General features: G+C 71.2%; 105 protein-coding genes (1 of these 105 running past the window's edge). 55 read left to right on the top strand and 50 right to left on the bottom strand.

Features of this window, described 5'->3' with window-relative positions:
* From AB0D93_RS11565 to AB0D93_RS11555, 3 genes are all read left to right on the top strand, one after another.
* Window positions 1-983: the 3' portion of a glycine hydroxymethyltransferase gene (locus tag AB0D93_RS11565; protein WP_362116863.1), read on the top strand. The gene continues 469 nt to the left of window position 1, outside the view; 983 of the gene's 1,452 nt are visible here — the last part of the coding sequence; its start codon lies off the left edge, out of view; its stop codon occupies window positions 981-983.
* An 87-nt stretch (window positions 984-1,070) separates the two neighbouring features.
* Window positions 1,071-2,087: a tryptophan--tRNA ligase gene (gene trpS, locus AB0D93_RS11560; RefSeq protein WP_362116860.1), complete on the top strand. Its 1,017-nt coding sequence runs from the start codon at window positions 1,071-1,073 to the stop codon at window positions 2,085-2,087.
* 171 nt (window positions 2,088-2,258) lie between these two features.
* Window positions 2,259-2,843 (top strand): 2'-5' RNA ligase family protein, encoded by a 585-nt coding sequence (locus AB0D93_RS11555; RefSeq protein WP_362116857.1) that lies wholly within the window; start codon window positions 2,259-2,261, stop codon window positions 2,841-2,843.
* Between the two features lie 10 nt (window positions 2,844-2,853).
* On the opposite strand, the gene AB0D93_RS11550 is transcribed toward AB0D93_RS11555, so the two are convergent.
* A complete protein-coding gene (locus AB0D93_RS11550; RefSeq protein ID WP_362116854.1) occupies window positions 2,854-3,588 on the bottom strand; it encodes a decaprenylphospho-beta-D-erythro-pentofuranosid-2-ulose 2-reductase in 735 nt (244 codons plus the stop codon).
* 184 nt (window positions 3,589-3,772) lie between these two features.
* On the opposite strand from AB0D93_RS11550, the gene AB0D93_RS11545 reads away from it, so the two are divergent.
* Window positions 3,773-4,693, top strand: coding sequence for a YihY/virulence factor BrkB family protein (locus AB0D93_RS11545; RefSeq protein WP_362116851.1), 921 nt, complete (start codon window positions 3,773-3,775; stop codon window positions 4,691-4,693).
* Here AB0D93_RS11545 and AB0D93_RS11540 read toward each other — a convergent pair.
* Complete coding sequence (locus AB0D93_RS11540) at window positions 4,641-5,855, bottom strand: D-alanyl-D-alanine carboxypeptidase (RefSeq protein WP_362117254.1); 1,215 nt, start codon at window positions 5,853-5,855, stop codon at window positions 4,641-4,643. The two genes, AB0D93_RS11545 and AB0D93_RS11540, sit on opposite strands and share 53 nt — an antisense overlap.
* A 103-nt stretch (window positions 5,856-5,958) precedes the next feature.
* Here AB0D93_RS11540 and AB0D93_RS11535 point away from each other — a divergent pair, with 103 nt between their 5' ends.
* Window positions 5,959-6,198 carry a hypothetical protein gene (locus AB0D93_RS11535; RefSeq protein WP_361982437.1) on the top strand — a complete coding sequence of 80 codons (240 nt, stop codon included), beginning with the start codon at window positions 5,959-5,961 and terminating at the stop codon, window positions 6,196-6,198.
* Between the two features lie 235 nt (window positions 6,199-6,433).
* A complete protein-coding gene (locus tag AB0D93_RS11530) occupies window positions 6,434-7,978 on the top strand; it encodes an ABC transporter substrate-binding protein (protein WP_362116848.1) in 1,545 nt (514 codons plus the stop codon).
* On the opposite strand, the gene AB0D93_RS11525 is transcribed toward AB0D93_RS11530, so the two are convergent.
* From AB0D93_RS11525 to AB0D93_RS11485, 9 genes are all read right to left on the bottom strand, one after another.
* Window positions 7,979-8,767 carry a TetR family transcriptional regulator gene (locus AB0D93_RS11525; RefSeq protein WP_362116845.1) on the bottom strand — a complete coding sequence of 263 codons (789 nt, stop codon included), beginning with the start codon at window positions 8,765-8,767 and terminating at the stop codon, window positions 7,979-7,981.
* 33 nt (window positions 8,768-8,800) lie between these two features.
* Window positions 8,801-9,343 (bottom strand): DUF393 domain-containing protein, encoded by a 543-nt coding sequence (locus tag AB0D93_RS11520; protein WP_362116842.1) that lies wholly within the window; start codon window positions 9,341-9,343, stop codon window positions 8,801-8,803.
* Window positions 9,344-9,348: 5 nt separating this feature from the next.
* Entirely contained in the window at window positions 9,349-9,756 is a 408-nt protein-coding gene (locus AB0D93_RS11515) for a hypothetical protein (RefSeq protein ID WP_362116839.1), read from the bottom strand.
* Window positions 9,757-9,830: 74 nt separating this feature from the next.
* Complete coding sequence (locus tag AB0D93_RS11510; RefSeq protein ID WP_362116836.1) at window positions 9,831-10,250, bottom strand: VOC family protein; 420 nt, start codon at window positions 10,248-10,250, stop codon at window positions 9,831-9,833.
* A 102-nt stretch (window positions 10,251-10,352) separates the two neighbouring features.
* Window positions 10,353-11,132 carry a succinate dehydrogenase iron-sulfur subunit gene (locus AB0D93_RS11505; protein WP_362116833.1) on the bottom strand — a complete coding sequence of 260 codons (780 nt, stop codon included), beginning with the start codon at window positions 11,130-11,132 and terminating at the stop codon, window positions 10,353-10,355.
* Window positions 11,132-12,886: a succinate dehydrogenase flavoprotein subunit gene (sdhA, locus tag AB0D93_RS11500; protein ID WP_362116830.1), complete on the bottom strand. Its 1,755-nt coding sequence runs from the start codon at window positions 12,884-12,886 to the stop codon at window positions 11,132-11,134. The genes AB0D93_RS11505 and sdhA overlap by 1 nt, the downstream gene beginning before the upstream one ends.
* Before the next feature lie 19 nt (window positions 12,887-12,905).
* On the bottom strand, window positions 12,906-13,388 hold the full coding sequence (locus tag AB0D93_RS11495; RefSeq protein ID WP_362116827.1) for a succinate dehydrogenase hydrophobic membrane anchor subunit: 483 nt from the start codon (window positions 13,386-13,388) through the stop codon (window positions 12,906-12,908).
* A gap of 5 nt (window positions 13,389-13,393) precedes the next feature.
* Window positions 13,394-13,774, bottom strand: coding sequence for a succinate dehydrogenase, cytochrome b556 subunit (gene sdhC, locus AB0D93_RS11490; protein WP_323375631.1), 381 nt, complete (start codon window positions 13,772-13,774; stop codon window positions 13,394-13,396).
* Window positions 13,775-13,887: 113 nt separating this feature from the next.
* Window positions 13,888-14,442, bottom strand: coding sequence for a 2-oxo-4-hydroxy-4-carboxy-5-ureidoimidazoline decarboxylase (locus AB0D93_RS11485; RefSeq protein ID WP_362116823.1), 555 nt, complete (start codon window positions 14,440-14,442; stop codon window positions 13,888-13,890).
* Window positions 14,443-14,596: 154 nt separating this feature from the next.
* Between AB0D93_RS11485 and AB0D93_RS11480 the strand changes: the two genes are divergently transcribed.
* The 3 genes from AB0D93_RS11480 to AB0D93_RS11470 all read left to right on the top strand — a co-directional run bounded on the left by AB0D93_RS11480 (window position 14,597) and on the right by AB0D93_RS11470 (window position 17,458).
* Window positions 14,597-16,252, top strand: a complete 1,656-nt coding sequence (locus tag AB0D93_RS11480; RefSeq protein ID WP_362116820.1) for a glycoside hydrolase family 20 protein — start codon at window positions 14,597-14,599, stop codon at window positions 16,250-16,252.
* 102 nt (window positions 16,253-16,354) lie between these two features.
* A complete protein-coding gene (locus AB0D93_RS11475; RefSeq protein ID WP_362116817.1) occupies window positions 16,355-16,924 on the top strand; it encodes a hypothetical protein in 570 nt (189 codons plus the stop codon).
* Between the two features lie 147 nt (window positions 16,925-17,071).
* The gene (locus AB0D93_RS11470) at window positions 17,072-17,458 is read left to right on the top strand and encodes a hypothetical protein (RefSeq protein ID WP_362116814.1); all 387 of its coding nucleotides are present in this window, start codon (window positions 17,072-17,074) and stop codon (window positions 17,456-17,458) included.
* 40 nt (window positions 17,459-17,498) lie between these two features.
* On the opposite strand, the gene AB0D93_RS11465 is transcribed toward AB0D93_RS11470, so the two are convergent.
* Both AB0D93_RS11465 and AB0D93_RS11460 read right to left on the bottom strand, forming a co-directional pair.
* Window positions 17,499-20,123 (bottom strand): FG-GAP-like repeat-containing protein, encoded by a 2,625-nt coding sequence (locus AB0D93_RS11465; protein ID WP_362116811.1) that lies wholly within the window; start codon window positions 20,121-20,123, stop codon window positions 17,499-17,501.
* 174 nt (window positions 20,124-20,297) lie between these two features.
* Window positions 20,298-20,747, bottom strand: a complete 450-nt coding sequence (locus AB0D93_RS11460; protein ID WP_362116808.1) for a hypothetical protein — start codon at window positions 20,745-20,747, stop codon at window positions 20,298-20,300.
* Between the two features lie 1,262 nt (window positions 20,748-22,009).
* Between AB0D93_RS11460 and AB0D93_RS11455 the strand changes: the two genes are divergently transcribed.
* The 10 genes from AB0D93_RS11455 (at window position 22,010) to AB0D93_RS11410 (ending at window position 37,214) form a co-directional block, all read left to right on the top strand.
* The gene (locus tag AB0D93_RS11455; RefSeq protein WP_362117251.1) at window positions 22,010-29,701 is read left to right on the top strand and encodes a DNRLRE domain-containing protein; all 7,692 of its coding nucleotides are present in this window, start codon (window positions 22,010-22,012) and stop codon (window positions 29,699-29,701) included.
* 101 nt (window positions 29,702-29,802) lie between these two features.
* Window positions 29,803-30,276 carry a hypothetical protein gene (locus AB0D93_RS11450; protein ID WP_362116805.1) on the top strand — a complete coding sequence of 158 codons (474 nt, stop codon included), beginning with the start codon at window positions 29,803-29,805 and terminating at the stop codon, window positions 30,274-30,276.
* A 56-nt stretch (window positions 30,277-30,332) separates the two neighbouring features.
* Window positions 30,333-31,508 carry a hypothetical protein gene (locus AB0D93_RS11445; RefSeq protein WP_362116802.1) on the top strand — a complete coding sequence of 392 codons (1,176 nt, stop codon included), beginning with the start codon at window positions 30,333-30,335 and terminating at the stop codon, window positions 31,506-31,508.
* Window positions 31,509-31,695: 187 nt separating this feature from the next.
* Entirely contained in the window at window positions 31,696-32,124 is a 429-nt protein-coding gene (locus tag AB0D93_RS11440) for a hypothetical protein (protein ID WP_362116799.1), read from the top strand.
* Window positions 32,121-32,357, top strand: a complete 237-nt coding sequence (locus tag AB0D93_RS11435; protein ID WP_362116796.1) for a DUF4241 domain-containing protein — start codon at window positions 32,121-32,123, stop codon at window positions 32,355-32,357. The genes AB0D93_RS11440 and AB0D93_RS11435 overlap by 4 nt, the downstream gene beginning before the upstream one ends.
* Window positions 32,358-32,508: 151 nt before the next feature.
* The gene (locus AB0D93_RS11430; RefSeq protein ID WP_362116793.1) at window positions 32,509-33,441 is read left to right on the top strand and encodes a L,D-transpeptidase family protein; all 933 of its coding nucleotides are present in this window, start codon (window positions 32,509-32,511) and stop codon (window positions 33,439-33,441) included.
* A gap of 169 nt (window positions 33,442-33,610) precedes the next feature.
* Window positions 33,611-34,228, top strand: a complete 618-nt coding sequence (locus AB0D93_RS11425) for an RNA polymerase sigma factor (RefSeq protein WP_362116790.1) — start codon at window positions 33,611-33,613, stop codon at window positions 34,226-34,228.
* A 111-nt stretch (window positions 34,229-34,339) separates the two neighbouring features.
* Window positions 34,340-35,140 carry a hypothetical protein gene (locus AB0D93_RS11420; protein ID WP_362116787.1) on the top strand — a complete coding sequence of 267 codons (801 nt, stop codon included), beginning with the start codon at window positions 34,340-34,342 and terminating at the stop codon, window positions 35,138-35,140.
* Window positions 35,141-35,451: 311 nt separating this feature from the next.
* A complete protein-coding gene (locus AB0D93_RS11415; RefSeq protein ID WP_362116784.1) occupies window positions 35,452-36,114 on the top strand; it encodes an RNA polymerase sigma factor in 663 nt (220 codons plus the stop codon).
* Window positions 36,114-37,214 carry a hypothetical protein gene (locus AB0D93_RS11410; RefSeq protein WP_362116781.1) on the top strand — a complete coding sequence of 367 codons (1,101 nt, stop codon included), beginning with the start codon at window positions 36,114-36,116 and terminating at the stop codon, window positions 37,212-37,214. The genes AB0D93_RS11415 and AB0D93_RS11410 overlap by 1 nt, the downstream gene beginning before the upstream one ends.
* Window positions 37,215-37,416: 202 nt before the next feature.
* On the opposite strand, the gene AB0D93_RS11405 is transcribed toward AB0D93_RS11410, so the two are convergent.
* Window positions 37,417-38,247 (bottom strand): L,D-transpeptidase family protein, encoded by an 831-nt coding sequence (locus tag AB0D93_RS11405; protein ID WP_362116778.1) that lies wholly within the window; start codon window positions 38,245-38,247, stop codon window positions 37,417-37,419.
* 80 nt (window positions 38,248-38,327) lie between these two features.
* Between AB0D93_RS11405 and AB0D93_RS11400 the strand changes: the two genes are divergently transcribed.
* Together AB0D93_RS11400 and leuE are read left to right on the top strand one after the other, a co-directional pair.
* Window positions 38,328-39,908 carry a methylmalonyl-CoA mutase family protein gene (locus tag AB0D93_RS11400; RefSeq protein WP_362116775.1) on the top strand — a complete coding sequence of 527 codons (1,581 nt, stop codon included), beginning with the start codon at window positions 38,328-38,330 and terminating at the stop codon, window positions 39,906-39,908.
* Window positions 39,909-39,954: 46 nt separating this feature from the next.
* A complete protein-coding gene (leuE, locus tag AB0D93_RS11395) occupies window positions 39,955-40,608 on the top strand; it encodes a leucine efflux protein LeuE (RefSeq protein WP_362116772.1) in 654 nt (217 codons plus the stop codon).
* A gap of 39 nt (window positions 40,609-40,647) precedes the next feature.
* On the opposite strand, the gene AB0D93_RS11390 is transcribed toward leuE, so the two are convergent.
* On the bottom strand, window positions 40,648-42,015 hold the full coding sequence (locus AB0D93_RS11390) for an FAD-dependent monooxygenase (RefSeq protein WP_362116769.1): 1,368 nt from the start codon (window positions 42,013-42,015) through the stop codon (window positions 40,648-40,650).
* 71 nt (window positions 42,016-42,086) lie between these two features.
* Here AB0D93_RS11390 and AB0D93_RS11385 point away from each other — a divergent pair, with 71 nt between their 5' ends.
* Window positions 42,087-42,737 carry a TetR/AcrR family transcriptional regulator C-terminal domain-containing protein gene (locus AB0D93_RS11385; protein ID WP_362116766.1) on the top strand — a complete coding sequence of 217 codons (651 nt, stop codon included), beginning with the start codon at window positions 42,087-42,089 and terminating at the stop codon, window positions 42,735-42,737.
* Here AB0D93_RS11385 and AB0D93_RS11380 read toward each other — a convergent pair.
* The 4 genes from AB0D93_RS11380 to AB0D93_RS11365 all read right to left on the bottom strand — a co-directional run bounded on the left by AB0D93_RS11380 (window position 42,722) and on the right by AB0D93_RS11365 (window position 47,331).
* Window positions 42,722-43,687 carry a class I SAM-dependent methyltransferase gene (locus AB0D93_RS11380; RefSeq protein ID WP_362116763.1) on the bottom strand — a complete coding sequence of 322 codons (966 nt, stop codon included), beginning with the start codon at window positions 43,685-43,687 and terminating at the stop codon, window positions 42,722-42,724. The two genes, AB0D93_RS11385 and AB0D93_RS11380, sit on opposite strands and share 16 nt — an antisense overlap.
* Before the next feature lie 93 nt (window positions 43,688-43,780).
* A complete protein-coding gene (locus tag AB0D93_RS11375; protein WP_362116760.1) occupies window positions 43,781-44,923 on the bottom strand; it encodes an acyltransferase in 1,143 nt (380 codons plus the stop codon).
* A gap of 99 nt (window positions 44,924-45,022) precedes the next feature.
* Entirely contained in the window at window positions 45,023-46,357 is a 1,335-nt protein-coding gene (locus tag AB0D93_RS11370) for an alpha-2,8-polysialyltransferase family protein (RefSeq protein ID WP_362116757.1), read from the bottom strand.
* Window positions 46,354-47,331 (bottom strand): glycosyltransferase family 2 protein, encoded by a 978-nt coding sequence (locus AB0D93_RS11365; protein WP_362116754.1) that lies wholly within the window; start codon window positions 47,329-47,331, stop codon window positions 46,354-46,356. Before AB0D93_RS11365 ends, AB0D93_RS11370 begins: the two co-directional genes overlap by 4 nt.
* 198 nt (window positions 47,332-47,529) lie before the next feature.
* On the opposite strand from AB0D93_RS11365, the gene AB0D93_RS11360 reads away from it, so the two are divergent.
* The 4 genes from AB0D93_RS11360 to AB0D93_RS11345 are packed head-to-tail and all read left to right on the top strand — an operon-like array spanning window position 47,530 to window position 52,274.
* Window positions 47,530-48,870 carry a DUF6716 putative glycosyltransferase gene (locus AB0D93_RS11360; protein ID WP_362116751.1) on the top strand — a complete coding sequence of 447 codons (1,341 nt, stop codon included), beginning with the start codon at window positions 47,530-47,532 and terminating at the stop codon, window positions 48,868-48,870.
* Window positions 48,871-48,887: 17 nt separating this feature from the next.
* Window positions 48,888-50,117 carry an N-acylneuraminate cytidylyltransferase gene (locus tag AB0D93_RS11355; protein WP_362116748.1) on the top strand — a complete coding sequence of 410 codons (1,230 nt, stop codon included), beginning with the start codon at window positions 48,888-48,890 and terminating at the stop codon, window positions 50,115-50,117.
* A 13-nt stretch (window positions 50,118-50,130) separates the two neighbouring features.
* On the top strand, window positions 50,131-51,069 hold the full coding sequence (locus AB0D93_RS11350) for an N-acetylneuraminate synthase family protein (protein ID WP_362116745.1): 939 nt from the start codon (window positions 50,131-50,133) through the stop codon (window positions 51,067-51,069).
* Window positions 51,070-51,113: 44 nt separating this feature from the next.
* Window positions 51,114-52,274, top strand: a complete 1,161-nt coding sequence (locus AB0D93_RS11345) for a hypothetical protein (protein WP_362116742.1) — start codon at window positions 51,114-51,116, stop codon at window positions 52,272-52,274.
* Between the two features lie 170 nt (window positions 52,275-52,444).
* Here AB0D93_RS11345 and AB0D93_RS11340 read toward each other — a convergent pair whose 3' ends face one another.
* From AB0D93_RS11340 to AB0D93_RS11330, 3 genes are all read right to left on the bottom strand, one after another.
* The gene (locus AB0D93_RS11340) at window positions 52,445-53,140 is read right to left on the bottom strand and encodes an alpha/beta hydrolase (RefSeq protein WP_362116739.1); all 696 of its coding nucleotides are present in this window, start codon (window positions 53,138-53,140) and stop codon (window positions 52,445-52,447) included.
* A gap of 85 nt (window positions 53,141-53,225) precedes the next feature.
* On the bottom strand, window positions 53,226-53,678 hold the full coding sequence (locus tag AB0D93_RS11335) for a DUF1801 domain-containing protein (protein ID WP_362116736.1): 453 nt from the start codon (window positions 53,676-53,678) through the stop codon (window positions 53,226-53,228).
* A gap of 119 nt (window positions 53,679-53,797) precedes the next feature.
* Entirely contained in the window at window positions 53,798-54,397 is a 600-nt protein-coding gene (locus AB0D93_RS11330; RefSeq protein WP_362117248.1) for a class I SAM-dependent methyltransferase, read from the bottom strand.
* 353 nt (window positions 54,398-54,750) lie between these two features.
* On the opposite strand from AB0D93_RS11330, the gene AB0D93_RS11325 reads away from it, so the two are divergent.
* From AB0D93_RS11325 to AB0D93_RS11290, 8 genes are all read left to right on the top strand, one after another.
* Entirely contained in the window at window positions 54,751-55,986 is a 1,236-nt protein-coding gene (locus tag AB0D93_RS11325) for an amidohydrolase (protein ID WP_362116733.1), read from the top strand.
* Between the two features lie 381 nt (window positions 55,987-56,367).
* On the top strand, window positions 56,368-57,426 hold the full coding sequence (locus tag AB0D93_RS11320; RefSeq protein ID WP_362116730.1) for a BMP family ABC transporter substrate-binding protein: 1,059 nt from the start codon (window positions 56,368-56,370) through the stop codon (window positions 57,424-57,426).
* A 203-nt stretch (window positions 57,427-57,629) separates the two neighbouring features.
* Complete coding sequence (locus tag AB0D93_RS11315; protein WP_362117245.1) at window positions 57,630-59,189, top strand: ABC transporter ATP-binding protein; 1,560 nt, start codon at window positions 57,630-57,632, stop codon at window positions 59,187-59,189.
* Window positions 59,186-60,313, top strand: coding sequence for an ABC transporter permease (locus AB0D93_RS11310; RefSeq protein ID WP_362116727.1), 1,128 nt, complete (start codon window positions 59,186-59,188; stop codon window positions 60,311-60,313). Before AB0D93_RS11315 ends, AB0D93_RS11310 begins: the two co-directional genes overlap by 4 nt.
* Complete coding sequence (locus AB0D93_RS11305) at window positions 60,313-61,599, top strand: ABC transporter permease (protein ID WP_362116724.1); 1,287 nt, start codon at window positions 60,313-60,315, stop codon at window positions 61,597-61,599. Before AB0D93_RS11310 ends, AB0D93_RS11305 begins: the two co-directional genes overlap by 1 nt.
* On the top strand, window positions 61,596-62,000 hold the full coding sequence (locus AB0D93_RS11300; RefSeq protein ID WP_362116721.1) for a cytidine deaminase: 405 nt from the start codon (window positions 61,596-61,598) through the stop codon (window positions 61,998-62,000). Before AB0D93_RS11305 ends, AB0D93_RS11300 begins: the two co-directional genes overlap by 4 nt.
* A 74-nt stretch (window positions 62,001-62,074) precedes the next feature.
* Window positions 62,075-63,358, top strand: a complete 1,284-nt coding sequence (locus tag AB0D93_RS11295; protein ID WP_362116718.1) for a thymidine phosphorylase — start codon at window positions 62,075-62,077, stop codon at window positions 63,356-63,358.
* A 96-nt stretch (window positions 63,359-63,454) separates the two neighbouring features.
* Window positions 63,455-64,039 carry a Uma2 family endonuclease gene (locus AB0D93_RS11290; RefSeq protein ID WP_362116715.1) on the top strand — a complete coding sequence of 195 codons (585 nt, stop codon included), beginning with the start codon at window positions 63,455-63,457 and terminating at the stop codon, window positions 64,037-64,039.
* 7 nt (window positions 64,040-64,046) lie between these two features.
* Here AB0D93_RS11290 and AB0D93_RS11285 read toward each other — a convergent pair whose 3' ends face one another.
* Window positions 64,047-64,967 (bottom strand): AEC family transporter, encoded by a 921-nt coding sequence (locus AB0D93_RS11285; protein ID WP_362116712.1) that lies wholly within the window; start codon window positions 64,965-64,967, stop codon window positions 64,047-64,049.
* Window positions 64,968-65,034: 67 nt separating this feature from the next.
* Between AB0D93_RS11285 and AB0D93_RS11280 the strand changes: the two genes are divergently transcribed.
* Complete coding sequence (locus AB0D93_RS11280; protein WP_362117242.1) at window positions 65,035-65,421, top strand: STAS domain-containing protein; 387 nt, start codon at window positions 65,035-65,037, stop codon at window positions 65,419-65,421.
* On the opposite strand, the gene AB0D93_RS11275 is transcribed toward AB0D93_RS11280, so the two are convergent.
* The 3 genes from AB0D93_RS11275 to AB0D93_RS11265 form a co-directional block, all read right to left on the bottom strand.
* Entirely contained in the window at window positions 65,305-66,318 is a 1,014-nt protein-coding gene (locus tag AB0D93_RS11275; RefSeq protein ID WP_362116709.1) for a sigma-70 family RNA polymerase sigma factor, read from the bottom strand. The two genes, AB0D93_RS11280 and AB0D93_RS11275, sit on opposite strands and share 117 nt — an antisense overlap.
* A 103-nt stretch (window positions 66,319-66,421) precedes the next feature.
* Window positions 66,422-67,543, bottom strand: coding sequence for a DNA polymerase III subunit beta (gene dnaN / locus AB0D93_RS11270; RefSeq protein WP_362116706.1), 1,122 nt, complete (start codon window positions 67,541-67,543; stop codon window positions 66,422-66,424).
* 94 nt (window positions 67,544-67,637) lie between these two features.
* Window positions 67,638-68,930 (bottom strand): MFS transporter, encoded by a 1,293-nt coding sequence (locus tag AB0D93_RS11265; protein WP_362116703.1) that lies wholly within the window; start codon window positions 68,928-68,930, stop codon window positions 67,638-67,640.
* A 63-nt stretch (window positions 68,931-68,993) separates the two neighbouring features.
* Between AB0D93_RS11265 and AB0D93_RS11260 the strand changes: the two genes are divergently transcribed.
* Window positions 68,994-69,956 carry a LysR substrate-binding domain-containing protein gene (locus AB0D93_RS11260; RefSeq protein ID WP_362116700.1) on the top strand — a complete coding sequence of 321 codons (963 nt, stop codon included), beginning with the start codon at window positions 68,994-68,996 and terminating at the stop codon, window positions 69,954-69,956.
* A gap of 17 nt (window positions 69,957-69,973) precedes the next feature.
* Here AB0D93_RS11260 and AB0D93_RS11255 read toward each other — a convergent pair whose 3' ends face one another.
* Window positions 69,974-70,735, bottom strand: a complete 762-nt coding sequence (locus tag AB0D93_RS11255) for a prolyl oligopeptidase family serine peptidase (protein ID WP_362116697.1) — start codon at window positions 70,733-70,735, stop codon at window positions 69,974-69,976.
* 134 nt (window positions 70,736-70,869) lie between these two features.
* Here AB0D93_RS11255 and AB0D93_RS11250 point away from each other — a divergent pair, with 134 nt between their 5' ends.
* Window positions 70,870-72,057, top strand: coding sequence for an adenosine deaminase (locus tag AB0D93_RS11250; RefSeq protein WP_362116694.1), 1,188 nt, complete (start codon window positions 70,870-70,872; stop codon window positions 72,055-72,057).
* A 149-nt stretch (window positions 72,058-72,206) separates the two neighbouring features.
* Window positions 72,207-72,575 (top strand): ATP-binding protein, encoded by a 369-nt coding sequence (locus AB0D93_RS11245; protein ID WP_362116691.1) that lies wholly within the window; start codon window positions 72,207-72,209, stop codon window positions 72,573-72,575.
* An 81-nt stretch (window positions 72,576-72,656) separates the two neighbouring features.
* Here AB0D93_RS11245 and AB0D93_RS11240 read toward each other — a convergent pair whose 3' ends face one another.
* From AB0D93_RS11240 to afsQ1, 5 genes are all read right to left on the bottom strand, one after another.
* Window positions 72,657-72,857 carry a PspC domain-containing protein gene (locus tag AB0D93_RS11240; protein ID WP_362116688.1) on the bottom strand — a complete coding sequence of 67 codons (201 nt, stop codon included), beginning with the start codon at window positions 72,855-72,857 and terminating at the stop codon, window positions 72,657-72,659.
* A 112-nt stretch (window positions 72,858-72,969) separates the two neighbouring features.
* Window positions 72,970-73,536 carry a VanZ family protein gene (locus AB0D93_RS11235; protein ID WP_362116685.1) on the bottom strand — a complete coding sequence of 189 codons (567 nt, stop codon included), beginning with the start codon at window positions 73,534-73,536 and terminating at the stop codon, window positions 72,970-72,972.
* 74 nt (window positions 73,537-73,610) lie between these two features.
* Window positions 73,611-74,228 (bottom strand): hypothetical protein, encoded by a 618-nt coding sequence (locus AB0D93_RS11230; RefSeq protein ID WP_362116682.1) that lies wholly within the window; start codon window positions 74,226-74,228, stop codon window positions 73,611-73,613.
* Window positions 74,228-75,832, bottom strand: a complete 1,605-nt coding sequence (locus tag AB0D93_RS11225; protein WP_362116679.1) for a HAMP domain-containing sensor histidine kinase — start codon at window positions 75,830-75,832, stop codon at window positions 74,228-74,230. The genes AB0D93_RS11230 and AB0D93_RS11225 overlap by 1 nt, the downstream gene beginning before the upstream one ends.
* Entirely contained in the window at window positions 75,829-76,506 is a 678-nt protein-coding gene (gene afsQ1 / locus AB0D93_RS11220; protein WP_190012869.1) for a two-component system response regulator AfsQ1, read from the bottom strand. The genes AB0D93_RS11225 and afsQ1 overlap by 4 nt, the downstream gene beginning before the upstream one ends.
* A gap of 242 nt (window positions 76,507-76,748) precedes the next feature.
* On the opposite strand from afsQ1, the gene AB0D93_RS11215 reads away from it, so the two are divergent.
* Window positions 76,749-77,489 carry a SigE family RNA polymerase sigma factor gene (locus AB0D93_RS11215; protein WP_362116674.1) on the top strand — a complete coding sequence of 247 codons (741 nt, stop codon included), beginning with the start codon at window positions 76,749-76,751 and terminating at the stop codon, window positions 77,487-77,489.
* A 133-nt stretch (window positions 77,490-77,622) separates the two neighbouring features.
* Here the strand turns inward: AB0D93_RS11215 and AB0D93_RS11210 are convergent, their stop codons facing one another.
* On the bottom strand, window positions 77,623-78,234 hold the full coding sequence (locus tag AB0D93_RS11210) for a uridine kinase (RefSeq protein WP_362117239.1): 612 nt from the start codon (window positions 78,232-78,234) through the stop codon (window positions 77,623-77,625).
* 161 nt (window positions 78,235-78,395) lie between these two features.
* On the opposite strand from AB0D93_RS11210, the gene AB0D93_RS11205 reads away from it, so the two are divergent.
* Window positions 78,396-78,800, top strand: coding sequence for a hypothetical protein (locus AB0D93_RS11205; protein WP_362116671.1), 405 nt, complete (start codon window positions 78,396-78,398; stop codon window positions 78,798-78,800).
* Window positions 78,801-78,868: 68 nt separating this feature from the next.
* Here the strand turns inward: AB0D93_RS11205 and AB0D93_RS11200 are convergent, their stop codons facing one another.
* The 3 genes from AB0D93_RS11200 to deoC are packed head-to-tail and all read right to left on the bottom strand — an operon-like array spanning window position 78,869 to window position 82,147.
* Window positions 78,869-79,753: an aldehyde dehydrogenase family protein gene (locus AB0D93_RS11200; protein WP_362116668.1), complete on the bottom strand. Its 885-nt coding sequence runs from the start codon at window positions 79,751-79,753 to the stop codon at window positions 78,869-78,871.
* Window positions 79,746-81,182, bottom strand: coding sequence for an aldehyde dehydrogenase family protein (locus tag AB0D93_RS11195; protein WP_362116665.1), 1,437 nt, complete (start codon window positions 81,180-81,182; stop codon window positions 79,746-79,748). Before AB0D93_RS11195 ends, AB0D93_RS11200 begins: the two co-directional genes overlap by 8 nt.
* Before the next feature lie 5 nt (window positions 81,183-81,187).
* The gene (gene deoC / locus AB0D93_RS11190; RefSeq protein WP_362117236.1) at window positions 81,188-82,147 is read right to left on the bottom strand and encodes a deoxyribose-phosphate aldolase; all 960 of its coding nucleotides are present in this window, start codon (window positions 82,145-82,147) and stop codon (window positions 81,188-81,190) included.
* 135 nt (window positions 82,148-82,282) lie between these two features.
* On the opposite strand from deoC, the gene AB0D93_RS11185 reads away from it, so the two are divergent.
* Entirely contained in the window at window positions 82,283-82,981 is a 699-nt protein-coding gene (locus AB0D93_RS11185; protein WP_362116662.1) for a PH domain-containing protein, read from the top strand.
* 74 nt (window positions 82,982-83,055) lie between these two features.
* Here the strand turns inward: AB0D93_RS11185 and AB0D93_RS11180 are convergent, their stop codons facing one another.
* The 4 genes from AB0D93_RS11180 to AB0D93_RS11165 all read right to left on the bottom strand — a co-directional run bounded on the left by AB0D93_RS11180 (window position 83,056) and on the right by AB0D93_RS11165 (window position 86,334).
* On the bottom strand, window positions 83,056-84,687 hold the full coding sequence (locus tag AB0D93_RS11180) for a phospho-sugar mutase (RefSeq protein WP_362116659.1): 1,632 nt from the start codon (window positions 84,685-84,687) through the stop codon (window positions 83,056-83,058).
* A 93-nt stretch (window positions 84,688-84,780) separates the two neighbouring features.
* Window positions 84,781-85,605 (bottom strand): purine-nucleoside phosphorylase, encoded by an 825-nt coding sequence (locus AB0D93_RS11175; protein ID WP_351238729.1) that lies wholly within the window; start codon window positions 85,603-85,605, stop codon window positions 84,781-84,783.
* A 104-nt stretch (window positions 85,606-85,709) separates the two neighbouring features.
* Window positions 85,710-85,847: a hypothetical protein gene (locus tag AB0D93_RS11170; RefSeq protein ID WP_362116655.1), complete on the bottom strand. Its 138-nt coding sequence runs from the start codon at window positions 85,845-85,847 to the stop codon at window positions 85,710-85,712.
* Between the two features lie 49 nt (window positions 85,848-85,896).
* The gene (locus AB0D93_RS11165) at window positions 85,897-86,334 is read right to left on the bottom strand and encodes a gamma-glutamylcyclotransferase (protein WP_362116652.1); all 438 of its coding nucleotides are present in this window, start codon (window positions 86,332-86,334) and stop codon (window positions 85,897-85,899) included.
* A gap of 96 nt (window positions 86,335-86,430) precedes the next feature.
* On the opposite strand from AB0D93_RS11165, the gene AB0D93_RS11160 reads away from it, so the two are divergent.
* Together AB0D93_RS11160 and AB0D93_RS11155 are read left to right on the top strand one after the other, a co-directional pair.
* Window positions 86,431-87,879, top strand: coding sequence for an NAD(P)H-quinone dehydrogenase (locus tag AB0D93_RS11160; RefSeq protein ID WP_362116649.1), 1,449 nt, complete (start codon window positions 86,431-86,433; stop codon window positions 87,877-87,879).
* A 190-nt stretch (window positions 87,880-88,069) separates the two neighbouring features.
* Complete coding sequence (locus AB0D93_RS11155) at window positions 88,070-88,981, top strand: DeoR/GlpR family DNA-binding transcription regulator (protein ID WP_362117233.1); 912 nt, start codon at window positions 88,070-88,072, stop codon at window positions 88,979-88,981.
* 211 nt (window positions 88,982-89,192) lie between these two features.
* On the opposite strand, the gene AB0D93_RS11150 is transcribed toward AB0D93_RS11155, so the two are convergent.
* Window positions 89,193-90,965 carry a biotin carboxylase N-terminal domain-containing protein gene (locus AB0D93_RS11150; protein WP_362116646.1) on the bottom strand — a complete coding sequence of 591 codons (1,773 nt, stop codon included), beginning with the start codon at window positions 90,963-90,965 and terminating at the stop codon, window positions 89,193-89,195.
* Between the two features lie 419 nt (window positions 90,966-91,384).
* Between AB0D93_RS11150 and AB0D93_RS11145 the strand changes: the two genes are divergently transcribed.
* Complete coding sequence (locus tag AB0D93_RS11145) at window positions 91,385-91,981, top strand: hypothetical protein (protein ID WP_362116643.1); 597 nt, start codon at window positions 91,385-91,387, stop codon at window positions 91,979-91,981.
* Here the strand turns inward: AB0D93_RS11145 and AB0D93_RS11140 are convergent.
* The 4 genes from AB0D93_RS11140 to AB0D93_RS11125 all read right to left on the bottom strand — a co-directional run bounded on the left by AB0D93_RS11140 (window position 91,953) and on the right by AB0D93_RS11125 (window position 94,713).
* Window positions 91,953-92,570: a nucleoside triphosphate pyrophosphatase gene (locus AB0D93_RS11140; RefSeq protein WP_362116640.1), complete on the bottom strand. Its 618-nt coding sequence runs from the start codon at window positions 92,568-92,570 to the stop codon at window positions 91,953-91,955. The genes AB0D93_RS11145 and AB0D93_RS11140 overlap by 29 nt on opposite strands.
* Before the next feature lie 34 nt (window positions 92,571-92,604).
* Entirely contained in the window at window positions 92,605-92,733 is a 129-nt protein-coding gene (locus tag AB0D93_RS11135; RefSeq protein WP_362116637.1) for a hypothetical protein, read from the bottom strand.
* 150 nt (window positions 92,734-92,883) lie between these two features.
* Window positions 92,884-93,093, bottom strand: a complete 210-nt coding sequence (locus tag AB0D93_RS11130) for an acyl-CoA carboxylase epsilon subunit (protein WP_362116634.1) — start codon at window positions 93,091-93,093, stop codon at window positions 92,884-92,886.
* Between the two features lie 9 nt (window positions 93,094-93,102).
* Window positions 93,103-94,713, bottom strand: coding sequence for an acyl-CoA carboxylase subunit beta (locus tag AB0D93_RS11125; protein ID WP_362116631.1), 1,611 nt, complete (start codon window positions 94,711-94,713; stop codon window positions 93,103-93,105).
* Between the two features lie 110 nt (window positions 94,714-94,823).
* Here AB0D93_RS11125 and AB0D93_RS11120 point away from each other — a divergent pair, with 110 nt between their 5' ends.
* Window positions 94,824-95,684, top strand: a complete 861-nt coding sequence (locus AB0D93_RS11120; RefSeq protein ID WP_362116628.1) for a biotin--[acetyl-CoA-carboxylase] ligase — start codon at window positions 94,824-94,826, stop codon at window positions 95,682-95,684.
* 304 nt (window positions 95,685-95,988) lie between these two features.
* Complete coding sequence (locus tag AB0D93_RS11115) at window positions 95,989-97,134, top strand: adenylate/guanylate cyclase domain-containing protein (protein WP_362116625.1); 1,146 nt, start codon at window positions 95,989-95,991, stop codon at window positions 97,132-97,134.
* Between the two features lie 14 nt (window positions 97,135-97,148).
* Here AB0D93_RS11115 and AB0D93_RS11110 read toward each other — a convergent pair whose 3' ends face one another.
* Window positions 97,149-97,736 carry a hypothetical protein gene (locus AB0D93_RS11110; RefSeq protein ID WP_362116621.1) on the bottom strand — a complete coding sequence of 196 codons (588 nt, stop codon included), beginning with the start codon at window positions 97,734-97,736 and terminating at the stop codon, window positions 97,149-97,151.
* A gap of 199 nt (window positions 97,737-97,935) precedes the next feature.
* Here AB0D93_RS11110 and AB0D93_RS11105 point away from each other — a divergent pair, with 199 nt between their 5' ends.
* The 3 genes from AB0D93_RS11105 to hutH all read left to right on the top strand — a co-directional run bounded on the left by AB0D93_RS11105 (window position 97,936) and on the right by hutH (window position 101,656).
* The gene (locus AB0D93_RS11105; protein ID WP_362116618.1) at window positions 97,936-98,730 is read left to right on the top strand and encodes an enoyl-CoA hydratase-related protein; all 795 of its coding nucleotides are present in this window, start codon (window positions 97,936-97,938) and stop codon (window positions 98,728-98,730) included.
* Between the two features lie 108 nt (window positions 98,731-98,838).
* Window positions 98,839-99,984: a GGDEF domain-containing protein gene (locus AB0D93_RS11100; protein ID WP_362116615.1), complete on the top strand. Its 1,146-nt coding sequence runs from the start codon at window positions 98,839-98,841 to the stop codon at window positions 99,982-99,984.
* A gap of 133 nt (window positions 99,985-100,117) precedes the next feature.
* Complete coding sequence (hutH, locus tag AB0D93_RS11095) at window positions 100,118-101,656, top strand: histidine ammonia-lyase (protein WP_362117230.1); 1,539 nt, start codon at window positions 100,118-100,120, stop codon at window positions 101,654-101,656.
* Window positions 101,657-101,709: 53 nt separating this feature from the next.
* Here hutH and AB0D93_RS11090 read toward each other — a convergent pair whose 3' ends face one another.
* Both AB0D93_RS11090 and AB0D93_RS11085 read right to left on the bottom strand, forming a co-directional pair.
* Window positions 101,710-102,474, bottom strand: a complete 765-nt coding sequence (locus tag AB0D93_RS11090; protein ID WP_362116612.1) for a hypothetical protein — start codon at window positions 102,472-102,474, stop codon at window positions 101,710-101,712.
* A gap of 42 nt (window positions 102,475-102,516) precedes the next feature.
* Entirely contained in the window at window positions 102,517-102,822 is a 306-nt protein-coding gene (locus AB0D93_RS11085) for an LAETG motif-containing sortase-dependent surface protein (RefSeq protein ID WP_362116609.1), read from the bottom strand.
* Between the two features lie 109 nt (window positions 102,823-102,931).
* Between AB0D93_RS11085 and AB0D93_RS11080 the strand changes: the two genes are divergently transcribed.
* From AB0D93_RS11080 to AB0D93_RS11060, 5 genes are all read left to right on the top strand, one after another.
* A complete protein-coding gene (locus tag AB0D93_RS11080; RefSeq protein ID WP_362116605.1) occupies window positions 102,932-103,276 on the top strand; it encodes a hypothetical protein in 345 nt (114 codons plus the stop codon).
* Between the two features lie 216 nt (window positions 103,277-103,492).
* Window positions 103,493-104,740: an Ig-like domain-containing protein gene (locus AB0D93_RS11075; RefSeq protein WP_362116602.1), complete on the top strand. Its 1,248-nt coding sequence runs from the start codon at window positions 103,493-103,495 to the stop codon at window positions 104,738-104,740.
* Between the two features lie 155 nt (window positions 104,741-104,895).
* Window positions 104,896-106,344: an ABC transporter permease gene (locus AB0D93_RS11070; RefSeq protein WP_362116599.1), complete on the top strand. Its 1,449-nt coding sequence runs from the start codon at window positions 104,896-104,898 to the stop codon at window positions 106,342-106,344.
* A 108-nt stretch (window positions 106,345-106,452) separates the two neighbouring features.
* The gene (locus AB0D93_RS11065; protein ID WP_362116596.1) at window positions 106,453-107,136 is read left to right on the top strand and encodes an ABC transporter ATP-binding protein; all 684 of its coding nucleotides are present in this window, start codon (window positions 106,453-106,455) and stop codon (window positions 107,134-107,136) included.
* A 240-nt stretch (window positions 107,137-107,376) separates the two neighbouring features.
* Window positions 107,377-110,679 (top strand): S8 family serine peptidase, encoded by a 3,303-nt coding sequence (locus tag AB0D93_RS11060; RefSeq protein WP_362117227.1) that lies wholly within the window; start codon window positions 107,377-107,379, stop codon window positions 110,677-110,679.
* A gap of 71 nt (window positions 110,680-110,750) precedes the next feature.
* Here AB0D93_RS11060 and AB0D93_RS11055 read toward each other — a convergent pair whose 3' ends face one another.
* Window positions 110,751-111,644 (bottom strand): helix-turn-helix transcriptional regulator, encoded by an 894-nt coding sequence (locus tag AB0D93_RS11055; RefSeq protein ID WP_362116593.1) that lies wholly within the window; start codon window positions 111,642-111,644, stop codon window positions 110,751-110,753.
* Window positions 111,645-111,811: 167 nt separating this feature from the next.
* Here AB0D93_RS11055 and AB0D93_RS11050 point away from each other — a divergent pair, with 167 nt between their 5' ends.
* Window positions 111,812-112,858, top strand: coding sequence for an NAD(P)-dependent alcohol dehydrogenase (locus tag AB0D93_RS11050; protein WP_362116590.1), 1,047 nt, complete (start codon window positions 111,812-111,814; stop codon window positions 112,856-112,858).
* 46 nt (window positions 112,859-112,904) lie between these two features.
* Here AB0D93_RS11050 and AB0D93_RS11045 read toward each other — a convergent pair whose 3' ends face one another.
* The gene (locus tag AB0D93_RS11045; protein ID WP_362116587.1) at window positions 112,905-113,639 is read right to left on the bottom strand and encodes a Type 1 glutamine amidotransferase-like domain-containing protein; all 735 of its coding nucleotides are present in this window, start codon (window positions 113,637-113,639) and stop codon (window positions 112,905-112,907) included.
* Window positions 113,640-113,675: the final 36 nt, after the last annotated feature.

Raw genomic sequence — 113,675 nt, 5'->3', positions numbered from 1 at the left:
ACCAGCGCATGCTCGGCATGTCCCTGGACGCGGGCGGCCACCTCACCCACGGCTTCCGCCCGAACATCTCCGGCAAGATGTTCGACCAGCGGTCCTACGGCACCGACCCGGCCACCGGCCTGATCGACTACGAGGCCCTGCGCGCCCAGGCACGCGAGTTCAAGCCCCTGATCATCGTGGCGGGCTACTCGGCGTACCCCCGTCTGGTGAACTTCCGGATCATGCGCGAGATCGCCGACGAGGTCGGCGCGACCCTGATGGTCGACATGGCGCACTTCGCCGGTCTGGTCGCCGGCAAGGTCCTCACCGGCGACTTCGACCCGGTCCCGCACGCCCAGATCGTCACCACCACCACCCACAAGTCACTGCGCGGCCCGCGCGGCGGCATGGTCCTGTGCGACGACTCCCTCAGGGACCAGGTCGACCGGGGCTGCCCGATGGTCCTCGGCGGTCCGCTCCCGCACGTCATGGCCGCCAAGGCCGTCGCCCTGGCCGAGGCCCGGCAGCCCGCCTTCCAGGACTACGCCCAGCGCATCGTCGACAACTCCCGCGCCCTGGCCGAGGGCCTGACGCGCCGGGGCGCCACGCTGGTGACGGGCGGCACGGACAACCACCTCAACCTGATCGACGTGGCCACGTCCTACGGCCTCACCGGCCGCCAGGCGGAAGCGGCCCTGCTCGACTCCGGCATCGTCACCAACCGCAACGCGATCCCGGCCGACCCGAACGGCGCCTGGTACACCTCCGGCATCCGCATCGGCACCCCCGCCCTGACCACGCGTGGCCTGGGCACGGCGGAGATGGACGAGGTGGCGGGCCTGATCGACCGCGTCCTGACCACCACCGAGCCGGGCACCACCAAGTCGGGCGCCCCGAGCAAGGCCGCGCACGTCCTGGACGAGAAGGTGGCGCAGGAGATCGCCCAGCGGGCGACGGACCTGGTGGCCGGCTTCCCGCTGTACCCGCAGGTCGACCTGGGCTGAGACGCCCCGCAGGGGCGTGGGGAACCGCGGGCCACGCGCGGTTCCCCACGCACAGAACCCCCCGATCCCTCTGCGACAATGAAAGACATGGCCACTGCTGATCGCCCCCGCGTGCTCTCCGGCATCCAGCCCACCGCCGGTTCGTTCCACCTCGGCAACTACCTCGGCGCCGTCCGCCAGTGGGTGGCCCTGCAGGAGTCCCACGACGCGTTCTACATGGTCGTCGACCTGCACGCGATCACGGTCCCGCAGGACCCGAAGGAGCTGCGGGCCAACACCCGGCTCGCCGCCGCGCAGCTGCTGGCCGCGGGTCTGGACCCGGACCGCTGCACGCTCTTCGTCCAGAGCCACGTTCCCGAGCACGCCCAGCTCGCCTGGATCATGAACTGCCTCACCGGCTTCGGCGAGGCCAGCCGCATGACCCAGTTCAAGGACAAGGCGGCCCGGCAGGGCGCCGACCGCGCCTCCGTCGGCCTCTTCACCTACCCGATCCTGCAGGTCGCCGACATCCTCCTCTACCAGGCCAACGAGGTGCCCGTCGGCGAGGACCAGCGCCAGCACGTCGAACTGACCCGCGACCTCGCCGAGCGCTTCAACGGCCGTTTCGGCGAGACCTTCACCATCCCGAAGCCGTACATCCTCAAGGAGACGGCGAAGATCTACGACCTGCAGGACCCGTCGATCAAGATGAGCAAGTCGGCGTCCACGCCGAAGGGCCTGATCAACCTGCTCGACGAGCCGAAGACCACCGCCAAGAAGGTCAAGAGCGCCGTCACCGACACCGACACCGTGATCCGCTACGACGCGGAGAACAAGCCGGGCGTGTCGAACCTCCTCACGATCTACTCCACCCTCACCGGCAAGCCGGTCTCCGAACTGGAGCGGGAGTACGAGGGCAAGATGTACGGCGCCCTCAAGACCGACCTCGCCGACGTCATGGTCGAGTTCGTGACGCCTTTCCGGGAGCGGACCCAGCAGTACCTGGACGACTCCGAGACGCTCGACTCGATCCTCGCCAAGGGCGCGGAGAAGGCGCGCGCGGTCGCCGCCGAGACCCTCGCGCAGGCCTACGAGCGGGTGGGATTCCTGCCGGCGAAGCACTGAGGAGCACGGGCCGGCGCCGCGGCGCACGACCGTACACGCGTCCGAGTGGGCGGAGCGCTGCACATCACTTCCGCTGCGCCTGCCCACAGGACATCCATAGCCGTACAGTCGATATCCGACGGCCCGGACGAGAAGGCCGAGAAGACGACGGAAGCGACGACAGGAGAAGACGTGGGGACCGTAACGATCGGCGTGTCGATCGCGGTCCCGGAGCCTCACGGCAGCCTGCTCCAGGAGCGGCGCGCGGGCTTCGGCGACGCCGCGGCTCACGGCATCCCCACGCACGTCACGCTGCTGCCGCCGACGGAGATCGACGCGCACGGGCTGCCGGGCGTCGAGGCGTATCTCACCGAGGTCGCCGCGGCCGGCCGGCCCTTCCCGATGCGGCTGTCCGGCACCGGCACGTTCCGTCCCCTCTCCCCGGTGGTCTACGTCCGTGTCGTCCAGGGCGGCGAGGACTGCACCCTGCTGCAGCAGCGGGTGCGGGACGCCTCCGGGCCGCTGGCGCGTGAGCTGCAGTTCCCCTACCACCCGCACGTCACCGTCGCGCACGGCATCGACGAGGCGGCGATGGACCGCGCCTTCGAGGAACTGTCCGGCTTCGACGCCCAGTGGCCCTGCACCGGCTTCGCGCTCTACGAACAGGGTGCCGACGGCGTGTGGCGCAAGTTGCGGGAGTACACGTTCGGGGGATCCGTGGTGCCGTCCCAGCCGGGGCACGCCGCCATCGAGCGCGGGACGATCGCCAGCCGGTAGGCGCCGCGCGTCACATCGGCAGCCTGCGGAACAGCGCCCTCGGTGTGTGCCGCAGCGCCGACATCACCAGCCGTAGCGCCCCCGGCACCCACACCACCTCCGAACGGCGGCGCAGTCCCAGTTCGATCGCCGTGGCCACCGCCTCCGGGGTCGTCGTGAGCGGCCCCTCCGCCCGGACGTGTCCGGGCCGTACGACCATGACGTGCACCCCCGTGCCGTGCAGGGCGTCGCCGAGGCCCTGGGCGAAGGCGTCGAGGCCGGCCTTGCTGGAGCCGTAGATGAAGTCGGCGCGGCGGGGACGCTCGCCGGCGACGGAGGACAGGACCGCGAGGGAGCCGTGTCCCTGTGTCTGCAGGGCGCGGGCGGCGACCAGTCCGGCGCTGACGGCCCCGGTGTAGTTGGTCTGGACGACCTGGACGGCGCGTACCGGGTCGCGCTCGTCGTGGGCCTGGTCGCCGAGGATGCCGAAGGCGAGCAGCACCAGGTCGATGTCGCCCTCGGCGAAGACCTTGCCGAGGACGGTCTCGTGGGAGGCGGGGTCGAGGGCGTCGAAGTCGACGGTGCGGGCGTCCGCACCGAGCGCGCGCAGGCTCTCGGCGGCCTGTTCCAGGGCCGGCGAGGGACGGCCCGCCAGCCAGACCGTGCGGGTGCGGCGGGCGATCAGCCGGCGCGCGGTGGCCAGCGCGATCTCTGACGTGCCGCCGAGGACGAGCAGGGACTCGGGGAGACCGGAGGCGTCCTTCACATCAGCTCCTGGTGGGGATCCGGGGGTACAAGACAGTGAGCAGGTGGGGACAGCGTGTCTCCAGGCATGTCGGTGACCGTATCGTCCCTTTATGGGCGGTTGGTCAAGGAACATTCGCCCGGTACACACAACGGGTGATTAGTGGGATGTCTTACGAACGCGCCGGCGGGGGCAGGGACTGATCATGGACTGGCTGAAGAGACTCCCCGGCGTCGGGCCGGTCGTCGCCTGGCTGACGCGGACGCATGCGTGGCACTGCTACGAGCGGCTCGACCGGGTGAAGTGGACACGGCTGGCCGCCGCCATGACGTTCATCAGCTTCGTGGCGCTGTTTCCGCTGCTGACCCTGGTCGCGGCGGTCAGCGCCGCCACACTGAGCCCGGACCGGCAGAAGACCGTCGAGCACAAGATCGCCGAGCAGTTCCCGGGGGTCGTCTCCACCCAGCTCGACCTCACCTCGCTGGTCCACAACGCCGGCACCGTCGGCGTCATCGCGGGTGCCGTCCTGCTGTTCATCGGCATCGGCTGGGTCGGCCAGGTGCGGGACTGCCTGCGCGCGGTGTGGGAGCTGCCGGACCAGCGGCAGAACCCGCTGGTGGCCAAGGCCAAGGACGCCGGCATCCTCCTCGGCCTCGGCGGGGCCCTGCTCGTCACGCTCGCCGCGTCCACGGTCGCCTCGGCCGCCGTCGGCCTGGTGTCGCGCCATCTGGGGCTGGCCGAGTACGGCTGGGGCAGCGTGCTGCTGCGGATCGCCGCGTTCACCGTCGCCGTGCTCGCCGACTTCCTCGTCCTGCTCTACGTCCTGACCCTGCTGCCCGGGGTCGAGCCGCCGCGCCGCCGCCTGGTGGTGGCCGCACTGCTCGGCGCGGTCGGCTTCGAACTGCTGAAACTGCTGCTCAGCGGCTATATACAAGGGGTCGCCGCGAAGAGCATGTACGGCGCGTTCGGCGTCCCCGTGGCGCTGCTGCTGTGGATCAACTTCACGTCGAAACTCGTGCTGTTCTGCGCCTCCTGGACCGCCACCCGGAGCGCGGAGTCCGAAGACGCCGCTGTCAGGGACGCGACCGGCGACGCATCAGGTCCGGCAGCGGCCACCGGCGGTTGACCAGGAACGCCGCCCCCGCGAGCAGCACCAGCGCCCCGCCCGCGATGGCGGCGGCGGTGCCGGCACCGCCGTAACCGGACCCCGTGGTGGCGCCGGCGACCGGCTTGGCGCTGGAGCCCGCGGTCCCCGAGGACCGCCCGGCGGCGGCGCTCGCCCCCGGGCTCGGCAGCGCGCTCTTCGGCGGCACCAGCTCACCCACCGGACTGACCTTGCCGGCCGCCTGGAAGCCCCAGTCGAACAGCTTGGCCGTCTCCTTGTAGACCTCGTTGTGCTCGTGCTTCTCCGGGTTCATCACGGTGACGAGCAGCACCTTGCCGTTCCGCTCGGCGACCCCGGTGAAGGTGGCGCCGGCGTTGGTGGTGTTGCCGTTCTTCACGCCGGCGATGCCCTGGTACACGGGCACATCGGTGTCACCGCTCAGCAGCCGGTTGGTGTTGCGGATCTCACCCGACTCGAACGTGGCGCTGACGGTCGAGCAGTAGTCGCGGAAGTCCTTCTTCTGCAGCCCGGACCGGGCGAACAGCGTCAGGTCGTACGCGGAGGACAGCTGCCCGGGTTCGTCGTAGCCGTCGGGCGAGACCACGTGGGTGTCGCGGGCCTGCAGCTCGTCGGCGTGGTCCTGCATGTCCCTGACGGTCTGCGCGACACCGTGGTTCATCGCCGCCAGCGTGTGCACGGCGTCGTTGCCGGAGCGCAGGAAGACCCCGAGCCACAGGTCGTGGACGGTGTAGGTGTGCCCCTCCTTTATCCCGACCACGCTGGAGCCGGCGCCCATGCCCGCGAGGTCGGACGGCACCACCTTGTGCTTCTCCTGCTTGGGGAAGCGTGGCAGCAGGGTGTCCGCGAACAGCATCTTCAGCGTGCTCGCCGGGGGCAGCCGCCAGTGGGCGTTGTGCGCGGCGAGCACCTCGCCGGACTCGGCGTCGGTGACGATCCAGGAGCGTGCGGTGATGTCCTTCGGCAGCACCGGGACACCCGGCGCGAGATCGACCTGTGTGCCGGGCAGGCCCAGCCGCTCGCCGCCGACGGCCGACATCCGGGCCGGGGGCGTGGCCGTCGGGCTCGTCGACGGGGCCGGCGCGGCGAGGGCGGCGGGCGCGGTGACGGACAGGGACAGCAGCGTGGCCGAGGTGATCAGCAGGGATCGCCCTCCGGTGTTCATTCGTGCAGACACGGTCGAGAACGTACCTTTTGTCGGCCTCGAAGTCCCATGACCCACCTCACTCCCGACACGGCGGCGGACGTGGGGCGGTGATACTGGTGGCATGAAGCTCAGCCGCCCGGTCTCCTGGTTCCTGCTCGCCTTCGGTGTGTGGAGCTGGGTCATCTGGGTCACTTTCGTCAAGAACCTGGTCAAGGACAGCAGCGGGCTCGCCTTCGACAACGGCCACCCGACCGCGTACTTCTGGGTGCACCTGCTGTTGGCGGTCGTTTCCTTCGTATTGGGGACGGTCATCGGGGTCATCGGGTTGCGCGGACTGCGCGCACTGCGCCGGACTTCATAGCGCGTACGGCGCCCCGGCCCCGGGAACCGCTCCCATCCCTGTGAAGGCGCTGTGAAACCCGGCGCAAACAACGCCTCGGTAAGTTCTTGCTCATCTGGTCAGAAAGCCCTTCCCCCGGCTGAAACAGGTGTGATTAGGTGAGCCGCGCCACTTAGGGGAGTGGCGAAAATCCGTGCTGGGCCAGGGGTAGGGCCTTCAGGGGCCTGGGGAGGGCACCACCATGCGATCTGTTCGCATGCGCATTCTCGTGACGCTGCTCGTGCTGGCGGTCGTGGGAATCGGCGGCTGGCAGCTGTTGCCGTCGCAGGGGAACAAGGACAGGACCATCACGGTCGGTACGACGGACGCCGTGACGGACCTCGACCCGGCCGGTGCCTACGACGCCGGTTCCTGGGCGTTGTTCAGCAATGTCTTCCAGTCGCTGCTGACGTTCGAGCCGGACGGTGTGGAGCCGGTCCCGGACGCGGCGAAGAGCTGTGCCTTCCAGGGCGGCGGCCTGAAGACGTACCAGTGCAGGCTGCGGTCCGGGATCACCTTCCCGAGCGGGCGCGCGATGACGGCCGAGGACGTGAAGTACTCCTTCGACCGGGTCAAGAAGATCAACTCCGATGTCGGCCCGGCGTCGCTGTTCTCCAACCTCGCCTCGGTGACCGCCGACAACACGACCACCGTCACCTTCCACCTGTCGGCCGCGGACGCCACCTTCCCGTCCAAGGTGGCCACGGGCGCCGGGTCGATCGTGGACAAGGACAGGTACCCGGCCGACTCCCTGCGCACCGGCACCGCCGTCGACGGCACGGGGCCGTACACGCTGTCCTCGTACACCAAGGACCACAAGGCCGTGCTCCGGCCGAACGGCCACTACGAGGGCTATCTCGGCGGCACCGGCCGGCCGATCGAGCTGCGCTACTACGCCGACTCCGCGAAGCTCGCCACCGCCTGGAAGGCCGGGAAGGTCGACGTCGCCACCCGGACGCTGCCGCCCGACGTGCTGTCCCAGCTGAACCCGAGCGACCCCAACAAGCGCGTCACCGAGTCCGACAGCGCCGAGACCCGCAACCTGTACCTCAACACCCGTGCCGCGTCCCCGCTGCACGACGTGCGGGTGCGCCGCGCGATGGCCTGGCTGGTCAACCGCGAGCAGCTGGCCTCGACGGTCTACGCGGGCACGGTCGACCCGCTGTACTCGCTGATCCCGACCGGCATCGTGGGCCACACCACCTCGTTCTTCGACGACTACCCGGCGCAGAGCGTCGCGAAGGCACGCGCGCTGCTCACCCAGGCCGGGGTGAGCCTGCCGGTGCGCTTCACCTTCGGCTACGGCATCGGCCGCGGCGCGGGCAAGGAGGAGGCCGCGGAGCTGAAGCGGCAACTGGAGACGGGCGGCCTGTTCAAGGTGGACGTCCAGGGGTACGAGTGGACCGACTTCCAGAAGCGCTGGGCGGCCGGGAAGATGGACGCGTGGGCGGTCGGCTGGGTGGCCGACTATCCCGACCCGGACACCTTCGGCGCGGCGCTCGTCGGCACCGGCTCCACGATGAGCACCGGGTACAGCAACAAGCTGGTCGACCATCTCATCCTGAACAGCCAGCAGTTCGGGGACCGCAGCCGGGCCGCGAACGACTTCAGGGACATCCAGGCGGACGTGGCCCAGGACGTCCCGCTGATCCCGCTGTGGCAGCGCAAGGAGTACGTGGTCAGCATCGAGGACGTGGGCGGCGGTCAGTACCTCACGGACGGCACGGGCGTGTTCCGCCTGTGGCGCCTGACGTGGATCTGATCAGGCGCCCCCGCCCGCCCCGCTCTCGTCGGCCTCGCCCTTCTTCTCCGCGCGTCCCTCGGTCCGTCCGGCCGGGTCCGGCAGTGCCCTCGTCATGCCGGGCAGGAAGTCCGTGAACAGCTCGTGGACCTCCAGGACCAGGGGGCGCAGCACCCGGAAGCGGGCGAGCGCCACGCCACGGGCGGTCAGCCGGGCCCCCCGCCGGGCCAGGCGGTAGCTGCGCTCGCGCCCGTCGGTGCGGTCGAAGACCCAGTACAGGACGAGGCCCATCTGGGAGAGCCACATCAACTCCGGGAGCACGTCCCGCAGTTCCGGTGCGACCTTGGACCTGGAGCCGGCCAGCACCTCCCGGTGGACGGCGATGGCCTGCTCGCGGGCGTGCTCGCTCTCGGGTGAGAAGGGGCTGAGCGGGCTGTCCGGGTCGGCGGCGTTCTTGAAGAACTGCACGGCGAACTCGTGGTAGGGCCGGGCGATGTCGAGCCAGACGGTCAGCACGCCCGCGAGCCGTGCCTCCAGATCGGTCTCCCGGTCCAGGACCTCGCGGACCGCCGCCCGGTGCTCGGCGGCGATCCGGTCGTAGAACCCCTGGATCAGGTGTTCCTTGCCCTCGAAGTAGTAGTACGCGTTGCCGACGGAGACCCCGGCCTCCTTGGCGATGGCCCGCATGGTCGTCTTGTCGTACCCGCGCTCCTGGAACAACCGCATCGCGGTCTCCAGGATCAGCGCGCGGGTCTGCTCGGACTTGCTCTGGGGGCCGGCCGTCTCGGGGCCTTCGTTCTTCGCGGGCACGGTAGAAGAGCCTAACGAGTACGGCGGACGGGCCTAACCAGTGGCGCAGGCACCGCCGGAGCAGGAGGGCGGGTGGTAGGTCCACCCCGTGCGCGGGTCGTAGGCCCATCCGTCGCCCGACGACCGCCCCTCGACGAGGCGCCGCGCGCCGCCCCCACCGGTGTCCGCCCGCCGGTACGTCCGGTGCCCGCCCCACTGCGCGCCCCGCCACTTCGCCGCCGCCAGCACCGCGCCGCGGGCGAGCCGGGCGCCGTAGGGGGTGCTCAGCCGGTGGGCGAGCGGCCGCTGCTCGCGCAGGGCCCACAGCACGACGATCCAGGCCCGGGAACCCTGGTAGACCTGGCCGGAGTCACCGACGACGGTGACCTCGTCGAGCGTGGCCGAGTGGTCGAGCCCGGGGAAGCGGGCCCGGGCCAGGTCCGAGTTCGCCGGCACCAGGTCCAGCGGCACCAGCTGCGGCTGCCGCACGAGCCAGTCCCGCAGATGGGTGCACAGGCCGCACTCGGCGTCGTACAGAACGGTCAGCCCGCGGACCGGGACGCCCCCCGTGACGCCCCGGTCCTCCATGGTGGTCATGCCGGTCACGCCCCGGGCGCCGGGCTGACCCACCCCTGCGGGGCGACCGGGGGCAGCTGCTCCCGCTCCATGATCCCGCGCCGGCGGATCCGGTTGAGCACGTACACGTTGGCCAGGTGCATCGCGCCGAGCACCAGCAGGACCACGCCCAGCTTGGTCGACAGGGCCTCGAAGATGCCGCGGGTGTCGTCGATCGTCTCGTCGCCGCTCAGGTACAGCGCCACGAAGCCGAGGTTGACCAGGTAGAAGCCGACGACCAGGAGGTGGTTGACGGCGTCCGCGAGCTTGTCGTTGCCCCGCAGCACGTCGGCGAGGAAGATCCTGCCGTTGCGGCTGAGCGTGCGGGCCACCCAGACGGTCAGCGCGATGCTGACGACCAGGTAGATGACGTAGGCGATGACCGTGCGGTCCATGCCGCCACCCCTTCTTGAACGCGTTCAAAACGCTGACAGGGATGACTGTAGACCTATTTTTGAACATGTTCAACTCAAGGGTGCCGGCTTCCGCGCCCCAGCTCCGGGCGCTTGGTGTAGTCCGTGAACCCGAGGACGTTGCCCCACGGGTCGGCGATCTCCACGGTCCAGCCGGTGGCCACCGGGAACACCTCGTCCAGCGGCGGGATGCCGGCGGCGGCCAGCTTCCGCGCCGCCACGCGCGCGTCCGGCACCTCCAGCCAGATGCGCGGCGAGGGCCAGGACGGCGACCGGTGCCCCAGCGCCTCCTCGGCGCGCAACAGGATCCCGGGGGTCTCCTTGCCGACCTTCAGCAGGGCGATCCCGCCCTCGTCGAACCGGAACCCCACGCTGAACCCGGCCCGCTCGTAGAACCCGACGGCCTCGCCGAGGTCGCCGACGGGGAGCAGCACGTTGTCGAAACCGAGCAGTTCGTACGACTCGTCGTCTGACATGACGTCACATTAGAACCGGCGGGCGGTGAAAACCGACAAAAACGCCCGAGGGCCCTGCTTCCGGACACTCGGAAGCAGGGCCCTCGTAAGGCGCCGGGACGATCAGTAGCGACGCGTGATCAGCGCGCGCTTCACTTCCTGGATCGCCTTGGTGACCTCGATACCGCGCGGGCAGGCGTCCGTGCAGTTGAAGGTCGTACGGCAACGCCACACGCCGTCACGGTCGTTGAGGATCTCCAGGCGCTGCTCCGCCGCCTCGTCACGGCTGTCGAAGATGAAGCGGTGGGCGTTCACGATCGCGGCCGGACCGAAGTACTGGCCGTCGTTCCAGAACACCGGGCAGGACGACGTGCACGCGGCGCACAGGATGCACTTGGTGGTGTCGTCGAAGCGCTCGCGGTCCTCCGCGGACTGCAGCCGCTCCCGGGTCGGCTCGTTCGTCTCCTTGGTGACCAGGAACGGCATGACGTCCCGGTACGCCTGGAAGAACGGCTCCATGTCGACGACCAGGTCCTTCAGGACCGTCAGGCCCTTGATGGGCTCGACCGTGATCGGCTTCTCGGGGTTGATGTCCTTGATCAGCGTCTTGCAGGCAAGGCGGTTCTTGCCGTTGATCCGCATCGCGTCCGAGCCGCAGATGCCGTGCGCGCACGAGCGGCGGAAGGTGAGGGTGCCGTCGACGTCCCACTTGATCTTGTGGAGGCCGTCGAGGACACGCTCCTTCGGGTCGATCTCCAGCTGGAAGTCTTCCCAGGTCGCCTCCGCGGAGACCTCCGGGTTGAACCGGCGGATCCGGAAGGTGACCGTGATGTACGGGGAGTCGGCGAAGCCGGGCTCGGGCCGGCCGGCCGCCTCGTCCTTGTCCAGAACGGGGGTTGCCATCAGTACTTACGCTCCATCGGCTGGTAGCGGGTCTGGACGACCGGCTTGTAGTCGAGACGGACGGTTTCCGAGCCGTCGGCTCCGACCTCGCGGTACGCCATGGTGTGGCGCATGAAGTTGACGTCGTCGCGGTTCGGGTAGTCCTCGCGGTAGTGACCGCCGCGGGACTCCTTGCGGGCCAGGGCGGAGACCGCCATGACCTCGGCCAGCTCCAGCAGGTTGCCCAGCTCGATGGCCTCCAGCAGGTCCGTGTTGAACCGCTTGCCCTTGTCCTGGATCGCCACGTTCTTGTAGCGCTCGCGCAGTTCGGCGATCTTCTCGACGGCCGTCTTGATCGTCTGCTCGGTGCGGAACACCATGACGTTGGCGTCCATGGTCTCCTGCAGCTCGCGGCGCAGCGTCGCCACCCGCTCGTTGCCGGTGGAGTTGCGCAGCTGCTCGATCTGCCCGACGACGAAGGACTCCGGGTCCTCCGGGAGTTCGACGAAGTCCGCGCCGTGCGCGTACTCGGCGGCGGCGATGCCCGCACGGCGGCCGAAGACGTTGATGTCCAGCAGCGAGTTGGTGCCGAGGCGGTTGGCGCCGTGCACGGAGACACAGGCGACCTCGCCGGCCGCGTACAGACCGGGGACGACGGTGGTGTTGTCCGCCAGGACCTCACCCTCGACGTTGGTCGGGATGCCGCCCATCGCGTAGTGCGCGGTCGGCTGGATCGGGATCGGGTCCGTGTACGGCTCGATACCGAGGTAGGTCCGCGCGAACTCGGTGATGTCGGGCAGCTTGGCGTCCAGCTGCTCCGGCGGCAGGTGGGTGAGGTCGAGGTAGACGTGGTCGCCCTCGGGACCACAGCCGCGGCCCTCGCGGATCTCGGTGTAGATGGAGCGGGACACGACGTCACGGGACGCCAGGTCCTTCATGACGGGAGCGTACTTCTCCATGAAGCGCTCGCCGTCCTTGTTGCGCAGGATGCCGCCCTCGCCGCGGGCGCCCTCGGTGAGCAGGATGCCCATGCGCCAGATGCCGGTCGGGTGGAACTGGAAGAACTCCATGTCCTCCAGCGGCAGACCCCGGCGGTAGACGGCGGCCTGACCGTCACCGGTGAGGGTGTGCGCGTTGGACGTCACCTTGAAGAACTTGCCGGTGCCGCCGGAGGCGTAGATGACGGCCTTCGCCTGGAAGACGTGGATCTCGCCGGTCGCCAGCTCGTAGGCGACGACACCGGCGGACTTCTTGACGCCGTCGACCTCGGTGATCAACTGGTCCAGGACGTAGAACTCGTTGAAGAACTCCACGCCCTCCTTGACGCAGTTCTGGTACAGCGTCTGGAGGATCATGTGGCCGGTACGGTCGGCCGCGTAGCAGGAGCGGCGGACCGGCGCCTCGCCGTGGTTACGGCTGTGACCGCCGAAGCGGCGCTGGTCGATGGTGCCGTTCGGGGTCCGGTTGAACGGCAGGCCCATCTTCTCCAGGTCGAGGACGGCGTCGATGGCCTCCTTCGCCAGGATCTCGGCGGCGTCCTGGTCGACCAGGTAGTCACCGCCCTTGACCGTGTCGAAGGTGTGCCACTCCCAGTTGTCCTCCTCCACGTTGGCCAGCGCGGCGGCCATGCCGCCCTGCGCGGCGCCCGTGTGGGAGCGGGTGGGGTAGAGCTTGGTCAGCACGGCGGTGCGGCTGCGCTTCGTCGACTCGATGGCCGCGCGCATGCCCGCGCCACCGGCGCCGACGATGACGGTGTCGTACTTGTGGATCTTCATGATTCTCGCAGCCCCGTGCCTAGCGGATGTTCGGGTCGAAGGTGAAGATCACCAGCGAGCCGAGCAGGATGGTGAACACCGTGGCGGTGTAGAGCAGCGCCTTCAGCCACAGACGGGTGTTCGGCCGCTCGGCGTAGTCGTTGATGACCGTGCGCAGGCCGTTGGCGCCGTGCAGCATCGCGAGCCACAGCATCAGCAGGTCCCAGACCTGCCAGAACGGGGACGCCCAGCGGCCGGCCACGAAGGCGAAGCCGATCTTGGAGACACCGCCGTCCAGTACGAGCTGGATCAGCAGGTGACCGAGGACCAGGACGACCAGCACGATGCCGGACAGGCGCATGAACAGCCAGGCCGCCAGCTCGAAGTTGCCGCGGGTGGACTTCGGGCTCTTCTTGGTGCGCTTGCGCGGCGCCTCGATCAGCGGGGCCGGGTTGTCGACGGTGTAGACGGGGGCGCCCTCGACGGGGCCGACTCCGGACGCGGCGGTTTCAGTGGTGGACATCGGCGTCAGCTCCCAAAGAGGACACGGGCGGCGTGGCCGAGGACCGGGTAGATGGCCCCGAGCATCAGCACGATCCAGACACCCATCACGGTCCAGAACATCTGCTTCTGGTAGCGCGGGCCCTTCGACCAGAAGTCGACGGCGATGACGCGCAGGCCGTTGAGCGCGTGGAAGAGGATGGCGGCGACGAGGCCGTACTCCAGCAGCGCGACGATCGGCGTCTTGTACGTGGCTACGACCTTGTCGTAGTCCTCGGGGGAGACACGCACGAGAGCGGTGTCCAGCACGTGAACGAACAGGAAGAAGAAAATGAGGACGCCGGTGACTCGGTGAGCCACCCAGGACCACATTCCTTCCCGGCCGCGGTACAGCGTTCCAGCCGGCACGGAAGAACCCTCCGGGAGCGGGGACTAGGGCCGCGCCGGCTTCGGTGTCGGTCGGGCCCGGCCGGGTACGGTCCACCGGCCCTCTGCATCGTATCCATGCGGCGCGGCGACGCTTACGGGGGGCCTACCGGTGTGATCAAACTGGCACCGGATGGGTTACCGGCGGGGTTTCTCAGGCAGGCGGCGAGTCTGCCTCTGGCGAGGCGCCGGAGCTCCTCCGCCGCTATGACCCGTTCCTCCTCGGGATCGTTTGTCAATCGTGACCGGATGGCTTCGAGGATGCGGTCCAGGGATTCGTCCGGATGGGTGTCGCCCAGGTAGATGACGAACGCGTGTCCGAATCTGGCCTCATAGGCCGCATGGGCCGCGCTGAGGGCCATGTGGGCCGCCGAGTACGTGTCCTCGGGCAGGTCGGGCAGGGCTTCTCCGGCCAGGGCCTGGGACAGGTCGTCCGGTGACAGGTCGTACGTCGCCTCGTCCGCCGCGGCCAGGAGGGACTCCAGGTCGGGATAGGGACGGTGGTCCGCGACGCGCCGGCACCACTGCAGGCTGTCCAGGCAGTGCAGCAGCAGCGCGCGGGCCTCGTCGGCCGGGGCGGCGTTGAAGGCGTCGAGCGGCTTGGGCAGATAAGGGAGACGGTGGGCGGGCAGCGTGGGTCCTCGCGTCACATGTGGCGTGGCAGGGGATGCTGTGAAAGGTGTGTCGTCAGGTTATCGAGAGTGGTCACTGTGTGTCCGCGTGATGCCTGAAATTCACCTGAACGGGAGAGTTTCAGAACGCCTGGGTGACGAACGGAGCCCGGACAGGTCGTACGTTGGCAGAGTGACCCAGCACAAGCGCCGTGCTCCGGCGCAGCAGGTGATACGGAAGCGGGCGGTGGTGGCCGCCGCGGTCGTCGGGACCGTCGCGCTCGGCACAGGGGTCGGCGTGTGGGCCTCGTGGGGCGGAGGCGGCGGGACTCCTCAGGGAGGTGCGCGGCAGTCGTCGTCCGGCCGGGTGGCCGGCAGTGCCTCCGACGGGGAGACCCCGGCGAGTCCGAAGCCCAGCCGGTCCTATCCGCTCTCACGGGCGCCGCGCACGATACCCGCGGTGCGCTCCCACACCCCGGCGCGCGGACCCGGCTGGAGACCGCAGAAGGCGGACCGGGTCGTCGTCAGCGACGCGGAGCTGGCCGACGAGGGGCGGCTGCTGGCCGGGGAGCTGGGGATCGGCTACGCGGGGGAGAAGGACGACGTGCGGGCGGGGGACGTCCGGCTCGCGCTCGGCGGCGGGGGCGGCAACCAGGAGTCGTACACCATGACCGTCCGCGGCGGGCGGGTCGACATCAGCGGACCGGGCGAGGCGGGGGTGTTCTACGGCACCCGCACGCTGAAGCAGGAGGTCCACGGGGGCGGTACGGCACCGGAGGGGGTCGTGCGGGACGAACCGGCCAAGCCGGTGCGCGGGTTCATGCTGGACATCGCGCGCAAACCGGTCTCCGAGTCCTGGATCGAGGACCGGATCCGGGAGCTGGGGGACCTGAAGTTCAACGAACTGGGGCTGCACTTCTCCGACGACCAGGCGTTCCGGATCGAGTCCAGCACGCACCCCGAGATCGTCTCCAAGGAGCATCTGACCAAGGCGCAGGTCAGGCGGATCGTGGACCTGGCGAGCAGCCGGCACATCACCGTCGTGCCGGAGATCGACTCGCCGGGACACCTGGGCGCCGTCCTCGCCGCCCACCCCGACCTCCAGCTGCGCAACGCGAGCGGGGTCGCCACCAAGGGCGCGATCGACATCTCCAAGCCCGCCTCCGCCAAGCTCGTGGACGACCTGCTCAACGAGTACGCGGGGCTGTTCACCGGCGACCAGTGGCACCTCGGCGGCGACGAGTACCAGGCGCTGACCGTCAAGGACCCGCAGGCCTCCTATCCGCAGCTCGCGGCCGCCGCCCGGCAGAAGTTCGGCTCCGGCGGCACCGTGGCCGACCTCACCACCGCCTGGCTCGACGCCCGCGCCGACACCGTGCGCGCCCACCACAGGACCATGCGGGCCTGGAACGACGGCTTCTTCAAGGGCACCTCCGTGCAGGCGGCGGGGGACCTCCAGGTCGCGTACTGGACCGGCAAGGAGATCGGCGCCCGGCAGCCGGCCGAATACCTGGCCGCGGGCCGGAAGGTCATCAACTACAACGACGAGTTCCTCTACTACGTCCTCGGCCAGCCGCAGACCTTCGTCTACCCGACCGGTCGGCGGATCTACGAGCAGTGGACCCCGCTGGTGCTGCGCGGCACGACCGCCGTGCCGGCCCGCTACGACGCGCAGGTCCTCGGCGGCACCTTCGCGGTGTGGGGCGACTTCCCGAACGCGCAGACCGAGGCGCAGGTCGCGGCCGGGATCCGGATGCCGCTGCGGGCCACCGTGCAGAAGCTGTGGGACCCGGGCAGGCCCGCTTTGTCCTGGACCGACTTCCAGAACCTCGCGAACCGACTGGGCTGACTTGGCCGAAATCCCGCTACTGTGACACTCCCGCGCCGTCGCACGCAGTAAGGGGAAGTGCGGGCTCCGTACCGGTCGGTGCCCCTGCGAGGGAGACATTTCATGAGCCTGGTGGAACGGATCGCGCAGGCCGACGAACGCGGGCTGGCTGCCAGCGGGTTGGCTTGTTTGGATCGGTGCCTGCCGCTGCTCGGCGCCGACGACGAGCTGCTGCGGCCTCTGTGGGCGAACCTCGCCGAGGACTCCGACTGGGGCGCGGGCCTGGAGAAGGCCCGCGGCGCGCTCGGCGCCGAGGGGGCCGCGGACGACGAGGCCGCGCGGCTGGCCCGCCGCATGCTGCAGGCGGCCCCAGCCGCGCGCACCGCCGACGCGGTACGGCCCTGGGCCGACGCCTGCTCGGTCGCCTCGCTGCGCATCCACCGGCTGCTCGATCCCGCGGCGGACGGTGTGCCGGACACCGAAGACCTCGATGCCGGGCGCGCGGGGGAGACCGCGGACCTGCCGCCGCTGGTCGCGGCGGAGCTGCGCCGCCAGACGGCCGTGCTGGACGTGCTGGCCGAGCACGGCCCCAACGGCCTGCGCCGTGCGCTGGACCTGTCGATCGAGGGGCGCCGGGTGCTGCGGGCGGTGGTGTCGCGCCGGGCACGGCTCGAGTCGGAGCCCGGGGCGTGAGAAGCGTGCAAACCCTGTGGCGTGCGCGAGTCCTGTGAGTGTCCCGGGTTGGACGTGGGGTAGTTCTGCGACGGTTGCCGAAACGTTTCGAAATGCGGTGACGCTTGCCTCGTCCCGCTCGCTGCTCCCTATGTGACAGCCCAGTACGTGACAGCACAGCAGGAGACCAGGCCGCACGCCGCGGCGAAGCCCGCGCGGTGGGCCGCGGACGCCGTGGCGACGATGCGCGAGGGCGCCCGGGTGCGGCTCGACTACTCGGCGCAGAGCCTGTGGCGGGTCGACCGGATGATCGAGGAGATCCGGCGCGAGGGACCGCCGTACGCCGCCGTCGAGAGCGTGCTGCGCGGCTTCGGCGCCTACGCCGGTGAGGTGATCGTCCGCCAGACCGGCGCCGAGTGGTGGGCGACGGGCGGCGAGCACTGGGTGCGCACCCCCGACGGCCGGCTCTGGGACCCCATCGACGAGGCTCGGCGGTCCTACGACGGCAACGGCTCGCTGCGCCTGCTCTGCCGGGACGCGACCGGCTCCCGCTGACCGGCCGGGGCCCGCACGCGGCGGGCCCCGGCCGGGAGCGTCACGGCGTCAGGCTCGTGCCGAGGGCCGCGTCCGTCGGCGTGCCCAGGGCCGACTTGCTGAGGATCGCGGTCTGGGAGTAGCCGAGGCCGGTGCTGTTGCTGGGCAGGTACATGAGGATGCCGTCGCCGCCGTCCTCGCCGCCCACGCCGAACGTCAGGTCGGCCCGCCCGTAACCGGACAGGTCGGTCAGGGACACCGACGTACCGAACTGGTCGCCGCTCTCGGTGGAGCCGGGGACGCCCGAGGTGTCCTGCGAGACCGCGGTCGCGCCGGTGCCGGTGACACCGGTGGAGGTGCCCTTGAGCAGGAGCGCCTGGCCGGCGTTGGCGCGGTTCACGGCGTCTCGGGTGATGTCCTCGTTGGGCACGCCGGCCAGCACGTCGGGGTAGCCGTCGCCGTTGTAGTCGCCGGCGGAGACCGACCAGCCCATGGCGTCGCCGTCCTCGGCGGCACCCGGGACCCCGGTGGTGTCCTGGTTGACCGTCTTCATTCCGGTGGTGGTGAAGCCGGTGGAGCTGCCGAGCAGCATGGTCACCTGGCCGCCCCGGTAGGCACCGGACTCCGAGGTGTACGGTTGGCCGACGACGATGTCGTCGTAGCCGTCGGCGTTGAAGTCGGCCGAGGCGATGGACCGGCCGCCCTTGACGCTCAGCACGCCCGCCCCGGTCAGCCCGCTCGCCGAGCCGGCGAACCGGACCACACGCGAAACGCCGCCCGCGTCACGGTAGGTGAGGGCGACATCGGTGTATCCGTCCCGGTTGAAGTCGCCGGTCGCGGCATCCGGGTAGGCGACGGAACCGGTGGCCGTGGTCAGCGTGCCGGAGGTGGTGGTGCCGCCGGTCAGCCGCACGTTCCAGTTGCCGCCCTTGCCCGTGCCGGCGCTGAACACGTCCGCCTTGCCGTCGCCGTTGAAGTCGCCGACCGCGACCGTGGAGCCCAGCCCGGCGCCGGTCGCCGTGACGCTGCCCGAGGTGGTGTACGAGAAACCGGTGGTGAGCGCGGGGCCGTACATCACCGTCACCGCGCCCCGGTCGGCGTGGCCGCTGGTGTCGTCCTCGCCGGGGGAACCGATCGCGAGGTCGGCGTACCCGTCGCCGTTGACGTCGCCCCAGGCGGTGGCGGCGCCGAAGGCGTCACCGGACTCGGAGGAGCCGGGCACGCCCGGGCTGTTCTGGGTGAGCGTCATCTTCCGCGCCGTCACCGGTCCGTTGACGCCGCCGGGTACGACCGTCACGGAGTTGGCCTTCGGGGTGCCCGCGGCCAGGTCGGGCAGGCCGTCCCGGTCGACGTCCGAGGTCGGCAGGGCGTGCGAGACGCCCGGGGTCTTGGCGAGGGTCGCGATCAGGGACAGCTTCTCGTAGAGGTTGTCGCCGGGGCACAGCGTGGAGTTGGTGTCCCGGTGGCCGAACACCCGCGGCAGCGTGATCTGCTGGCCCTGGTCGATCAGGTTGCCGTCCTGGCCCTTGGGGCTGCCCGAGGTCAGCGTGACCTTGCCGGTCGGGTCGATGCCGTACATCCCGAACTTCCACGCCACGATCCGGGCGATGGAGTCCAGCGCGGCCCGCGAGGGGTGCGCGGTCATGTAGTTGCCGATGTAGGAGATGCCGACCGTGTTCGTGTTGAACCCGATGTCGTGCGCGCCGACGACCGGCAGGTCCATGCCGCCGCTGCGGCCCTCGAAGATCTGCCCGCAGCGGTCGACGACGAAGTTGTAGCCGATGTCGTAGTAGCCCCGGGAGAAGTGCTCCTGCTGGATGGTGCGCATCCGGGCCCGGGAGTCGGCGCAGGACAGCGTGTTGTCGCTGTCGACGCCGGTGTGGTGGATGACGGCGGCCTTGATCTCGGTGCCGTAGCCCGGTGTGCCGTCGTAGTCCGTGGAGGCACCCCACTCGGCCTGCGTGATGACCGGCGGCTTGGCGACCGTGGAGGGACGCGGGGCCGGGACCGTGCTGGTCGGGGCGGGGGAGACGGACGTCGACGCCGAGTCGGCCGGGGACGGTGAGGTGGTCGTCGTCGAGTCGGCCGGGGACGGTGAGGCGGTCGTCGAGTCGGCCGGCGACGGCGTGTCCGTCGGTGAGGCGGACGTCGGGTCGGTGGCGGTGGGGTCGGTGGCCGTCGGCGTGACGTCCGCCGCGAACGCGGCCGGCCGCGGGCCGCCGCCCGCCGGGTCCGTGCCCGGGTCCAGGAGCCTGACGTCCAGGCCGGCCGGGAGCCCGGCGACGGGCGAGCCGTCCGCCCTGACCACGCGGACCGCGACGCCGTCCGCGTCCCCCGTCCACATCGACCCGGTGCCGCCCCGGGCGTGGGTGCGGGCCCGGGTGCCCTCCGCGCCGTCGGCGGAGAACGGGTCGTCCGGCAGCTTCTGCCAGCCGGACCACTTGCCGGTCTCCCGCGAGCGGTAGCGCAGCTCCGGCGTGCCCTTCAGCGCGGCGTGCTCGTCGTCCCAGGTGAGCAGCGCGGCGCTGAACCGGTCGGTGCCCTGCTGCGCCAGTCCCCGGTGCCCGCCGCCCTGGTCGGCCAGCTTCAGGGTGTGCACGGACGCCTTGCGGTCCTGCCCCTTGCCGTCGGACCGCGCCGCAGGGTCCGCGATCGCGTACGTGACGATGCCGGCGCCGCTCAGCACGACGGCTCCCGCCGTCAGCCACGCCCGTCTCTGGAGACTGAGCGGTTTGTACGCACGGTTGCTTCGAGGACTCAACTGCCCACCCCTGAACGAAGAACACGATGGCACCACCGGTAACGGGTGCCACTTACACACAGCGCGTCGGTCTGACAGAGCATCACCGGCGGCGCCTTCTCATCCGGCGGCCGCGTTCTGCCGCGGTGTCGCCGAGGGAAGTTCGGCCTGGCAGGTGGCGCGCCCGAACCTCCCGTACGCCGAGGCCGTCTGGACATGCCTGCCGCGCACGGCGAGCGAACAGCTGGCGCGCCCGCCCTGTGCGCCGAGGGTGATCGAGACCAGCGGCGGCCGCCCGAGCGGCACCCGCACGGTCTTGCGCCACGGCAGCGCGACGGCCTTGTCGACCGTGGCGTTCCCGGCCTCACTGCGGCCCTGGTAGGCGATGTCGGCGGTGCCCTCGCCGGTCACCTCGTACGTCACGGCGGCGGTCGGGACCCGCGGCTCGGCGGGTTTGTCCCCGGTGTCGAGCACGCCGTACAGCACGAGGCCGCCACAGGCGGCGACCAGCACCGCGGCGACAGTGAGGGAACGCCAGTCCCTGGTGGATTCGGTTTCCGACTTCGGCATGGGCGGGGGTTATAGCGCAAAGGTAAAGGCGAATGCCAGCCGACGGAGAAATAGGGCGAATCATGTGTCCGGAAACCGGGATTGCGCCCCAGGGCGCGGTCAAGTGCCCCTTTTGGCTTTGCAATTGACAAGGCGTCGGCCGACTGATTAGAAATCCGCCCGCCACACAGGCCGGGCACAGCGGGAACACAACTCTCCGGCAGGGATTCCCCGGTCGGGTGTTCGGCGTGCCCGAAAAAGAAAGGGCACTGGACGTGAAAGTCCGATATGGGAGACTCCTCTCCTGCCTTGTCGTGTCAGCGGTGGCGAGTACCGCGCTGCCGCAGATCGCCTATGCCGCGCCCGGTTCCGCGTCCGGGTCGGGCCACCACGGCAAGGGCCTCGTCGACACCGTCAAGGGATGGTTCGCGGACGACGACCACAAGCTCGCCGAGCCGCCGTCGCACGACGAGCTGGACGTGGCCGACCGGCAGAAGCTGCCGAAGGGCGAGCGGGCGCCGAAGGCGAAGCGGGTCGGGGAGCTGAAGAGCCGGCGTACCCCGACGGCGCGGTACTGGCGGCTGTCGGACGGCCGGGTGGAGGCGGAGCTGTCGGCGGTGCCGACGTCATACCGCTCCGGCTCGGGCCGGAAGGCCGTCTGGAAGCCGATCGACACGGCGGTCCACGCGTCGGCCGTGAAGGGCTTCGACTACGGCAACACGACGAACGAGGGCCACAGCTGGTTCGGCTCGGACCCCGGCCACCTGGTGCGCTTCCGGTCGCCGGACGGCCGTACGGTGACGCTCGGCCTGGCGGACGCCGGCCCGCTGCGGCCCAGGGTGAAGGGCTCCACGGTCACCTACAAGGACGCCGTGCACGGCGCGGACCTGGAGTACGGTGTCGGCCCCGGCCGGGTGAAGGAGAACATCACCCTGCCCCGACGGCCTTCCGGGCCGCTGCGGTTCACCTTCACCCTGGACACGGACGGCCTGGTGCCGAGGGCCCGCAAGGACGGGTCGATCGCGCTGTACGGCACCCTGCCGCACACCCCGGTGATGGTGATTCCGGCGCCGTTCATGACGGACGCGAAGAAGGCGGACGGGTCGGTCTTCGGGCGGACCTACAGCACGAAGGTCGGCCAGAGGCTCACGAAGGACGGCACGTCCTGGAAGCTGACCGTCACACCCGACGCGAAGTGGCTGGCGGCCAGGGACCGCCAGTACCCGGTGGTCATCGACCCGACGATCACCATCGCGCCGTCGCCGACGGACTCCCAGGACACCATGGTCCTGTCGGACCAGGCGTCGGCCAACTTCAACACCTCCTGGAAGCTGTCGGTGGGCCGTACGGCCACCGGCACGGCCCGCTCCCTGATCAAGTTCCCGCTGAGCGAGATCCCCTCGGGAACGAAGATCGACTCGGCGCGCCTGGAGATGTACTTCGACAACGCGCACGACGGCGGCGGCACGGACGTGCCGGTCGAGGTGCACCGGGCGACGGGCGCCTGGGACGAGTCGACGGCGACCTGGAACAACACCAGCTCCCTGGTGGGCGAGCTGTCCGGGACCAGCGTCCAGGTCGACGACGGTGACGCGGGGACCACGGCGGCCACCGGCTCCTGGCCCACGTCCGGCTCGACGCTGACGCAGTACGCGATCGGCAACGACTACCGGTACAACAAGGACTCGGTGGCCGGTGACACCTACACCTGGCAGCCGAAGCTCCCGGAGAGCGCGTCCTACCGCGTCGACGTGCACTACGTCGCGGCCACCGACCGCGCCACCAACGCGCCGTACACGGTGACCGGCAAGGACGGCACCACCACCTACACGGTGAACCAGCAGTCGGGCACCAACGGTGTGTGGTCGTCCCTGAACGGCGGCTCGCAGATCAACTTCTCGGCGGGCACGACGGGCAAGGTCGTCCTCGGCGACGGCCCCGCCTCCGCGTCCACCGCGGTGATCGCGGACGCGGTGCGCTGGGTGAACCCGGCGTCCATCGTGAAGAACAAGGGCGAGTACAGCCAGTGGCACAAGTTCCCGGTGACCGACACCGTGCAGCAGTGGCTGGACGGGTCGAGCGCCAACAACGGGTTCGTGCTGAAGGCGGCCGACGAGTCGGCCGGCGGCCCGATGGGCGGCCCGCGCTACGAGTCCGGTGACGGCGACTACGGCGGCGAGACCTCCACGATCCCGCGGCTGACGGTGACGTACGGCAAGGTCGGCACCACCCTCGACTCCCCGACGGTGATCCACTCCACCGGCCCGGAGCTGAGCTGGAAGGCGTACACGAACACCACCGGCGACCCGGACCTGGACATCGCCGAGTACCAGCTGCACCGCTCCACGCAGCAGGCGTTCACGCCGTCCGCGGCCACGCTCGTCGCCCCGATCGACAAGTCGGCGACGGCGTACACGGACACCACCGCGACCCCGACCCCGGACTCCTCCTCGCAGGAGATCGGCCGGTCGTACTACTACCAGCTGGTGGTGAAGACCAAGGACGGCCAGTTGCTGGGCTCCCCGACGCGCATCGTCGGCGTCCCCAAGGCGGGCCGCACCATGCGGCTGCTCCAGGGGACCGCGGGCGTGACGGACACGACCCTGTCGTCCGCGCAGCCGACCACCAACCTGGACACGGTGAGCCGGGACACCGTCGGCCAGAAGTGGCTGGAGGCCGGCAACAACGACCCCGCCTACGGCAAGACACGCGCCGCGCTGAAGTTCGACACCAGCGCGATCCCCACCACCGCCACGGTGCTGGAGTCCCGGCTGTTCATGTGGGGGGTCGAGACCACGACCGGCACCGACGGCGCGATCTACGAACTCCACGGCCTGACCAAGGACTTCAACGAGACGCAGGCCACCTGGAACAACGCGGCGACCGGCACGGCGTGGACGACGGCGGGCGGCGACTACTCGCCGACCGTCTCCGACACGGTCGGCACGGTCTCGGACGTCGGCCGGCACTGGTGGGACGCGACCTCCCTGACCCAGGGCTGGACGAGGACACCGTCCTCCAACCACGGCGCCCTGATCAGGCTGAAGGACGAGACGTCCACGGGCCCGCAGGAGCGCACGGTGTTCCTGGCCTCGGAGGCCGCCGACCCGCAGATCGGCCCGCTGCTGCGGGTGATCTACGTGGACTCCACGACGGACGACACGTACTACGCGCCGCAGACGCCCGCCCGGATGACCCCGAACTCCACCTACACCGTGGACTTCACCGTCACCAACACCACCGGTTCCGCCTGGGCGAGCGGTGAGCGGGTGCTGTCGTACACCTGGAAGCTGCCCGACGGCACGGACGCGACGACGGGCGGCAACCAGCTCTCCACGGCGATTCCCGCGCTCTCCCCGGGTCAGTCGACGACGATCCAGGCGCAGGTCAAGACGCCGATCAACGCGGACTCGGGCAGCAAGCGCACCCAGTACGTGCTGGGGTGGGACGTCAAGAAGGTCTCGGACGGCAGCTGGCTGTCGGCCGGCGCCGGCGGCATTCCGCCGCTGAAGCAGAACGTGGCGGTGGAGGACCCCACCTCCGACACGCTGGGCCTGGAGAAGTTCTACAGCTACACCGGCAAGAACACGGGCGCCGGTTCGACGGTGATGAACAACCTCGCCTACGGCAACACCGTGTGGTCGTACAACGCGTTCAGCAACCCGGGACGTGGCCTGACGACGTTCGCACGGTTCACGTACAACTCGCTGGACACCGACAACACGACCGGTGGCGCGGGCGCGGGCTGGTCGGCACAGACCAGCGGGCCCATCCGGCTCGGTGCGGCACTGGACTTCCACCCCAACCCGGCCGCGAACGCGACAGAGATCCGCCTCCCCGACGGAGACGGCACCACGCACGTCTTCACCAAGCAGGCCGACGGCACGTGGAAGGCCCCGGCGGGAGTCCACTACCGGATCACCATGAAGGCGGGTCTGGACTGCACACCGGACAAGGACCCGGTCCCGGATGCGTGGACGATGCTGCGCCCGGACGGCACGCGGTTCTACTTCGGCTGCGACGGCTACCTGACGTCCGTCGTCGACAAGAACGGCAACACGCAGACGTACACCTACGAGCAGCACAAGACCCAGGGCAAGGCGGCCAAGTTCCTCGCCTACGTCACCGACCCGGCCGGCCGGCAGTCCCTGACGCTCGACTACTACAAGAAGGGCGACGCGTCGTACGACTACATCGACGGCACGGGCGCCAAGGTCACCGGCACCAGCCTGACCGACCCGGACATCTACGACCACGTGAAGTCCATGACGGACGTCTCGGGTCGCAAGGTCTCCTTCTACTACACGACCGAGGGTCTGCTCGGCCGGTTCACCGACGGTGACGGCTCGGCCCAGCCGAAGGTCTTCAAGTTCACCTACGACGCCATCCAGGGCAACAAGAACGTCAAGCTGGTCAAGGCGACGGACCCGCGGGGCCACGCGACCCAGCTGGCGTACTACGCCCCGCAGAGCGGTGACGACCCGAAGTACCACTGGTGGACCAAGACCATCACCGACCGCCTCGGCGGTGACACCGCCTTCGCGTACGCGGCGGACACGGCGAACACCAAGTTCACCGACACCACGGTCACGGACGCCGAGACGCACGCCACGAAGTACGTGACGGACGACTTCGGCCGCCCGGTCCAGACGACCAACGCCAAGTCCCAGACCACGAAGATGAGCTGGGACGCCGACAACAACGTCACGTATCTGGAGGAGGACAACGGCGCCAAGACCGCGTACTGCTACGACCAGAAGACGGGCTACCCGCTCTGGCAGCGCGACGCGGAGAACAACAAGGCGGGCGTGCCGGACCAGACGACGGCCTGTGTCCCGGACGCCTCCAAGTGGCCGGCGAACGCGGCGAAGTACGAGTACCAGACGCGCGCGGACGGCTTCTCGGCGGACCTGTTCCGCAAGACCTCGCCCGAGGGCCGCGCCTGGCAGTTCGGGTACGACGGCTTCGGCAACCTGAAGACGGTCACCGACCCCAAGGGCGTCGCGACCACGACGGTGCCGGACGACTACACCACGAAGTACGACTACGACGCGTACGGCGAGCTGACCAGGGCGACCGACGCCAACGGCAACCCGACCACGTACAGTGACTTCGGCCCGACCGGTTACCCGGACACGATCACCGACGCGAAGTCGAACGCGACGAAGTTCGCCTACGACGACCGTGGCCAGGTCACCCAGGTCACCGACGCCTACGGCAAGGTGACCACGCAGACGTACGACACGTTCGGGCGTCCGCTGGTCAACACGGCGCCGAAGGAGACCGGCGTCGTGATCACCACCCCGGCGCCGGTGTACGACGAGAACGACAACGTCACGAAGTCGACGGCGCCGAACGGCGCGGTGTCGACGGCGGTGTACGACAACGCGGACGAGGTCTCCTCGGCGACGGCGCCGGCGAACAACCAGACCGACCCGCGCACGTCGACGTACACCTACGACAAGGTCGGCAACCTGAGGACGACGACCGAGCCCAAGGGCACGGCGACGACGACGGACACCACCGACTACGTCACGACGAACAACTACGACGAGATCTACCAGCTCACGTCCGTGGTCAACGCGGACAGCGACAAGCTCTCGTACGAGTACGACGACGTCGGCAACGTCACCAAGGTCATCGACCCGAAGAAGAACGCGACCGCCGACACGACCGACTACACCACCAGGACCGACTACGACCTGGACCACCGGGCCACAGTCGTCACGGACGCGGCCGGCAAGAGCACGAAGAAGGGCTACGACAAGGACGGCCTGGTCACCTCGGCCACGGACGCCGAGAACAACACGACCACGATCACCTACGACGAGCGCGGCAAGCAGACCGAGGTGAAGGTCCCGCACGACGGCACGTCGACCCTCACGTACCGCACGACGAAGTACGAGTACGACCAGGTCGGCAACACCACCAAGGTGCTCACGCCGCGGGCGACGGCGGCCGGTTCCACCGACGCCTTCACCGCCCGCACGTCGTACGACGAGCTGAACCGCCCGGTCAGGCAGTACCAGCCGTACGACCCGGCGGACTCCCGCTACAACGACCCGAACGTCTACACGGAGACGACGTACGACAACGTGGGGCGGGTCGCCAAGACGTCCCTGCCGCCTTCGGACGGCGAGACGGTCCGCAACGACACCACCTACAGCTACTTCGACAACGGCTGGGTGAGGTCGTCCACGGACCCGTGGGACATCGTCACGAGCTACGAGTACAACGACCTGGGCCAGCAGACCAAGCGGACCCTGACCTCGGCGGGCGGGTCCTCGGACCGCACGATGACGTGGTCGTACTACCCGGACGGCTCACTGAAGTCCCGGGCGGACGACGGTGTCCCGGCGGGCAGGTCGGTCGTCCTGGTGGACAACTCCGACACCCAGAACACCTCCACGACCGGCACCTGGACCAAGGGAGACGCCACCGGCCAGCAGGGCTACAACCACGAGACCCACGCGGCGGGCACCGGCACGGACGCCTACACGTGGACGCTCAACATCCCCAAGGACGGCACGTACGCGGCGTACGTGAAGTTCCCCAGGGTGACGGGCGCCGCGACGACGGCCAAGTACACGGTGACGCACGACGGCGGGACGACCGACAAGACGATCGACCAGAACGCCACCGCCAACCAGGGCACCTGGGTCTCGCTCGGCTCCTTCGCCTTCAAGCAGGGCAACGCGGCGAAGCTGCAACTGTTCCAGAACAGCGGCGGCACGGTCGTGGCGGACGCCGTCAAGCTCGTGCGTGACACCACCGGCGATCCGGCCGACACGGAGAAGGACGACTTCGCCTACTCCTACGACCTCAACGGCAACCTGACGCAGATCGACGACACCTCGTCGACCGCGAAGATCGACTCGTACGCGATCACCTACACGGGCCTCAACCAGGTCCAGAAGGTGAGCGAGTCGCTGGCCGGCGTGGAGAAGAAGGCCACGTCGTACACGTACGACGCCGACAGCCAGACGGACACGATCACGCACCCGGACCAGTTCTCCAAGTACACCTACGACCTGCGCAACCTGGTGAAGACGGTCTCGGTCGGCAAGTCCGCCACGGACGCGTCGCCGAAGGTGACGTCGTACACGTACACCGACCGCGGCCAGAAGCTCCAGGAGACCAAGGCCAACGGCAACACGGTCGACTACACCTACTACCTGGACACCGTGCTCAAGTCGACGACGGAGAAGAAGCCCAACGGCACCCTCGTCGACTCGCACGCCTACGCCTACGACCCCAACGGCAACAAGTCGCAGGACGTGGCGAAGAAGATGAACGCCGACAACCACGCGGCGTACCTCGACTCGACCACCGACTACACCTACGACCCGGCCGACCGGCTGAAGCAGGCCGTGAAGACCGGCAACGGCGCCGGGACCGAGACGTACGTCCACGACGACAACGCCAACGTCATCAGTCAGACGGTCAAGAGCACCACCACGACATTCGAGTACGACCGCAACCGTCTGCAGAGCGCCGCTTCCGGCGGGGCCACGGCCAAGTACACCTACGACCCGTTCGGCCGTCAGGAGTCGGTGACGTCGGCCTCGGACGGGAAGATCATCTCCCGGAACGTGTACGACGGCTTCGACCACGTCGTGGAGTCCCAGAACATGGACTCCACGGGCGCGATGAAGTCGACCACGTACACCTTCGACCCGCTGGACCGCACCGCGTCCAAGACGGCGGACGGCAAGACCACGGACTTCGAGTACCTGGGCCTGTCCTCCGAGGTCCTGGACGAGAAGGTCGCCGGCACGCTCACCAAGTCCTACCAGTACAGCCCGTGGGGCGAACGCCTGTCGCAGATCAAGTACAACAGCGACGGCACGACCGAGGACGGCTACTACGGCTACAACGGCCACACCGACGTCGAGACCCTCACCGACAAGAACGGCGACACGAAGGCGACGTACGGCTACACCGCCTACGGATCCGACGACACCTCCGAGTTCACCGGCATCGACAAGCCCGACGCGGCCGACCCGACCAAGGAGGCCTACAACCCCTACCGTTTCAACGCCAAGCGCTGGGACGCCCGGTCCGGCACCTACGACATGGGCTTCCGCGACTACAACCCCGGTCTGAACCGCTTCACCACCCGGGACATGTACAACGGCGCCCTGGCCGACATGGGGCTCGGCACCGACCCGTACACGGACAACCGGTACGCCTTCGGGGGCGGCAACCCCACCAGCTTCGTCGAGATGGACGGTCACACGAGCTGCGACATCACCGGGATGTGCGGCGGCGTGTACCGCGAAACCCCGATGATCAAGGCGGAAGAGGCGGAGCCGGGGCCTGCCTTCGCGCCCTCCGACTTCGGCACGGACCGGGTCTTCAAGTCGGCCTCCCCGGGCCTCGCGGACAACAACCGTCGGCTCAAGATGATCGCCGTCGGTCTGGCTTCGGAGGTCAAGGGCTACGAGAACGCCTCCCAGCTGCTGTACCACTGGCTCAACGCTTCGGGCACGGATTACACGATCGATCCGCGTGACGTCCTGTACGCCTACCCGGGGCTCCAGAGCAAGGTGGACGCCATCGTGTCCAAGAACTCGAAGAAGGCCGGGGACTTCGACACCGGATGGTCGAACTTCGACGCCGGTAAATGGGCCGACGATCTGCACAAGAGCGGAAAGGACATGCCGGCCGAAGTCCAGGACGACTTCCAGGACTGGTACTACGCGCTCAACAGCGTGCAGTGGCGTGTCAAGGGAACGTCCGACGGACGGGGCAATACCACCTACACCGTCCAGATGTTCAAGCGGTACAACTTCGGAAACGCGGAGGAGCACAAGAAGGACTTCACCGCCGCCGGCGGACTGATACGGGTCAGGCAGGAGGGTCTGGCACACCTGAACGCCGTGGGCCTCGCTCAGGACTACAACGTCGTGGGCAGCGCGAACTTCGCGTCGTACGGTCCGAACTACCCTTGCTGCGGGCGACTGCAACCGTAGTCGGTCCTGTCGCACAGGAACCTGAAGGGATCGCAGGGGCCCTGGTCACAGAGCCATGGCCCCTGCGGGCCCCGGACCTTTGAGGTACAAGGAGGTTGCGTGTGAGACCTTTGATCCGGACGGCCGGCCTGCTTTCGGCCGCACTGCTGTGTGCCGCCGGTTGCGGCCCCGACCCGGCGGACGATATTTCCAGTTCGTCGTGTATGGGGGACATCGGCGGCGACCTGTTGCCGAAACGATTCGATGTGACTGTTCCCGCACAGGTCAGGGTCGTCAGGTGCCGCATCGTCAGCACGTGGGACAGTGACTCGCTCTCGCTCGTGCTGGACGGGTCGCCCAAGGCGGCCGATCGGCTTCTCGGGCAGTACGGCCATCGATTGACGGACCTGATGTGGAATGACGATTCGGTCCTCGTCCGCGACGATCAGTGGGGAATGGACAAGTGCTTCCCCGACGGACTGAAGGGGAAATGCTCGTACCTGAAATTCAGGACGGACATGGGCTACTGCGCTGCCGTGGCGGAAAAGATCCCCGACGGTACGGTGCGGCTCAGCTTCAGCGTCGACAAGGTCTGACAGGGAGCTGACATGTGGAAATCCCTGGAAGCCGGGGCGGGGCTGTGAAGGAGCTCGTGGACTCCGTGCTGATCGCGTCGGCCGCGTCGGGCCTCGCGCTCGCCCTGCGGGGCCTCGGCCGCCGCCCCGGGACGTCCGGCACGAGGGGCCGCTCCGTGCCGCCGCTCGTCGCGCTGGCGGTCACCACCGCGCTCATCTACGTCAACCAGGTGCTGTTCACGGTGTACGTGCTGCGCGTGCATGGCGGCGACGCGTCGTTCATCGCGCGCTACCTGCCGGCCGGATGGTTCGACCTGGCCACGCACAACCCCGTGCTGCGGTCGCTCGGCCGGGTCCTGCCCGCGCCGGAGCTCCTCGCCCCGTCCGTGCTGCGCGTGCAGGCCTTCCTGGAACTGCCCTTCGTGCTCACCGCGTTCGCGACGGTCGTGCGGTGGTTCGACGCCGACCTGTACCGGCGGATCGCCCGTTCCGCGCTGCTTCCGTTGGCGTCCGTGTCGTACACGGTCGTGTTCTGTCTGGTCGAGTGGGACCTGCGGAACCCCTTTACCAACGACGACCTGGTCATACGGGCCTTGTCCGGCGTGATCACGCCCCTCTTCCTGGCCCGTTGGGCGGCGCGGGACGAGGGGGCGTCCCGGGCGGCCGCCTCCGTACGGGGTCTTTTGCTGTTCATCGGGTCGCTCGGCGCCTTGGGCGTGCTCGTTCTCGTCGTGTACGACACCGCCCTGCTCTACAACCTGGGGCGCCTGGGCGAGCGTCTTCCGGTCGCGATGGTGGCCGGTGCCGCACTGATCGGATTGCGCCGGGCCGCGGCCCGCCCGCCGGGTCCGCCCGCTGCCGGTCTGTCCTCGGCCTTCGTGCGGCAGGTGCTCCGCCACTGGCTGACGCTCTTCTTCGTGCCCGCCCTGGCGTTGCGGTACGCGATCATGTTCGGAACCCCGCAACTGGCCGCGGCGGCCGGGCTGCTGACAGCTGCCGCTGCCGTCGTCCTGGCGGGGCGGGACGTGACAGTGGCTTCGGGCGGAGGCCGGCGGCTCGCGCTGGTGCTGGCCGGCCGGGCCGGGTGCGCGGTCCTGGCCGGATCGGTCGCCGCGTACGGGGCCGCCGCGCTGACTCCCCGGTCGTACTACGAGCTCACGCTGCTGTCCTCGGCCGCCGCGTTCTTGGTGACGGGGGTCGTGGTGTGCGGACTCCTGGACCTCCGGGACCCGGAGTGTTCGGCGGGACCGTGACCTTGCCTGCTGGTGCGAAGTGACCCGTGCGACGCACGGCCGGGTAAGAAGGTTGTACTTGTGGTGTGAATTCCCCTGTGGTGATTGACACTCTGCCGACCTGTGATGTCGGTGAGGCGGATTCCGCTTGGTGATCAGGGGGACGACGCTGCTGTTCCCCGGTATCCGGGTGAGGGGGAACGCTGTCATGGGTGGAGTGGACGCGCGACCGCGCGCGAGCGAGATGCGAGCGTGCGCGGCGGCTTTCGTCGCACGGACCACCGGCCGAAGCCGGCTGCCGCTGGACTACTCCGAGCGCAGCCTGCGCATCGCCGACTTCCTGATCGACGGGTTGCGGAAGGGAGGCGCGCACCGGGAGGAGGCGCACGACACCCTCTTCGGGCTCGGCGCGTACGTGGGTGAGGTGCTGGTGCGCCGTGCGGGGGCGGTGTGGGTGGACCTCGACGCCGCCCAGCGCGCCTATTTCGGCCAGCCCATCGGCGTACGCATGCCGGACGGACGCGTGTGGAACCCCCTGGGCAAGGTCGTCAACCGCTTCGACTCGGGCCAGTCCGAGGAATCGCTCCAGCTGTTCTATCTCAAGCTGCACGGGCGGGCCCGGCGGGCCGCCGTGTGAGGGCAGGCCGGGAGATCGCCGACGTCGCCTACGGCGAGGGACGGGAGCACGACCACGGCGTCCCGGTCGTCGACGACCCGGCCACCGGCACCGACCTGATCGCCCACCGCAGCGGGCGCGGAGACGGCACGTACCCCGTGTGGATCGGCCGGGTCGCGGACGGCGGGGTCGCCTGTTTCGTGGCGGACCTGCTGATCCTGCGCGGGGCGAGCCGGGGCGCCGGTCCGCCGTGACCGCCGGGTGACGGCCGTGCGAACGGTCCGCTTTGTCCGGCCGGTCGCCGTGGCCTCGCCAACTCCTGTATAACCGGCGCTCGTTCCGGCCGCCGCTGCCGGCCGCGCCGCCTGCTCATGCCTCCGTGTCCGCCCGTCGAAGGGTCTCTTCGTGCTGCCCTCTTCCCTTTCCCATGCCCGTACGTGCGCCGCCGCGCTGGCCGTCTCCGGTGCCCTGCTGCTGGTGTCGGCCTGTGGACAGGGCGGAGGCGGAGGGGGAGTGGCGCGGCCGCCATCCGGTGTCGCGGCCGGGAGCGCCGGGGACGAGGCGCCCACGGCGTCCGGCACGTCCAGCGCGTCCGCCTCCGCCTCCGCCTCACCCTCGGCCTCCACGTCGTCCTCCCCGTCCGCCTCGGCGAAGGCCGACCCGACCGCCTCCGTCCCGGCCACCGGCTCCGCGGTCGCCGGCAGCACGCATGAGAACCGCGCGACACCCGCCGCCGGCACCGCCCCCGACTTCCCCGTGCCCGCCAGCCCCGGCAACGCCACGCAGCTCATCACCGTGCAGGCCAGCGGTTCGTACGCCACGGTCACCGCCTGGGCCAAGGGGTCCTCGGGGTGGAAGGCGCAGTTCACCACGACGGCCGGGCGGGTCGGGGCCAACGGGGTCGTCCCCGGGTCGACCCGGCGGCAGGGCACGTACACCACCCCCGCCGGGACCTACACGCTCACCGAGGGCTTCGGCGTCGAGGCGGGCGGGACGAGCATGCCCTACACGCGGGTGAACTCGACGCACTGGTGGGTCGAGGACCCGGAGTCGGCGCACTACAACTCGATGCGCACCGCCGCCGGCGCGGACTTCCCGCTCACCGAGAGCGGCGACCGGGGCAGCGAGCATCTCGTCGACCACCCCGTGCAGTACGCCAAGGCGCTCGTCGTCGACTTCAACCGGTGGCCCGCCGTGCCCGGCCGTGGCGCCGGGATCTTCCTGCACGTCAACGGGCAGGGCGCGACCGCCGGCTGTGTGTCCGTGCCGCGCGCCACGATGGACCTGATCATGGGGTGGATACGGCCCGGTGCGCACCCGCGCATCGCCATCGGCTGACGGTGACGCGCCCCGGGTCCGGGCACCGGGGCCACCGGCGGCTGTGACAAATCCGTGCCCCCCGGCGCTGATCACGGTGGGACATGGAACACGGGGGCCGCGTCGCACGACGTGGATTTCGGTGCGAGCGCGGGCACGGGCCCGGGCCGGGTACGGACGAGGACGGTTCTTGGGCCAGGGAGGGGAACGCCGGCGCCCGCAGCCGCGGGACGAGGAGCTCGGCGCGGCCGTCGCGCGGGCCCAGGACGGCGACGAGACCGCCTTCGCGGTGGCCTACCGGATCGTGCAGCCCAGCCTGCTCGGCTATCTGCGGGGCCTGGTCGGCGAGGACGCCGAGGACGTGGCAGCCGACGCCTGGCTGGAGATCGCCCGCGACCTCGGCCGGTTCAAGGGCGACGGCGCCGGGTTCCGCGGTTGGACCGCGACCATCGCCCGGCACCGCGCGCTGGACCATCTGCGCCGCCGGCGGGTACGGCCCCGGGCCGCGCCGCTGGAACAGGACGCGCTGGAGCTGCCCGGCCGGCTCAGCACCCACGACCAGGCCCTGGAGACGCTGTCCACGGAACGGGCACTGGAGCTGGTGCGCACGCTGCCGCGCGACCAGGCCGAGGCCGTGCTGCTCCGGGTGGTCGTCGGCCTCGACGGCTCGGCCGCCGCCCGCGTCCTCGGCAAACGCCCCGGTGCCGTCCGCACGGCCGCGCACCGCGGGCTGAAGCGTCTCGCCCGGCAGCTGGGTGCCCAGGGCGTGACGGATGACGGCACCCGGACGCTGGGTGAGTCGACATGAACGGCGCCGGCCACGAGCCGTATGGATACGTGAGCGCCATCGGTCCCGGGGCCCCTGTGCGGCCCGGACGGCCGGGCGGCTCCGGCACGCCGGACGAGGACGGGGACAGGCATGGGTGAACGGCACAGCGGCGACGGCCCCTTCGGCCGCCGGCAGGCGCACCCGGGCGGCACCCTTCCCGTACCGGACGAGGCAGGCCGGGGTGCCGCCGGCACCGGGTTCGAGACGCGGCTCGCCGCCGCCCTGCGTGCCGACGGCGTCGACGGCGAGGCCGAGCGCCGGGCCGTGGCCGCCTTCCGCGCCGTCCGTGAGACGGGCGCGTCGCCCGCGCGCACCCGGCGCCGGGACGACTGGCGGCCCGCCGCGCCGCGCCGTGTGCGGCCGTCGCTGAGGGCCACGCTCTCGGTGGCGCTCGCGACTCTCGCGCTGGGCGGTGTCGCCGTCGCGGCGATCGGCTCCGCCGGATCCGGAGCGGGTCACCGCCCCGGCACCCAGCGGCCGGCCCACCCGTCCACGGGCCCGCACCGGCCGGCCGCTCCCGGCGGGTCCGGCTCGACCGCGGGCCAGGAGTCCGCCGCACCCTCCACCCGCCCGCACCACCCGGACACGGCCCGGGACACCGTGGCCCACTGTCGTACCTACGAGCGTGCCGGGAACCGCGGCGGTGCCCTGGACTCGACCGCCTGGCAGCGGCTCGTCACGGCAGCGGGCGGCGCCGACAAGGTGACGGCCTACTGCGCGGCACACGTGGCGAACGACACAGCCGGCAAGGGCCAGAACAAGGGAAACGGCCACAAGTCAGGCAAGACGGACGTCGGGTCGGGTTCGGGCACCCAGAACGCGAAGCCGAAGCCGGCCGCGGGGAACACGAAGCCGGCCGGCGGCGCACCGAAGGCCGCGAAGGGCGACTAGACGGCGGGGCCCGAAGCCGTCAACAGCGGCTGGGCGAGAGCCGGTCCGGCCCGGGAAAGGCGAACGGCCGGGGCCGCCACCCCCCACAGGAGAGGCCCCGACCGTCGCGCGGACGGGCCGCGCGCGGCCCGTACTCTCTACAGCGCCATGAGTGCGTTTTCTGTCACACCCCGCCCCGATCCGCCCTCACCCTGCGCACACCCGCACCCGGTCACGAGTTAGTTGCATCTTCTACAGACATGGACGAGGAGCGGTTTCACGCCGTAACGTGCCTTTCGCGCCGACCGGGAAACAGGCGTAAAGGGAGTCACGTGCTGGGGGACGACGCGGAGCTGACCGCCGCGGTGCGTGCGGCACAGAACGGTGACGAGACCGCGTTCCGTACTGTGTACCGCGCGGTGCATCCACGGCTGCTCGGGTACGTACGCACACTGGTCGGCGATCCGGACGCCGAGGACGTGGCGTCCGAGGCCTGGCTGCAGATCGCCCGCGACCTCGACCGGTTCAGCGGAGACGCCGACCGCTTCCGCGGCTGGGCCGCCCGGATCGCCCGCAACCGCGCCCTGGACCACATACGCATGCGCGGCCGCCGCCCCGCCATAGGCGGCGACGAGACGGAACTGACCGGCCGGGCCGCCGAGTCCGACACGGCCGGCGAGGCCATGGAGGCCCTGGCCACCGACAGCACCCTCTCCCTCATCGCACGACTCCCGCAGGACCAGGCCGAGGCGGTCGTCCTGCGCGTCGTGGTCGGCCTCGACGCCAAGAGCGCCGCCGAGACGCTCGGCAAACGCGCCGGTGCCGTACGCACCGCGGCGCACCGCGGTCTGAAACGGCTCGCGGAGCTGCTCGGTGAGGATCCGGAATCGGCGGGTGTGCTCGACGCGCTCCCACCCCAGCGAGAACCGCGCGGTCGCGCGGTGTCGTCCGCAACTGTGACGGATACGCGTGCGCGGACGCAGAAGGACATGTGATGGCCGACGAGCAGTACAAGTGGCTGGACCGGGGGACGGCGGAACGCCTGCTGCGCGGTGAGTCACTGGAAGCCGTCGACGCCCGCGCCCGTGACCAGGCCGAACGCCTCTCCCGGGCGCTCGGTGCGCTGTCCGCGGAGGCGGCCCACGGCACCGGTGAACTCCCCGGCGAGCAGGCCGCCCTGGCCGCCTTCCGCAAGGCCCGCGAGGCCGCCGACGCGGCACCGGCCGCCGCCGGCCGCGCCGACGGCACCTCCGGGCAGCCCGTGCCCGGCGCCGACGCGGGCCTGGTCCGCATCGGCGCCCCCTCCCGTACCGGAATCCCGGCCCGCAGGCCCCGCTGGGCCCGGCCGGTGCGTCTGGCGCTCGCCGCCGTGCTGGCCGCGGGCACGCTCGGCGGGGTCGCCATGGCCGCCGGCGGGATCCTGCCCACGCCGTTCACACCCGAGCACCCCCGCCCCGCCGCCTCCGTCTCCGCCGACCAGACCTCCGAGGGACCGCTCTCCTCTCCCTCGCCGCAGGGCACCCCGGGCGTGAGCCCGAGCCCGGGCGTGCCGGGCGGCGGCGCGGGCACGCGGGGCGGCGGTGCCTCCGGCGAGGCCACCGGACCGGACGACCGCACGAGCACGGACGGCACTCCGGGCACCGGCGACCCGTCCGGCATCTCCACCCGCCGGTGGAAGGAAGCGGTCACCGCCTGCCGGAACATCCGGGACGGCAGGGAACTGGAGGCCGGCCGCCGGCGCGCGCTGGAGAACCTGGCGGGCGGCAGCGCCCGCGTGAGCCGGTACTGCAGGGTCCTGCTGTTCACCGCCGACTCGGCCGGCGGCGCCACGAACGGCGCCAAGGGCGACGGGAGCGGCGACCACGGCAAGACCGACGACAAGGGCAAGGGCAAGGGCGGCAGCGGCCAGGGCGACGACGAGGGCCCCGGCCGGGCCGGCGGCGGTCACTTCGGCAAGGGCGGTGGCCACGGCAGGGGCCGGCACGGCGACGGCGTCGCGCCCGTCCCCTCCGCCTTCGCTCCGGCGCACCCCGCCCACCCGGCCGGCACCACCCTCGGCACGGCGTCGCCGAGCCCGTCGTACTCCGCGCTCTAGCCCATCTGACCTGCGCTTTCGTGGTCCGCGAAAAATTCTCCGCGCGGGGTGTGACGTTTTCGGAGCCCGGGACGCAGTAATGAGTGAGCCGACTGGTCATCGGCCGTCGCACTGAGCCGGGGTTCCCCCCGTACCCACGGCTCGTGCACCTGGCGCGGGCGGGACACGTTCCCCCGGTCCCGCCCGCGCCCCGCAATCCCCCTCACCAGTGGACGACGACTTCGTCGCCCACCCGCACCTGCGCGAACAGCTGCTGGATCGCGGCCTCGTCCCGGACGTTCACGCACCCGTGCGAGCCACCCGCGTAGCCGCGCGCCGCGAAGTCGTACGAGTAGTGCACGGCCTGGCCCCCGCTGAAGAACATCGCGTACGGCATCGGCGAGTGGTAGAGCGTGGACACCCAGTCCCGCGCCTTCCAGTAGATGTGGAACACACCCTCCCGGGTCGGCGTGTACTGCGTGCCGAACCGCACCGCCGTCGTCGAGAGCGTCCGCCCGTCGACCATCCAGCGCAGCGTCCGCGTCGTCTTGTCGATGCACAGGACGCGTCCCGTCATGCAGCGCGGGTCGGGCGCGCCGGCGGGCTGACCGCCCATCAGATACAGGTCCCAGGTGCCGGGTGTGCGGGTCATCCCCACCAGCCGCCGCCAGGTGACGCCGTCCGTCCGCCCGGTCTGCGGCAGCCCGCGCTTGCCCTGGAAGCCCCGGACGGCCCGCTCGGTCAGATCGTCGTACGACCCCGTCGGGCCGTCGAACAGCCAGTCCAGCTGGCGCAGCCGCGCCTGCAGCTCCCGTACGCCCGGCCCGCTGTCCCCGCGCGACCACAGCACCCGGGCAGCGGGCGCCGCCGGTGACGGCTGGGCCGTCCGGGTGGGATCCGCCGGGTCGCTTTCCGGGGTCCGTCCCTGGGGCTGGAGGTGGACCGGTGCCCGGGGTTTTCCGTTGGCGTCCGCGGGCTGCACGGTGCAGCCGCAGAGGGCGGCGAGGGCGGCGGCCGAGGCGAGTACGGCGGCGGGTCTTCCCGAGATCCTCATGCCGGTGATGCTTCCCCGCGTGAGCGACGCCGAACGACGGGGCATGGTCAGGGGTGACACGACGTACTGCGGAGGCATCCATGACGCGTGAGTCGGAGTCGGGACTGCCGATCGAGCCGGTCTACGGGCCGCAGGCTCTCCAGGGCTGGGACCCGGCCGGACAACTGGGCGAACCGGGCACGTACCCCTTCACCCGCGGCGTGTACCCCACGATGTACACCGGCCGCCCCTGGACCATGCGCCAGTACGCCGGCTTCGGCACGGCGGCCGAGTCGAACGCCCGCTACCGGCAGCTGATCGCCCACGGCACCACGGGCCTGTCGGTCGCCTTCGACCTGCCCACCCAGATGGGCCACGACTCCGACGCGCCCCTCGCGCACGGCGAGGTCGGCAAGGTGGGCGTGGCGATCGACTCGATCGACGACATGCGGGTGCTGTTCGACGGCATCCCGCTCGACCAGGTCTCGACGTCGATGACGATCAACGCCCCCGCGGCCCTGCTGCTCCTGCTCTACCAACTGGTGGCCGAGGAACAGGGCGCGCGCGCCGACCGGTTGACCGGCACGATCCAGAACGACGTGCTCAAGGAGTACATCGCCCGCGGGACCTACATCTTCCCGCCCCAGCCCTCCCTGCGGCTGACGGCGGACATCTTCCGGTACTGCACCGCCGAGATCCCGAAGTGGAACACGATCTCGATCTCCGGCTACCACATAGCCGAGGCGGGCGCGTCCCCCGTCCAGGAGATCGCCTTCACGCTCGCCGACGGCATCGAGTACGTCCGCACGGCGGTGGCGGCCGGCATGTCCGTGGACGACTTCGCACCCCGCCTCTCCTTCTTCTTCGTGGCCCGTACGACGCTGCTGGAGGAGGTCGCCAAGTTCCGCGCCGCCCGCAGGATCTGGGCACGAGTGATGCGGGAGGAGTTCGGGGCCCGGAACCCCAAGTCCCTGATGCTCCGCTTCCACACCCAGACGGCGGGGGTGCAGCTGACGGCCCAGCAGCCGGAGGTGAACCTGGTCCGGGTCGCCGTCCAGGCCCTGGCCGCGGTCCTCGGCGGCACCCAGTCCCTGCACACCAACTCCTTCGACGAGGCCATCGCGCTGCCGACGGACAAGAGCGCGCGGCTGGCGCTGCGGACCCAGCAGGTACTGGCGTACGAGACGGACGTGACGGCGACCGTGGACCCCTTCGCCGGCTCCTACGCGATGGAGCGGATGACGGACGACGTCGAGGAGGCGGCCGTCGACCTGATGCGGAGGGTCGAGGACCTCGGCGGGGCGGTCGCGGCGATCGAGCGGGGCTTCCAGAAGGGCGAGATCGAGCGGAACGCGTACCGGATCGCCCAGGAGAGCGACTCCGGGGACCGGGTGGTCGTCGGGGTGAACCGGTTCCAGCTGGACGAGGAGGAGCCGTACGAGCCCCTGCGCGTCGACCCCGCCATCGAGGCCCGCCAGGCGGACCGCCTGGCCGCACTGCGGGCCGAGCGGGACCAACGGGCGGTGGACACGGCCCTGGACGCGCTGCGGAAGGCGGCCGAGGGCGAGGACAACGTCCTGTATCCGATGAAGGAGGCACTGCGGGGGCGGGCGACGGTGGGGGAAGTGTGCAACACCCTCCGGGGCGTTTGGGGGGCCTACGAGCCGTCGGAGGTGTTCTGACCCGCCCCGCACCGGAGTGTCGTACCCCCGTGCGACACTCCTTTGCATGTTCGGCGTCATCGACCTCCCCACCTACCTCGCGGGCCTGATCCTGATCGTGCTGCTGCCCGGCCCCAACTCCCTGTACGTCCTGTCCGTGGCCGCCCGCCGCGGGGTGCGGGCCGGCTACACGGCTGCCGCGGGCGTGTGGTGCGGGGACACCGTGCTGATGACGCTGTCCGCCGCCGGTGTCGCCTCGCTGCTCAAGGCCAACGCCGTGCTGTTCGGGATCGTGAAGTACGCCGGTGCCGGCTATCTGACCTGGCTGGCCGTCGGCATGCTGCGGGCCGCCTGGCAGATGTGGCGGACGCGGAGGGAGAGGGCGGCGGAGGAGGCGGTACCGGTCGACGCGTCCGCGCAGGAGCGGCCGTACCGCCGCGCCCTGGTGATCAGCCTCTTCAACCCCAAGGCGATCCTGTTCTTCGTCGCCTTCTTCGTGCAGTTCGTGGACCCCGGGTACGCCTATCCGGCCCTGTCCTTCGTCGTCCTTGGCGCGTTCGCCCAGCTGGCGAGCTTCCTCTATCTCAGCGCGCTGATATTCAGCGGCACGAAGCTGGCCGACGCGTTCCGCCGCCGCAAGCGGATGTCGGCGACGGCCACTTCGGCGGCGGGGGTGCTGTTCCTGGGGTTCGCGGTGAAGCTGACGCTGGCCAGTGCGTGAGGGCGTGGCCTCCGAGCTGGGCGACTACTCGCCGCCCCTTCAGAGGCCGACGCGCGCCGCGTACTCCCCGAGACCCTCGGTCGTCTCTCCCGCCCACCCCACATAGCCGTCCGGGCGGACCAGGAACACCCCCGGGCCGTACGACTCCGGGGCCGGCAGGCTGTGGATACCGTCGACCGGCTCCGGAGACAGCAGGGTCCAGTGCGGGCCCCGGAGCGCGTCGAAGACCCGCACTCCCTCCGCGTTCCTCCCGTCGGGCGCTCGGTCGCCCGCCCGTACCGGCCCCGGGTCGGCCCGCGTCTCCTCCGTCAGCGAGGACTCCCGGTAGCGGAGCCCCAGCTGGACCGTCGCCTCCCCGCGCCGTACCTCGCCCCGGTGGACGCCCGTCGAGAGGTCCAGCATGGCGGCGGCGTTCGGGCGCCGCTCCTCCTCGTACGTGTCGAGGAGTTCGTCCGGGGCGTCGGCACCCAGTACCGCGCCGAGCTTCCAGCCCAGGTTGTAGGCGTCCTGCACGCTGGTGTTCAGGCCCTGGCCGCCGGCCGGGGAGTGGACATGGGCCGCGTCGCCCGCCAGGAACACCCGGCCCACCCGGAAACGGTCGGCCAGGGCGGCGCGGGGCCGGAAGTCGGAGGCCCAGCGCAACTCGGTCACGTCAGCCGCGTCGAGCGGGGTGTACGTCGCCACCAGCCGCCGTACGCCCGCCAGGGACAGGTCCGGCTCCGTGCCCTCCGGCAGCCTCGCGGCCAGCTGGAAGTCGTCCGTGCCGGCCAGCGGGCACAGCGCCACACCGTTGCCGTCGTCGCCGGTGAAGTGGTGCCAGTGGTCGCGGTCGAGACCCCGCACCCGCAGGTCGGCCACCAGGAAGGGGCTCGGATCGACCGACTCGCCGGTCATGCCGACGCCCACCGCACGCCGTACGGTCGAACGCCCGCCGTCCGCCGCCACCACGTACCGCGCGCGAGCCGTCGTACCGTCGGCGAAGCGGACCGTCACGCCCTCCGCGTCCTGTTCCAGGTCCGTCACCCCGCGCCCGAACCCCACCCGGCCGCCCAGCTCACGCAGCCGCGCGTACAGCACCTCCTGCGTCCGCCACTGTGCGACCATCAGCGGATCGGTGTACGGCGTGCCCTCGTCCGCCGCGACCTCGTCGAACATCGGTTGGGTCGCCAGCCGCTCGCCGTTCTTCCAGAGCAGCCGGGGCGGATAGGGACCGCCCGCCGCCCGGATCGCCGCCAGTACGCCCAGGTCCTCGAAGACCTCCTGGGTGCGCGGCTGGATCCCCTTGCCGCGCGAGCCGGGGAACAGGGACTCCGACCGCTCCACGACCAGTGCGTCCACGCCGCGCCGGGCGAGGTCGACTCCCAGGGTCAGTCCGGTGGGACCGGCGCCCACGATCAGGACATCCATCACGATTCTCCTTAACGTCGTTAAGTGCCATCGCACACGAGAGTGCCCTTAACGCTGTTAAGCTGTCAAGTGTGAGCCCCGAGAAACGCGCGCCCCTGGACCGCCGTCGCGTCGCCGACACCGCCCTGCGCCTGCTCAACGAGGTCGGTCTGGACGGCCTGACGCTGCGCGCCATCGCCAGGGAGCTGGACGTGAAGGCGCCCGCGCTGTACTGGCACTTCAAGGACAAACAGGCGCTGCTGGACGAGATGGCGACGGAGATGTACCGGCGGATGGTCGCCGGCACCGCGCTCGATCCCGCCGACACCTGGCAGGAACGGCTGCTGAAGGCGAACCGCGGACTGCGGGCGGCGCTGCTCGGCTACCGCGACGGCGCCAAGGTCTTCAGCGGCTCACGCTTCACGGGCACGGAGCACGCCCCGGCGCTCGAGGCGAACCTGCGGCTGCTGACGGAGGCGGGATTCACGCTCGCCCAGGCGGTCCACGCGGGCCGCACCGCAGGCGCGTACACCATCGGCTTCGTCACCGAGGAGCAGGGCGTGAAACCCCTCCCGGGCGAGCGCCGGGAGGGGTACGACGTCGAGGAGCGCGCCCGGCGACTGGCCGGCCAACCGCTCGCCGCCGAGGCCGGCCACCTGCTCTTCGAGGGGTACGACGAGCAGTTCGAGGAGGGGCTGGCGCTCGTGATCGCGGGGATCGGGGCGCGCTACGGCATCGGCTGAGAGGGTCGGTGGCGGGCGGTTCGCGCCCTGCGGATCGCCCGCGTGACGACCGGCGGCAGCAGGTCCACGGCGACCCTGCGGGCCCGGCTCGGGCCGCGCCGGGGCGCGGGCCGGACCGTCGGAGCCGGCGCGGGAGCGGTGGCCGGTGCCGGTGCCGGTGTCGGTGCCGGCTGCGGGACGGGCGCCGGCTCCGCGTGCCTGGACGGCGGGAACTGCGGTGCCCGCATGCCCTTCGACTTCAGCCGGACGATGCGGTGCCCGGCGGCCTGCTGGACGCTCAGGTGGCAGTCGGACCGCTCCCGCACCATCGCCAGCAACTCCTCCTGGACCGGCTCCGGGTCGCCCCAGGTGCCGTAGAGCTTCTGGGTGCTCAGGCAGACGGGGCGCAGGCCACGGTTGAGGACGGCCTCCCAGGTGGCGATGGACACTCCGGGGGTGTGCTCGGAGCGGAAGTCGTCCAGCACGACGATCCCGTCCGGCATCAGCAGCTCGTGGGCGGCCCCTATGTCGCCGTGCACGTGCTCGTACAGATGGGAGGCGTCGATGTGCACGAACCGGCAGGAGCCCGGCTCCACCTCCGCGGGCACCAGCGAGCTGGGGCCCTGCAGCACCCGGGGCAGTTCCTCGTGGAAGGAGAGGTAGTTGTCCTCGAAGACGCGCCGGGTCAGCGCGCCGTAGGACTTCGCCGACTCGGCCTGGTTGGCGTCGTCGGGGGCGTCGCCCTCGAACAGGTCGCACACGGTGTACTTCTCGCCCGGCTGCCGGTGCCGGCCGGTGAAGATCGCGCTCTTGCCCATGTACACCCCGACTTCCAGCAGGTCACCTCGCATCCGGGCGGATTCCTGCCGGTTCAGGAACCAGTCGAAGAGCAACTGGTCGAGCACCGGGAACCAGCCGGGGACGTCGTCGAGACGGCGGGGCGGTCGCGCTTTTTCCTGGATGGTGGCCATGCGGCGTGGGCACTCCCTTGGTACGCGGTCTGTGGGATCCCTGCGGGGGGCCTGTGAGGCGAGGGCTCTACGGTGCCTGCCCGACGGGCCTGTTCAAAACCCAAGACGCGGTGAACGGCTGCCCAACTTCCGTTCCTTCAGCGCCCGCTTCAGCCGCGGTCCGAACGGCCTCTCCGCCAACCGGTGGATCAGCCAGGCCAGCCCCAGCATGCCGAGCACGGTCACCACGAGCGTCGGCCACGCGGGCAGGCCCAGGCCGCGGTGCAGCACCCGGATGACGAACCAGCCCAGGTGCTCGTGGATCAGATAGAAGGGGTACGTCAGCGCGCCGGCCGTGACCAGCCACCGCCCGCGGGCCCAGCGGGGCCGGCCCAGGGCCACGGCGGCGACGGCCGCGAAGGCGACGGTGACGATCAGGACGACGACGTAGGGGTCGCGGTGCGGGTGCGCGCCCCACAGGCCGCGGGTCGCCTCGCTCTGGGCCAGCAGCCAGGACATCGCGACGACGCCCCAGGCGAGCAGGTCGCCGCCGAAGCGGTGGATCAGGTACAGCGCCAGACCGCCGACGAAGAAGGGGGCGTACTCGGGCATGACCACCTGGTTCAGCAGCGCGTTGCCGGACGAGTGGCACAGGACGGCCGCCAGCGTCCAGCCGGCGGCGAACAGCACCACCCGGCGGTAGGTCACCCCGCGCGCCACGACGAGGAGGGCGAACAGCGCGTAGAAACGCAGCTCGACCCAGAGCGTCCAGCACACGCCCAGCACGCGGGTCGCGCCCATCGGCTGTTGCAGCATCGTCAGGTTGACCAGGAACTCGTCCAGCCGCACCGGGTGGACCACGACGGGCAGGGCGAGGGACGCCCCCGTGACCAGGACCAGCGCCACCCAGTACGCCGGGTACAGGCGCGCGACCCGGGAGCGGAAGAAGTCGCCGAGAGTGCGGCCCCAACTGCTCATGCAGATCACGAAACCGCTGATGACGAAGAAGAACTGCACACCGAGACTGCCGTAGACGGCCGCCCGGGACAGCGTCGGGAAGAGGTGGGCCGGGTTTCCGTGCCAGGACGCGGAGACCGTGCCGCCGCGCCCGGCGTAGTGGTAGAGGCAGACCATCAGCGCGGCGACGAGCCGCAGACCGTCCAGGGCGGACAGACGGCTCCGGGGGCTGGAGCCGGGGGCCGTTCCCGTGGGAGGAGGTACGGGAACGGCAGCGAGTGTGGGGGATGAAGCAGCCATGGTGCGGGGCGCCTTGCCGGAACTCGGCGCCTCACACCATGGACGGGGCCGTTCGGCCGACTGTTCGTCAACGCGTCGACGGCAGTTCACCTGATGGGGTCAGCGGCGCACCGAGTTGCGCAGATTGCGCGCCTTCTTGGCCACCCGGCGGACCGTGGCGTTGCGCGGGATGAACGCCAGCTGGGCGGGCACCCCGCCGGGCAGGGCCAGCGAGGACAGGCGGCGGCGCTTGAAGTAGCGCATGGTGTGCTGGTTCAGGTGCCGACCGAGCCAGGCCTCGGCCTCGGGGCGCAGCCCCGGGTAGATCTTCGGCTGCATCGCGAAGCCCACCGCGCGGACCAGCGCGCCGAGCGCCTCGGCGTCCATGCCGGTGCGCTGCTCGGTCACCGCGGCCCGGTCGCCCAGTTCGGGCAGCAGCGCGTCGGCGATGGTCACCGGGATCCGGTTGCTGTTCTCGTACGGGGTCAGCTGCTCCAGCAGCATTTCGGTGCCGATCCTGGCGACCGGCAGGCCGTACAGTGCCTGCGCCGTGAGCAGGGCGGTGGAGAAGCAGCCGACGACCAGCGCGGGGCGCATCCGCTGGTACAGCACCTCGGCGAGGACCGGGGTGTCGAGCACGGTCAGCTCGACCTCCAGCTTCTTCGCCTCCTGCTCCAGCGAGCGGGTGAAGGCGGCCGGGGCGGACGGATGCGGCTTGAACACGACCTTGGTGTGGCCGAGCGCGGCCGCGCCCTTCAGCATCCGCACATGCAGGTTCTCCTCCTGCTCGGCGGTGAGGATCTCCAGCGCGGACAGGTACTGGCCGAGCAGCAGCGCGGGCTCCTCGATGTCCGGCACCTCCTCGCCGGCGGGCCCGAGGTGGGCGAGCACCTTGGTGAACGCGGCCGTCGGCACGAGCTCGCCGGGCACGCCGAACTCGGTGAGCAGCAGCGGCTCAAGGCCCGGCACCAGGTCCAGGTGGAGGACCCGGTCCACGCGGGTGCCGACCAGCGGGTCGATCTTGTTGCGGGTGGGGCCGTAGCTCATCAGGCCGTCGGCGTAGACGGTCACCGGGGCGCCGGTGAAGATCTGCGCCAACGCCAGGGCGGGGTTCACCTGGATCGACTCGACGGCCAACTCCACGTCGTCGTCGCCCAGTTGCCACTCGTGACGCAGGAAGCGTTCCCACAGTGGCATGTCGTCCACGCGGGGCGCCCAGCCGCCCGGGTGGAACGGGAAGATGGTCGCGTTGTACGAGATCACGTCGTCGAAACGGTCGCGCAGCTTCTCGAACCCGGGCGCCTCGTCCAGGGCGGGCGTGGTCTCGGGCGCGGCCGCGTTGTTGCAGACCAGCAGGATCCGCCGGTCGGCGGGCCGGAAGCAGCCGGAGTCCAGGGCGGCGGCGAGCGTGGCCGTGCCGTACAGCGTCGACGCCTGGAAGATCTGGGTGGTCACGCGGCGGCCCCCGCGGAGGCGGGACGGCGGCGCAGCCGGCGCAGCTTGGTGGCGCGCTGGAGGTCCATGGAGTCCAGCGCCTCGTCCAGCACGTCCTGCGGCATGCGCCGCAGTGCCGCGGCACTCATGGATTTCAGTTTCTTCGCCACCGCGGGCTCGAACCTTTCGATGGATCCCAGATGATGGGAAATGATGGCGCAATAGGTACGGACGGCCTTCGGCAGCAGCTGTTCGGCCTGCGGGTCCTGGGCGGTTTCCGCGACGACCTGATCGAACGCGCGAATGAAATCGAGCTGCCGGACGTCACCGATCTGGGTGAGCGAGGAGGCGACTCCGCGCCGGTAGAACACACCGAGCAGGCTCACCGCCGCGAAGGATTCCGCCTCCCGGTGCAACTTCCAGATCCACGGCCGGTCCTCGGCCGTGCGCAGCCCGTCCGTGAAGTGCAGCAGGCCCTTGTCCACCAGCCGCCGGTGGTAGACGCCCGCCCACGCGTACGCGTAGTCCACGGACGTGGAGCGGTCGGCGGGCAGGATCGCCTCCCGCGGGTTCAGCACCACGTCGCGCCGGCCCACGGGCACCCGGTTCACCGTGCGGGAACGCGCCGTGCACTGCACATGGTCGGTGCGGACGAAGTCGCAGCCCAGTTCCTCCACGGCCGCGACCAGGCGCGCGAAGTAGCCGGGGGCGAGCCAGTCGTCGCCGTCCAGGAAGGTCAGGTACTCGCCGCGCGCCCGGTCGATACCGGTGTTGCGGGCGGTCGCCAGCCCTCCGTTCTGCTCGTGCCGGACATGGACGGCGCCGGGCAGCTCGCGCTCCGCGCGCGCGAGAATCTCTGGTGTCCCGTCGCGGGAACAGTCGTCGACGAGAATGAATTCGAAGTCCTCACGCGCGTTCGCCTTCAGGCTCCTGAGCGTGTCGGGCGCGTATTGCTGCACGTTGTAGAACGGCACGATGACGGAGAGCTTGACCACGGCTTGAACGTTAGGGCGAAGCCCGTCATTCGTCTTGACGGTCCGCTTGATGCTGGGTGAACGGCACGTGGCGAAGCTGTGAACCAGGCTTTTTCCATACGCTCCCGCGGCCTGATTCGCCATTCGGCGATGTGCTGTTAACCGTTTGTTGCATTCGGGTTGGGCGGATCCTCGGAATGGCTTCCTAGCGTCTTCGGCGTGCCAGCAAGTGCTACGAAGTCCCTGCGGGTCGCCGTCCTCGCCGATTCCGACACCCGGTGGAAGTGGGGCGCGCTCACCGCGCAGCGTCTCGCCCCCAAGGATGCCGGGATCCGGCTAGACGGCTACCTCCTGCGGGGGCGCGCCACCCCGACGGCCCGCCAGCTGAAGGAGGTCGGCGTCCAAGCGGACTCCCTCCGCGAGGTCACCGGCGTCGAGTTCCTGCGCGGGATGGCCGGGGCGGTCGAAGACCCGTACGACGTCCTCGTCCTCGCGCTCGTCGGCGGCGGCGTCCAGGCCATGCTGCACGGACTGCGCGCCGCCTGGGCGGGAGCCGGCGAGCGTCCCGTCGTCGTCACCGGTTACGTCGGTGTCGTCTACGAGAAGCTCACCGACGGACTGCTGCTGCGGCACGGCGCCGACGTCGTCCTGGCGAACTCCCGGCACGACGCGGACCGGTTCCGGGCCGTGTACGAGGGGGTGGGCGCCGACGCCTCCGCGGTCACCGAGGTGGCGCTGCCCTTCCTCGGCGGGGCGCCGTACACCGGTGAACACGACCCCTACACCGTGGTGTTCGCGGCCCAGCCGTCCGTCCCGGACAGCCGCAAGGACCGCGCGTACCTGCTGAACCGGCTCATCGGGCACGCCCGCCGGCACCCCGAGCGCGAAGTGCTGCTGAAGCTGCGCTCCAAGCCCGGCGAGCACACCACCCACATCGAGGAGCTGCCGTACCAGAAGCTGGCGCAGGGCGCGGACCTGCCCGCCAACTTCCGCCTGGTGTACGGGCACATGGGCGAGGTGCTGGACCGCACCGACCTGCTGGTCACGGTCAGCTCTACGGCCGCCCTGGAGGCCCTGCACCGCCGCATCCCCACGGCGGTCCTGACCGACCTGGGCGTGCGCGAGGTGCTCGGCAACCACCACTTCACCGGCTCCGGCTGCCTCGCCTCCTGGGACCAACTGGACGCCGGGCACCGGCCGGTGGCCGACGAGGAGTGGGTGGCCCGGCAGGGCGTGGCGGCCGGGGGTACCCCCTCCGGGGGAGGCACGTACGAGACCGCTTTCGACACCGCCCGCGAACGCATCGCCAAGCTGCTCGACCGCCCCGGCGGTCTGCCGCCCCTGAACCCCTACTACACCCCCGTGACCGCGCCCGGCTATCTGCCCGGCATCCTCGCCCGGCACCACCTCGGCCCCGACGGCGTACCGCTGCCCGGTGCGCCCGCCGCCGACAAGGAGCCCGGACCGGTCCGCCAGATCGTGCGCCGCGCCGCGCGTGGCGCCTACCGCCACGGCGTGCAGCGGGTCGCACCCGTGATCCGCCGGATGGGGGAGCTGTGACCTCTCAAGGAGATCGGATGTCCAACTCGGAAGCGGGCCAAGGCGCGACGGTGCGCCGGGTGCTCGCGGTGATCCCCGCACGCGGCGGCTCCAAGGGCGTGCCCGCGAAGAACCTCGCGCCCGTCGGCGGTGTCCCGCTGGTGGCCCGCGCGGTGCGCGAGTGCCGGGCGACCCGGCTGGTGACCGACGTCGTCGTGTCCACCGACGACCAGGCCATCGCCGCCGCCGCCCGGGAGGCCGGCGCCGAGGTCGTGCTGCGCCCGGCCGTCATCGCCGGGGACACCGCGACCTCCGAGGCCGCGGTCCTGCACGCCATGGACGCCCACGAGGCGCTGCACGGCGCGGCCGTCGACGCGGTCCTGCTCGTGCAGTGCACCAGCCCCTTCATCGTCCGCGAGGACATCGACGGGGTGGCCGGGGCGGTCGTCGAGAAAGGCGCGGACACGGCCGTCACCGTGGCCCCGTTCCACGGCTTCGTCTGGCGGGAGGCCGACGCGGAGTCCGAGGGCGGGGTGGGCGTCAACCACGACAAGTCCTACCGCCCGCGCCGCCAGGACCGCCCCCAGGACTTCCTGGAGACCGGCGCGGCCTACGCCATGGACGCGGCCGGCTTCCGCAAGTACCAGCACCGCTTCTTCGGCCGTACGGAACTCGTCCGCACCGACCCCGCGCGCGTGCTGGAGATCGACGACCCGCACGACCTGGCCCGCGCCCGCGCGCTGGCCCCCCTCTTCGACGCGGACCGCCCCGGTTCGCTGCCGACGGCCGACGACATCGACGCGGTCGTACTGGACTTCGACGGCACCCAGACCGACGACCGGGTGCTGATCGACTCCGACGGACGGGAGTTCGTCTCCGTGCACCGCGGGGACGGACTCGGCATCGCGGCCCTGCGCAGAAGCGGCCTGAAGATGCTGATCCTGTCCACGGAACAGAACCCTGTGGTCGCCGCCCGCGCCCGGAAGCTCAAGCTCCCCGTGCTGCACGGCATCGACCGCAAGGACCTCGCGCTGAAGCAGTGGTGCGAGGAGCAGGGCATCGCGCCGGAGCGCGTGCTCTACGTCGGCAACGACGTCAACGACCTGCCGTGCTTCGCCCTCGTCGGCTGGCCCGTGGCGGTCGCGAGCGCTCACGACGTCGTACGCGGCGCCGCACGCGCGGTCACCACCGTCCCCGGCGGTGACGGCGCGATCCGAGAGATCGCCAGCTGGATCCTCGGCCCCTCTCTCGATTCCCTCCCCAAGTAAGGACATCCCCCTGATGAGCACCAACTCCCGTCTGCGTACGTTCGGTTCCCGCGAGGTCGGCCCCGGCAAGCCCGTCTACATCTGCGGCGAGATCGGCATCAACCACAACGGTGAGCTGGAGAACGCCTTCAAGCTGATCGACGTGGCCGCCGAGGCCGGCTGCGACGCCGTGAAGTTCCAGAAGCGCACCCCGGAGATCTGCACCCCGCGCGACCAGTGGGACATCGAGCGCGACACCCCCTGGGGCCGGATGACCTACATCGACTACCGCCACCGCGTGGAGTTCGGTGAGGACGAGTACCGCCAGATCGACGAGTACTGCAAGGAGAAGGGGATCGACTGGTTCGCCTCCCCGTGGGACACCGAGGCCGTCGCCTTCCTGGAGAAGTTCGACGTCCCCGCCCACAAGGTGGCGTCCGCGTCCCTGACCGACGACGAGCTGCTGCGCGCCCTGCGTGCCACCGGCCGCGCGGTCATCCTCTCCACCGGCATGTCGACCCCGAAGCAGATCCGCCACGCGGTCGAGGTCCTCGGCTCGGACAACATCCTCATGTGCCACGCCACCTCCACCTACCCGGCGAAGGCCGACGAGCTCAACCTCCGCGTGATCAACACGCTGGAGAAGGAGTTCCCGAACGTCCCGATCGGCTACTCCGGCCACGAGACCGGCCTGCAGACCACCCTCGCCGCGGTCGCGCTCGGGGCGACCTTCGTCGAGCGTCACATCACCCTGGACCGCGCGATGTGGGGCTCCGACCAGGCCGCCTCCGTCGAGCCGCAGGGCCTCACCCGCCTCGTCCGCGACATCCGCACGATCGAGGCCTCCCTCGGCGACGGCGTCAAGAAGGTCTACGACTCCGAGCTCGGCCCGATGAAGAAGCTGCGCCGGGTCGCCGGTGTCGTCGCCGAGGCGGAGATCGCGGCCGCGGCCGGCGAACCGGTCACCGTCTGAGCACTGGCCTCTTGACTCCCTTAGGACGGGACGGTCGTACGCCGATGAGCCCCCGCGCCGGTCGAGCCGGCCATCCTCCCCGCACGCTCGCCTTCGTGGAGAGCCCGGTCCAGCTGCTGAACGTGCTGGAGTGGGCGCATCTGCACGGCCTGCGCGGAGCGGCGGACCCGCTGCCGGGCGCGGACCCGCTGCCGTCCGTGCCCGCGCAGGTGCGGCGGACGGTGGCCGGCGACTCGCAGGCCGGCGCGGACCTCACGGTGGTCGTCCTGTCCCCCACCGACCCCATGACCCGGGGCCAGCTGCGCCGCATGGCGGACCTGGCCCGGGACGAGGGGCACCGGGTGCGCTGGGAGGACGCGCGCGGCGGGCTGGCCGCGCCCTTCTCGACGATCGGTGGCCTGGCGGGCGCGCTCCGCCGGGCCGACCGGATCGTCATGGGCGACCCGTTCTCCCGCTACGTACAACTACTGCTGACGATCACCAAGGCGCGCGAGCTGGTGGTCGTGGACGACGGCACCGCGACGATGGAGTTCGTCGCCCAGCTGGCCCGCGGCGAGCGGCTGGTCCGCTGGCACCGCAAGGGCGGCCGCCCCGGGGCGAGGGACCTGCTCTTCGCGCCCGTCTCCTCCTCGGCCCGCCGCCGGCTGACGCCGAGCGCCCGCCGCCGGGTGGAGGTCTTCTCCTCCATGCCGGTGACGGAGACGCCGGACGGAGTGACGGTCACGGCGAACGACTTCTCCTGGACCCGGGCCCGCTTCGGCCCGCCGCGCATCACCAAGGGCGCCGACATGGTGGGCACCTCCCTGGTGGAAACGGGAGTCGTGGACGGCGACCGCTATCTGGAGGCGGTCCGCACCCTCGCCAAGGCCCACGGCGCGACCCGCTACTTTGCACACCGCCGCGAGAGCGCGGAGAAACTCCACCGGCTGGCCGCCGAGACCGGCCTGGAGATAGTCCGCCCGGACCTCCCCCTGGAGCTGATCGCCCGCCGGGGCCCGATCGGCCGTACGGTCCTCAGCTTCCCGTCGACCGTCGTCCACACCCTGCCGCTGGCGCTGGTGGGCACGGGTGTGCGGGTGGCGGTGTGCGACATCGACCCCTCGTGGCTGACGGAGAACGCGTCGCCGCGCGCCCAGGGCTTCCTGTCGGGGGTGACGGGTACGGCACGTGACGTACACCGACTGGCGGCGGTGAGCCCGGCCTAGCCGTTCGGCGTGCGTGGGTTGCCGGGAGGCGTCCGGCCGCGCAGCGTCGCCTGAACCGACGACCATTCCTCCGGGGCAGGCCGGCGCCCCTGCCGAACTACCGACCCCTGACGGGAACCCGGCCTTCCCGCGCGACCACAGGTGACCGGAGCGCGCCTTCTCCGGTGCGCTCAAGCCGGGCCGGCGAGTTCCACGAGGTGCCGGGCCGTACCCGCGGGATCGATCATCTGGTGGAGGTGTGCGCCGGGCAGGTGTGCCACACGCCAGCCGCGTCCCCGCGCGTCGGCGGCGAAGTCGTCGTACGGAGGGCCGAAGAGCAGGTAGGAGCAGGGGTGGTCGTCCCAGCCGTCCGGGACCGGGACGCGCTGCTCGTAGTAGGACAGTGGCAGGGTGGGCTGCTCCTCGACGACCGTCCGCCGCACGGCCGGGTCGGTGAACATGGGGGCGACGTCCGCCTCCTCCCACCAGTCGGTCCAGCGCGGCAGCCGGCCGTTCACGGCCATCGGCCGGAGGAACTCCAGCAACTCGGGTGTGGCGACGGGGGTCGGTCCGACCCGGGCCGGCAGTGCGGCATCGACGAAGACCGAGCCGCTCACCGGGTGGTCGAGCCCCGCCCGGACCACCGGAAGGAACAGGCCCGCGTTGCTGTGCGCCACCAACGTGACCGGACTGTCGGCCGGGACCTGCCGAAGACCGGCGCGTACGGCGTCCACGACCCGGGGCCAGAACGGCGCGGTGCCCGCGCCCACGTTCAGCAGGGACGGGACCCGCACCTCGTACCCCCGCGCTGTCAGGTGTCCGGCCACGGGGTCCCAGGTGGAGGGACCCACGGACGGACTGTGCACCAGAACGAAGATCGGCTGCATACGACGATCCTGGCGCCCACACCGGCGCGGACGCGACCCCCTCGGCCGACAGCAGAACGCCTCGCTCGCCCGGACGGTGCCGGTCTCAGCCCACCGCGCGCTTCACCAGGGCCGCGATCCGTTCCTCCACCTCGGGGGTCACCTCGGTGAGAGCGAAACCGGTCGGCCACATCGCGCCCTCGTCCAGCCCGGCCTGGTCGCTGAAGCCGAGAGTGGCGTAGCGCGACTTGAACTTCTCCGCGGCCTGGAAGTGGCAGACGATCTTGCCGTTCAGCGCGTAGGCCGGCATTCCGTACCAGAGCTTCGGCGCGAGGGACGGCGCGGTGCTGGTGACCACGGCGTGGACGCGCTCGGCCATGACGCGGTCCGAGTCCTGCATCTCGGCGATCTTCGCGAGCACGTCCGCTTCCGCCTGCGCCGCCTTCTCGGCGGCCGAGGTGCGGCGGGCCGCCGTCTTCAGCTCCCGCGCGTGCTCCTTCATCGCGGCCCGTTCCTCGGCCGTGAACCCCTCGTACGCACTGTTGTCGGTGCCGGACATGGCAATTCCCCCTTGAATCCCCGAATCTCCGAATCCCCGAATCCCCGAGCGGATCCCCGGGCACGGATCTTGGGAGGGACTCTATCCCCGCCCACTGACAACGGCACCGGGAACGACGGCTACCCCTTACGGACCAGCACGAAGCCGCGTGCCAGTTTCTCCTCCCCGGCCGGCTCCCGTCGTACCGTCGCCACCGGCTCCAGGCCCGCCTCCACCAGCAGGCCGGTGATCTGTTCCGGGGTGCGCCAGTAGTAGTCGAGGTCGATCTCGTGGCCGAAGCGTTCCGGCAGGTGCAGGTGGCCGGGCTCGGTCCCGGTCTGGAAGGCGAGGAGGGCGTGCCCGCCGGGCCGCAGGGTGCGGTGGAATTCGGCGAAGGCCGCCGGCAGGTGGGCGTCGGGCACGTGGATCGTCGAGTACAGGGCGAGGATGCCGCCGAGGGTGGCGTCGGGCAGGTCCAGGGACGTCATCGAGCCGACGTGGAACCGCAGTTGGGGATGGCCGGCGCGGGCCAGGGACACCATCGCGGGGGAGAGGTCGACACCGAAGCACGGGACGCCCAGCTCGTCGAGGAGCGCGGTGATGTGGCCGGGGCCGCTGCCCAGGTCGGCCACGGGGGCTGTGCCGTGCCCGGCGACCAGCTCGGCGAAGGTGCTGATCAGGGCGCTGTCCAGGGGGTGCGAACCGTCGGCCGGGAACCGGGCCGCGTAGTCCTTGGCGATCGCGTCGTAGGACGTGCGGGTCCTCCGGAGGAAGGCGGGGAAGCTGTCGGCCCCCTCGGTGCCCCTGGGGCGGGAGGCCTCGGTCGCGTCGGTGGGGGAGGTCTCGGTCGCGTCGGTCACGGGTGCGGACCCTGCCGGTGGGGAGCGCGGGACGTGGTCCGGTTCGTGGACATGACGCGCGTGAGTGCCGTGAGGCGTGGTATGCGTGGAGGAGGAAACAGAGGTTTTACCCACCAGAGTCCGCCGCCATGCGTCCGCCGGTCAGATTTTCTTCCCCTAACGGGCTGAACTTTTGTTGATCGAGGGGTAGTTGACCAGCCGGGCGTCCTACCCTTCAGAGGGTGAAGCAATTGATGTCCCTAGAGTCCGAGGCCGGCCTCGCGGGGGATGTGCTCCCCGGCGTGCTGAGCGAAGCCCTGCACGCCGAGCTCGTCGCCTTCCGGCGCGACTTGCACATGCACCCTGAGCTGGGCAATCAGGAGTTCCGTACGACCGCCGCGATCAAGGAGCGGCTGGAGCGCGCAGGGCTTCGGCCCCGGGTGCTCGCCAAGGGAACCGGACTCGTGTGCGACATCGGCCTCACGGAGGGTGAGCGGCCGTCCGTACCGCTGCTCGCGCTGCGCGCGGACATCGACGCCCTGCCCATCCCGGACACCAAGAGCGACTGCCCGTACCGGTCGACCGTGCCCGACCGGGCGCATGCGTGTGGGCACGACGTGCACACGACCGTCGTGCTGGGTGCCGGGCTCGTGCTCACCGACCTGCACGCCAAGGGCCTGCTGCCCCGGCCGGTGCGGCTGATCTTCCAGCCCGCCGAGGAGGTGCTGCCCGGCGGCGCCCTGGACGCCATCGAGGACGGGGCGCTGAAGGGAGTCGAGCGGATCCTCGCCGTGCACTGCGACCCCCGGGTCGACGCCGGCAAGGTCGGGCTGCGGCACGGCGCGATCACGAGCGCCTGCGACCGGCTGGAGATCTCCCTCGACGGGCCCGGCGGACACACCGCGCGGCCGCACCTGACCACCGACCTGGTCACGGCCGCCGCCCGGGTCGCCGTCGACGTGCCCGCGCTGATCGCCCGCCGGGTCGACACCCGCGCCGGGCTCGCGCTGACCTGGGGCCGGATCGAGTCGGGTCACGCGCCGAACGTCGTCCCGCAGCACGCCGAGCTGTCCGGGACCCTGCGCTGCCTGGACCTGGAGGCCTGGCGGCAGGCTCCCGACATCGTGCACGCGGCCATCGACGAGGTCGCCACCATGCACCGGGCCAAGTCCGAGATCACCTATGTGCGCGGGGTGCCCCCGGTGGTGAACGACCGGGAGTCCACCGAGCTGCTGCGCCGGGCGATGGCCGCACGCCGTGGCCGGGACGCCATCGAGAGCACCGAGCAGAGCCTGGGCGGCGAGGACTTCTCCTGGTACCTGGAGCACGTGCCCGGTGCCATGGCCCGGCTCGGCGTGCGGCGCCCCGGTGAGCGCACCGTGCGCGATCTGCACCAGGGTGACTTCGACGCCGACGAGCACGCGATCACGGTCGGCGTGGAGATGTTCACGGCGGCCGCCTTCCTGGAGCCGAACGGCGTACAGGGCTGACCGGCGTATAGGCCTGACCGGCGGGCCCCGGAGCGCCACCAGAGCGCTTCCGGGGCGCCCCCCAGAGCCCCCCAAGGCGCCCTCGGAGTGCCGCCGAAGTGCCCCCGGGGCCGGCGCTCAGAGGGCGTTCCCCTGGTCGGCGCAACACACTCGTAAGCCATTCGTACGCGGTGCGCAACAGCCTTATGAGAGGGCCGAGAGGTCGAGTTCAGACGCTGTTTGCCTCGAATCGATAACGGAGTCGCGAGAGGGTTTTTTGCGACATCTACGCGCGTTACGATGCCGCGAAGCCGACGCCGCCGGGGCGTTTCGGCTCGAGTACCGGCAAGGTGCTCACATCAAGCGCCGACACGGCGCTCAGGTCAGGTGAAGGAGCCTCCCGTGCGCCGGGTAGCCAAGCTTTCCGCTGCGGCAATCGCCACCGCAGCCCTCGCCGTGACTGCCACCGCGTGTGGCAGCACGTCCAACGACAACAACGCCAGCTCCTCGCCCTCGGGCGGCGCCAAGGGTGGCATCAAGATCGGCCTCGCCTACGACGTCGGCGGCCGTGGTGACCGTTCCTTCAACGACTCGGCCGCGCGCGGTGCCGACAAGGCCGCGAAGGAGTTCGGCGGTTCCATCAAGGAGCTGACCGCGAAGACCTCCGACACCGAGGCCGACCGCGAGCAGCGCCTGTCGGACCTGGCGCAGGCGGGGTACAACCCCATCGTCGCCGTCGGTTTCTCCTACGCGCCGGCCGTGACCAAGATCTCCAAGCAGTTCCCGAAGACCAACTTCGGCATCGTCGACTCGGTCGTGAACGCGAGCAACGTCGACAGCATCACGTTCACCGAGGAGCAGGGCTCCTACCTGGCCGGTGTCGCCGCCGCACTGAAGACCAAGAAGGACCACGTCGGCTTCATCGGTGGCGTCGACGTCCCGCTGATCAAGAAGTTCGAGGCGGGTTACGTCCAGGGTGTCCACGACACCAACCCGAAGGTCAAGGTCGACGTCCAGTACCTGAGCCACGGCTCGGACACCTCCGGCTTCTCCAGCCCCGACAAGGGCAAGGAGGCCGCGCAGGGCATGCTCGACAACGGCGCCGACGTGATCTACTCGGCCGCCGGCTCCTCCGGCAACGGTGCGATCGAGGCCGTCAGCGGCGCCAAGGGCGCCTGGGCCATCGGCGTGGACTCGGACCAGTACAACATCCCGGGTCTGGCCAAGTACAAGAACTCGATCCTGACCTCCATGGTCAAGAACGTCGACGTCGGTGTGTACGACTTCATCAAGTCCGTGCACGGCGGCAAGCCGCTGGCCGGCCTCAACACCTACTCCCTCGCCAAGAGCGGTGTCTCGCTGGCCACCAGCGGTGGCTTCATCAACGACATCCAGCCCAAGCTGGACGCCGCGAAGCAGAAGATCGTCTCCGGCAAGATCAAGGTCAAGACGACCCCGTGACCCGTCCGGTACGGCCGGACCGCCGATGCGGCGGTCCGGCCGTACCGTGGGACTTGAGGCTCGGCGCGGGGGCGCCCTCCGGAGCCCCCCGCCGAGCCATAACAATGTGTCAACTCTACGCGTGTAGCGCGGAGTTGCCGCGCTAGCGTCGCCGACGCCCAAGCCCTCCCCTACGCAGCCCCTTTCCCCGAGGAGAGTGCGCCATCAACGCGTCCAGCCCTCCCGCTGCCGTCGAACTGCGCGGCATCACCAAGCGTTTCCCCGGCGTCGTCGCCAACCGCGACATCGACATCACGGTCCACACGGGCACCGTCCACGCCCTGTGCGGTGAGAACGGCGCCGGCAAGTCCACCCTGATGAAGATCCTCTACGGCATGCAGCAGCCGGACGAGGGCACCATCACCGTCGGCGGCGAACAGGTCACCTTCCACAACCCCGGCGACGCCATCGCCCGCGGCATCGGCATGGTGCACCAGCACTTCATGCTCGCCGACAACCTCACCGTGCTGGAGAACGTCGTCCTCGGCGCGGAGAAGCTGTACGGCATCGGCGGCAAGGCCCGAGCCAAGATCAAGGAGATCTCGGACGCCTACAGCCTGAACGTCCGCCCGGACGTGCTGGTGGAGGAGCTGGGCGTCGCCGACCGCCAGCGCGTGGAGATCCTCAAGGTCCTCTACCGCGGCGCCAAGACCCTGATCCTCGACGAGCCGACGGCCGTGCTCGTGCCGCAGGAGGTCGACGCGCTCTTCGACAACCTGCGCGAGCTGAAGTCCGAGGGCCTCACCGTCATCTTCATCTCCCACAAGCTGGGCGAGGTGCTGTCGGTCGCCGACGAGATCACCGTCATCCGGCGCGGCACCACCGTCGGCACGGTCTCGCCGCAGGGCACCACCCCCAAGCAGCTCGCCGAGCTGATGGTCGGCGCCGAGCTGCCCACCCCGGAGACCGCGGAGTCCACCGTGACGGACGTCCCGATGCTGAAGGTGGAGGGGCTGCACCTCGCGCAGACCGACCTGGAGGGCATCGAGCGGGTCATCCTGGACCAGATCTCCCTCACCATCCACAAGGGCGAGGTGCTCGGCATCGCCGGTGTGGAGGGCAACGGCCAGTCCGAGCTGGTCGAGGCGATCATGGGCATGCGCCACCCGGACGCCGGCGTGATCACCCTCGACGGCACCGACATCTCCCGCACCGCCACCCGCGACCGCCGCGAGGCCGGCATCGGCTACATCCCCGAGGACCGCCACCGCCACGGCCTGCTGCTGGAAGCCCCGCTGTGGGAGAACCGCATCCTCGGCCATGTCACCGAGAAGCCCAACGCGCGCGGCCGGCTGCTCGACATCAAGGCCGCCCGCGCCGACACCGAGCGGATCGTCCAGGCCTATGACGTCCGCACCCCCGGTATCGACGTGACCGCGGGCTCGCTGTCCGGCGGCAACCAGCAGAAGCTGATCGTCGGCCGCGAGATGAGCCACGACCCCAAGCTGCTCATCGCCGCCCACCCCACCCGCGGTGTGGACGTCGGCGCCCAGGCGGCCATCTGGGACTACATCCGCGAGGCCCGCCGCGAGGGACTGGCCGTCCTGCTGATCTCCGCGGACCTGGACGAGCTGATCGGACTCTCCGACACCCTGCGGGTGATGTACCGCGGCCGCCTGGTCGCCGACGCCGACCCCGCCACCATCACCCCCGAAGAGCTGGGCTCCGCCATGACGGGTGCGGCCACCGGCCACCTGGAGCACACAGAGGACGACGAGCGATGAACAAGCTGACCTCACGGATCGACAAGGAGCGGCTGCTCCTCGGCCTCGCCGCGCCGGTGCTGGCGGTCGTCGCCGCGCTCGTCGTCACCGCCCTGGTGATCCTCGCGACCGGCAAGAACCCCGGCTCCGCGTTCAGCGACATGATGACCTACGGCTTCGCCAGCGACAGCCAGGTCTACATCCTGAACAAGGCGACGACGTACTACCTCGCGGGCGTCTCCGTCGCCATCGGCTTCCGGATGAACCTGTTCAACATCGGCGTCGACGGCCAGTACCGGCTCGCCGCGTTCTTCGCCGCCGTCCTCGGCGGGGCGCTGACCGTGCCCGGCTGGATCGCCATCCCGCTGATCCTGATCTGCGCCATGGCGACCGGCGCCCTGTGGGCCGCCATCGCGGGCATCCTCAAGGTGACCCGGGGCGTCAGCGAGGTCATCTCGACCATCATGCTGAACTCGATCGCCACCGCGATCATCGCCTACCTGCTGCAGCCCGGGAAGCTGGCCCAGCTGGAACAGGGCGGCACCGTGGTCTCCACCAAGCCGCTGCCGTCGTCCTCGTACTTCTTCAGCATCAACACCGGCCCGGCCGGTGAACTGTGGGGCTTCATCTTCATCGCCGCCGTCGTCGGTGTCGCGTACTGGTTCGTCCTCGGCCGCACCCGGTTCGGCTTCGACCTGCGCACCGTCGGTCAGTCCGAGAGCGCGGCCTCCGCGAGCGGTGTGTCCGTGAAGAAGATGATCGCCACCAGCATGATCATCTCGGGTGCGGTGGCCGGTCTGATCGGCATGCCGACCCTGCTCAACGACTCCTACGCGTACAGCAACGACTTCCCGGCCGGCATCGGCTTCACCGGCATCGCCATCGCGCTGCTCGGCCGCAACCACCCGATCGGCATCGCGCTCGGCGCCCTGCTCTGGGGCTTCCTGGAGCGCACCACCAACCACCTGGAGTTCCAGGGCTACGACAAGGAGATCCTCGGCGTCATCCAGGGCGTCATCGTCCTGTGCGTCGTGATCGCCTACGAGGTCGTACGCCGCTACGGCCTCAAGCGCCAGCAGCAGAAGGTCGGCGCCGAACTCGCCGCCCAGGCCGCCGCCCCGACGAAGAAGCAGGAGGTGGCGTGATGACTGCCACGATGACCGACACGCCGCCGCCCGCGGCGCCCAGGGCGGCGGGCGCGCCGCAGCGCTCGGGCCGCTCCTTCGGCCAGATCCTCCTGTTCGTCGCGGGTGCGCTGCTGCTCCTTGCCGCGGTCCGCATGATCACCGGCTCCCAGCAGCTCGACTCCGCGGGCCAGGTCAGCGCCGCGCTCGGTCTCGCCGTGCCGATCGGCCTGGCCGGCCTCGCCGGTCTGTGGTCCGAGCGGTCCGGTGTGGTCAACATCGGCCTCGAGGGCATGATGATCCTCGGCACCTTCGGCGCCGGCTGGGTCGGCTGGCAGTCCAGCCCCTGGCTCGGCCTGCTGTGCGGGATCGGCTTCGGCGTCCTCGGCGGCCTGCTGCACGCCGTCGCCACCGTCACCTTCGGCGTCGACCACATCGTCTCCGGTGTCGCGATCAACCTGCTCGCGCTGGGCGCCACCCAGTACCTTGCCAAGCTGTTCTTCGCGGGCGGCAGCGCGGCCAACGCGGGCGGCAACCCCAAGCAGTCCCCGCCGGTGGACTCGCTGCCGCAGGTCACCGTGCCCGGCCTCTCCGACTGGCTGCACTCGATCGAGACCCACCACTGGTTCCTGATCTCCGACCTCGCCGGCATCGTCGGCGGTCTGATCACCAACCTGTCCGTGATCACGATCCTGGCCGCGGTGCTCTTCGTCGCCAGCTGGTGGCTGCTGTGGCGCACCCCGTTCGGTCTGCGGCTGCGCTCCTGCGGCGAGAACCCGACGGCCGCCGAGTCGCTCGGCGTCAACGTCTACACGTACAAGTACGCGGCCGTGGCCGTCTCCGGTGGCCTCGCCGGCCTCGGCGGCGCCTTCCTCGCGCTGGTCACCTCGCACACCTACCTGGAGGGCCAGACCGGAGGCCGCGGCTACATCGGCCTCGCGGCGATGATCTTCGGCAACTGGCGTCCGGGCGGCCTGGCGATGGGCGCGGGCCTGTTCGGCTACTCCGACGCCCTGCAGCTGCGCAACGGCGGCACGACCGTGCACGCGCTGCTGCTCCTGCTGGTCGTCCTCCTCGTCGTCCTGGCAGGCTGGAAGCTGTACCGCACCTCGCTGTGGCAGGGTGCCATCAGCCTGATCGTGGCCGCGCTGGTCCTGGTCTGGTACCTGGTCACCGACGAGGTCCCGAGCGACTTCGTGGGCGCCACGCCGTACGTCGTCACCCTGCTGGTGCTGTCCCTGTCGGCGCAGCGCCTGCGGATGCCGAAGGCGGACGGCATGCGCTACCGGAAGGGTCAGGGCAAGTGACACAGGAAGTCGCCGAGTTCGACTGGGACGCGCTGCGGGAGGTGGCGCGCGAGGCGATGTCCCACGCGTACGCCCCCTACTCCGGCTTCCCGGTCGGCGTGGCGGCCCGGGTCGACGACGGCCGCACCGTCACCGGCTGCAACGTGGAGAACGCCTCGTACGGCATCGGCCTGTGCGCCGAGTGCGGTCTGGTCTCGGACCTGCAGCGCACCGGCGGCGGCCGCCTGACGCACTTCACCTGCGTCGACGGCACCGGCGGCCTGCTCGTGCCGTGCGGTCGCTGCCGCCAGCTGCTGTACGAGTTCGGCGGCCCGGAGCTCCTCCTGGACACCCCCGCGGGCGTCCTGACGCTCTCCGAGATGCTGCCCCAGGCCTTCGGCCCGGACCATCTCACCCAGTAATGCCGTACGGCCCCCCTGCCCCGCTCGCAGGGGGGCCGCACACTTCGCACCTCCCGGAAGGAACCACACCCGCCATGGCCATGGACGCCATCTCCGTGATCCGCAGCAAGCGGGACCGCGGCGAGCTGACCGACGAGCAGATCGACTGGGTCATCGACGCGTACACCCGCGGCGAGGTCGCCGACGAGCAGATGTCCGCGCTCGCCATGGCGATCCTGCTCAACGGCATGAACCGCCGCGAGATCGCCCGCTGGACGGCGGCCATGATCGCGTCGGGTGAGCGCATGGACTTCTCGTCCCTGTCCCGCCCGACCGCGGACAAGCACTCGACGGGCGGCGTCGGCGACAAGATCACCCTGCCCCTGGCCCCGCTGGTCGCGGCCTGCGGTGCGGCCGTCCCGCAGCTCTCCGGCCGGGGCCTCGGCCACACCGGCGGCACGCTGGACAAGCTGGAGTCGGTCCCCGGCTGGCGCGCCCTGCTCTCCAACGAGGAGATGCTGCACGTCCTGGACACCACCGGCGCGGTGATCTGCGCTGCGGGCGACGGCCTGGCCCCGGCGGACAAGAAGCTGTACGCGCTGCGCGACGTGACCGGCACGGTGGAGGCGATCCCGCTGATCGCCTCGTCCATCATGTCGAAGAAGATCGCGGAGGGCACGGGTTCGCTGGTCCTGGACGTGAAGGTGGGCACCGGCGCCTTCATGAAGACGATCGAGGACGCCCGCGAGCTGGCGACGACGATGGTCGGTCTCGGCACCGACCACGGCGTGAAGACGGTGGCCCTCCTGACGGACATGTCGACCCCGCTGGGCCTGACGGCGGGCAACGCGCTGGAGGTCCGCGAGTCGGTGGAGGTCCTGGCGGGCGGCGGCCCGGCGGACGTCGTGGAACTGACCATCGCGCTGGCCCGCGAGATGCTCGACGCGGCCGGCATCAAGGACGCCGACCCGGCGAAGGCCCTGGCCGACGGCTCGGCGATGGACGTCTGGCGCCGGATGATCGCGGCGCAGGGCGGCGACCCGGACGCGGTGCTGCCCACCTCGAAGGAACAGCACGTGATCAAGGCCCCGTCCTCGGGCGTCCTGACCCGCCTGGACGCGTACGACATCGGCGTCGCCGCCTGGCGCCTGGGCGCCGGCCGCGCCCGCAAGGAGGACCCGGTGCAGGCGGGCGCGGGCGTCGAGATGCACGCCAAGCCGGGCGACACGGTGACGGAGGGCCAGCCCCTCCTGACCCTCCACACGGACACCCCCGAGCGCTTCGAGTACGCGCTCCAGGCGGTCGAGGGCTCGTACGACATCGCGGCACCGGGCACGGCCTTCACGCCGTCGCCGGTGGTGCTGGAACGTATCGCCTGACCAGGGGATTTCTCTTTCGCGTGAACGGGACCGGTGGACCGCCGCCGGTCCCGTTCGGCATGCTGGGATCGGTGACGCACCGATAGGAGAACCGCCATGAGCGCACTCACCGTGAGCCAGGACCCCGACCAGAACTGGGACGACCTCGTCCGGTACTGGGAGGAGATGGAATGGCCCGAGGGCAGCAAGGTGGAGATCATCGAGGGGATCATCACCGTGTCACCTTCTCCCGCGTTCCGCCACAACGTGATCGCGGAACGCATCCAGCGTCGCCTCTACTCCGTGATCCCGGACGATTGGGGGATCTTCCAGACACTGTCGATCGCCGTACCCTCACGGCTGGGCATGCTCATCCCGGACCTGCTGGTGACACCGGTGCAAGAGCCTCCGGAGACGGACTCCTACATCCCCGCGGCCCTCGCCGAACTCGTCGTCGAGGTGACCTCCAAGTCCAACGCGCGCCACGACCGCGTCAGCAAGGCCGCCGCGTACGCCACCGCCGGGATCCCGCTCTACCTCCTCATCGACCGCTGGGCACCCGGAGGCCCCACCGCGACCCTCTACGGCGAGCCGAAGGGCGATGTCTACCGGGTCCTCAGCGCCGTGAAGTTCGGCGACCCCATCAAGCTCCCGGCACCGTTCGACGTCACGATCGACACGAGCGAGTTCCCAGTCGACTGACCCGGTCTCATCCCAGCACCGCCGCCACCCCCACCAACACCGGCACCGACACCACGGTGGACAGCAGGATCGACTCGCGGGCCAGGGCCTCGGCCACGCGGTAGCGGCTGGCGTACGTGAAGAGGTTCTGCGCGGCCGGCAGGGCCGAGGTCACCACCACGTCCAGCAGCGGTGCGCCGTGCAGACCGAACACACAGCTCGCCAGCGCCCACGCCACCAGCGGCTGGCCCAGCGACTTCAACGCCACCGAGAGCAGGACCAGTTGACGGTCGCGGCCCCGCCCCGGGGCCGAACTTCCGTGCAGTGACATGCCGAACGCCAGCAACGCTGCCGGCACGGACATGTTGCCGATCAGGGTGAGGGGATTCATCAGCGGGCCGGGGAGCGTCCAGCCCGCCGCCGACACCACGACCCCCGACAGTGACCCCACCGCTATCGGGTTCCGCAGCGGCGTCAGCAGGCGCCGCCACACCGTGCCCTTCTCGCCCATGCCGGACAGGTCCAGGATCGTCAGCGCGGTCGGCGTCACCAGGACCACCTGGAAGAGCAGCACCGGCGCCACCAGGGAGGCATCGCCCAGGACGTACGCCGCGATCGGGATACCGAGGTTGCCCGAGTTGACGTAACCGGAGCACAGGGCACCGATCGTCGTACGGCCCACGCCCCAGCGGCGTACGGCACCGACCGCCACGAAGACCCCGGCGACCGCCGCCGTGCTCAGCGCCGTGACCAGCAGGCGGGCCGAGAAGAGCACCGACAGGTCGGCGCGTGCCAGGGTCGTGAAGAGCAGCGCGGGACCCGCCACCGTGAAGGCCAGCCGGGTCAGCACCTCGCCGCCCTGCGCGCCGAGCGTCCCGCGCCGCCCGAGCACATAGCCCACCCCGATGACGACCGCGATCACCGCGAACCCGCTCAGTACCCCCGTCACCCGGCCAACCCTCCGCGCAGCAGAGGGAATCGGTCAATGTGATCTGCGTCGACGGTGATCCATGCCGATGAGTTCCGCCCGGCCGGGCGGTCTACCGCATGTGGATGCCAAGGAACCCGCCGTGCTCACGCTGCCCGGCCCCGTCACCCGGGCCGAGGTGGCGGCGCTGTGTGCCCGGGTGCGGATGCTGCTGGCGGGCAGCGGGACCCGTGTCGTCGTGTGCGACGTGGGCGGGCTCGGGCCCCCGGGCCTGGCCGTCGTGGACCTGCTGGCGAGGCTGGAGCTGACCGCCCGCCGGGCCGGCGGGCGGATCCGGCTGCGGGACCCCGATCCCGCGCTACACGCCCTTCTCGACCTCGTCGGGCTCCGCTTCCAGGTGGAGGGGAAGGCCGAAGAGGGGGAACCAGCGCTTGGTGTCGAGGAAGCAGTGGAAACCGGTGATACGGCCGTCTGACAGCTCCAGCACCTGCACGGCCCAGGGGGTGAAACCGCCCTGCTCCTCGTCCGGCTTGTAGTGCGCGAACCCCGGCAGGCCGTTGACCTGCACCGGCAGCAGCCGGGAGCCCGCGCAGGAGGCACCGAGGGTGGACATGAACCCGGTGATGTCGGCCGGGCCGCGCAGCCACAGGTCGAACGGCGGCATCGTCATGATGGCGTCCTCGTGGAGCAACGCCGTCAGCGCGGTCATGTCGTAGCCCTCGAAGGCCTTCACATAGCGCTCCAGCAGTTTTTGCTGCTCCTCGTCCAGCGGGTCGGACACCGCGCCCTCGGGGCCCGCCTCCGCGCGCTCGGCGAGCGTGGCCCGGGCCCGCTGGAGCGCGCTGTTGACCGAGGCGACCGAGGTGCCCAGGAGCTCGGCGACCTCGCTCGCCTTCCAGGCCAGCACCTCGCGCAGGATCAGCACCGCCCGCTGCTTCGGCGGCAGCTGCTGCAGGGCCGCCATGAAGGCCAGCCGGATCGACTCCTTGGCGACGGCGGCCTCCGCGGGGTCGCCGACCGTCGGCAGCACCCGCGCGTCCGGCATGGGCTCCAGCCAGGTGTGGTCGGGGCGAGGGGACAGGGCCGCCTGGGCGAGCGGGGTCGACTCGGTCAGGTCCATCGGCCGCGCCCGTTTGTTCCCCGCCGTCAGCATGTCCAGGCACACGTTCGTCGCGATCCGGTACAGCCACGAGCGCAGGCTGGAACGGCCCTCGAACTTGTCGTAGCTCCGCCAGGCCCGCACCAGGGTGTCCTGCACCGCGTCCTCGGCCTCGAAGGAGGAGCCGAGCATCCGGTAGCAGTACCCCGTCAGCTCGGTCCGGTGCTTCTCCAGTGCGACGTCCAGGTCCGCCGTCGCCGTGCTGTCGCCCATCGTCCACCCACCCCTGTGGCCGTTCCGGTAGCGCTCCTTCGCGCCACCTGGGAAGCTACCGCAGCCCACTGACAATGGCCCCCCGAGTCCGAAAAAGCCCAGCTCAGACCAGTTGCTTCACGGACATGAGCAGATGCTGGTGAGCCGGGTCCGAGGCACCGTCCGTGAGCAGCACCCGCTGGCCCGCCCCCAGGATCTCCATCCGCAGCCTGCCCTGCTCGTACGAGGCCAGGGCGTCCAGCAGATAGGCCCCGTTGAAGGCGACCGTGACCTCCCCCGCCCCGCGCAGCGCGGCCGGCACCCGCTGCTGTGCCACGTCCTCCCCGAACCCGGCCCGCACCAGCACGCGGTCCCCGGCGAACTCCAGCCGCACCGGGCTGTTCGCCTCCGCCACCACCGCGACCCGCCGCACCGCCTCCGTCAGCGCCCCGGACTCCGCCTCGGCGACGGCCGCCCCCGTCAGCTCGAACAGCGAGCCGTACCCCGGCAGCCGCCCCTCCAGCCGCCGCAGCACGACACGCCGCCCCGCGCCCTCGAACCCGGCCACGCCCCCGCCCGCCCCCGCGGCCGGGTCGAGACCGAGCCGCAGGGTCCCGCACCGCGCCAGCGACCGTGCCGTCTCCAGGAGCCGGCGCGCGGGCAGCAGCACCTCCACCGCCCCGCCCTGCCCGCCCTGCGGTTTCCACTCCAGCCGCCGTACGGCATAGCGGTAGCGGTCGGACGCCGACAGGGTCATCTCATCGCCCTCCAGGCGCAGTTGGATTCCCGTGAGCACCGGCAGCGTGTCGTCCCGGCCCGCCGCCACCGCCACCTGGCCGACGGCCGTCGCGAAGGCAGCCGCGTCCACAGCGCCGTAGCCGGCGGGCGCCTTTGGCGATGCCGGGTACTCCTCGCGGGGCAGCGTCGACATCCCGAACCGGGTGCCGTCCGCCTCCACCGTGAACCGCGTCCCCTCCAGCGCACAGCTCACCGGCCCCTCGGGCAGCACCCGGCAGATGTCCAGCAGCCGGCGCCCGAGGACCAGGACCCGGCCCGCCGCGGTCACCTCGGCGTCGGCCCCGGCCCGGGCCGCCGTCTCGAAGTCGGACCCGGACACCGTCAGCCGCCCCGCCTGCGCGGTCAGCAGCAGCCCGCCGAGCACCGGCACCGGCGTCCGGCCGGGCAGCGCCCGCGCCGCCCACGCCACCGCCTCGGCGAACTCCCCGCGCGCGATCCGGAACTCCATACGGCAAACCCCCTGCTGGACGACCGAGTTGACCGACGGACGCTATCCGCGCCCACTGACAACCGGCCCCGAGCAGGGGGTTTCGGGGAAGGGATCAGTGCGCCGCCAGCGGCTCCCGCCGGGCCGCCACCCGGGCCGCCCGCGTGCCGAGGACGGTGATCGTGACGACGCCGACGACCGCGAGCAGACCCACGCCGACCGTGCCGGCCCAGCCGTCGGCGTGGAAGGCCGTCGCGCCGACCGTGCTGCCGACGCTGGAGCCGATGTAGTACATGGACTGGTACAGCGCCGAGGCCTGGGCGCGGCCTTGGGTGGCCGTCTTGCTGACCGCCGAGGAGGCGACCGCGTGGCCCGCGAAGAAGCCGGCCGTGATCAGCACCAGCCCGAGCAGGACCAGCGGCAGCACCGGGGCCAGCGAGAGCAGCAGGCCCGCGGCCGTCGTACCGCCCGCCAGGTACAGCGCGCCCCGGCGGCCGAGGCGGCCCACCAGCCGGCCCGCCGTGGACGCCGACACCGTGCCCACCAGGTACACCAGGAAGATCGAGCCGATGATGCCTTGCGGCAGCCCGAACGGCGCGCCCGTCAGCCGGTAGCCGATCACCGTGTAGACGCCGCCGAACACCGTCATGAACAGCGCGCCGATCGCGTACAGGCGCCGCAGCAGCGGGTTGGCGAGGTGGTCGCGGACGGTATCGAGCAGCACCCGGGGCCGCAGCGAGCCCGCCGTGAAGTGCCTCGGCGCCGGCAGCAGCAGCCGGAAGGCGATCGCGCACGCCACCGCGATCACGCCGATCACGCCGACGGCGACCCGCCAGCCCCATTCCTGAGCCACCCAGCCGGTGATCACCCGGCCGCTCATGCCACCGACGCTGTTGCCCGCGACGAACAGGCCGATCGCCGTGACCAGCGCCTTCGGCCGCACCTCCTCGGCCAGATAGGCCTGCGCCGAGGCCGGCAGACCGGCCAGCGCCGCGCCCTGCACCGCCCGCAGCACCACCAGCGCGCCGAGCGACGGGGCGAACGGCACCAGCAGGCCGACGGAGACCGCGACGGCCAGCGAGGCCGTCATCACCGCACGACGCCCGAAGCGCTCCGACAGGGCGCTCATCGGCAGGACGAACAGGGCCAGTCCGCCGGTCGCGGCCGCCACGGTCCAGCTCGCCTCGCTCGCCGCGACCCCGAACTCGCCGGAGATCAGCGGCAGCAGGGCCTGCGTGGAGTACAGCAGTGCGAAGGTCGCGACTCCGGCGAGGAAGAGGGCGAGGCTCATCCGGCGGTAGCCGGGGCCGCCCGGAGTCAGACGGGAGTCGGCGGCGGAGGGGGCGGAGACGGGGACGGACGGTGCGGCGTCCACGGTGGCGGACGCCCCGGTACTGGCGGGAGACATGCCTCGACCGTAGGGACGACCCGTCTCATGCGTCCAATGCATGGAATCGCCATAATCGTTCCCATGGCGCATCAGCAGAGCTCACAGCCCCGCCTGTCACGCGACAGTGACACAGAAGACATGTCTGAGATGTCGAAGGTGCTGGCGCCGCGCCTGGCCTACTTCGCCGGCGTGGCCCGCACCGAGCACGTCACCCGGGCCGCCCACGAGATGAACGTCCCGCAGTCCACCCTCTCCCGGGCGATGGTCCGCCTGGAGCAGGACCTGGGCGTCGACCTGTTCGCCCGCCACGGCCGCACGGTCTCCCTGACCCCCGCCGGCCGCACCTTCCTGACCTCCGTCGAACGTGCCCTCGCCGAGATCGAGCGGGCCGCCGAGGAGGTGCGCGCCGACGCCGACCCGGCCACCGGCAAGGTCGCCTTCGGCTTTCTGCACACCATGGGCGCCGAGACGGTCCCCGGCCTCCTGCACGCCTTCCGCGAGGACCACCCGCGCGTGCGCTTCAGCCTGGTCCAGAACTACGGCGAGGCGATGCTGGAACGCCTGCGCGCCGGCGAACTGGACCTGTGCCTCACGTCCCCGGTCCCGGACGCCCCCGACCTGGTCGCGCGCCGCGTGGACGAGCAGAAACTCCGCCTCGTCGTCCCCGCCGACCACCGCCTCGCCGCCCGCCGCCGCATCCGGCTCGCCGAGGCGGCCGAGGAAACCTTCGTCACCCTGGAACCCGGCTACGGCCTGCGCCGCATCTTCGACGCGCTGTGCCGCGAGGCCGGTTTCCGCCCGAGGGTCGCCTTCGAGGGCGAGGAGGCCGAGACCTTGCGGGGCCTGGTGGCGGCGGGCCTGGGGGTGGCTCTCCTGCCCCCGCCGACGGTCCCGCGGCCGGGGGTGGTGGAACTGACGGTGACGGCTCCGAGGGCGGTCCGCGAGATCGGGGTGGCGTGGCTGGCGGACCGCCCGGACACACCCCCGGTGGCCGCGTTCAAGAGGTTCCTGCTCTCGAGAAGGGGCAACCTGCTGCCGAGCTGAGTGGAAGCCGCCGGGCCCTACCGCCGCAACGACTTGCCGAACCCCGCGGCCAACGGCATCCGGAGCCCGATCGGCGGCGGAGCGGCCAGCGCGTCCTCGACGGGGCGGGACACGGAGTGGCCGTACAGCGCCCCCATCATGAAATCGGCGGCCAGGGAGGAGACCTCGTCCCGGTGCGCGTGCAAGCCGTGCCCGTCGGAGTGCACTTCGAACCGGCACACCTCACGATTGGCCTTCTTCGCCCGCGCGGCGAACCGGAACGACAGCTCGGGATCGGTCCGTTCGTCATTCGTCCCGTGCACGATCAGCACCCGTCGCCCCACGAGCTGCTTCACCGGCTCGGCAGGCGCGGCGACGTCGTCCTCCGGCAGCCAAGGGGCCAGGGCCACAACGGAGTTGACGGCCTCGTGCCCGCCGGCGCGCAGCGCCGCCCGTCCGCCCATGTCCATCCCGACCAGGCACACGGGAACGTCCCCGTACCGCCGTACGACCTCGTCGGCCGCCCACTGCGCGTCCCTCGCGAGGTGCGCCTCGCTGCCGTTCCAGCCCCGGTAGCGGTAGTGGACGGTGTGGACGGCCAGCCCCTCCTCCCGCCCCGCGCGAGCGAACCGTCGGCCCAGCGAGCGCAGCGCGATCGTCGCCCGTACGGGGGACGGCCTGCGGGCGGAGATCTCGTCCCCGCCGGGGAGCAGCAGCACCGCCCCGCTCACCGCCGTCGGCACCGGACCGACTGCCCTGCCCAGCCCGGCCGTTCGGACCGGTGTCGCTTGCTGTCCCATGACAGAACAGTGTCAGAAGAGGCGGTGTACCAAACCCGTGCGTGCGGTCACCGTTGCGTATCGACGGAAAAGTGCCCGGAAACGGCTGCCGCGTTCACCCGATTCTCTACGCGCGTAGGCGTTAGAGTGCGGAAATGACGAGCCAGACTGCACCGACCGGGACCGTCTCGTCGAGCGTCCCGGCGCACGTTCCGACGCCGGACCAGATCCGCCGGGCGCCCAAGGTTCTGCTGCACGACCACCTCGACGGCGGGCTCCGCCCGGGCACCGTCGTCGAACTCGCCCACGACAACGGTTACTCGGAACTTCCCGAGACCGACCCGGACAAGCTGGGCATCTGGTTCCGCGAGGCCGCCGACTCCGGCTCGCTGGAACGGTATCTGGAGACCTTCAAGCACACCGTCGGCGTGATGCAGAACCGCCAGGCGCTGGTCCGGGTCGCTCGCGAGTGCGCCGAGGACCTCGCCGAGGACGGGGTCGTCTACGCCGAGGTGCGCTACGCCCCCGAGCAGCACCTGGAGGCCGGGCTGACCCTGGAGGAGGTGGTCGAGGCCGTGAACGAGGGGTTCCGGCAGGGCGAGCGGCTCGCGCGGGAGAACGGCCACCGCATCCGGGTCGGCGCCCTGCTGACCGCCATGCGGCACGCGGCCCGCTCCCTGGAGATCGCCGAACTCGCCAACCGTCACCGGGACTCCGGCGTGGTCGGCTTCGACATCGCCGGTGCCGAGGCCGGCTACCCGCCCACCCGGCACCTGGACGCCTTCGAGTACCTCAAGCGCGAGAACAACCACTTCACCATCCACGCCGGCGAGGCCTTCGGGCTGCCGTCCATCTGGCAGGCGCTGCAGTGGTGCGGCGCCGACCGGCTCGGGCACGGCGTGCGGATCATCGACGACATCGAGGTCCACGAGGACGGCTCCGTCACGCTCGGCCGGCTCGCCTCGTACGTCCGCGACAAGCGGATCCCGCTGGAGCTGTGCCCCAGCTCCAACCTGCAGACCGGGGCGGCGCCCTCCTACGCCGAGCACCCGATCGGGCTGCTGCGCCGGCTGCACTTCCGGGCCACCGTGAACACCGACAACCGGCTGATGTCGCACACCAGCATGAGCCAGGAATTCGAGCACCTCGTCGAGGCGTTCGGTTACACGCTCGACGACCTGCAGTGGTTCTCCGTCAATGCGATGAAATCAGCATTCATTCCTTTCGATGAACGACTCGCCATGATCAATGACGTCGTCAAGCCGGGATATGCAGAACTGAAATCCGAATGGCTGTTCCAGCAGACGGCCTCCACCAGCGGTTCTCCCGAGACGAGAAGCTAGTTCGCCCGCGGGCCCGGCACGGAATGCGAACGCGTCTTCACATGGCGTCCGTATTTCGGGGTTTGCGGCTGGTGGTGCGGCGTGTTTACGGTCGTGGACCGCTCAGATCATTTGCGATCTCCGTCTCCGCTCTCAAGGACGCATTCACCATGAAGCAGTCTGCTGCCAAGACCCTCGGTGTCGCCGCTCTCGGTGCCGCCTTCGCCGCCGTCGGCGCGGGCGCGGCCAACGCGGCCACGGCCGTCCCGCAGGCCGGCCAGGCCACGCAGGCCCTGGACTCCGTCACCAGGACGCTGCCGGCCCAGAACGTCTCCAGGGCGCTGCCGAGTGCCACCGCGGCGCTCGGCCGGGGGCAGGGTGCCGTGGGTTCCGGGGTGGCCCACGCGAAGCCGGCCGTCCAGAACGCGCTCGCCAAGAGCCCGACCGCGCGGGTCGCCGGGCTGCTCGGCGGGCTGCCGGTGAGCAACACGGGCCTGCCCACGCACGGCGTGCCGGTGAACGGGATCCCGATCGGCTGACGCCGGCACCGAAGCCGTACGACGCCGCTGGGGCGCCCCGGAGCTGTCCGGGACGCCCCAGCGGCGTTCACGCGTGCGCCCTCACCAGGCGGTGCGCGTCTTGTCCTCGGACGGCAGCAGGATCCACAGCGCTATGTAGAGCAGGAACTGCGGGCCCGGCAGCAGACAGGACAGCAGGAAGAGCACCCGCATCGTGGTCGCGGAGGTGCCGAAGCGCCGCGCCAGCGCGGCGCACACTCCGCCGATCATGCGGCCGTGGGTGGGGCGGGCAAGGGCGGACATGGCGACTCCTCCGTGGTCGTCGGCTCGCTCGTCGAGCCGGGGTCGGGGCCGCCCCGGTGGCGTCCCTCAACTGTCTTCCACGCTACGGAGACGAAACGGATGAAGCGTCGCTCTACGGGGCGATCCCGACCCTGGGAATCGTCGGGGTACGACCCTGAGGGAGCTCCTCCTGGACGGTGACGGGCGGCTCCGCCCCGGCCTCCGCCCGCGCGTCCCGGCCGCGCAGCCAGGCGCGGCCCGCCGGTACGACGGCCAGATGGGCCAGGGCGACGCCCGCGGTGTTCAGCAGCAGCGAGTCGACGTCCACGACCCTGCCGGGCACCCCGGTCTGCAGCAGGGCGATGCCGGTGGAGATGAGGGCGCCCGCGGCGGTCGTACGGATCAGGGAGGCGAGCGGGGAGCCGGTGAGCCTGCCGTGGGCCATCGGCAGCAGCACGCCCAGCGGGGCGAGCAGGGCCAGGCCCTCGCCGAGGGGTCTGGCGGCCGCCGGCCAGCCCAGGGCGAGGTCGGCCCGGATGCCGGCGAGCGGACGCAGGTTGGGGGGCGCCACCCAGGGGACGTCCAGAGGTCGCAGCATCAGCCAGGCGACGAGGGCGAGGTGGGCGACGAGGAGGACACCTCCCGTCGCCCGGATGCGGATCGCGGCGCTGTCGCCGCCGATGGAGCCTTGACGCTGCACGACCCCCTAGACGCAATCCCGGGCACGATCGGTTCCGCACCGGAACCGTTTGGTCGCCCTGCGCTCCGGCCGGGCTAGGTACCCGCCACCTCACTGGACGGCGGCTCCGTGTTGCCCGGGCGGTCCCGGACGTCGGCGGTGCATTGGTAGCGGCGCAGCGGACCGTGGCCGGGGCCGCCCAGGATCACCGAGCCGTCGCCCTCCGTCGCCGCCGAGTCGGACAGGGTGCACACCAGCTGGGCCAGGGCGTAGGAGGGGAGCAGGGAGGGGGCCGTGCTCAGGCGGAGCGCGTCCTCGGGGTCCCCGGGCCCGGGCCCGCTCAGGGTGAGGCCGCCCGGCACGTACGTCGTGTAGCCCGCGGAGCGCTCCGCGGCGGACGGGGGCGCGGCCAGCTGGCCCAGCAGGCCCTGCGCCACGATCACCCGGCGCCGGGCGTCCGGGGTGCCCTCCGGGACGCGTACCGTCCGGTCGACGGCCACCAGGGACGCCCCGCACAGCAGGAAGACCTGCACGGGCACGCCCCGCGCGGACTGGGTGGCCAGGTCCGGCCCGGCCAGCGTGCACGGCACCCGGGAGGGCGCCGCCCCGAAGTCGGTCGGCACCTGGGTGGCCCGGATGCCGCAGCCGGAGAGCAGCAGGCCGAGGAGGGGCAGCGCCAGCAGGCCTCGCACGGTCAGGCGTCGTACGGTCATCACCCCTCCTTTCCTGAACTTCCCGGGCTTCCGGGATTCCCGGGAGCGTCCTTGTCGGTCTTCTCGCCCTCGTCCGTCTCCTCCGTCAGCCGCGAGGCGTCCCTCGGCAGCCGCAGGGTGAACACCGCGCCCCCGTCGGGCGAGTTGGCGGCGGTGATCCCACCGCCGTGGATGTGGGCGTTCTCCATGGCGATGGACAGGCCCAGGCCGCTGCCCTCGGAGCGCGGCCGGGAGGCGCTCGCCTTGAAGAAGCGGTCGAAGACATGGGGGAGCACGTCCTCGGGGATGCCGGGCCCGTGGTCACGCACCGCGATGACCAGGTCGTCGCCGTCTATGCGCACCGACACCCGCACCGGCGACCCGCCGTGTTTGAGCGCGTTGCCGATCAGGTTGGCGAGGATGACGTCCAGCCGGCGCGGGTCGAGGCGGGCGTGGATGCCGCGCTCGGCGTCCAGCTCGACCGCGTCCAGCCAGGCCCGGGCGTCGATGCAGGCGGTGATCTGGTCGGCGAGGTCGACGTCGTCGAGGACCAGCCGGGCGGTGCCCGCGTCGAAGCGGGTGACCTCCATCAGGTTCTCGACCAGGTCGTTCAGCCGCCGGGTCTCGCTCACCACCAGCCGTACGGCCGGCTCGATCATCGGATCCATGGATCCGTTCTCGGCCTCCAGCTCCTCCTCCAGCACCTCCGTCACGGCGGTGATGGCGGTCAGCGGCGTCCGCAGCTCATGGCTCATGTCGGCGACGAAGCGGCGCGAGGCCTCGTCCCGCGCGGCCATCTCCGCGACCCGTTCCTCCAGCGCCTCGGCGGCGTTGTTGAAGGTCCGCGACAGATCGGCGAGTTCGTCGGTCCCCGACACCCGCAGGCGCGTGTCCAGCTTGCCCTCGCCGAGCCGCCGGGCGGCCACACCGAGCCGGTGCACCGGCTTGAGCACGGTCGTGGCGGCGGCCTGCGCGAGCAGCGCGGCGCCGATCAGCGCGAGGCCGGTGGCGATGCCCAGCGACCAGGCCAGCGAGTTGAGGTCCTTCGCCTCCGGCTCCAGGGACTTGGCCATGTAGCCGGTGGGGCCGCCGCCGATCACCCGCGTGCCGGCCACCAGATACGGCGTGCCGTTCTCCGTGACCCGCTGCCAGTACAGGTGGTACGGGTCCTTGTTGGCGTCCGTCACCTTCTGCCGCTTGTCGACCGCCGCGCGCAGCGACCTGGGCACGTCCTCCAGCGAGAACCCGTTGATGCCGCCCGAGTTGCCGTACACGGTCTTGCCGTCCGGGTCCGCCGCGACCAGGAGCACGCTGAAGTGCTGGCTGCCGGCCGCCATCTGGCCCGCCGCGCGCTGCAGTTGGTCCTGGCTGGGGTGCTCCGGCAGCGCGCCCGCGCGGTTCTGCATCTCCTGCCGGAAGTCGCGCAGCACCGCGTCCTGGGCCCGGGTGAGCACCGCTTCCCGGTTCAGCCAGTAGGCGATCCCGGACGCCGAGACGGCGGCCGTGAGGGCCACCAGCCCGAAGACGACGACCAGGCGCAGCCTGAGGCTGGTGAACCTGAGCCGCGACAGATTTCCCCTGCGCCCCGCGGCCCAGCCGCGCAGCCCCCCGTTCCTGTCGGTCACTGAGGAGTGTCCAGGCGGTAGCCGACACCACGGACGGTACGGATCAGGGTGGGGGACGACGGCACGTCCTCGACCTTGGCCCGCAGCCGCTGCACACACGCGTCGACCAGGCGCGAGTCGCCGAGATAGTCGTGCTCCCACACCAGCCGCAGCAGCTGCTGCCGGGACAGCGCCTGACCGGGCCGCCGGCTCAGCTCCAGCAGCAGCCTCAGCTCGGTCGGGGTCAGCTGCAGGTCCTCGCCGTTCTTCGTCACGGTCATCGCCGACCGGTCGATGACGAGGCTGCCGAAGGTGGCCGAGTCGCTGGACTCGCGCTCCCCGCGCCGCAGCACGGCCCGGATCCGGGCGTCCAGCACCCGGCCCTGGACGGGCTTGACGACGTAGTCGTCGGCGCCGGACTCCAGCCCGACCACCACGTCGATGTCGTCGCTGCGCGCGGTCAGCAGGATGATCGGCAGCTGGTCGGTGCGCCGGATGCGACGGCACACCTCGAAGCCGTCGATGCCGGGCAGCATCACGTCCAGCACGATCAGGTCGGGCCGCTGCTCGCGCAGCAGCTTCAGACCGTCCTCACCGCTGGCAGCGGTCGCCACCCGGTGACCCTGGCGCGTCAGGGAGAGCTCCAGGGCCGTGCGGATGGCGTCGTCGTCCTCGATCAGCAACAGGGAAGGCACGCGCTCATTCTGGCCCATGGACGGGCTGTCGTACGACCCGCCGACACCGGGCCTTCCCTACCGCCACCCTCTGTGCACTTCCTGTGACCGGCCTGGGCCGGACCCCTGTGACAGGTCTGTGACAGTCGACGGACACGGCGATGAAGTCGCCCCGGCAGTCTTTTGGACACGGGCAGGGCGGGGAGTCGAAAGACCGGCCCGGCAGGACCGAACCACCGCAAGTACACGACGGGGAGCGCGAGATGAACACGCTGCACAGCATCAGCACCAGCGCCGTAGTCACGCGTCTGCACGACGTGAACCGGGGGTCCGAGAAGTCCGGTGCCGTGAGCGGGCGGGGGTGCGCTCGCGGCACCGGGCGTCAGCACACCACGTACATGACGGTGGTTGACGCCCGCACGGGGGAGACGCACGGGGGAGACGCGTACAGGGAGGACTCGGGGGAGCAGCGCCGTTCCCTGACGGAGGCGGAGTTCACCGCCTACGTCCAGGAGCGCCGCGCCTCCCTGTACGCCACCGCCTACCACCTGACCGGCGACCGCTTCGAGGCCGAGGACCTGCTGCAGAGCGCGCTGTTCTCGACGTACCGGGCGTGGGAGCGGATCAGCGACAAGGCCGCGGTCGGCGGATACCTCCGCCGCACCATGACCAACCTGCACATCAGCGCCTGGCGGCGCCGCAAGCTCAACGAGTACCCGACCGAGGAACTGCCGGAGACGCCCTCCGACACGGACGCGATGCGCGGCACCGAGCTGCGCGCGGTCCTGTGGCAGGCGCTGGCCCGGCTGCCCGAGCTCCAGCGCACCATGCTGGTCCTGCGCTACTACGAGGGCCGCACGGACCCGGAGATCGCGGAGATCCTCGACATCAGTGTCGGCACGGTGAAGTCCAGCATCTGGCGGTCGCTCCGCCGGCTGCGCGAGGACGAGGTCCTCAGCTTCGGCCGTGACGAGGAGGACGCCTTCGGCGAGCTCGTCGCCTGAAGGCCGGGGTCACCTGGGGGGGTGACCCGTGGGGGGGGCACGGGGGAGGACGACGGGGGAGCAACAGGAACGGGACTGGAGAGCCGGGGGGTCTCTCCAGTCCCGTTTTACGTGTGTCGGCGAAACCTGGCGGCTACGAGTCCTGCGCCACCGTCTGCCGGTGCGGCTGCCGCCCGGCCGCCGCTGCCGCCAGCCGCCCCAGCGCCTCGTCGCGGTCGCACGGATGCGCGCCGAGCGACACCTGGCGGGCGAGGATCGAGCGCTCCGCGCGCATCAGCCGCCAGCCGCGGCGCAGCAGGAACGGCACCGACTTGCGGCCCTCCTTCAGATCCCGCAGGAACCGCCGGCGGAAGGTGGTGACCGGGCCGCGGCTCAGGCACAGCGCGTCCGCGAGCAGGCCCAGCTCCCGGCAGCGCCCGACGATCTCCGCGGCGAAGATGCCCTCCGCGATGAACAGCGGGGTGCGGCCGATGTGCAGCGTCTCGTCGCCGGTACGGGCGCTCAGCGCGATGTCGTACACCGGTACCGGCGTCGAACCCGTCGCGCACAGCCGGGCGATGGCCTCGACCGCGACGTCCGCGTCCCACGACTGCGGGTGGTCCCAGTCGATGTCCGAACTCCCCTCCACCAGCGGCAGAGTCGGGTCGTCACCCTCCTTGTAGAAGTCGTCCAGGCGCAGGACGGGGAGCCCGGAACGGGCGGCGACGAGGGACTTGCCCGAGCCCGAGGGGCCGCACAGCAGCACGACACGGGCGGGGGACGGGGGATGAAGGCTCACGGAACACCAGTTTGACGTATGGCGAGCCGCCTGCCGACCCCGCGGGGCGGCTTTTGAGCGTGACTCCCGCCTCAACTACCCTGTGTGCCGACCTCATTACCCTGTGCACCAGATAGGTGGCTCCAGCGATGGCCCGACAGACCTCCTCTCAGCACCCCGCCGCGCAGCGCGCCCTGATCGCCCTCGCGACCGCCGGAGCAGCCCTGGGCGCGGGCGCGGCGACGGCGCACGCGGACACCGGCGCCCCGCTCGTGGAGGTGCCGTGGCGGTCGACCTCGATCGGCAAGGTCGACCCCCAGGCGGGCCTGACGGCCCTGACGGGAACGGTCGGCTACGTCACCGGCCCGGTCGCCGCCCTGAAGCCCAACCCGCTGGCGGGGACGGGAGTGGACCCCCTGGACAACGGTGTGGGCACGCAGGTGGCCGACTTCAGGCCGGTCAGCTCCGGGATGGTGACGACCCCGTTCGCCGAGGCCCCGTCGGTCGGGGCGGTACCGGTGGTGGGGCGGGCACTTGGAGCGGTGGGCCACTGAGAGCCCGGTGAGGGGGCGGGGAACCGCGCTGTCGACCGTGGACGACCCGCGGTTCCCCGCCGTCGCCGTCAGTAGGAAGACCCGCTCGCGCCCAACGCTCCCGTCGGGTGCCACACCGTCTTCGTCTCCAGGAACGCCGTCATCCGGTCGGTCCCCGGCGTCTCGGAGTAGTCCACAGCCTGTGGACGCAGCACGCGCTTCAGATTGTCGGCCGCCGCGATCTCCAGCTCCTTCGCCAGTTCCCCGTCGGCACCCGCGAGGTCGATCGCGTTGACGTCCTGGTGCGCGGCCAGCGGCGCCGCGAGCTCCGCCGTGCGGCCGGACAGGACGTTGACCACGCCGCCGGGCACGTCGGAGGTGGCCAGCACCTCGCCGAGGGAGAGAGCGGGCAGCGGAGCCTTCTCGGAAGCGATCACGACCGCGGTGTTGCCGGTGGCGATCACGGGCGCGAGCACCGACACCAGGCCCAGGAACGACGACTCCTGCGGGGCCACGACGGCCACCACTCCCGTCGGCTCCGGCGAGGAGAGGTTGAAGAACGGCCCCGCGACGGGGTTCGCGCCGCCGGTCACCTGGGCGATCTTGTCGGTCCAGCCCGCGTACCAGACCCACCGGTCGATCGTGGCGTCCACGACCGCGGCCGCCTTCGACTTGGACAGGCCCTCCGCGTCGGCCACTTCGCGCACGAACTGCTCGCGCCGGCCCTCCAGCATCTCCGCGACGCGGTAGAGGACCTGGCCGCGGTTGTACGCCGTCGCGCCGGACCAGCCGCCGAACGCCTTGCGGGCGGCGACCACCGCGTCACGGGCGTCCTTGCGGGAGGACTGCGGAGCGTTGGCCAGCCAGTTGCCCTTGGAGTCCGTCACCTCGTACACCCGGCCGCTCTCGGAACGCGGGAACTTCCCGCCGACGTACAGCTTGTAGGTCTTGAAGACGCTCAGACGGTCAGACATCGAGGTAAGCCTCCAGGCCGTGGCGGCCGCCCTCGCGGCCGAAGCCCGACTCCTTGTAGCCGCCGAACGGCGAGGTCGGGTCGAACTTGTTGAACGTGTTGGACCAGACGACACCGGCGCGCAGCTTGTTCGCGACGGCCAGGATGCGGGAGCCCTTCTCGGTCCAGATGCCCGCGGACAGGCCGTACTGCGTGTTGTTCGCCTTGGCGACCGCCTCGTCCGGGGTGCGGAACGTGAGGACCGACAGCACCGGGCCGAAGATCTCGTCGCGGGCGATGGTGTGCGCCTGGGTGACGTTCGTGAAGAGCGTCGGGGCGAACCAGTAGCCGGAGGCCGGCAGTTCGCAGGCCGGGGACCAGCGCTCGGCGCCCTCCGCCTCGCCCCGGTCGGCGAGCGAGGTGATCCGGGCCAGCTGCTCGGCGGAGTTGATCGCGCCGATGTCGGTGTTCTTGTCCAGCGGGTCGCCGAGGCGCAGCGTGGACAGGCGCCGCTTGAGGGAGTCCAGCAGCTCGTCCTGGACGGACTCCTGGACGAGGAGGCGGGAGCCCGCGCAGCAGACCTGGCCCTGGTTGAAGAAGATGCCGGTGACGATGCCCTCGACGGCCTGGTCGATCGGCGCGTCGTCGAAGACGATGTTGGCGCCCTTGCCGCCCAGTTCCAGGGTGAGCTTCTTCCGCGTGCCGGCGACCGTGCGGGCGATCTCCTTGCCCACGGCCGTGGAGCCGGTGAAGGCCACCTTGTCGACGTCCGGGTGCGCGACCAGCGCGGCGCCCGCGTCGCCGTAGCCCGGGAGGATGTTGACGACACCCTTGGGCAGGCCCGCCTGGCGGCAGATGTCCGCGAAGAACAGGGCGGACAGCGGGGTGGTCTCGGCGGGCTTGAGCACCACCGTGTTGCCGGTCGCGAGCGCCGGGGCGATCTTCCACGCCAGCATCAGCAGCGGGAAGTTCCAGGGGATGACCTGGCCGGCCACGCCCAGGGGGCGCGGGTTGGCGCCGAAGCCGGCGTGGTCGAGCTTGTCGGCCCAGCCCGCGTAGTAGAAGAAGTGCGCGGCGACCAGGGGGAGGTCCGCGTCGCGGGTCTCCTTGATCGGCTTGCCGTTGTCCAGCGTCTCCAGGACGGCCAGTTCGCGGCTGCGCTCCTGGATGATCCGGGCGATGCGGAAGAGGTACTTGGCGCGCTCGGAGCCGGGCAGCGCCGACCACTTCTCGAAGGCCTTGCGGGCGGCCTTGACGGCGCGGTCGACGTCCTCGGCGCCGGCCTGGGCGACCTCGGAGAGGACCTCCTCCGTCGACGGGCTGACCGTCTTGAAGACCTTGCCGTCGGCCGCCTCGGTGAACTCGCCGTCGATGAACAGGCCGTAGGAGGGGGCGATGTCGACGACCGAGCGGGACTCGGGCGCCGGTGCGTACTCGAATGCGGATGCCATGGTGATCAGTCCACCGTCACGTAGTCGGGGCCGGAGTAGCGGCCGGTGGCCAGCTTCTGACGCTGCATCAGCAGGTCGTTCAGGAGCGAGGAGGCGCCGAAGCGGAACCAGTGGTTGTCCAGCCAGTCCTCGCCCGCGGTCTCGTTGACCAGGACCAGGAACTTGATGGCGTCCTTCGAGGTGCGGATGCCGCCGGCCGGCTTCACGCCGACCTGGACGCCGGTCTGCGCACGGAAGTCCCGTACGGCCTCCAGCATCAGCAGCGTGTTGGCGGGGGTCGCGTTGACGGCGACCTTGCCGGTGGAGGTCTTGATGAAGTCGGCGCCGGCCAGCATGCCGAGCCAGGAGGCCCGGCGGATGTTGTCGTACGTCGACAGCTCGCCGGTCTCGAAGATGACCTTCAGCCGGGCGTTCGTCCCGCAGGCCTCCTTCACGGCGACGATCTCGTCGTACACCTTCAGGTACTTGCCGGCGAGGAACGCGCCCCGGTCGATGACCATGTCGATCTCGTCGGCGCCCGCGGCGACGGCGTCACGCACGTCGGCCAGCTTCACGTCGAGGGCGGCACGGCCGGCCGGGAAGGCGGTGGCGACCGAGGCGACCTTGACGCCGGAACCGGCGACGGCCTCCTTGGCGACGGCCACCATGTCGGGGTAGACGCAGACGGCGGCCGTGGTGGGGGTCGTCCGGTCCGTCGGGTCCGGGTGGACCGCCTTGGCGCCGAGCGCCCGGACCTTGCCCGGGGTGTCCGCGCCTTCCAGCGTCGTCAGGTCGACCATCGAGATGGCGAGGTCGATGGCGTAGGCCTTCGCGGTGGTCTTGATGGAACGGGTGCCGAGGGACGCGGCGCGCGCCTCCAGGCCGACCGCGTCGACGCCGGGCAGCCCGTGCAGGAAGCGGCGCAGCGTGCTGTCGGACGCGGTGACGTCAGCGAGAGCGTGAGCTGTGGGTGCAGTGGTGGGCATGGTCACCAGACGAGCATATCTACGCGCGTAGCAGCTGTACACCCCCGGTGCTCATCTCACACCCGAAGATCACAGCTGAGCGCCGGTTCCGAGGCGCGTGGCGGCACGGCGGCCGGTGTCATGCAGACTGGGCCCATGACCACCCCCGACCACCAGTCACCCGCGTCACAGCCCCCGGTCCCCACCCCCAAGGACCGGATCTACCGCTCACCCAGCGCGCTCGCGGGCGGCGTCCTCCTGTTGCTCGTCGTCGCCTGGCTCGGCTTCGACGCGCTGTTCCAGGGCCACGGCCGCACACCGTGGCTGGCGCTCGCCGGGATGATCCTGATCGTGCCGCTGGTCATCGCCTTCACGCTCCGTCCGGCCGTGTTCGCGGGTGAGGACCGGATGCGGGTCCGCAACCCGTTCCGGGTGATCAGCCTCCCCTGGGGGCAGGTCGCCTCGCTGCGCTCCGGCTACTCCAACGAGGTCGTGGCGAAGTCCGGCCGCAAGTACCAGCTGTGGTCCGTGCCCGTCTCGCTGCGGGCCCGCAAGAAGGCGGAGATGCGCAAGTCGCGGGCGGCGGCGGACGCGGCCCGCGGCGCGGAGCCCACGCGCCGCACCTTCGGCTTCGGCGGCATGGGCGGCTTCGGCGGCACGGGCGGCACCGGTCTCGCGACCGGACCGACCCGCGCGGAGACCGACCAGGTCATGGACGAGCTGCGGGAACTGCTGGAGCGGCACGGCGAGGCGGAGTCGGCGCAGGGGGAGGTCACGGTGCGCTGGGCGTACGAGGTGATCGCACCCGCGCTGGCGGGCGCGATCGTGTTCGCGGTCCTGCTGGCCACGGGGTGAGGTGTCCCGGTCCACGCTGACCGGCGGAGAAGGGGTGCCCCGGGCCGGGGGCACCCCTTCGGTGCGCGTACGGCTCAGATGCCGGCCGCCGCCGACAGGTCCCGCTTGAGGGCGCTCAGCAGTTCGCTCGCGCGGGCGTGTGCCGCCGGGAGGCCGGTGTGGGTGCCGACCGGCACCACGACCTCCAGGTAGCACTTCAGCTTCGGCTCGGTGCCGCTCGGGCGGACGATCACCCGGGCGCCGTCGAGGGTGTAGCGCAGGCCGTCCGTGGGCGGGAGCTTCTCCGTGCCCCGGGTGAGGTCCTCGGCCCGGACGACGGGCAGACCGGCCAGCTCCGTCGGCGGCCGCTCGCGCAGGCGGCGCATCGCGTCCGCGATCAGGGACAGGTCCTGGACGCGCACCGACAGCTGGTCGGTCGCGTGCAGCCCGTGCTCCACGGCGAGGTCGTCGAGCAGGTCGAGCAGGGTGCGGCCCTCCTCCTTCAGCACGGACGCCAGCTCGGTGATCAGCAGCGCGGCGGTGATGCCGTCCTTGTCGCGCACGCCCTCGGGGTCCACGCAGTAGCCGAGGGCCTCCTCGTAGCCGTAGCGCAGGCCGTCGACCCGGGCGATCCACTTGAAGCCGGTCAGCGTCTCCTCGTGGGGGAGGTTCGCCTTCCCGGCGATCCGGCCGAGGAGCGAGGAGGAGACGATCGACTCGGCGAACACGCCGGTCGCGCCGCGCCGGACCAGGTGGGCGGCGAGCAGGGCGCCGACCTCGTCGCCGCGCAGCATCCGCCAGTCGGCGCCGTCCTTCACGGCCACGGCGCAGCGGTCCGCGTCGGGGTCGTTGGCGATGACCAGGTCCGGGTCGGTCGTACGGGCCTGGGCGAAGGCCAGGTCCATCGCGCCCGGCTCCTCCGGGTTCGGGAAGGCGACCGTCGGGAAGTCCGGGTCCGGGTCGGCCTGCTCGGCGACCAGCACCGGCTCGGGGAAGCCGGCCCGGGCGAAGGCGGCGAGCAGGACGTCCTTGCCGACGCCGTGCATGGCCGTGTAGACCGTGCGGGCGGTGCGGGGGGAGCCGGCGGCCAGGACGGCGTCCGTACGGCCCAGGTACGCCTCCAGCACCGACTCGTCCAGGGTCTCCCAGCCGGACTCCGGGCGGGGTACGTCGTGCAGGGACGCGATCGCGTCGATCTCGGCGGCGATCTCCGCGTCGGCGGGCGGCACGATCTGGGAGCCGTCGCCGAGGTAGACCTTGTAACCGTTGTCCCGGGGCGGGTTGTGGCTGGCGGTGACCTCGACGCCCGCGACCGCGCCGAGGTGCCGTATGGCGAACGCCAGGACCGGGGTGGGCAGCGGGCGGGGGAGCACGGCGGCGCGCAGGCCGGCGCCCGTCATCACGGCGGCGGTGTCGCGGGCGAAGTCGGCGGACTTGTGGCGGGCGTCGTAGCCGATGACGACGACTCCGCCGGCGTGGCCGTTCTTCTTCAGATACGCGGCGAGGCCGGCGGCGGCACGGATGACGACCGAGCGGTTCATGCGCATCGGGCCCGCGCCCAGCTCGCCGCGCAGGCCCGCGGTGCCGAACTGGAGGGTGCCGCCGAAGCGGGCCGACAGTTCGCCGACGTCACCGGCGTCGATCAGCTTGGCCAGTTCCTCGCGGGTCTCCGCGTCGGGGTCCTCGGCGAGCCACGCCTTGGCCCGGGCGATGAGATCGTCGTGCACCTTGGGATCAACCTCTCCTAGTCTTCGCTGGGGGCTGTGCCCCCAGACCCCCGTTTCCCGTCCGTCCGGGACCGATAGGCCGGAAGGCCCGCTCTACAGCTTGCCCAGCACCTGGCCCAGCAGCTGGCCCATCCGCGCCGCCGAGTCGCGGCCCGCCTGGAGGACCTCCTCGTGGTTGAGGGGCTCGCCGGTCATGCCGGCCGCCAGGTTGGTGACCAGGGAGATGCCCAGGACCTCGGCGCCGGCCTCGCGTGCGGCGATGGCCTCCAGGACCGTGGACATGCCGACGAGGTCCGCGCCGATGACGCGGGCCATGCGGATCTCGGCCGGGGTCTCGTAGTGCGGGCCGGGGAACTGCGCGTAGACGCCCTCCTCCAGGGTGGGGTCGATCTCCTTGCACAGGGCGCGCAGGCGGGGGGAGTACAGGTCGGTGAGGTCGACGAAGTTGGCGCCGACGATCGGGGAGGTCGCCGTCAGGTTGATGTGGTCGCTGATCAGGACCGGCTGGCCGGGGCGCATGCCCTCGCGCAGGCCGCCGCAGCCGTTGGTGAGGACGATGGTCTTGCAGCCGGCGGCCACGGCGGTGCGGACGCCGTGGGCGACGGCGGCGACGCCACGGCCCTCGTAGTAGTGCGTGCGGCCCAGGAAGACCAGCGCGCGCTTGTCACCGAAGGAGTACGAGCGGATCTTGCCGCCGTGCCCCTCGACCGCCGGCGGCGGGAAGCCGGGCAGCTCGGTGACCTGGAACTCGGCATCGGGTGCGCCCAGGGCGTCGACGGCCGGAGCCCAGCCGGAGCCCATCACGAGGGCGACGTCGTGGGTCTCGGCGCCGGTCAGTGCGCGCAGGCGCGCGGCGGCGGCGTCGGCGGCGGCGTACGGGTCGCCCTGGATGTCGTCCGGAAGAAGAGATGCGTTCACGTGGTCGAGGGTAGCCGCTCTTCGCCTACGCGCGTAGATGACAGACCTCACGGGATCGGAATCGTTGTCTTGTCGTTTTCGACGAAGCGGGCCGGCGGCCGCGGTCAGACGTCGGTGATGAGGACGTCCTTGTCGTTGAACACCTCGACGACGAAGATCAGCAGACGGCCACGGCTCACCGTGTACTCCACCAGGATGTTCTGGGCGAGCCGGATCCCGTCGTAGGTCCTCGTGGGGGCCATGGGCTCTCCCGTTGGTGCGCCGGAACCCCAATTCCAGGAGCGGAGCCGCTCAGCAGGGCCGCTTCCGCAGCTCCATCACGTAATCGTGTGGCGCCCCGGCGGACTCCGCGGCGTCGGCGATCTCGCCCAGGTACTGCGCCGAGGGCAGGCCGCCCTCGTACCCGTTGAGGACGTACGTCCACGCCGTCTCCTCGCCGTCCAGGGTGTGCACGCGCACCCGCATCCGGCGGTAGAGGTCGTCACCCACGCCCTCCCACCGGTCGAGGGACTCCTCGTCCATGGGTGCGATGTCGTAGAGGCCCACGAAGACCTGCGCGAGCGGATCCTCGACGAGCGTCGCCAGCGCGCCCTCCCAGCCCAGCTGCTCGCCGCCGAACGTCAGCCGCCAGCCGTTCAGCCAGCCCGTGGCGCGCAGCGGGGAGTGCGGGGCGCGGAAGGACATCAGGCGCGCGTCGAGATTGCCGGCGTATGCGGCATAGAGCGACATGCACAGAGGGTACGGCAGGGGGAACGCGAGTCACTTACGCCCCAGCCGAAGCTTCCGTGCGCCCCCGGGCAGTAGCACCTTGAAGCGTGCGGGACAATGGAGTACGTGACTCGGATCGTGATCATCGGTGGCGGACCCGGCGGATACGAAGCGGCCCTGGTGGCCGCCCAGCTCGGTGCGGAGGTGACCGTCGTCGACTGCGACGGTCTGGGCGGAGCGTCGGTGCTGACCGACTGCGTGCCGTCGAAGACACTCATCGCTACGGCCGAGGTGATGACCACCTTCGACTCGTCGTACGAGGAGCTCGGCATCATCGTCGCCGACGACACGCCGCCGCTGGAGCAGGCGGCCCGGGTGGTCGGCGTGGACCTCGGGAAGGTCAACCGCAGGGTGAAACGGCTGGCCCTCGCCCAGTCCCACGACATCACCGCCTCCGTCACCCGTGCCGGCGCCCGGGTCATGCGCGGCCGCGGCCGGCTGGACGGCATGCAGGCCCTGGACGGCTCCCGCAAGGTCGTCGTCACCGCCGCCGACGGCACCGAGGAGACCCTCACCGCCGACGCCGTCCTCATCGCCACCGGTGGTCACCCGCGCGAGCTGCCCGACGCCCAGCCCGACGGCGAGCGCATCCTGAACTGGACCCAGGTCTACGACCTCACCGAGCTGCCGGAAGAGCTGATCGTGGTCGGTTCCGGTGTGACCGGTGCCGAGTTCGCCGGTGCCTACCAGGCCCTGGGGTCGAAGGTCACGCTCGTGTCCTCCCGCGACCGCGTGCTGCCGGGCGAGGACCCGGACGCCGCCGCCGTGCTGGAGGACGTCTTCCGGCGCCGTGGCATGAACGTCATGGCCCGCTCCCGTGCCGCTTCCGCCAAGCGGGTCGGGGACCGGGTGGAGGTGACGCTGGCCGACGGGCGTGTCATCGGTGGCACCCACTGCCTGATGGCCGTCGGTGCCATCCCGAACAGCGCGGGCCTCGGCCTGGAGGAGGCCGGCGTCAAGCTGCGCGACTCGGGTCACATCTGGACCGACAAGGTGTCCAGGACGACCGCTCCCGGCGTCTACGCGGCCGGTGACGTGACCGGTGTCTTCGCGCTCGCGTCCGTGGCCGCCATGCAGGGACGCATCGCCATGTACCACTTCCTTGGCGACGCGGTGGCCCCGCTGAGCCTGAAGACCGTCTCCTCCAACGTCTTCACCGACCCCGAGATCGCCACCGTCGGCTACTCGCAGGCGGACGTCGACGCGGGCAAGATCGACGCCCGGGTCGTGAAGCTGCCCCTGCTGCGCAACCCGCGCGCCAAGATGCAGGGCATCCGCGACGGCTTCGTCAAGATCTTCTGCCGGCCGGGCACGGGCATCGTGGTCGGCGGTGTGGTCGTGGCACCGCGCGCCTCGGAACTGATCCATCCCATCTCGATCGCCGTCGACAACAATCTGACGGTCGAACAGATCGCGAACGCGTTCACCGTGTACCCCTCCCTTTCGGGGTCGATCGCGGAGGTGGCCCGGCAGCTGCACACCCGCAAGGCGGGCGTGGAGGCCTGACGGCCGGCTCCGACTTCCCGCTGGTGACGGGGAGTTGCCGCGTTTGCGTACGGCATAGTCAGGGCGGGTAGGTCCTATACCACTTCCCGCCCTGCCATGCGAACAACTTCGTTTATTCGGCGCAAACTGCTGAAAGCAGACGGTCGCTGGGGTTACTGTCAGTTTCGTGTTCGCTGCTGAACGTCGCCAATTGATCCTCGAAATGGTGCGAGCGAACGGTGCCGTGTCGCTCCGTGAGCTCGCCCGCGTCGTCCAGACCTCCGAAGTGACCGTACGGCGGGACGTGCGGGCACTGGAGGCAGAAGGACTCCTCGACCGCCGGCACGGCGGTGCGGTACTACCGGGCGGGTTCACGCGAGAGTCCGGCTTTCCGCAGAAATCCCATCTCGCGACCGCCGAGAAGACGGCCATCGCCGACCTCGCCGCGGGTCTCGTCGAAGAGGGCGAGGCCATCGTCGTCGGGGCCGGTACGACCACGCAGGAGCTGGCCCGCCGGCTCGCCCGGGTACCGGGCCTGACGGTGGTCACCAACTCCCTCCTGGTCGCCCAGGCGCTGGCCCATGCCAACCGGGTGGAGGTCGTGATGACCGGCGGCACCCTGCGCGGTTCCAACTACGCCCTCGTCGGCTCCGGCGCGGAGCAGTCCCTGCAGGGGCTGCGCGTGTCGAGGGCGTTCCTGTCGGGGAGCGGCCTGACCGCGGAGCGGGGCCTGTCCACCTCCAACATGCTCTCGGCGTCCGTCGACCGGGCCCTGGTCCAGGCCGCCGCCGAGGTCGTGGTCCTCGCCGACCACACCAAGCTCGGCACGGACACGATGTTCCAGACCGTGCCGACCGACCTCATCACCCGCCTGGTCACCGACGAGCCCCCGCCCCACGACGACCGCGCCGCCACCGAGTTGCAGGCACTGGCCGACCAGGGGGTGCAGATCGCCGTGGCCGGGGCGAACGGAGCCCCTCCGGGGGGTGAGCAGGCCCCGGCGCGGCGCGCTTCCCTGCCGGGGCCCAGGCGAGGCGTCCCCGGGGGCGGGCTGCGGGGGGTGCTGGGGGATCACCAGACGGGTGCTGAGCGCGGGCGTGTTGCCGATTTGCGGCGCCGTTAGCCGGGGGGCCCGGGTTCCGGAGCCTGATCGCCGCAGGGGTCGTGGTCCGTCGGCGGCGGGTGCGCCGTGGTGGTGCGCGCCCACGCGGCGGGGCCCGCATACCGAGCGAAGTCCCGCGCCCCCGGGACGTCGCAGCTCGCCCGCGATGACAGCGGAACGCCCGGCAGGCCAACCGAAGTCGGCCCACCGGGCGCCCCTGTGAAGCCTGCTGTCAGTCCTTGATCTCGCAGATCGCCGCGCCCGACGTGATGGACGCGCCGACCTCGGCGCTCAGGCCCTTGATGGTGCCCGCCTTGTGGGCGTTCAGGGGCTGCTCCATCTTCATGGCCTCCAGGACGACGACCAGGTCGCCCTCCTTGACCTCCTGGCCCTCCTCGACGGCGACCTTGACGATCGTGCCCTGCATCGGGGAGGCGAGGGTGTCGCCGGAGGCGACGGGCCCGGACTTCTTGGCCGCGCGGCGCTTCGGCTTGGCACCGGCCGCGAGGCCCGTGCGGGCCAGGGACATGCCGAGCGAGGCCGGGAGGGAGACCTCCAGGCGCTTGCCGCCGACCTCGACGACGACCGTCTCGCGGCTCGTGTCCTCCTCCGCCTCGACGTCGGCGGGGGCGGCGAAGGGCTTGATCTCGTTGACGAACTCGGTCTCGATCCAGCGGGTGTGGACCGTGAACGGGTCCTCGGACCCGGTGAGTTCGGGAGCGAACGCCGGGTCCCTGACCACCGCGCGGTGGAAGGGGATCGCCGTCGCCATGCCTTCGACCTGGAACTCGTCCAGGGCGCGGGCGGCCCGCTCCAGGGCCTCCTTGCGGGTGCGGCCCGTCACGATCAGCTTCGCCAGGAGGGAGTCCCAGGCCGGGCCGATGACCGAGCCGGACTCCACGCCCGCGTCCAGACGGACACCGGGGCCCGAGGGGGCGTCGAACTTCGTCACCGTGCCGGGCGCCGGGAGGAAGTTGCGGCCCGGGTCCTCGCCGTTGATGCGGAACTCGAAGGAGTGGCCGCGCAGCGCCGGGTCGTCGTATCCCAGCTCCTCGCCGTCGGCGATGCGGAACATCTCGCGCACCAGGTCGATGCCGGCGACCTCCTCGGTCACCGGGTGCTCGACCTGGAGGCGGGTGTTGACCTCCAGGAAGGAGATCGTGCCGTCCTGGCCGACCAGGAACTCACAGGTGCCGGCGCCCTCGTAGCCGGCCTCCTTCAGGATGGCCTTCGAGGCGCGGTACAGCTCGGCGACCTGCTCGTCCGACAGGAACGGCGCGGGGGCCTCCTCCACCAGCTTCTGGTGGCGGCGCTGTAGCGAGCAGTCACGGGTGGAGACGACGACCACGTTGCCGTGCTTGTCGGCCAGGCACTGGGTCTCCACGTGTCGCGGGCGGTCCAGGTAGCGCTCGACGAAGCACTCGCCGCGGCCGAAGGCGGCGACCGCCTCGCGGACCGCCGACTCGTACAGCTCGGGGACCTCTTCGAGGGTCCGGGCGACCTTCAGGCCGCGGCCACCGCCACCGAAGGCGGCCTTGATGGCGATGGGCAGGCCGTGCTGCTCGGCGAACGCCACGACCTCCTCGGCACCGCTCACCGGGTCCGGGGTGCCGGCCACCAGCGGGGCGCCGGCACGCTGCGCGATGTGCCGGGCGGCGACCTTGTCACCCAGATCGCGGATGGCGTGCGGCGGCGGGCCGATCCAGATCAGCCCGGCGTCGAGCACGGCCTGGGCGAAGTCGGCGTTCTCCGAGAGGAAGCCGTAACCCGGATGGACGGCGTCCGCGCCCGACTCCCGTGCCGCGTTCAGGATCTTGTCGATGACCAGATAGCTGGTGGCCGGGGTGTCACCGCCCAGGGCGAACGCCTCATCCGCGGCGCGGACATGCAGAGCGTCCCGGTCCGGGTCGGCGTAGACGGCCACGCTCGCGATCCCGGCGTCCCGGCAGGCCCGGGCCACGCGGACAGCGATTTCGCCACGGTTGGCGATGAGCACCTTGCGCACGATTGAGGCTCCCTCCTTGAAACAAGCCGAGTTTAGGGACTGCCGACACGGCACTTCGACCCGTCCCCAATGGTGAGCTTGCCCACACGGAGCGTGATTCGAGGCTCGCTCGACCCGCGAAAAGCCTTGTCGCACCTTGGTACGCAGGGCTCCTCCCGGAAACCCTAGCCCGGCCATGTGGTCAAGGTCTCTGTGAGAGCGTGCCGCGGGCCACTCGGTTTCTTTGTCGAGTCCCTACGAATGGCCCAATGATTCTTTGCTGCCGCGCGAACCCTTGTCCCGGGGTTTACCCGTTAGTAGCGTTCATGACGACCGAGATGGGCGCAGCGGCCCGAAGGGCCTCCCCGAGGGGCGGTGGTCGGGCCACGGACGGGCGTACCTGGGGTAACAGTCGCGGGCTTGAGAGTGGGTGGGGACCGGTGGTGCGCAGACCGGTGGCGTGGGTGGTGACGTTCGTCCTTCTGGCGGAGGCGGTCTTCATCGGGGCACTGAACTGGTTCCTCGGCGTGGTCGTCGACCGTCAGGACATGTCCCTGGCCGGACTGGACCCGTCCGTGATGGCGACGTCCTCGAAGATCGGCGGCGTTGTCTTCGGCCTGTACTTCGCCCTGTGCGCTCTGGTGGCCCTCCTGGTCGCGATACGCGACCGCGCGCCCGCCGGCTTCGGCCGCGTCCTGCTGATCAGCGTGGCGGTCGTACACGGCCTGCTGGGCGCCTTCGCCTGGGGCCTGGTCGGCTGGACGGCGTTCCTGTTCATGGTGGTCGTGCTCGGGCTCGTCGTCCTGCTCCTGATGACCTACGACCGTGACGGCGGCCCGCAACCGGCCGCGCCCGGCGGCCCGGCGGGCCGGGACGGCGACCCGAAGGCCGAGGCCGGCCCGGCCGCGGCCCCCGGCGCCGCGGCCGTACCGGCCCCCCGCACGGACCGTGCGGACGAGCCGCGGGACGGGGGCGAGGAGCCGCCGCAGGACGCCGTGCCCGCCCAGGTCAGCCGGCCGGTGCCCACAACTCCGTGATACCGACGCCCAGTTCGGCCAGTAGCTTGCGCACCAGGGGCAGGCTGATGCCGATCACGTTGCCGTGGTCGCCGTCGATGCCCTCGATGAACGGCGCCGAGCGGCCGTCCAGGGTGAAGGCCCCGGCGACGTAGAGGGGCTCGCCGGAGGCCACGTACGCCGCGATCTCCTCGTCGCTCGGCTCACCGAAGCGGACGACGGTCGAGGCGGTCGCGGCGACGTACCGCTTGGTCTGCGTGTCCCAGATGCAGTGCCCCGTCTGGAGGGTGCCGGCCCGCCCGCGCATCGACTTCCAGCGGGCGGTCGCCTCCTCGGCGTCGGCGGGTTTGCCGAGGGCCTGCCCGTCCAGCTCCAGCACCGAGTCGCAGCCGATCACCAGGGCGCCCTGCACCTCCGGCTTCGCCGCCACGACCGAGGCCTTCGCCTCGGCCAGGGCGAGCGCCAGCTCCGCCGGAGTGGGCGCGGTGACGGCGTCCTCGTCGACGCCGCTGACGATCACCTCGGGTGAGAGGCCGGCCTGCCTCAGCAGACCCAGGCGGGCGGGGGACTGGGAGGCGAGGATCAGGCGGCGGCGTGGCTTGGCAGTCATGCGGTCAGGTTAGTCACGGGGGAGCGTGTTCGGCTCACCTCAGGCCGATGACCAGCATCGCCAGGACCATGGCCAGGGCCATGAGGAAGCCGAGCCGCCGAAGCATGTCCTGCGCGTCGCGCAGCTCCTTCGGCGGCTCGTCTTCCGGGTCCGACCACAGCATGCCACCAGCGTGGGGCCGGGCCGGTTCGGGGCGCCTGAGTACTGGTACTCAATTGGCGCCCCGGAGCCGCGCCACCGTGCGCGGATGTGGTCCCTGGGGCCTGTCGTCTGGATCACGCCGCAGACGCGGGACTGATCCAAACGACAGGTCCTAGCCCGGCCAGTAGGTGCGGGTCCAGGACGCCGGCCCGGGCTTGGGCAGGCGGGCGGACGCGATCCGCGACGGGTCGGACCAAGCGTCCCTCGGGCCCGGTGCGCCGGACGGCTGGGCCGCAGCCGCCGCGGCGCGGGCGCGGACCACCGCCAGGGCGGCGGCCAGCTCCTCGGGGGTCGGGTTGCCCCGTACGACTCTGATCGTCACAGCGGCTCCTTACAGGGGGATGTTGCCGTGCTTCTTCGGAGGCAGGGATTCCCGCTTCGTGCGCAGCTGACGCAGGCCCCGGACGATGTGGGCGCGGGTGTCCGACGGCATGATCACGGCGTCGACGTAGCCGCGCTCGGCCGCGACGTAGGGGTTGAGGAGGGTGTCCTCGTACTCCTGGATCAGCCGGGCCCGGGTGCCCTCGACGTCCTCCGCCTCGGCGATGGTGCGGCGGTGCAGGATGTTGACCGCGCCCTGGGCGCCCATGACGGCGATCTGGGCGGTCGGCCAGGCCAGGTTGAGGTCGGCGCCCAGGTGCTTGGAGCCCATGACGTCGTAGGCGCCGCCGAAGGCCTTGCGGGTGATGACGGTGATCAGCGGGACCGTCGCCTCCGCGTAGGCGTAGATCAGCTTCGCGCCGCGCCGGATGATGCCGGTGTGCTCCTGGTCGACGCCCGGCAGGAAGCCGGGGACGTCCACGAAGGTCAGCACCGGGACGTTGAAGGCGTCGCAGGTGCGCACGAACCGGGCGGCCTTCTCGGAGGCGTCGATGTCGAGGCAGCCGGCGAACTGCATGGGCTGGTTGGCCACGATGCCCACGGGGTAGCCCTCGACCCGCCCGAACCCGGTGACCATGTTCGGCGCGAACAGCGCCTGGGTCTCGAAGAACTCGGCGTCGTCCAGGACGTGTTCGACCACCGTGCGGATGTCGTACGGCTGGTTCGCGCTGTCCGGCACGACGGTGTCCAGCTCGCGGTCCTCGTCGGTGACGGCGAGGTCCGCCTCCTCCGGGAAGACCGGGGCCTCGCTGAGGTTGTTGGACGGCAGGTACGACAGCAGCTGCTTGATGTACTCGATGGCGTCCTTCTCGTCGCCCGCCATGTGGTGGGCCACACCGGAGACGGCGTTGTGCGTGCGGGCGCCGCCGAGCTCCTCGAAGCCGACGTCCTCGCCGGTGACGGTCTTGATGACGTCCGGGCCGGTGATGAACATGTGCGAGGTCTGGTCGACCATGACCGTGAAGTCGGTGATGGCCGGCGAGTACACCGCGCCGCCCGCGCAGGGGCCGACGACCAGCGAGATCTGCGGGATCACACCGGAGGCGTGGGTGTTGCGGCGGAAGATCTCGCCGTAGGCGCCGAGCGAGGCGACGCCCTCCTGGATGCGGGCGCCGCCGGAGTCGTTGATGCCGATGACCGGGCAGCCGGTCTTCAGCGCGAAGTCCATCACCTTGACGATCTTCTGGCCGTAGACCTCGCCGAGGGCGCCGCCGAAGACGGTGAAGTCCTGGGAGAAGACGGCGACGGGACGGCCGTCGACGGTGCCGTAGCCGGTGACGACGCCGTCCCCGTACGGCCGGTTCTTCTCCAGGCCGAAGTTGGTGGAGCGGTGCCGGGCGAACTCGTCCAGCTCGACGAAGGAGCCCTCGTCGAGCAGCAGCTCGATCCGCTCACGTGCCGTCAGCTTGCCCTTGGCGTGCTGCTTTTCGACGGCGCGCTCCGAGCCGGCGTGCGTCGCCTCATGGATGCGGCGCTGCAGATCCGCGAGTTTGCCCGCGGTCGTGTGGATATCGATCCCTTGAGTCTCGTGGATCTCTGGACGCTCTTCCGGCTCGGACATCGGGATGCGGCTCCCTGCCTGCTCAAAAGGGGGGACGGTTACTCATCCGTAGAGTAGTGCTGGGCATGTGGGTCGGCAGTGCGGCGTTTCCCACACCTAGGGTGACTTGCATGACGCCGCACAATGCATCAGATGACAGCTGCTGGTCCGACCTGGACCGCCCGCCCCTGAACGCCACGGCACTGCGGCGCGGGCTGGTACGCGAAGGAAGTCTGTACCGCGAGGTGGACTTGGTCCAGCGCACCGGCTCCACCAACTCCGACCTCGTCGCCCGGGCCGCCGCCGGGACGGCCGACGAGGGAACGGTGCTGGTGGCCGAGGAGCAGACGGAGGGCAAGGGCCGGCTGGACCGCCGGTGGACCGCGCCGCCACGCTCGGGCCTGTTCTTCTCCGTGTACCTGCGGCCCGCCGAGGTGCCGGTGGCCCGCTGGGGCTGGCTGCCGCTGCTCACCGGCGTCGCGGTGGCGACCGGGCTGTCCCGGGCGGCGGGCGTGGACACGGCCCTGAAGTGGCCGAACGACCTGCTGGTGACCGTGGGGGGCGAGGAGCGCAAGGCGGGGGGCATCCTCGCCGAGCGGGCCGGTGCGGACGGTGTGGTCATCGGCGTCGGCATCAACGTCACGTTGCGGGCGGACGAGCTGCCGGTGCCGCAGGCGGGCTCGCTGGTGCTGGCCGGGGCGGTGAGCACGGACCGGGACCCGCTGCTGCGGGCCGTTCTGCGGTCGCTGGAGGACTGGTACGGGCGGTGGCGGTCGGCGGGCGGGGACCCCGGGGTCAGCGGCCTCCAGGAGGCGTACGTGGCGGGTTGCGCCACGCTCGGGCGCACCGTGCGGGCCGAGTTGCCCGCGGAGCGGTCGATCGTGGGCGAGGCGGTGGCGGTCGACGGGGACGGGCGGCTGGTCATCGCGACGGGGGCCGGAGTGCAGGAGCCCGTGGGGGCGGGGGACATCGTGCACCTGCGGCCCGCATGACGGATGCCTGCGGCGCCATCGCCGTGGGACCGGGGCACGGGCAGCACCCTGAAGAGGCGCGGGGAACTGCGCGACCAGCCACTGCGGGCCGGTGGCCGGGGAGGGCGGGGGTGCCCCCGGACCTGCCCCGATGCGGGGGTCCGGGGGCGCGGCCCCCTGGGTGGCCCGCAGCAAGACCGGTGCGCGCATCCGGCACCGGGGGAGTGGGCCGCCGGCCGAACCCAACGGAGTGAGCTGGCGCACACCTGCCGTAGAGTTGAGGCCGGTCGGTACGTGACCGCGGCAGATCGGAAGGGCAGCAGGCGTGACCGTCGACGACTCGGGCTCCGGCGCGGACGCGGACGGCCGGGTGGACCCTCCCCGGGAGCGGGGGCACTCCCACGCCGCCGAACCCGTCGAGGACCCGCTGGCCCTGCGCCTCGAACAGCTCATCCTGGGCGCCGAGCGCCGCTACACGCCGTTCCAGGCGGCCCGCAGCGCCGGTGTCTCCATGGAGTTGGCGTCCCGGTTCTGGCGGGCCATGGGCTTCGCCGACATCGGCCAGGCCAAGGCCCTCACCGAGGCCGACGTCCTCGCCCTGCGCCGCCTCGCCGGTCTCGTGGAGGCGGGGCTGCTCAGTGAGGCCATGGCGGTGCAGGTGGCCCGGTCCACCGGGCAGACCACCGCCCGGTTGGCCGAGTGGCAGATGGATTCCTTCCTGGAGGGCCTGACCGAGCCGCCCGAGCCCGGAATGACGCGCACCGAGGTGACGTACCCGATCGTCGAGCTGCTCCTGCCCGAGCTGGAGGAGTTCCTGGTCTACGTGTGGCGGCGCCAGCTGGCCGCCTCGGCCGGGCGGGTCGTGCAGTCGGCGGACGACGAGGAGATGGTCGACCGGCGGCTCGCCGTGGGCTTCGCCGACCTGGTCGGGTTCACGCGGCTGACCCGCCGGATGGAGGAGGAGGAGCTCGGCGAGCTGGTCGAGGCGTTCGAGACGACCGCCGCCGACCTGGTGGCCGCGCGGGGCGGCCGGCTCATCAAGACCCTCGGCGACGAGGTGCTCTACGCGGCGGACGACTCGGGCACGGCCGCGGACATCGCGCTGCGGCTGGTGGAGACGATGGCGAACGACGAGACGATGCCGGAGCTGCGGGTCGGCATGGCGTTCGGCACGGTCACCACTCGTATGGGTGATGTGTTCGGTACGACGGTGAACCTGGCCTCCCGGCTGACCTCCATAGCCCCGCGGGACGCCGTGCTGGTGGACAGTGCCTTCGCCGAGGAGCTGATCCGCACCGGCGAGGCGCCCGCCTCGGAGGCGGAGGCGGCCGAGGCCGCGGCGGCCGCCGAGAAGGAGGGCGAGGAGCCGCCGGTGTACCGGTTCGCGCTCCAGCCGATGTGGCAGCGCCCGGTCCGTGGGCTCGGCGTGGTCGAGCCCTGGCTGCTCACGCGCCGCGAGGACCGGCCGTAGTCCCGCAGACCTGCTCAGTGGACGTCCACGCACAGACCGAGCACCGGTACGCACAGCCCGCCCGGACCCGGTGCCGCTGTGCTGCGGCCGGGCGCCGGGGTGCTGGGGGCCGGCCGGGCGGTGGTGGGGGCCGGGCGTGGGGCGGAGGACGTCGCCGTGGGCCGCGGTGTGGTGCCCGAGGTGGCGGCCGGACCGGTCGGGAGGGCGGTCGCGGACGGCACGGCGGTGCCGTTGGGGGACGTGCTGGGCGCGGGCGCGGCGGTGGACGCGGCCGTGGGCTCCGGCGCGAGGCTCCGGCCGCCCATGACGGAGGTCGCCGAGGGCAGTGCGGTCGGGTCGGCGGAGACCGTGGCGGAGGTGTTCGACGCGTGGTCCGTGACGCCGTCACCCGCGCCGGCGCGGGGCTCGGCCTCAGCGGTGCCCGGGGCGCCGACCCCCGACTCCGGCGAGACCCGCACCAGGCTGAGCACCCCTGCCGCCAGGGCGATGCCGCCGGCGGCCAGCAGCATCTTGCGGGGAGGCGGCTTGCGGTGCCGGCCGTGTCGCAGGACGGATGGCCGGGACACATCGCCGGCCGCGGCCTCGTCCGTTATCCGTGTCATGGGTTCCCTCCCCGCCGCGCGCCCCGGGCGCGCCGTGGCGGACGCACGCTATGCGTTCCTGTGGGTGATGTGGGGTGAGACGGCCGCAATGTCACTCGAACGGGCGTAGCCCCCTGGACTTTCCCCGGGTCGGGTACGGCTGCGATGATCGGGACCGCCAGGGAGTTAACCCGCGTTAACACGTGAGCCGGAGGGTGTCATGAGCGAGGAGCGGTTCGGGGAGTTCGTGCTGGTGCGGCGGCACGGGCACGTCGCGGAGCTGGTCATGGACCGGCCCAAGGCCATGAACGCCGTCTCGACGGAGATGGCCCGCTCCCTGTCCGCCGCGTGCGCGGCGCTGGCCGCCGACCGGGACGCGCGTGTGGTGGTCCTGACCTCGTCGCACGAGCGGGCGTTCTGTGTCGGCGCGGACCTCAAGGAGCGGAACTCCTTCAGTGACGCGGACCTGCTGCGGCAGCGGCCGGTGACGCGGGGGGCGTACACGGGGGTGCTGGAGCTGCCGATGCCGACGATCGCGGCGGTGCACGGGTTCGCGCTGGGTGGCGGTTTCGAACTGGCCCTGTCCTGCGACCTGATCGTGGCCGACCGTACGGCGGTGGTGGGGCTGCCGGAGGTGTCCGTGGGCGTGATCCCCGGGGGCGGCGGTACGCAGTTGCTGCCGCGGCGGATCGGCGCGGCGCGCGCGGCCGAGCTGATCTTCTCCGCGCGGCGGGTGGAGGCGGCGGAGGCGGCCGGGCTGGGGCTGGTGGACCAGGTGGTGGAGGAGGGCCGGGACCGCGAGGAGGCGCTGGAACTGGCCGCCCGCATCGCCGGGAACTCGCCGGTCGGCCTCCGGGCCGCCAAGCGGGCGCTGCGGCTCGGGCACGGGCTGGACCTGGCGGCCGGGCTGGAGGTCGAGGACGCCGCGTGGCGCTCGGTGGCGTTCTCCGGCGACCGGGCGGAGGGCGTGGCGGCGTTCAACGAGAAGCGCAAGCCGAAGTGGCCGGGCGAGTGACCCCCCGCGCCGCGGGGCCCGCGAGGGGCGCGGGGTGCTGCGCCGAACGAACCACCTGATCGCCGCACCAATCTCACGAAACCCTCAAATCATCCCTAACCTGGAGTAATGGGCGAGGACAGGCGGCTGGCCGCAGTCGTGACGCTGGCGCAGGGGATGGCGGCGGCACAGAGTCCGCGGGGCACGTGGCAGGCCGCCGCGCGCGGCGCCTGCCGAGCGCTGGACGGCAGCTTCGCCGCGCTGTCGGTGTGGGAGCGGGAGCTGGGCCGGCTGCGGGTCCTCGTGAACGTGGGGGACAGGCGCCCGGACGAGGAGGAGTTCCCCGAGGCCGAGGCGTATCCGGTGCACCAGTTCCCGGAGATCACCGAGTTCCTGCACGAGCGGTGGGCCGGCGGGGGCGGACCCACGGCCTGGGTGGAGACCGCCGAGGGCACGGCGGCCGGCACCCCCGGCTACTTCCACCAGCGGGTCGCCGCCCTGCGCCGCCGGGGCCGCGGCTGCTGTGTGGTCGCCCCGATCCTGCTGCACGGCCGCGCCTGGGGCGAGTTGTACGTCGCCCGCGCCATCAAGGCCCCCGTGTTCGACCGGGGCGACGCCGACTTCGCCACCGTGCTGGCCGCCGTCGTCGCCGCCGGGCTCGCGCAGACCGAGCGGCTGGAGGAGGCCCGCCGGCTCGCGTACACCGACGCCCTGACCGGACTCGCCAACCGCCGGGCCGTGGACGTACGCCTGGAGGAGGCCGTGGAGCGGCACCGCGCGCAGGGTGTGGTCGTCAGCCTCGTCGTCTGCGATCTCAACGGGCTCAAGCGGGTCAACGACACCCTCGGGCACGCCGTCGGCGACCGGTTGCTGGAGCGCTTCGGGTCGGTGCTGTCGCTGTGCGGCGCGATGGTGCCGGGCGCGCTGGTCGCGCGGCTCGGCGGGGACGAGTTCTGTCTGCTGGCCGTCGGCCCGGCCGCCGACGAGGTGGTCAAGGCGGCCGACGAACTGTGCCGCAGGGCGGGGGAGTTGGAGCTGGGTGAAGGCGTGGCGTGCGGGGTCGCCTCGACCGAGGACCCGATCGGGGAGGTGCGCGACGCCCGCCGGCTGTTCCGGCTCGCCGACGCCGCCCAGTACCGGGCCAAGGCCCTGCGCGCCGACCGGCCGGTGGTGGCGGGCCGGGAGGGGCCGGAGGATCCGGTGGTCCGGCTGGCCGACGAGCCGCCGCACCTGGCGCCGGCCGAGCGGCGCCGGTTCCGCGGGCGCCGGCCATGAGGCGAGGCCGTGCGAGGCGAGGCTGTGCGAGGTCAGGCTGTGTGAGGCGAAGCCCACACGGATCGGTAAGGGGCACTCCCGTTCCCCACTAGTGACATCGCCACATTCAATGCGTACGCTCCTGAATATGGATATGCACACTGTGGTGGTGGGGACGTCCGGTGTCACGGCGTCCGACGTTCTCGCCGTGGCGCGCGGCGGTGCCCGCGTCGAGCTGTCGGCGGAGGCGGTGGCGGCCCTCGCGGCGGCCCGCGGGATCGTGGACGCGCTGGCGGCCAAGCCGGACCCGGTCTACGGCGTCTCCACCGGCTTCGGCGCCCTGGCGACCCGGCACATCAGCCAGGAACTCCGTGCCCAGCTGCAGCGCAACATCGTCCGCTCGCACGCCGCCGGCATGGGCCCGCGGGTGGAGCGCGAGGTCGTACGGGCCCTGATGTTCCTGCGGCTCAAGACCGTCTGCTCGGGGCACACGGGCGTGCGGCCCGAGGTCGCGCAGACCATGGCCGACGTGCTGAACGCCGGGATCACCCCGGTCGTGCACGAGTACGGCTCCCTCGGCTGCTCCGGCGACCTCGCCCCCCTCTCCCACTGCGCCCTGACCCTCATGGGCGAGGGCGAGGCCGAGGGCCCCGACGGGGTCGTACGGCCCGCCGGTGAGCTGCTCTCCGCGCACGGGATCAAGCCGGTCGAGCTGCGCGAGAAGGAGGGCCTCGCCCTGCTCAACGGCACCGACGGCATGCTCGGCATGCTGATCATGGCCCTCGCCGACCTCGACACCCTCTACAAGTCCGCCGACATCACCGCCGCCCTCAGCCTGGAGGCGCTGCTCGGCACGGACAAGGTGCTGGCGCCCGAGCTGCACGCCATCCGCCCGCACCCCGGGCAGGGCGCCTCCGCCGCCAACATGCTGGCCGTGCTGAGGGATTCTCAGCTCACCGGGCACCACCAGGACGACGCCCCGCGCGTCCAGGACGCCTACTCCGTGCGCTGCGCCCCGCAGGTCGCCGGCGCCGGCCGGGACACCATGGCGCACGCCCGCCTGGTCGCCGAGCGCGAGCTGGCCTCGGCCGTCGACAACCCGGTCGTGCTGCCCGACGGGCGCGTGGAGTCCAACGGCAACTTCCACGGCGCGCCCGTGGCCTACGTGCTGGACTTCCTCGCCGTCGCCGCCGCCGACCTCGGCTCCATCGCCGAGCGCCGTACCGACCGGCTGCTGGACAAGAACCGCAGCCACGGGCTGCCGCCGTTCCTCGCCGACGACGCCGGTGTCGACTCGGGTCTGATGATCGCCCAGTACACGCAGGCCGCCCTGGTCAGCGAGATGAAGCGGCTCGCCGTACCCGCCTCCGCGGACTCCATCCCGTCCTCCGCCATGCAGGAGGACCACGTGTCCATGGGCTGGTCGGCCGCGCGCAAGCTGCGTACCGCCGTCGGCAACCTCACCCGGATCATCGCGATCGAGCTGTACGCGGCCACCCGTGCCATCGAGCTGCGCGAGGGCCTCACCCCGGCGCCCGCCTCCCGGGCCGTCATCGACGCCGCGCGCGCCGCGGGTGTGCAGGGCCCGGGCCCGGACCGGTTCCTGGCGCCCGACCTGGCCGCCGCCGACGCGTTCGTGCGCGGCGGTCACCTCGTCACCGCCGCGGAGTCGGTCACCGGTCCGCTGCAGTAACGTCACCGCACGACGAGAGGGGCCCTGCCGTGTGCAGGGCCCCTGCCGTCATGTCACTTCAGCTTCGCCTGCTGGGCCTTGACGACCTCCGGCGACACCGTGTACGCCTTCTTGGCCATCATCGCGCCCAGGTTCGAGGTGAAGTAGACCGACACGGTGCTGCCGAGCCGGACGACCTCGGCGTGCACGGGTGCCGCGTCCCCCTCGTCGGAGTCCATGGTCGCGGTGAACGCCACCGACCCGTCCCCCGTGCCCGTCGCCTTCTCCTCGGCGACCTTGGTGAACTGCACCTTCGTCCCCGCCTGCTGGCCGGAGAAGCCGCTCCCGCAGGCCTTGACGGCGGCGGAGACCGACGAGAGGGCCTTCTCGGCGCCGTCCCCGTCGTACGAGGCCAGGGTGACCGTGGTGACGTCCCGGTCCAGGGACTTGTGCATCGCCTCCTCGAACTTCTTCTCGTCGAGGTCGTCCAGCGAGGTCGGCTTGGCCGAGGGGGTCTTCTTCTGGTTCTCGGTGGCCAGACGGTCGGTCTTGGCCGCCGCGTCGACCGGCGGGAGCGCGCTCATCACGCGGACCAGCGGCCGGCACGACGCGCTGTCGGTGGTGATGGCGCGGGCCCGGGCGGCCGGTACCGGCTCCACCTTGTACCCGGGCAGCTCGCCCTGGGCGATGATCAGCTTCTTCAACTCCGCGGCGCTCAGCGCCTTCGCGGCCGTACCGGAACCCTTGGCATCCCCGTCGGAACAGCCCGTGACAAGGGCGAGCGACAGCGCACCCACCACAGCGGTGGCGCACAGCCGCACGCCCGATGATCTCTTCATGGGCGAACTATGTGTGTACCGTCAAAGATTCGTCAAGGGAAATTAAAAGCCCATGCGTTCGCGACGCACCGAATAGACCACGAAACCGGCGCCCACGCCGAGGAAGAGGGTGCCGCCGACGACGTACGGCGTGGTGTCGGGACCTCCGGTGTCGGCGAGTTCGGTGTCGTCCTCGGCGGCCGCCGCCGATACGGCCCTGGCCTGCTGCGTCAGGTGTGTGGTGGCGGATTCCGTGCCCGCTCTGGTCGAGGAGTCCTGCGACGCGTTCGCGGACGGGACGAACCACAGTGCGCACAGCAGCGTGCCCGCGGCGGTGGCGGTCAGCAGCGGACGGCGAGCGGATGACACGGAATATCGATCCCCTTGTGACGCTGGCGAATTGGCCGTGGGGAGCGATGTTAGTGAAAGTCGCGGGTCACAGGAAAGTCACGGGAGGTTTCGGTCGTACGCTCGCGCCATGAACGATGAAGAGACATCACGTTTTGTGCGGCTTCGTGTGGAGCTGGTCCTCGAGGTGCAGGACGAGGACGCGGTGACCAAGGCCGCGCTGCGCCGGCTCGCCGCGGACCCGGAGCTGCCCCCGGCCGAGCGGGCCCAGGCCGAGGGGGCTGTGACGGAGGACACCGCGGAGGCCCTCGCCTATCTCGTGGACCCGTTCGACCTGGTCGGCGAGGTGCCCGGGGTGGAGCTCCAGCAGGCGTCCTGGTCGAGCGAGCGGATCGACTACGACCCGGACTCGCCGGACTGGGAACTGGACGAGGACGACAGGCGGGACGACGAGGAAGAGGACGGCATCGGCTGAGCTTCGCGGGGCACTCCTGACCCCGGACGGCACCGCCGTCCGGGGTCTCGTCGTCCCAGGGGACGCACGGACGGCTCCGGCACCCACCGGCACTCCGGGAGTGGCGTGCCCCACAGATCCTGTGGGTGTGGAACGGCACGCCACGGCCGTAGCGTTGAGGGTTCTTGCGGGGGTGGCCTGGGTTTTCGCGAATCGGCAACGATGGAGAAGCGTGTGATGACGGACAGTAAGCGGCGCAAGGGCCTGATGGCCGCGTCCGCTCTGCTCGGTGGTGTCCTGGCCCTCACGGGCTGTTCCGGCAGCGGCAAGGCCAAGTCGGCCGACGACGGGGCCTCGTCGCAGGCCCAGGCCGACGCGGCGGCGGCGAAGAAGTCCTCTCAGGCGCAGATCTCGATCACGCCGAAGGACGGCTCCGACAACGCGTCGATCAACAACTCCGGCACCGTCACCGTCAGCAAGGGCTCCCTCACCGGCGTCACCATGACCACCGAGAGCGGCACGGCCGTCACCGGTCAGCTCTCCGCCGACAAGAAGAGCTGGAAGCCCAGCGCCCAGCTGCAGCGCTCCACCACCTACAAGGTCGCCGCGGAGGCCAAGGACGCCGAGGGCCGCATAGCCCACGAGAACGCCTCCTTCACCACCGTCTCCCCGGCCAACAGCTTCATCGGCACCTTCACCCCGGACGACGGCTCCACGGTCGGCGTCGGCATGCCGGTCTCGATCAACTTCGACAAGGCGATCACCAACAAGGCGGCCGTGCAGAAGGGCATCACGGTCACCTCCAGCAGCGGCCAGGAGGTCGCCTGCCACTGGTTCAACGCCAACCGCATGGACTGCCGCCCGGAGCAGTACTGGAAGGAAGGCTCCACCGTCACGCTGAAGCTGGCGCTCGACGGCGTCGAGGGCGCGTCCGGCATCCACGGCGTCCAGCAGAAGACGGTCACCTTCCACATCGGACGCAACCAGGTCTCCTACGTCGACGCGAAGACCAAGCAGATGAAGGTCACGCAGGACGGCAAGGTCGTCAAGACCATCCCGATCTCGGCCGGCGCCCCCGAGCACACCACGTACGAGGGCCAGATGGTGATCTCCGAGAAGTTCACCCAGACCCGGATGAACGGCGCGACGGTCGGCTTCAAGGACTCCGACGGCAAGGGCGAGTACGACATCAAGGACGTGCCGCACGCCATGCGCCTGACCAGCTCCGGCACCTTCATCCACGGCAACTACTGGGGCGCCCCCTCCGTCTTCGGCAGCGTCAACACCAGCCACGGCTGCGTGGGCCTGCAGGACAAGAAGGGCGCGGGCGACCCGAACATGCCGGCCGCCTGGTTCTACAGCCACTCCCTCGTCGGTGACGTGGTCGTGGTCCAGAACACCGGCGACAAGACCGTCGCCCCGGACAACGGCCTCAACGGCTGGAACATGGACTGGGCCCAGTGGAGGGCCGGCTCGGCCGTCTGACGCCGCCTCACCGTCCCGCCAGTGCCGCCCCCAGGGGCGGCACTGGCATTTATGGGCTCTCCACGGGCCCTCCATGGGCAGCAGCCACAGCCTTCTCATGCTTCTTTTATGTCGGCCTTATGGTGTCATCACGGTCCGTCCCTAGCTTGCGGGCCATGTTCTTCACCTACCTGAGGCGCGAACTGCGCCGCCGCAGAAAGGCGGCCCTCGTCGTCGCCTCCGGCCTCGCGCTGGGCATCGCGCTGGTCATCGTGGTCAACTCCGTGTCCAGCGGCATGGGGAAGGCCCAGGACAAGGTCCTGCAGTCGCTGTACGGCCTGGGGACGGACATGACCGTCACCAAGGCGCAGACGCCGAGCGGAAGCAGCTCGCAGCGGCCCCGTTTCCAGTTCGACGCGCGGAAGAACGGCGACACGTCCTCCCAGAGCAGCGACCGGGTCATGGTGCAGGGCTTCACCACCCTGGCCTCCTCGACCGTCGGCAGGGTCGCGGCCCAGCAGGGCGTGTCCCAGGCCGTGGGCGGCCTCAGCCTCAACGTCTTCCGGGTCGACGGCCAGTTCACCCGCGGCCAGTTCCAGCAGAGCGGCGGCGGCGGGTTCCGGCGCGGCGGCGAAGGACAGCCTCAGGGCGAGGTCAAGGGCGGCGGCGCGGACTTCGGCATCAACCAGTACACGGTCTACGGCACCGACGTCACGCACACCGCGCTCGGCCCGCTGACCTCCTCGAAGATCACCAGCGGCCGTTCCTTCAGGAGCACCGAGACGAACGCCAAGGTGGCGGTCGCGGACTCGGCGTACGCCAAGGAGAAGAAGTACAAGGTCGGTTCGACCGTCACCGTCAAGGGCACCAGGTTCACGGTGATCGGCATCGCGACCGCCGACAGCGGTGACGCGGCGGCCAACCTGTACGTCCCGCTGCAGCAGGCGCAGACCCTCGCTGACGAGAAGAGCAAGGTCACCACGATCTACGTCAAGGCGACCGACTCCCAGAGGATCGACTCCGTCAAGAGCGTCATCCAGAAGAACGTCTCCGGGACGACGGTCACCACCTCCTCCGACCTCGCCAAGACGGTCTCCGGCTCCCTGTCCACCGCCTCCTCCCTCGCCACCAAGGTCGGCACGTGGCTGTCCATCGCGGTGCTGGTGGCCGCGTTCCTGGTCGCGGGCCTGCTGACGTCCTCCGCGGTCTCCCGCCGCGTCCGCGAGTTCGGCACGCTCAAGGCGCTGGGCTGGAAGTCGGGCCGGGTGACCCGGCAGGTCGTCGGCGAGGCCGTCGTCAACGGCCTGGTCGGCGGCGTCCTCGGTATCGCCCTGGGCCTCGCGGGCGCGTACGCCGTCACGGCCGTCAGCCCGACCCTGCAGGCCCAGCTGGGCGGGGGCACCGGCAGCGGCTTCGGCGGCGGGCCCGGTGGTGGCGGTGGCTTCGGCGGGCCGGGGGGACGCGCGGCCAAGACCCTGGAGGTGGCCCTCACGGCACCGGTGAGCGTGACGACGATCGCCCTGGCGGTGGGCCTCGCGGTGGCCGGCGGACTCATCGCCGGGGCGTTCGGCGGCTGGCGTGCCTCGCGGCTCCGTCCGGCGGACGCGCTGCGCCGGGTCGAGTAGCCGAAGCCGGCTGCGTGCCCGCAGCGGGCACGCAGCCGCGCGAGCAGCCCCCGCCGACCCGCAGCCGACCGTGCGGCGCACCACCCGAACCCCTCCCCAGGAGCCCCCATGTACGACCTCAGGAACGTGACCAAGCGCTACACCCGCGGCAAGGACACCGTCCACGCCCTCGACGGCGTCGACCTCACCATCGGCGACGGCGACAGACTCGTCATCCAAGGCCCCACCGGCGGCGGAAAGTCCACTCTCCTGCAGATGCTCGGCGGCCTGGACCGGCCCACGGCCGGTGAAGTCGTCCTGGACGGCACCGACCTGGCCAAGCTCAGCGAAGCACGGCTGACAAGGGTCCGCAGCGAGAACATCGGTTTCGTCTTCCAGTCCTTCAACCTCATCCCCACCCTCACCGCCCAGGAGAACGTGGAGACGGCCCTCGTCCCCCTCGGCATCAAGGTCAGGGAGCGCCGCGAACTCGCCGCCGAGGCGCTGAACTCCGTCGGCCTCGGCGAACGCCTCGGCCACCTCCCCGGCGAGATGTCCGGAGGGCAGCAGCAGCGCGTCGCCATCGCCCGGGCCGTGGTGAAGAAGCCCAAGGTGCTGCTCGCCGACGAACCGACCGGCAACCTCGACGAGGGCACGCGGGACGAGATCATGGACGTACTCGAACGGCTGTGGAAGGAGCACGGGTTGACCTTCGTCGTGGTCACCCACGACTCCGCGATCGCGAAGAAGGCCCCGCGGCTGGCCACCATCCGGAAGGGAAAGATCACGGTAAAGGAGAACGCCGGCGCCTGACGGTCCGGAACACCGGTTGCGCACACGGCAGTTCGCGGTTCTGTAACGGTGTCCCGCCCGCGGCGTAACAGTTTCCCGTCGCTTTTTCTTACCCTCCTCTCGTCCGTTGAGCGTTTCGATCACCCCCCGGCATACTGCGTGGGCCGGGGGGTGACGTACATGCGTACGAGACCACCCCCGGCCGGGTGAACGGGGAATTCGCCCGTACTCCATCTCCAGGGGGAGAACTTGCGCAGACAAGTGAAAAGAGCTGCTGCGGCCGGTGTGGCCACGGCCGCAGCCGTCGCCCTCGCAGCGGGTATGACCAGCCCGGCGTCGGCGAAGCCCGCGGTGCGCGTGCCGGCCGCCGCCTCCGTGCTCACCGCGAAGACCCACGTCACCCTCATCACCGGTGACCGCGTCGCCCTCGACGCCAAGGGCCGGATCGTCGGTCTCCAGCGGGCCAAGGGCCGTGAGCACGTACCCTTCCAGGTCCGCCGGACCGCGGGCCACACGCTGGTCGTCCCGGTCGACGCCGCCCACCTGGTCGCCTCCGGCACGCTGGACCAGCGCCTGTTCGACGTCACCGAGCTGAACAAGGCCGCCACCCGCAGGGCCCAGAAGGACGGCCTGAAGGTCATCGTCGGCTACAGCGGTTCCGCCGCGGCCGCCAAGGCGGACGTCCGGGGCGCCGGCCAGCTGCGCCGCAGCCTGACGTCGCTCAACGCCGACGCCGTGCAGACACCCGTCAAGGACACCGCCGGGCTGTGGCACGCGGTCACCCGGGGCGGCAACGCCGCCTCCGGCATCGCCCACGTCTGGCTCGACGCGGTCCGCAAGGCCTCCCTCGACAAGTCCGTGCCGCAGATCGGCGCCCCGGTCGCGTGGAAGGCCGGCTACACCGGCAAGGGCGTGAAGGTCGCCGTCCTGGACACCGGCGTGGACACCCGCCACCCGGACCTCAAGGACCAGGTGATCAAGTCCAAGAACTTCACCTCCGCGGCCGACGCCACCGACCACTACGGGCACGGCACCCACGTCGCCTCCATCGTGGCGGGCACCGGCGCCGAGTCGGGCGGCAAGTACAAGGGTGTCGCCCCGGACGCCAGGATCCTCAACGGCAAGGTCCTGGACGACACCGGCTCCGGTGACGACTCCGGCATCCTCGCCGGCATGGAGTGGGCGGCCGCGCAGGGCGCCTCCGTCGTCAACCTCAGCCTCGGCGGCACCGACAGCCCCGGCACCGACCCCCTCGAGGCCGAGGTCGACAAGCTGTCCGCCACCAAGGGCATCCTGTTCGCCATCGCCGCGGGCAACGACGGACCGGACTCGATCGGTTCGCCGGGCAGCGCGGACGCCGCGCTCACCGTCGGCGCCGTCGACAAGAAGGACAGGCTCGCCGACTTCTCCTCCACCGGCCCGCGCCTCGGCGACTACGCCATCAAGCCCGACGTCACGGCGCCCGGCGTGGACATCACCGCCGCCGCGGCCAAGGGCAGCGTCATCGACCAGGAGGTCGGCGAGAAGCCCGAGGGCTACCTGACCATCTCCGGCACCTCGATGGCCACCCCGCACGTCGCGGGCGCCGCCGCGATCCTGAAGCAGGAACACCCCGACTGGGGCTACGCCGAGCTGAAGGGCGCGCTCACCGGCTCCGCCAAGGGCGGCGCCTACACGCCGTACGAGCAGGGCGCGGGCCGTATCGCGGTGGACAAGGCCTACAAGCAGACCGTGATCGCCGAGCCGGTCTCGGTGAACTTCGGGCTGCAGCAGTGGCCGCACACCGACGACAAGCCGGTCACCAAGAAGGTGACGTACCGCAACCTCGGCGACAAGGACGTCACGCTCACCCTGAGCAGCACCGCCCTCGACCCCAAGGGCCACGCGGCCCCGGCGGGCCTCTTCAAGCTGGGCGCGAGCGAGCTGACCGTCCCGGCGCACGGCAGGGCCTCCGTCGGCCTGACCGTCGACACCAGGCTGGGCGGCACCCTCGACGGGGCCTACTCCGCGTACGTGACCGCGGCGGGCGCCGGCCAGACCGTCCGCACGGCCGCCGCGGTGCAGCGCGAGGTGGAGTCGTACGACGTCACCCTCAAGGTCATCGGCCGGGACGGCAAGCCGGGCAAGTACTACACCGCCGACCTCAACGGCATGTCCGGCCTGGCGAACGGCACCGAGCTGAGCCCGTATGACCCGTCCGGCACGGTGAAGGTGCGCGTGCCCAAGGGCTCGTACCTGCTCAACTCCTCCGTCACGGTGGACCCGGACAACAGCGGCAAGGGCCTCGACTGGATCGCCCAGCCGAAGCTGACCATCGCCGGGAAGCAGACGGTCACCATCGACGCGCGCAAGGCCAGGCCGGTGGACATCACCGTCCCGGCGCCGGGTGCGAAGTCGCAGTTCGCCGCCCCGGGGTACTCCCTCACGGTCGGCGAGAACGAGTACGGCTACACCTGGTTCCTGGACTCGTACAAGAACTTCCGCACCGCCCACCTGGGCCCGCGACTGCCCGCCGGCCAGCTGTACCAGCAGTGGGACGGCCACTGGTCCAAGGGCACGAGCGAGGAGTACGACGTCACCTCCGGCGGCCCGGTCGAGCAACTCGCCACCGGCTTCACCAAGCACTACAGGGCGAGTGAGCTGGCCACCGTGAAGGCCCGGCTCGGTGCCGCCGCGAGCGGCAAGACCGGTTCGGTCAGCGCCGTCGGCTGGCTGCCCGGCAGCACGGGTGCCTCCTCCGTCGACATCCAGCAGAAGCTGCCCGGCACCCGCACCCTGCACCTGTCCGCGAAGGGCGGCGTCCTGTGGGACCTGGACTTCACCCAGTACGGCGGGCTCGACCCGGACGGCTTCCCGGTGGCCGACGCGGGCTACACGCTCGGCGAGTCCTCCTTCAAGGCCGGTCACAGCTACACGCGGACGGTCGACACCGCCGTCTTCGGCCCGCACGTCGGCAAGGACTTCGGCCTCTACCGCAACGGCAACGAGATCTACGGTTCGCTGCCACTGTTCGCCGACTCCGGCAAGCACCCCGGGTCCTCGGCGTTCACCTCGGTGCACACCACCCTGTACCGCGACGGCGACAAGGCCGGCTCCAACGACGACCCGCTGTTCGGAGAGGCCACCTTCAAGGTGCCCGCCGGTGACGCCGCGTACCGGCTGACCACCTCGGTCACGCGCTCGGCGAAGGTCGCCCGCGCCTCCTCCCGGATCGACGCGACCTGGACCTTCCGCTCCAAGAAGGTCTCCGGCTCCCCCGTCCGGCTTCCCGCCTCCGTCCTGCGCTACGGCGTGACGACCGGTCTGGACAGCCGGGTCGAGGCCGGAAGGACGGTCACCTTCCCGGTCACCGTCGAGGGCGCGGCGGCGGGCGGCAACCTGAAGTCGCTGACGGTGTACGTCTCCTACGACGGCAAGACCTTCAAGAAGGCCGACGTCCGGAACGGCAGGATCACGGTGAAGAACCCGGCGAAGGGCAGGTCCGTCTCCTTCCGCTCCGAGATCACCGACAAGCAGGGCAACACGTCAAGGATCACGATCTACGACGCGTACGCCGGACGGTGAGCCGCAGCGCCCTGTGACGAGGCGAGGGGCACCCGGAGCACAGGCTCCGGGTGCCCCTTTCCCGTGACGGGCTAGGCGGACGGCACCGCGCGGGGCGCGTCCGTGCCCCAGCTGGCGAGCAGGCGCAGGGAGTCGGCCGAGGGGGAGCCCGGTTCGGCGTGGTAGGTGACCAGGGCCTGGTCCGCGTCGTCCGTCAGCTGGAAGGACTCGAAGTTCAGGGAGAGGTCGCCCACCAGGGGGTGGTGCAGGCGCTTGAGGCCGTGGGTCTTCTCCTTGACGTCGTGCGTCGCCCACAGCCGGCGGAACTCCTCGCTCTTCACGGAGAGTTCGCCGACCAGCGCCGACAGGCGCGGATCGTCGGGATAGCAGCCCGCGTTCATACGCAGACCGCAGACGATGTCGATCGCCTTCTGTTCCCAGTCGACGAACAGATCCCGGTAGTCGGGGCGCAGGAACACCAGACGGGCCCAGTTGCGCTCGGCCGGCGGCAGGTCGCCCCAGTCACCGAAGAGGGCCGCCGCCATCCGGTTCCAGGCGAGGATCTCCGAGCGGCGCCCGACGATGTACGCCGGTACGCCGTCCATCGTGTCCAGCAGCTGCCGCAGCGCGACGCGGACCTGCTGCTGGCGTGCCGCCGGCTTCTTCTTGTGCGACTTCGGCTTCGCCAGATGCGTCAGGTGCGCGTGCTCGGCGTCCGACAGCCTGAGCGCCCGGGCGATCGAGTCCAGGACCTCCGCCGAGACGTTCCGCCCGTTGCCCTGTTCGAGCCGGGTGTAGTACGCCACCGACACCCCGGCCAGCTGTGCCAGCTCCTCCCGGCGCAGCCCCGGCACCCGCCGGTGCCGTCCGAAGTCGGGCAGCCCCACGTCCTCCGGCTTCAGCCGGGCCCGTCGGCTGCGCAGGAACTCGCTCAGTTCGGCCCGCCGGTCCAGCGGCGGGGACGAGGGCAGGGGCTGGTTTTCCATACATCCAGTATTCATGGTCGTACGCTCCGGATCCTGACCCCGCCAGTGGTAGGCACGGCAGACGTACGCAGAGGCGTGGTCTGGGTGGTCGTCGTAGCGTGAGAGAGGCTGTTCGTGTGCCCGGCGGAAGGCAGCCGGGCGCGCTGATATCGCTAGGAGAACCCGGCATGACCACCACTGTTGCTGCTTACGCCGCGCCCGCCGCCAAGGCCCCGCTGGAGCGGACCACGATCGAGCGGCGTGCGGTCGGTGAGTTCGACGTCCTGATCGACATCGAGTTCGCCGGTATCTGCCACTCCGACATCCACCAGGCCCGGGAGGGCTGGGGCACGGCGATCTTCCCGATGGTGCCCGGTCACGAGATCGCGGGCGTCGTCTCCGAGGTCGGTCCGGGTGTCACGAAGTACGCCGTCGGGGACCGGGTGGGCGTCGGCTGCATGGTCGACTCCTGCCGCGAGTGCGACAACTGCAGGGCCGGTCTGCAGCAGTACTGCACCGGCGGCGGCCCGAACTGGACGTACAACTCCGTCGGCAAGGACGGGCAGCCCACCTACGGCGGCTACTCGAAGAAGATCGTCGTCGACGAGAACTACGTCGTCCGCATTCCGGACGGTCTCTCCCTCGACGTGGCCGCCCCGCTGCTGTGCGCCGGCATCACCACCTACTCGCCCCTCAAGCACTGGAACGCCGGCCCCGGCAAGAAGGTCGCCGTGGTGGGTCTGGGCGGCCTGGGCCACATGGGCGTGAAGATCGCGGCGGCGCTCGGCGCCGAGGTCACCGTCCTGTCCCAGTCGCTCCGCAAGAAGGAGGACGGGCTGAAGCTGGGCGCCACCCACTACCACGCCACCAGCGACCCGAAGACCTTCGAGGACCTCAAGGGCACCTTCGACATCATCCTGAACACCGTCTCGGCACCGCTCGACTTCGACGCGTACCTGTCCCTGCTGCGCACGGACGGCGCGATGGTCAACGTCGGCATCCCCGAGGAGCCGGTCCGGATCCTGCTGTCCTCCGTGTTCGGCCACCGCCGCAGCCTGAGCAGCTCCGGCATCGGCGGCATCCCGGAGACCCAGGAGATGCTCGACTTCTGCGCCGAGCACAACCTGGGTGCCGAGATCGAACTGATCCGCGCCGACCAGATCAACGAGGCGTACGAGCGGGTCGTGCACAGCGACGTGCGCTACCGCTTCGTGATCGACACGGCGACGATCTGACCGGTCCGGACGGTCCGGCAGGGGCGCGGGCGGGTGCCCGCGCCCCTCACCCGGAGCCCGGGGCCCCGGGCAGGCCGAACCGCTCGCCGGCGCGGCAGGCCCGCACGAGCACACCCCCGCCCTCGTCAGGCCGTACGACATGGGCGCGGCCCAGCCCGGCCACCCGGACCTCGCCGCCCGCCACCTCCAGCACGGTGTTCTCGTCCACGGCGACCCCGTACGGAGCGTCCCCCCGCCCGACCACCGCGACCAGCCGCGCGAGGGTCCCCCACCGGGCGGCGTGGACGTCCACCGCGAACGGCACCAGCCCCAGCCCCGCCCGGACCTCGACCTCCGCCAGGTCCTCCCCGGTGTCCTCCGGGCACACCGGTACGCCGTCCATCAGCCACCCGCCGACCACGGCCCGCCGCGCGGCCACGGCGGCACCGGCGGAGAAGCCCGCGTACGGCATCCCCCGCGCGGCCAGCAGCTGCGGCAGCCGCTCCAGGCAGCCGGCGAGCGCCTCCTGGTACGCGGGCGTCAGCCCACCGCACACCAGCAGCCCGTCGACACCGTCCAGCGCGGCCTCCGCCTCGAACCGGCCGCCGAGCGGCACGAGCAACGGCACGGGTGTGTACGCCCCCGCCCGGCGCAGCACCTCGGCGTACCGCTCGAACTGTGCCGCCCCGTCCCCCTCGTCGACGACCAGACACCCGATGCGCCGGTCTTCGCCGGCCGCACGGACGAACGCCTCGTACACCTCCGCCGTGTCCCACCCGCCGCCGATCAGGTATGTGCTCACCCGTTTCCTTCCCCTGCCCGCTCGTCCATGGCTCCG

Source organism: Streptomyces sp. NPDC048191, from assembly GCF_040652655.1.
Taxonomy (GTDB): Bacteria; Actinomycetota; Actinomycetes; order Streptomycetales; family Streptomycetaceae; genus Streptomyces.
The sequence above is the reverse complement of the archived record's forward strand: the minus strand, read 5'-3'. Positions and strand labels throughout refer to the sequence as shown.

Bases quoted from the DNA above. Each gene is read 5' to 3' on its own strand.
- AB0D93_RS11495 (WP_362116827.1), bottom strand. From the start codon at position 13,388: ATGTCCACCACTGAAACCGCCGCGTCCGGAGTCGGCCCCGTCGAGGGC.
- AB0D93_RS11335 (WP_362116736.1), bottom strand. From the start codon at position 53,678: ATGTCCGGCACCGACAACAGTGCGTACGAGGGGTTCACGGCCGAGGAA.
- AB0D93_RS11475 (WP_362116817.1), top strand. From the start codon at position 16,355: ATGAGCCTGGTGGAACGGATCGCGCAGGCCGACGAACGCGGGCTGGCT.
- AB0D93_RS11390 (WP_362116769.1), bottom strand. From the start codon at position 42,015: ATGGATGTCCTGATCGTGGGCGCCGGTCCCACCGGACTGACCCTGGGA.
- AB0D93_RS11200 (WP_362116668.1), bottom strand. From the start codon at position 79,753: ATGTCTGACCGTCTGAGCGTCTTCAAGACCTACAAGCTGTACGTCGGC.
- AB0D93_RS11455 (WP_362117251.1), top strand. From the start codon at position 22,010: ATGGTCCTGTCGGACCAGGCGTCGGCCAACTTCAACACCTCCTGGAAG.
- AB0D93_RS11080 (WP_362116605.1), top strand. From the start codon at position 102,932: ATGAACGATGAAGAGACATCACGTTTTGTGCGGCTTCGTGTGGAGCTG.
- AB0D93_RS11135 (WP_362116637.1), bottom strand. From the start codon at position 92,733: ATGCTGTGGTCGGACCCGGAAGACGAGCCGCCGAAGGAGCTGCGCGAC.
- AB0D93_RS11240 (WP_362116688.1), bottom strand. From the start codon at position 72,857: ATGTCCGCCCTTGCCCGCCCCACCCACGGCCGCATGATCGGCGGAGTG.
- AB0D93_RS11420 (WP_362116787.1), top strand. From the start codon at position 34,340: ATGGGTGAACGGCACAGCGGCGACGGCCCCTTCGGCCGCCGGCAGGCG.
- AB0D93_RS11535 (WP_361982437.1), top strand. From the start codon at position 5,959: ATGAAGCTCAGCCGCCCGGTCTCCTGGTTCCTGCTCGCCTTCGGTGTG.
- AB0D93_RS11050 (WP_362116590.1), top strand. From the start codon at position 111,812: ATGACCACCACTGTTGCTGCTTACGCCGCGCCCGCCGCCAAGGCCCCG.
- AB0D93_RS11105 (WP_362116618.1), top strand. From the start codon at position 97,936: ATGAGCGAGGAGCGGTTCGGGGAGTTCGTGCTGGTGCGGCGGCACGGG.
- AB0D93_RS11205 (WP_362116671.1), top strand. From the start codon at position 78,396: ATGGCCCGACAGACCTCCTCTCAGCACCCCGCCGCGCAGCGCGCCCTG.
- deoC (WP_362117236.1), bottom strand. From the start codon at position 82,147: ATGCCCACCACTGCACCCACAGCTCACGCTCTCGCTGACGTCACCGCG.
- AB0D93_RS11110 (WP_362116621.1), bottom strand. From the start codon at position 97,736: ATGACACGGATAACGGACGAGGCCGCGGCCGGCGATGTGTCCCGGCCA.
- AB0D93_RS11140 (WP_362116640.1), bottom strand. From the start codon at position 92,570: ATGACTGCCAAGCCACGCCGCCGCCTGATCCTCGCCTCCCAGTCCCCC.
- AB0D93_RS11245 (WP_362116691.1), top strand. From the start codon at position 72,207: ATGAAGCAGTCTGCTGCCAAGACCCTCGGTGTCGCCGCTCTCGGTGCC.
- AB0D93_RS11195 (WP_362116665.1), bottom strand. From the start codon at position 81,182: ATGGCATCCGCATTCGAGTACGCACCGGCGCCCGAGTCCCGCTCGGTC.
- AB0D93_RS11545 (WP_362116851.1), top strand. From the start codon at position 3,773: ATGGACTGGCTGAAGAGACTCCCCGGCGTCGGGCCGGTCGTCGCCTGG.
- AB0D93_RS11255 (WP_362116697.1), bottom strand. From the start codon at position 70,735: ATGGGACAGCAAGCGACACCGGTCCGAACGGCCGGGCTGGGCAGGGCA.
- leuE (WP_362116772.1), top strand. From the start codon at position 39,955: ATGTTCGGCGTCATCGACCTCCCCACCTACCTCGCGGGCCTGATCCTG.
- AB0D93_RS11515 (WP_362116839.1), bottom strand. From the start codon at position 9,756: ATGGACCGCACGGTCATCGCCTACGTCATCTACCTGGTCGTCAGCATC.
- AB0D93_RS11065 (WP_362116596.1), top strand. From the start codon at position 106,453: ATGTACGACCTCAGGAACGTGACCAAGCGCTACACCCGCGGCAAGGAC.
- AB0D93_RS11520 (WP_362116842.1), bottom strand. From the start codon at position 9,343: ATGACCACCATGGAGGACCGGGGCGTCACGGGGGGCGTCCCGGTCCGC.
- AB0D93_RS11355 (WP_362116748.1), top strand. From the start codon at position 48,888: ATGTCCAACTCGGAAGCGGGCCAAGGCGCGACGGTGCGCCGGGTGCTC.
- AB0D93_RS11530 (WP_362116848.1), top strand. From the start codon at position 6,434: ATGCGCATTCTCGTGACGCTGCTCGTGCTGGCGGTCGTGGGAATCGGC.
- AB0D93_RS11275 (WP_362116709.1), bottom strand. From the start codon at position 66,318: ATGGGCGACAGCACGGCGACGGCGGACCTGGACGTCGCACTGGAGAAG.
- hutH (WP_362117230.1), top strand. From the start codon at position 100,118: ATGCACACTGTGGTGGTGGGGACGTCCGGTGTCACGGCGTCCGACGTT.
- AB0D93_RS11410 (WP_362116781.1), top strand. From the start codon at position 36,114: ATGGCCGACGAGCAGTACAAGTGGCTGGACCGGGGGACGGCGGAACGC.
- AB0D93_RS11310 (WP_362116727.1), top strand. From the start codon at position 59,186: ATGAACAAGCTGACCTCACGGATCGACAAGGAGCGGCTGCTCCTCGGC.
- AB0D93_RS11380 (WP_362116763.1), bottom strand. From the start codon at position 43,687: ATGGCCACCATCCAGGAAAAAGCGCGACCGCCCCGCCGTCTCGACGAC.
- AB0D93_RS11510 (WP_362116836.1), bottom strand. From the start codon at position 10,250: ATGTCAGACGACGAGTCGTACGAACTGCTCGGTTTCGACAACGTGCTG.
- AB0D93_RS11405 (WP_362116778.1), bottom strand. From the start codon at position 38,247: ATGAGGATCTCGGGAAGACCCGCCGCCGTACTCGCCTCGGCCGCCGCC.
- AB0D93_RS11090 (WP_362116612.1), bottom strand. From the start codon at position 102,474: ATGAAGAGATCATCGGGCGTGCGGCTGTGCGCCACCGCTGTGGTGGGT.
- AB0D93_RS11325 (WP_362116733.1), top strand. From the start codon at position 54,751: ATGTCCCTAGAGTCCGAGGCCGGCCTCGCGGGGGATGTGCTCCCCGGC.
- AB0D93_RS11505 (WP_362116833.1), bottom strand. From the start codon at position 11,132: ATGGCAACCCCCGTTCTGGACAAGGACGAGGCGGCCGGCCGGCCCGAG.
- AB0D93_RS11440 (WP_362116799.1), top strand. From the start codon at position 31,696: ATGGGTGGAGTGGACGCGCGACCGCGCGCGAGCGAGATGCGAGCGTGC.
- AB0D93_RS11375 (WP_362116760.1), bottom strand. From the start codon at position 44,923: ATGGCTGCTTCATCCCCCACACTCGCTGCCGTTCCCGTACCTCCTCCC.
- AB0D93_RS11350 (WP_362116745.1), top strand. From the start codon at position 50,131: ATGAGCACCAACTCCCGTCTGCGTACGTTCGGTTCCCGCGAGGTCGGC.
- AB0D93_RS11460 (WP_362116808.1), bottom strand. From the start codon at position 20,747: ATGCCGAAGTCGGAAACCGAATCCACCAGGGACTGGCGTTCCCTCACT.
- AB0D93_RS11165 (WP_362116652.1), bottom strand. From the start codon at position 86,334: ATGTCGCTCTATGCCGCATACGCCGGCAATCTCGACGCGCGCCTGATG.
- AB0D93_RS11400 (WP_362116775.1), top strand. From the start codon at position 38,328: ATGACGCGTGAGTCGGAGTCGGGACTGCCGATCGAGCCGGTCTACGGG.
- AB0D93_RS11540 (WP_362117254.1), bottom strand. From the start codon at position 5,855: ATGAACACCGGAGGGCGATCCCTGCTGATCACCTCGGCCACGCTGCTG.
- AB0D93_RS11170 (WP_362116655.1), bottom strand. From the start codon at position 85,847: ATGGCCCCCACGAGGACCTACGACGGGATCCGGCTCGCCCAGAACATC.
- AB0D93_RS11100 (WP_362116615.1), top strand. From the start codon at position 98,839: ATGGGCGAGGACAGGCGGCTGGCCGCAGTCGTGACGCTGGCGCAGGGG.
- dnaN (WP_362116706.1), bottom strand. From the start codon at position 67,543: ATGGAGTTCCGGATCGCGCGCGGGGAGTTCGCCGAGGCGGTGGCGTGG.
- AB0D93_RS11340 (WP_362116739.1), bottom strand. From the start codon at position 53,140: ATGCAGCCGATCTTCGTTCTGGTGCACAGTCCGTCCGTGGGTCCCTCC.
- AB0D93_RS11120 (WP_362116628.1), top strand. From the start codon at position 94,824: ATGACGCCGCACAATGCATCAGATGACAGCTGCTGGTCCGACCTGGAC.
- AB0D93_RS11075 (WP_362116602.1), top strand. From the start codon at position 103,493: ATGACGGACAGTAAGCGGCGCAAGGGCCTGATGGCCGCGTCCGCTCTG.
- AB0D93_RS11265 (WP_362116703.1), bottom strand. From the start codon at position 68,930: ATGTCTCCCGCCAGTACCGGGGCGTCCGCCACCGTGGACGCCGCACCG.
- AB0D93_RS11280 (WP_362117242.1), top strand. From the start codon at position 65,035: ATGAGTTCCGCCCGGCCGGGCGGTCTACCGCATGTGGATGCCAAGGAA.
- AB0D93_RS11160 (WP_362116649.1), top strand. From the start codon at position 86,431: ATGGAGTACGTGACTCGGATCGTGATCATCGGTGGCGGACCCGGCGGA.
- AB0D93_RS11290 (WP_362116715.1), top strand. From the start codon at position 63,455: ATGAGCGCACTCACCGTGAGCCAGGACCCCGACCAGAACTGGGACGAC.
- AB0D93_RS11185 (WP_362116662.1), top strand. From the start codon at position 82,283: ATGACCACCCCCGACCACCAGTCACCCGCGTCACAGCCCCCGGTCCCC.
- AB0D93_RS11345 (WP_362116742.1), top strand. From the start codon at position 51,114: ATGAGCCCCCGCGCCGGTCGAGCCGGCCATCCTCCCCGCACGCTCGCC.
- AB0D93_RS11070 (WP_362116599.1), top strand. From the start codon at position 104,896: ATGTTCTTCACCTACCTGAGGCGCGAACTGCGCCGCCGCAGAAAGGCG.
- AB0D93_RS11260 (WP_362116700.1), top strand. From the start codon at position 68,994: ATGGCGCATCAGCAGAGCTCACAGCCCCGCCTGTCACGCGACAGTGAC.
- AB0D93_RS11125 (WP_362116631.1), bottom strand. From the start codon at position 94,713: ATGTCCGAGCCGGAAGAGCGTCCAGAGATCCACGAGACTCAAGGGATC.
- AB0D93_RS11230 (WP_362116682.1), bottom strand. From the start codon at position 74,228: ATGACCGTACGACGCCTGACCGTGCGAGGCCTGCTGGCGCTGCCCCTC.
- trpS (WP_362116860.1), top strand. From the start codon at position 1,071: ATGGCCACTGCTGATCGCCCCCGCGTGCTCTCCGGCATCCAGCCCACC.
- AB0D93_RS11215 (WP_362116674.1), top strand. From the start codon at position 76,749: ATGAACACGCTGCACAGCATCAGCACCAGCGCCGTAGTCACGCGTCTG.
- sdhA (WP_362116830.1), bottom strand. From the start codon at position 12,886: ATGAAGATCCACAAGTACGACACCGTCATCGTCGGCGCCGGTGGCGCG.
- AB0D93_RS11295 (WP_362116718.1), top strand. From the start codon at position 62,075: ATGGCCATGGACGCCATCTCCGTGATCCGCAGCAAGCGGGACCGCGGC.
- AB0D93_RS11305 (WP_362116724.1), top strand. From the start codon at position 60,313: ATGACTGCCACGATGACCGACACGCCGCCGCCCGCGGCGCCCAGGGCG.
- AB0D93_RS11250 (WP_362116694.1), top strand. From the start codon at position 70,870: ATGACGAGCCAGACTGCACCGACCGGGACCGTCTCGTCGAGCGTCCCG.
- AB0D93_RS11055 (WP_362116593.1), bottom strand. From the start codon at position 111,644: ATGGAAAACCAGCCCCTGCCCTCGTCCCCGCCGCTGGACCGGCGGGCC.